At 47.8% G+C, this 115,343-nt stretch carries 96 protein-coding genes (1 of these 96 running past the window's edge); 40 read left to right on the top strand and 56 right to left on the bottom strand.

The genetic code is table 11. The features are described from left to right. The 7 genes from MHN31_RS15005 to MHN31_RS15035 form a co-directional block, all read left to right on the top strand. Positions 1-474, top strand: a 474-nt coding sequence (locus MHN31_RS15005) for a phosphopantetheine-binding protein (protein ID WP_239444619.1), incomplete at its 5' end; no start/stop codon positions are given. A gap of 75 nt (positions 475-549) precedes the next feature. After that, a complete protein-coding gene (locus MHN31_RS15010; RefSeq protein WP_239444620.1) occupies positions 550-7,893 on the top strand; it encodes a non-ribosomal peptide synthetase in 7,344 nt (2,447 codons plus the stop codon). Positions 7,894-8,110: 217 nt separating this feature from the next. Continuing rightward, complete coding sequence (locus MHN31_RS15015; RefSeq protein WP_138538528.1) at positions 8,111-8,947, top strand: cupin-like domain-containing protein; 837 nt, start codon at positions 8,111-8,113, stop codon at positions 8,945-8,947. Between the two features lie 78 nt (positions 8,948-9,025). Continuing rightward, entirely contained in the window at positions 9,026-10,282 is a 1,257-nt protein-coding gene (locus MHN31_RS15020) for an efflux RND transporter periplasmic adaptor subunit (RefSeq protein ID WP_125560647.1), read from the top strand. 10 nt (positions 10,283-10,292) lie between these two features. After that, positions 10,293-11,036 (top strand): ABC transporter ATP-binding protein, encoded by a 744-nt coding sequence (locus tag MHN31_RS15025; RefSeq protein ID WP_239444621.1) that lies wholly within the window; start codon positions 10,293-10,295, stop codon positions 11,034-11,036. A gap of 2 nt (positions 11,037-11,038) precedes the next feature. Next, positions 11,039-13,465, top strand: coding sequence for an ABC transporter permease (locus tag MHN31_RS15030; protein WP_125560642.1), 2,427 nt, complete (start codon positions 11,039-11,041; stop codon positions 13,463-13,465). A 1,486-nt stretch (positions 13,466-14,951) separates the two neighbouring features. Next, complete coding sequence (locus MHN31_RS15035) at positions 14,952-16,247, top strand: amidohydrolase (protein ID WP_125562978.1); 1,296 nt, start codon at positions 14,952-14,954, stop codon at positions 16,245-16,247. Between the two features lie 43 nt (positions 16,248-16,290). Here MHN31_RS15035 and MHN31_RS15040 read toward each other — a convergent pair whose 3' ends face one another. Both MHN31_RS15040 and MHN31_RS15045 read right to left on the bottom strand, forming a co-directional pair. Then, positions 16,291-17,910, bottom strand: a complete 1,620-nt coding sequence (locus tag MHN31_RS15040) for an FAD-binding protein (protein ID WP_239444622.1) — start codon at positions 17,908-17,910, stop codon at positions 16,291-16,293. 167 nt (positions 17,911-18,077) lie between these two features. Next, positions 18,078-20,726, bottom strand: coding sequence for a metallophosphoesterase family protein (locus tag MHN31_RS15045; protein ID WP_239444623.1), 2,649 nt, complete (start codon positions 20,724-20,726; stop codon positions 18,078-18,080). 172 nt (positions 20,727-20,898) lie between these two features. Here MHN31_RS15045 and MHN31_RS15050 point away from each other — a divergent pair, with 172 nt between their 5' ends. Further along, positions 20,899-21,237, top strand: a complete 339-nt coding sequence (locus tag MHN31_RS15050; protein ID WP_239444624.1) for a hypothetical protein — start codon at positions 20,899-20,901, stop codon at positions 21,235-21,237. 25 nt (positions 21,238-21,262) lie between these two features. Next, entirely contained in the window at positions 21,263-21,769 is a 507-nt protein-coding gene (locus MHN31_RS15055; protein WP_010384104.1) for an NYN domain-containing protein, read from the top strand. Here the strand turns inward: MHN31_RS15055 and MHN31_RS15060 are convergent. From MHN31_RS15060 to MHN31_RS15095, 8 genes are all read right to left on the bottom strand, one after another. After that, the gene (locus MHN31_RS15060; RefSeq protein WP_049863805.1) at positions 21,703-22,986 is read right to left on the bottom strand and encodes an O-antigen ligase family protein; all 1,284 of its coding nucleotides are present in this window, start codon (positions 22,984-22,986) and stop codon (positions 21,703-21,705) included. The genes MHN31_RS15055 and MHN31_RS15060 overlap by 67 nt on opposite strands. A 12-nt stretch (positions 22,987-22,998) precedes the next feature. Next, a complete protein-coding gene (locus MHN31_RS15065; RefSeq protein ID WP_125562970.1) occupies positions 22,999-24,390 on the bottom strand; it encodes a hypothetical protein in 1,392 nt (463 codons plus the stop codon). Next, positions 24,387-25,655, bottom strand: a complete 1,269-nt coding sequence (locus MHN31_RS15070) for a polysaccharide biosynthesis/export family protein (RefSeq protein ID WP_138538538.1) — start codon at positions 25,653-25,655, stop codon at positions 24,387-24,389. The genes MHN31_RS15065 and MHN31_RS15070 overlap by 4 nt, the downstream gene beginning before the upstream one ends. Before the next feature lie 256 nt (positions 25,656-25,911). Beyond that, positions 25,912-26,934 (bottom strand): glycosyltransferase family 2 protein, encoded by a 1,023-nt coding sequence (locus MHN31_RS15075; protein WP_125562966.1) that lies wholly within the window; start codon positions 26,932-26,934, stop codon positions 25,912-25,914. 13 nt (positions 26,935-26,947) lie between these two features. Next, the gene (locus MHN31_RS15080) at positions 26,948-28,201 is read right to left on the bottom strand and encodes an oligosaccharide flippase family protein (protein ID WP_239444625.1); all 1,254 of its coding nucleotides are present in this window, start codon (positions 28,199-28,201) and stop codon (positions 26,948-26,950) included. Positions 28,202-28,453: 252 nt separating this feature from the next. After that, on the bottom strand, positions 28,454-29,953 hold the full coding sequence (locus MHN31_RS15085) for a sigma-54 dependent transcriptional regulator (RefSeq protein ID WP_239444626.1): 1,500 nt from the start codon (positions 29,951-29,953) through the stop codon (positions 28,454-28,456). Between the two features lie 145 nt (positions 29,954-30,098). Next, a complete protein-coding gene (locus MHN31_RS15090) occupies positions 30,099-30,719 on the bottom strand; it encodes a hypothetical protein (RefSeq protein ID WP_239444627.1) in 621 nt (206 codons plus the stop codon). Positions 30,720-30,731: 12 nt separating this feature from the next. Next, positions 30,732-32,357, bottom strand: a complete 1,626-nt coding sequence (locus MHN31_RS15095; RefSeq protein ID WP_239444628.1) for an LruC domain-containing protein — start codon at positions 32,355-32,357, stop codon at positions 30,732-30,734. Between the two features lie 268 nt (positions 32,358-32,625). Between MHN31_RS15095 and MHN31_RS15100 the strand changes: the two genes are divergently transcribed. From MHN31_RS15100 to MHN31_RS15120, 5 genes are all read left to right on the top strand, one after another. Continuing rightward, the gene (locus tag MHN31_RS15100; protein ID WP_125562958.1) at positions 32,626-33,375 is read left to right on the top strand and encodes a hypothetical protein; all 750 of its coding nucleotides are present in this window, start codon (positions 32,626-32,628) and stop codon (positions 33,373-33,375) included. 167 nt (positions 33,376-33,542) lie between these two features. Continuing rightward, positions 33,543-34,799, top strand: coding sequence for a WecB/TagA/CpsF family glycosyltransferase (locus MHN31_RS15105; RefSeq protein WP_239444629.1), 1,257 nt, complete (start codon positions 33,543-33,545; stop codon positions 34,797-34,799). A gap of 2 nt (positions 34,800-34,801) precedes the next feature. Beyond that, positions 34,802-35,485: a sugar transferase gene (locus MHN31_RS15110; protein ID WP_021032901.1), complete on the top strand. Its 684-nt coding sequence runs from the start codon at positions 34,802-34,804 to the stop codon at positions 35,483-35,485. A 246-nt stretch (positions 35,486-35,731) separates the two neighbouring features. Then, positions 35,732-36,871: a polysaccharide pyruvyl transferase family protein gene (locus tag MHN31_RS15115; RefSeq protein WP_125562954.1), complete on the top strand. Its 1,140-nt coding sequence runs from the start codon at positions 35,732-35,734 to the stop codon at positions 36,869-36,871. Then, positions 36,828-37,760 carry a glycosyltransferase family 2 protein gene (locus tag MHN31_RS15120; RefSeq protein ID WP_194867982.1) on the top strand — a complete coding sequence of 311 codons (933 nt, stop codon included), beginning with the start codon at positions 36,828-36,830 and terminating at the stop codon, positions 37,758-37,760. The genes MHN31_RS15115 and MHN31_RS15120 overlap by 44 nt, the downstream gene beginning before the upstream one ends. Before the next feature lie 18 nt (positions 37,761-37,778). Here the strand turns inward: MHN31_RS15120 and MHN31_RS15125 are convergent, their stop codons facing one another. From MHN31_RS15125 to MHN31_RS15140, 4 genes are all read right to left on the bottom strand, one after another. Next, entirely contained in the window at positions 37,779-38,666 is an 888-nt protein-coding gene (locus tag MHN31_RS15125; RefSeq protein WP_239444630.1) for a hypothetical protein, read from the bottom strand. Beyond that, positions 38,663-39,508 carry an alpha/beta hydrolase-fold protein gene (locus tag MHN31_RS15130; RefSeq protein ID WP_239444631.1) on the bottom strand — a complete coding sequence of 282 codons (846 nt, stop codon included), beginning with the start codon at positions 39,506-39,508 and terminating at the stop codon, positions 38,663-38,665. Before MHN31_RS15130 ends, MHN31_RS15125 begins: the two co-directional genes overlap by 4 nt. A 358-nt stretch (positions 39,509-39,866) precedes the next feature. After that, positions 39,867-40,430: a hypothetical protein gene (locus tag MHN31_RS15135; protein WP_239444632.1), complete on the bottom strand. Its 564-nt coding sequence runs from the start codon at positions 40,428-40,430 to the stop codon at positions 39,867-39,869. Between the two features lie 232 nt (positions 40,431-40,662). After that, complete coding sequence (locus tag MHN31_RS15140) at positions 40,663-41,766, bottom strand: tRNA nucleotidyltransferase (protein ID WP_239444633.1); 1,104 nt, start codon at positions 41,764-41,766, stop codon at positions 40,663-40,665. 92 nt (positions 41,767-41,858) lie between these two features. On the opposite strand from MHN31_RS15140, the gene MHN31_RS15145 reads away from it, so the two are divergent. Together MHN31_RS15145 and MHN31_RS15150 are read left to right on the top strand one after the other, a co-directional pair. Further along, positions 41,859-42,773, top strand: coding sequence for an AAA family ATPase (locus MHN31_RS15145; RefSeq protein WP_125562942.1), 915 nt, complete (start codon positions 41,859-41,861; stop codon positions 42,771-42,773). A gap of 9 nt (positions 42,774-42,782) precedes the next feature. Next, positions 42,783-43,886, top strand: coding sequence for a general secretion pathway protein GspB (locus tag MHN31_RS15150; RefSeq protein WP_125562940.1), 1,104 nt, complete (start codon positions 42,783-42,785; stop codon positions 43,884-43,886). Positions 43,887-43,893: 7 nt separating this feature from the next. Here MHN31_RS15150 and MHN31_RS15155 read toward each other — a convergent pair whose 3' ends face one another. Then, positions 43,894-45,096 carry an HD-GYP domain-containing protein gene (locus MHN31_RS15155; protein WP_239444634.1) on the bottom strand — a complete coding sequence of 401 codons (1,203 nt, stop codon included), beginning with the start codon at positions 45,094-45,096 and terminating at the stop codon, positions 43,894-43,896. A gap of 173 nt (positions 45,097-45,269) precedes the next feature. Between MHN31_RS15155 and MHN31_RS15160 the strand changes: the two genes are divergently transcribed. Beyond that, on the top strand, positions 45,270-46,592 hold the full coding sequence (locus MHN31_RS15160; RefSeq protein ID WP_125562994.1) for an amidohydrolase: 1,323 nt from the start codon (positions 45,270-45,272) through the stop codon (positions 46,590-46,592). Here the strand turns inward: MHN31_RS15160 and rluA are convergent. Continuing rightward, on the bottom strand, positions 46,570-47,223 hold the full coding sequence (rluA, locus tag MHN31_RS15165; protein WP_194867997.1) for a bifunctional tRNA pseudouridine(32) synthase/23S rRNA pseudouridine(746) synthase RluA: 654 nt from the start codon (positions 47,221-47,223) through the stop codon (positions 46,570-46,572). The two genes, MHN31_RS15160 and rluA, sit on opposite strands and share 23 nt — an antisense overlap. A 151-nt stretch (positions 47,224-47,374) precedes the next feature. Here rluA and MHN31_RS15170 point away from each other — a divergent pair, with 151 nt between their 5' ends. After that, positions 47,375-47,962 carry an alpha-ketoglutarate-dependent dioxygenase AlkB gene (locus tag MHN31_RS15170; RefSeq protein WP_125562934.1) on the top strand — a complete coding sequence of 196 codons (588 nt, stop codon included), beginning with the start codon at positions 47,375-47,377 and terminating at the stop codon, positions 47,960-47,962. Between the two features lie 16 nt (positions 47,963-47,978). Next, the gene (locus MHN31_RS15175; RefSeq protein ID WP_239444635.1) at positions 47,979-48,689 is read left to right on the top strand and encodes a nitrilase-related carbon-nitrogen hydrolase; all 711 of its coding nucleotides are present in this window, start codon (positions 47,979-47,981) and stop codon (positions 48,687-48,689) included. Positions 48,690-48,710: 21 nt separating this feature from the next. Here MHN31_RS15175 and MHN31_RS15180 read toward each other — a convergent pair whose 3' ends face one another. Continuing rightward, positions 48,711-49,610, bottom strand: coding sequence for a LysR family transcriptional regulator (locus MHN31_RS15180; RefSeq protein ID WP_239444636.1), 900 nt, complete (start codon positions 49,608-49,610; stop codon positions 48,711-48,713). Between the two features lie 188 nt (positions 49,611-49,798). On the opposite strand from MHN31_RS15180, the gene MHN31_RS15185 reads away from it, so the two are divergent. The 3 genes from MHN31_RS15185 to MHN31_RS15195 are packed head-to-tail and all read left to right on the top strand — an operon-like array spanning position 49,799 to position 50,996. Continuing rightward, positions 49,799-50,407: a glutathione S-transferase N-terminal domain-containing protein gene (locus tag MHN31_RS15185; protein WP_239444637.1), complete on the top strand. Its 609-nt coding sequence runs from the start codon at positions 49,799-49,801 to the stop codon at positions 50,405-50,407. Next, entirely contained in the window at positions 50,407-50,790 is a 384-nt protein-coding gene (locus MHN31_RS15190; protein ID WP_138538555.1) for a nuclear transport factor 2 family protein, read from the top strand. Before MHN31_RS15185 ends, MHN31_RS15190 begins: the two co-directional genes overlap by 1 nt. A 2-nt stretch (positions 50,791-50,792) precedes the next feature. Then, positions 50,793-50,996, top strand: coding sequence for a 4-oxalocrotonate tautomerase family protein (locus tag MHN31_RS15195; RefSeq protein ID WP_049865476.1), 204 nt, complete (start codon positions 50,793-50,795; stop codon positions 50,994-50,996). A 3-nt stretch (positions 50,997-50,999) separates the two neighbouring features. On the opposite strand, the gene MHN31_RS15200 is transcribed toward MHN31_RS15195, so the two are convergent. From MHN31_RS15200 to MHN31_RS15230, 7 genes are all read right to left on the bottom strand, one after another. Beyond that, positions 51,000-51,386 (bottom strand): helix-turn-helix domain-containing protein, encoded by a 387-nt coding sequence (locus MHN31_RS15200; RefSeq protein ID WP_125562924.1) that lies wholly within the window; start codon positions 51,384-51,386, stop codon positions 51,000-51,002. A gap of 237 nt (positions 51,387-51,623) precedes the next feature. Continuing rightward, positions 51,624-53,321, bottom strand: a complete 1,698-nt coding sequence (locus MHN31_RS15205) for a HEAT repeat domain-containing protein (RefSeq protein ID WP_239444638.1) — start codon at positions 53,319-53,321, stop codon at positions 51,624-51,626. Next, entirely contained in the window at positions 53,318-55,195 is a 1,878-nt protein-coding gene (locus MHN31_RS15210; protein ID WP_125562921.1) for a hypothetical protein, read from the bottom strand. Before MHN31_RS15210 ends, MHN31_RS15205 begins: the two co-directional genes overlap by 4 nt. A 139-nt stretch (positions 55,196-55,334) precedes the next feature. Then, a complete protein-coding gene (locus MHN31_RS15215) occupies positions 55,335-55,658 on the bottom strand; it encodes a hypothetical protein (RefSeq protein ID WP_194867975.1) in 324 nt (107 codons plus the stop codon). A 291-nt stretch (positions 55,659-55,949) separates the two neighbouring features. Beyond that, positions 55,950-57,293: a cell envelope integrity protein CreD gene (creD, locus tag MHN31_RS15220; RefSeq protein ID WP_239444639.1), complete on the bottom strand. Its 1,344-nt coding sequence runs from the start codon at positions 57,291-57,293 to the stop codon at positions 55,950-55,952. A gap of 77 nt (positions 57,294-57,370) precedes the next feature. Next, entirely contained in the window at positions 57,371-58,819 is a 1,449-nt protein-coding gene (gene creC, locus MHN31_RS15225; RefSeq protein ID WP_239444640.1) for a two-component system sensor histidine kinase CreC, read from the bottom strand. Continuing rightward, positions 58,816-59,487 (bottom strand): response regulator, encoded by a 672-nt coding sequence (locus MHN31_RS15230; protein WP_125562913.1) that lies wholly within the window; start codon positions 59,485-59,487, stop codon positions 58,816-58,818. Before MHN31_RS15230 ends, creC begins: the two co-directional genes overlap by 4 nt. A gap of 170 nt (positions 59,488-59,657) precedes the next feature. On the opposite strand from MHN31_RS15230, the gene MHN31_RS15235 reads away from it, so the two are divergent. After that, positions 59,658-60,452: a putative porin gene (locus MHN31_RS15235; protein WP_125562911.1), complete on the top strand. Its 795-nt coding sequence runs from the start codon at positions 59,658-59,660 to the stop codon at positions 60,450-60,452. Positions 60,453-60,501: 49 nt separating this feature from the next. Here MHN31_RS15235 and MHN31_RS15240 read toward each other — a convergent pair whose 3' ends face one another. Together MHN31_RS15240 and MHN31_RS15245 are read right to left on the bottom strand one after the other, a co-directional pair. Further along, the gene (locus MHN31_RS15240; RefSeq protein ID WP_010384149.1) at positions 60,502-60,714 is read right to left on the bottom strand and encodes a helix-turn-helix transcriptional regulator; all 213 of its coding nucleotides are present in this window, start codon (positions 60,712-60,714) and stop codon (positions 60,502-60,504) included. Positions 60,715-60,717: 3 nt separating this feature from the next. Then, positions 60,718-61,233 carry a hypothetical protein gene (locus tag MHN31_RS15245; RefSeq protein WP_125562909.1) on the bottom strand — a complete coding sequence of 172 codons (516 nt, stop codon included), beginning with the start codon at positions 61,231-61,233 and terminating at the stop codon, positions 60,718-60,720. A 138-nt stretch (positions 61,234-61,371) separates the two neighbouring features. Between MHN31_RS15245 and MHN31_RS15250 the strand changes: the two genes are divergently transcribed. Further along, positions 61,372-63,441 (top strand): S9 family peptidase, encoded by a 2,070-nt coding sequence (locus tag MHN31_RS15250; protein WP_239444641.1) that lies wholly within the window; start codon positions 61,372-61,374, stop codon positions 63,439-63,441. 84 nt (positions 63,442-63,525) lie between these two features. Here the strand turns inward: MHN31_RS15250 and MHN31_RS15255 are convergent, their stop codons facing one another. The 3 genes from MHN31_RS15255 to MHN31_RS15265 form a co-directional block, all read right to left on the bottom strand. Next, a complete protein-coding gene (locus tag MHN31_RS15255) occupies positions 63,526-64,416 on the bottom strand; it encodes a DUF2306 domain-containing protein (protein WP_239444642.1) in 891 nt (296 codons plus the stop codon). Positions 64,417-64,727: 311 nt separating this feature from the next. After that, positions 64,728-66,473: a hypothetical protein gene (locus MHN31_RS15260; protein ID WP_239444643.1), complete on the bottom strand. Its 1,746-nt coding sequence runs from the start codon at positions 66,471-66,473 to the stop codon at positions 64,728-64,730. Between the two features lie 266 nt (positions 66,474-66,739). Further along, the gene (locus MHN31_RS15265; RefSeq protein WP_239444644.1) at positions 66,740-67,921 is read right to left on the bottom strand and encodes an acyltransferase family protein; all 1,182 of its coding nucleotides are present in this window, start codon (positions 67,919-67,921) and stop codon (positions 66,740-66,742) included. Positions 67,922-68,248: 327 nt separating this feature from the next. On the opposite strand from MHN31_RS15265, the gene MHN31_RS15270 reads away from it, so the two are divergent. The 3 genes from MHN31_RS15270 to MHN31_RS15280 all read left to right on the top strand — a co-directional run bounded on the left by MHN31_RS15270 (position 68,249) and on the right by MHN31_RS15280 (position 71,694). Further along, positions 68,249-70,129: a monovalent cation:proton antiporter-2 (CPA2) family protein gene (locus MHN31_RS15270; protein ID WP_239444645.1), complete on the top strand. Its 1,881-nt coding sequence runs from the start codon at positions 68,249-68,251 to the stop codon at positions 70,127-70,129. A gap of 82 nt (positions 70,130-70,211) precedes the next feature. After that, positions 70,212-70,460, top strand: a complete 249-nt coding sequence (locus MHN31_RS15275) for a hypothetical protein (protein ID WP_010384156.1) — start codon at positions 70,212-70,214, stop codon at positions 70,458-70,460. A 148-nt stretch (positions 70,461-70,608) separates the two neighbouring features. Next, positions 70,609-71,694: a hypothetical protein gene (locus MHN31_RS15280; RefSeq protein WP_138538565.1), complete on the top strand. Its 1,086-nt coding sequence runs from the start codon at positions 70,609-70,611 to the stop codon at positions 71,692-71,694. On the opposite strand, the gene MHN31_RS15285 is transcribed toward MHN31_RS15280, so the two are convergent. From MHN31_RS15285 to chrA, 3 genes are all read right to left on the bottom strand, one after another. Then, positions 71,691-74,411, bottom strand: a complete 2,721-nt coding sequence (locus tag MHN31_RS15285; protein ID WP_239444646.1) for a methyl-accepting chemotaxis protein — start codon at positions 74,409-74,411, stop codon at positions 71,691-71,693. The genes MHN31_RS15280 and MHN31_RS15285 overlap by 4 nt on opposite strands. A 131-nt stretch (positions 74,412-74,542) precedes the next feature. Then, positions 74,543-75,376 carry a mechanosensitive ion channel family protein gene (locus tag MHN31_RS15290; RefSeq protein ID WP_239444647.1) on the bottom strand — a complete coding sequence of 278 codons (834 nt, stop codon included), beginning with the start codon at positions 75,374-75,376 and terminating at the stop codon, positions 74,543-74,545. A 164-nt stretch (positions 75,377-75,540) separates the two neighbouring features. Further along, on the bottom strand, positions 75,541-76,689 hold the full coding sequence (gene chrA, locus MHN31_RS15295; RefSeq protein ID WP_239444648.1) for a chromate efflux transporter: 1,149 nt from the start codon (positions 76,687-76,689) through the stop codon (positions 75,541-75,543). A 106-nt stretch (positions 76,690-76,795) separates the two neighbouring features. Between chrA and MHN31_RS15300 the strand changes: the two genes are divergently transcribed. After that, a complete protein-coding gene (locus MHN31_RS15300) occupies positions 76,796-77,734 on the top strand; it encodes a LysR family transcriptional regulator (RefSeq protein WP_239444649.1) in 939 nt (312 codons plus the stop codon). Here MHN31_RS15300 and MHN31_RS15305 read toward each other — a convergent pair. Continuing rightward, positions 77,731-80,214, bottom strand: a complete 2,484-nt coding sequence (locus tag MHN31_RS15305) for a family 20 glycosylhydrolase (RefSeq protein ID WP_239444650.1) — start codon at positions 80,212-80,214, stop codon at positions 77,731-77,733. The genes MHN31_RS15300 and MHN31_RS15305 overlap by 4 nt on opposite strands. 217 nt (positions 80,215-80,431) lie before the next feature. On the opposite strand from MHN31_RS15305, the gene MHN31_RS15310 reads away from it, so the two are divergent. Beyond that, a complete protein-coding gene (locus tag MHN31_RS15310) occupies positions 80,432-81,517 on the top strand; it encodes a linear amide C-N hydrolase (RefSeq protein WP_138538571.1) in 1,086 nt (361 codons plus the stop codon). Positions 81,518-81,573: 56 nt separating this feature from the next. Here MHN31_RS15310 and MHN31_RS15315 read toward each other — a convergent pair whose 3' ends face one another. Together MHN31_RS15315 and MHN31_RS15320 are read right to left on the bottom strand one after the other, a co-directional pair. Further along, the gene (locus MHN31_RS15315) at positions 81,574-82,788 is read right to left on the bottom strand and encodes a serine hydrolase domain-containing protein (protein ID WP_194867966.1); all 1,215 of its coding nucleotides are present in this window, start codon (positions 82,786-82,788) and stop codon (positions 81,574-81,576) included. A 226-nt stretch (positions 82,789-83,014) separates the two neighbouring features. Next, entirely contained in the window at positions 83,015-83,863 is an 849-nt protein-coding gene (locus MHN31_RS15320; protein WP_239444651.1) for a spondin domain-containing protein, read from the bottom strand. A 225-nt stretch (positions 83,864-84,088) separates the two neighbouring features. Between MHN31_RS15320 and MHN31_RS15325 the strand changes: the two genes are divergently transcribed. Next, positions 84,089-84,475, top strand: coding sequence for a hypothetical protein (locus tag MHN31_RS15325; RefSeq protein ID WP_239444652.1), 387 nt, complete (start codon positions 84,089-84,091; stop codon positions 84,473-84,475). 102 nt (positions 84,476-84,577) lie between these two features. Continuing rightward, entirely contained in the window at positions 84,578-85,336 is a 759-nt protein-coding gene (locus MHN31_RS15330; protein WP_239444653.1) for a transporter substrate-binding domain-containing protein, read from the top strand. Positions 85,337-85,371: 35 nt separating this feature from the next. On the opposite strand, the gene MHN31_RS15335 is transcribed toward MHN31_RS15330, so the two are convergent. The 6 genes from MHN31_RS15335 to MHN31_RS15360 form a co-directional block, all read right to left on the bottom strand. Next, positions 85,372-85,776: a biopolymer transporter ExbD gene (locus MHN31_RS15335; protein ID WP_125562878.1), complete on the bottom strand. Its 405-nt coding sequence runs from the start codon at positions 85,774-85,776 to the stop codon at positions 85,372-85,374. A 315-nt stretch (positions 85,777-86,091) separates the two neighbouring features. Beyond that, a complete protein-coding gene (gene ykgO, locus MHN31_RS15340) occupies positions 86,092-86,229 on the bottom strand; it encodes a type B 50S ribosomal protein L36 (protein ID WP_046003577.1) in 138 nt (45 codons plus the stop codon). Between the two features lie 5 nt (positions 86,230-86,234). Beyond that, positions 86,235-86,492 (bottom strand): type B 50S ribosomal protein L31, encoded by a 258-nt coding sequence (locus tag MHN31_RS15345; RefSeq protein WP_010384175.1) that lies wholly within the window; start codon positions 86,490-86,492, stop codon positions 86,235-86,237. Between the two features lie 163 nt (positions 86,493-86,655). After that, on the bottom strand, positions 86,656-88,047 hold the full coding sequence (gene dbpA, locus MHN31_RS15350; protein WP_239444654.1) for an ATP-dependent RNA helicase DbpA: 1,392 nt from the start codon (positions 88,045-88,047) through the stop codon (positions 86,656-86,658). 117 nt (positions 88,048-88,164) lie between these two features. Beyond that, positions 88,165-89,565, bottom strand: coding sequence for a DEAD/DEAH box helicase (locus tag MHN31_RS15355; RefSeq protein WP_239444655.1), 1,401 nt, complete (start codon positions 89,563-89,565; stop codon positions 88,165-88,167). 122 nt (positions 89,566-89,687) lie between these two features. After that, positions 89,688-89,918 carry a helix-turn-helix transcriptional regulator gene (locus MHN31_RS15360; RefSeq protein ID WP_125562872.1) on the bottom strand — a complete coding sequence of 77 codons (231 nt, stop codon included), beginning with the start codon at positions 89,916-89,918 and terminating at the stop codon, positions 89,688-89,690. 265 nt (positions 89,919-90,183) lie between these two features. Here MHN31_RS15360 and MHN31_RS15365 point away from each other — a divergent pair, with 265 nt between their 5' ends. Both MHN31_RS15365 and MHN31_RS15370 read left to right on the top strand, forming a co-directional pair. Beyond that, positions 90,184-90,753 (top strand): hypothetical protein, encoded by a 570-nt coding sequence (locus MHN31_RS15365; protein WP_138538577.1) that lies wholly within the window; start codon positions 90,184-90,186, stop codon positions 90,751-90,753. Between the two features lie 226 nt (positions 90,754-90,979). Next, positions 90,980-91,636, top strand: coding sequence for a hypothetical protein (locus MHN31_RS15370; RefSeq protein WP_125562870.1), 657 nt, complete (start codon positions 90,980-90,982; stop codon positions 91,634-91,636). Positions 91,637-91,753: 117 nt separating this feature from the next. Here MHN31_RS15370 and MHN31_RS15375 read toward each other — a convergent pair whose 3' ends face one another. The 5 genes from MHN31_RS15375 to MHN31_RS15395 form a co-directional block, all read right to left on the bottom strand. Continuing rightward, a complete protein-coding gene (locus tag MHN31_RS15375) occupies positions 91,754-93,562 on the bottom strand; it encodes a cytochrome c peroxidase (protein ID WP_239444656.1) in 1,809 nt (602 codons plus the stop codon). 490 nt (positions 93,563-94,052) lie between these two features. Beyond that, positions 94,053-97,370 (bottom strand): hypothetical protein, encoded by a 3,318-nt coding sequence (locus MHN31_RS15380; protein ID WP_239444657.1) that lies wholly within the window; start codon positions 97,368-97,370, stop codon positions 94,053-94,055. A gap of 200 nt (positions 97,371-97,570) precedes the next feature. Further along, positions 97,571-98,059, bottom strand: coding sequence for a DUF523 domain-containing protein (locus MHN31_RS15385; RefSeq protein ID WP_239444658.1), 489 nt, complete (start codon positions 98,057-98,059; stop codon positions 97,571-97,573). A gap of 120 nt (positions 98,060-98,179) precedes the next feature. Next, complete coding sequence (locus tag MHN31_RS15390) at positions 98,180-98,479, bottom strand: DUF3088 family protein (RefSeq protein ID WP_239444659.1); 300 nt, start codon at positions 98,477-98,479, stop codon at positions 98,180-98,182. Between the two features lie 360 nt (positions 98,480-98,839). Beyond that, a complete protein-coding gene (locus MHN31_RS15395; RefSeq protein WP_239444660.1) occupies positions 98,840-99,160 on the bottom strand; it encodes a DUF6482 family protein in 321 nt (106 codons plus the stop codon). 424 nt (positions 99,161-99,584) lie between these two features. Between MHN31_RS15395 and MHN31_RS15400 the strand changes: the two genes are divergently transcribed. Next, positions 99,585-100,661 carry a ChaN family lipoprotein gene (locus MHN31_RS15400; protein WP_239444661.1) on the top strand — a complete coding sequence of 359 codons (1,077 nt, stop codon included), beginning with the start codon at positions 99,585-99,587 and terminating at the stop codon, positions 100,659-100,661. 149 nt (positions 100,662-100,810) lie between these two features. Here the strand turns inward: MHN31_RS15400 and MHN31_RS15405 are convergent, their stop codons facing one another. From MHN31_RS15405 to MHN31_RS15420, 4 genes are all read right to left on the bottom strand, one after another. Beyond that, the gene (locus tag MHN31_RS15405; RefSeq protein WP_125562855.1) at positions 100,811-101,155 is read right to left on the bottom strand and encodes a hypothetical protein; all 345 of its coding nucleotides are present in this window, start codon (positions 101,153-101,155) and stop codon (positions 100,811-100,813) included. Positions 101,156-101,412: 257 nt separating this feature from the next. Further along, the gene (locus MHN31_RS15410) at positions 101,413-102,225 is read right to left on the bottom strand and encodes an ABC transporter permease (RefSeq protein WP_239444662.1); all 813 of its coding nucleotides are present in this window, start codon (positions 102,223-102,225) and stop codon (positions 101,413-101,415) included. Positions 102,226-102,351: 126 nt separating this feature from the next. Next, complete coding sequence (locus tag MHN31_RS15415) at positions 102,352-103,389, bottom strand: nitronate monooxygenase (RefSeq protein ID WP_125562851.1); 1,038 nt, start codon at positions 103,387-103,389, stop codon at positions 102,352-102,354. Positions 103,390-103,471: 82 nt separating this feature from the next. Next, the gene (locus MHN31_RS15420) at positions 103,472-104,458 is read right to left on the bottom strand and encodes an alpha/beta hydrolase (RefSeq protein WP_239444663.1); all 987 of its coding nucleotides are present in this window, start codon (positions 104,456-104,458) and stop codon (positions 103,472-103,474) included. A 197-nt stretch (positions 104,459-104,655) separates the two neighbouring features. Here MHN31_RS15420 and MHN31_RS15425 point away from each other — a divergent pair, with 197 nt between their 5' ends. Together MHN31_RS15425 and MHN31_RS15430 are read left to right on the top strand one after the other, a co-directional pair. Continuing rightward, the gene (locus MHN31_RS15425) at positions 104,656-104,838 is read left to right on the top strand and encodes a ribosome alternative rescue factor ArfA (RefSeq protein ID WP_239444664.1); all 183 of its coding nucleotides are present in this window, start codon (positions 104,656-104,658) and stop codon (positions 104,836-104,838) included. Between the two features lie 80 nt (positions 104,839-104,918). Next, positions 104,919-105,293: a PH domain-containing protein gene (locus MHN31_RS15430; RefSeq protein ID WP_125562847.1), complete on the top strand. Its 375-nt coding sequence runs from the start codon at positions 104,919-104,921 to the stop codon at positions 105,291-105,293. Here the strand turns inward: MHN31_RS15430 and MHN31_RS15435 are convergent. After that, positions 105,271-105,972 carry a winged helix-turn-helix domain-containing protein gene (locus MHN31_RS15435; protein WP_239444665.1) on the bottom strand — a complete coding sequence of 234 codons (702 nt, stop codon included), beginning with the start codon at positions 105,970-105,972 and terminating at the stop codon, positions 105,271-105,273. The genes MHN31_RS15430 and MHN31_RS15435 overlap by 23 nt on opposite strands. Before the next feature lie 80 nt (positions 105,973-106,052). On the opposite strand from MHN31_RS15435, the gene MHN31_RS15440 reads away from it, so the two are divergent. Together MHN31_RS15440 and MHN31_RS15445 are read left to right on the top strand one after the other, a co-directional pair. Then, on the top strand, positions 106,053-106,385 hold the full coding sequence (locus MHN31_RS15440; protein ID WP_239444666.1) for an NIPSNAP family protein: 333 nt from the start codon (positions 106,053-106,055) through the stop codon (positions 106,383-106,385). Then, the gene (locus MHN31_RS15445) at positions 106,382-106,702 is read left to right on the top strand and encodes an antibiotic biosynthesis monooxygenase (protein WP_239444667.1); all 321 of its coding nucleotides are present in this window, start codon (positions 106,382-106,384) and stop codon (positions 106,700-106,702) included. The genes MHN31_RS15440 and MHN31_RS15445 overlap by 4 nt, the downstream gene beginning before the upstream one ends. Here the strand turns inward: MHN31_RS15445 and MHN31_RS15450 are convergent. The 3 genes from MHN31_RS15450 to MHN31_RS15460 form a co-directional block, all read right to left on the bottom strand. Further along, positions 106,699-108,930, bottom strand: coding sequence for a tetratricopeptide repeat protein (locus MHN31_RS15450; RefSeq protein ID WP_239444668.1), 2,232 nt, complete (start codon positions 108,928-108,930; stop codon positions 106,699-106,701). The genes MHN31_RS15445 and MHN31_RS15450 overlap by 4 nt on opposite strands. Positions 108,931-109,062: 132 nt before the next feature. After that, a complete protein-coding gene (locus tag MHN31_RS15455) occupies positions 109,063-109,818 on the bottom strand; it encodes a DsbC family protein (protein ID WP_239444669.1) in 756 nt (251 codons plus the stop codon). A gap of 118 nt (positions 109,819-109,936) precedes the next feature. Beyond that, positions 109,937-110,929 (bottom strand): winged helix-turn-helix domain-containing protein, encoded by a 993-nt coding sequence (locus tag MHN31_RS15460; RefSeq protein ID WP_239444670.1) that lies wholly within the window; start codon positions 110,927-110,929, stop codon positions 109,937-109,939. Positions 110,930-111,071: 142 nt separating this feature from the next. Between MHN31_RS15460 and MHN31_RS15465 the strand changes: the two genes are divergently transcribed. Continuing rightward, entirely contained in the window at positions 111,072-112,028 is a 957-nt protein-coding gene (locus tag MHN31_RS15465) for a bile acid:sodium symporter family protein (RefSeq protein WP_239444671.1), read from the top strand. On the opposite strand, the gene MHN31_RS15470 is transcribed toward MHN31_RS15465, so the two are convergent. Then, positions 112,025-112,777, bottom strand: coding sequence for a J domain-containing protein (locus MHN31_RS15470; RefSeq protein WP_239444672.1), 753 nt, complete (start codon positions 112,775-112,777; stop codon positions 112,025-112,027). The two genes, MHN31_RS15465 and MHN31_RS15470, sit on opposite strands and share 4 nt — an antisense overlap. Next, the gene (locus MHN31_RS15475) at positions 112,770-114,461 is read right to left on the bottom strand and encodes a molecular chaperone HscC (protein WP_239444673.1); all 1,692 of its coding nucleotides are present in this window, start codon (positions 114,459-114,461) and stop codon (positions 112,770-112,772) included. Before MHN31_RS15475 ends, MHN31_RS15470 begins: the two co-directional genes overlap by 8 nt. A gap of 246 nt (positions 114,462-114,707) precedes the next feature. Between MHN31_RS15475 and MHN31_RS15480 the strand changes: the two genes are divergently transcribed. Next, on the top strand, positions 114,708-115,343 hold the 5' portion of the coding sequence (locus MHN31_RS15480; RefSeq protein ID WP_125562826.1) for an arginine deiminase-related protein. It continues 279 nt past the right edge of the window; 636 of the gene's 915 nt are visible here — the first part of the coding sequence; its start codon is at positions 114,708-114,710; its stop codon lies off the right edge, out of view.

Genomic DNA, 115,343 nt, shown 5'->3' on the forward strand with positions numbered 1-115,343 from the left:
TTGGCAGCGGCAGTGCCTCATTACATGATGCCGCAGACACTGACGTTTATAGATGAGATGCCGCTGACACCCAATGGCAAAGTGGATAGTCATGCACTATTGAGATTGACAAAGTCTAATGAAGACGAAGTCGAGAACACCGCGCAAACTTCAGCACAAATTCTAATTTCAAATATCTGGCGACAAGTGCTCCATTTAGATCACCTAAGTATAAATGACAACTTTTTCGCACTAGGTGGGCACTCGGTGCTTGCAGTTCGAATTCTATCGAAAGTACAAAGTGTCTTTAAATGTAATATCACTTTACGTCAATTTTTTATCGAACCCAATGTATTGGGATTAACTAATTTAATCGAAGATTGCCTAGGTGGCAGCGAGATTGTTAATGACATTGCATGGGTATACGACTTGGTTGCGGACTTACCTTTAGAGGAAGTTATGTTGCTGCTTGAGGAGCAGGATGATGATTTTTAGATGCCTATTCTGAACGAGAACAACTTAAAAATGGAAGCTAAATAGTCATTCACTTTTATATTGAGAGAAAAAATAATGACAATAGAAAGACAGAAATTACTGGAACTAACACTTGCAAAAAAAGGTATCGCATTACCTAAAAAAACAACTATCAAGGTGCGAGAGAACAAGCCTTACTATGCTCAATCTGATGCACAGAAAAGGCTTTGGCTTATAGATCGTTTAGATCCAGGTAACGCAACATATAACATGCCTTTTGCAATCCGGATCAAGAGCAAACTTGATTTTAATGTTCTTGAGGAGAGCATTAATAAGGTGGTAATGCGCCATGAAATCTTACGCACTCACTTCGATGAGGTAGATGGAGAGCCTGTACAAATAATTCAGTCAGAGCTTGACGTTAAAGTTGATTTATTTGATCTGTTGGATTCAGATGCGTCAAGTATTGACTCAGAAATTGAGGCAATTGTTGATAGAGAAGCACAAAAACCGTTTGATTTACGTACTGGACCACTGCTTCGTATTTCTATTATCAATATCAGTGAAGATGACTTTGTTCTCTTTATTGCTATTCATCACATTATTGGTGATGCATGGTCATTCAAAGTACTAATCGATGAGTTGATTTCGATTTACGAGCATGCCTTAGAAGGTTCTGAAGCACCGTTAAAAGAACTAACTATACAATACGCTGACTTTTCAGAGTGGATAAAAGACAGTGTTTCATCCGAGCAACTAGAGGGGCAGATTGAGTTTTGGAAGTCTTACTTAGATAGTGCTCCTAATTCACTGACCTTACCAGTAGATTATCATCGTCATGGCGCACTTACTCAGGCAGGAGCAAGTATTGCTATCAATATCCCTTTGGATGTTGCGGACAATGTTAAAAAGATAGCTAGCGAATATAATGCTTCTGCATTTATGGTGTATTTCACAGCATTTAATGCCTTAATGTCTAGATACAGCGGCAGCACAGATATAGTTGTGGGTACCCCAGTATCCAGCCGGACCAGGGAAGAGTTACAACCACTTATTGGCCTGTTTATCAATACTTTGCCACTAAGAACGGATCTGTCTGGTGACCCCAGCTTTTCCGAATTACTATCAAGAGTAAGAGAATCAAATTTAGCTGCTTTTGCTAACCAGGAGTTGCCATTTGACCGTTTAGTTGATGAAGTTGGTATTGAACGGCGATCTGGTAAAACCCCACTGATTAACACTATGTTCTCTTTTAGTGAAGATTCAGCCAGCGTTGATGAAAGGATTCATTACATTCCAACCGAGGTAAGGACATCTAAGTTCGACCTTAGCATAGACGTAGTACAAAAAGCAGATTCGGTCCAAATTGCGGTTGAATATAGTACCGAGCTATTTGATGCTCCAACAATTCAGCGTTTATTAAATCATTATCAAAGAGTACTAATTGAAGGGATAGCGTCTCCAGATTCACTTGTCTCTCAGTTATCTTTAATGAGCGATGAAGAAGTTCAAGATATCATTTCTGATTGGAGTCAGGGGAAGGTGGTAGAAATCCCTGCCGGAAATGAATTTCAAAGGTTTGAACAGCAAGTTCAAGAAAGACCGGATGCTGTTGCGGTAGTCGATAGCTCTGGATCAAGTAGTTATCAGGCGCTAGCTGATAAGGTTGACAATATCTCGAAGCTGTTGCTGCAGCAAAATGTAACAACAGGAGATGTCATTGCTGTTTGTATGGAGAGCTCTTCAGATCTAATCGCCAGCATGCTTGCTATAACAAAATCTGGTGCAGCTTTCCTATTGATGGATATTAATAGTCCAAAAGAGCGACTGTCATACATTCTTAAAGATGCAAATGCCAAGGTTGTTTTAAGTACACAGCAGTATACGTCTTTATGTTCGGATTTTGCTCACGTGATAGATGTGGCAATAACAGCTAGCACGGATTTGAAAGCTCGACCGCCAGTTTCTTTAGACCCTGAAGCTATTGCATACGTTGTATATACTTCGGGCTCTACAGGAAAACCAAAAGGTGTTGAGATATCTCACAAGGCGTTGAGTAATTTAGTGCACTGGCAACAAGAACAGTTCAAGATCACAGAAAATGACCGAAGTACTCAATTAGCTGGAGTATCGTTTGATGCAGTAATTTTAGAAACTTGGGCTTATTTTACCCAAGGAGCAAGTATTTATATTGCTGATGCTGATATCAAAAGGTCGCCTTCTTTGTTAGTCAAGTGGCTACAAGACAATGAAATCACCATTGCATTTGTACCAACGCCGTTAGTGAGTTCGATATTGGACGCAACGTGGCCATCTGATACGCCTCTAAAGTCAGTATTAACCGGCGGTGATACGCTGCACCATCTGCCAACACCGAAAACACCTTTCAAACTGTATAACTTATATGGCCCGTCGGAAAATACGGTCGTAACGAGCTACAAAGAGCTTAGCCATTATATGAGCAAAGCGATGAAACCACCAATCGGAAAGCCTATAAATAATGTAAGAGCTTTGGTGTTAGACAAACATTTACAGGTTGTTCCCCCCGGTGTTATTGGTGACCTGTATGTTGGCGGTGTTGGCTTAACGGCTCAGTTTAGAAATCAACCGGAACTTTCAAAAACTCAGTTTGAGTCGATATCACTACCAGGGGAAGGCGAAAAAGTTAGGTTATATAAAACAGGAGATAAAGTAAGGTTACTTGATAATGGAGATATAGACTTCATTGGAAGGGTTGATCATCAAGTTAGCCTTAGAGGGTACCGCATAGAATTAGCTGAAGTAGAAGCTGCTCTGTATGAATATAACGCCATATCAAAAGCAGTGGTGATAACTGATACATCATCGAATGGTGAAACAAAATTAGTCGCATTTATTGAATTTTTAGCTGGCAATAAAAAAACAGCTCAAGAAGTAAGAGCGTTTTTACAAACTCGTTTACCAGCATTTATGCTCCCGGCTCAATTTGTATTTTTAGATAGTATTCCTCTGACAAATAATGGAAAGATTGATCGTAATGCATTGGTTATTCCAAAAGAAGTCTCGACTGATGCTGAGTTGGTACATGCTTCGACACCAACAGAAGAAATTATCGCTTCAATCTGGGGTGACGTTTTAGGTATTACGGAAGTTGGAATTCACGATAACTTCTTTTCATTGGGCGGGCACTCATTACTGGTTACAAAAGTGGTTTCCCGAATTGAAGGTGTGCTAAAGACTGAGTTACCTGTGAAAAGTCTATTTGACGAGCCAACGATAGCAGCTTTGGCTAAAGGGGTTGATAACAAGCGTTGGGATGAAAATAAAGCAGCTTCATCACCTATCGTCGTGCTACAAGATTCAGAAAGAGAGAATATAACACCGTCTTTCTCACAACAAAGACTGTTATTTTTAGAGCAACTCGATCCTAATACACCGACCTACAATGTGCCCGGTGCCTATCGCCTTAGTGGTAACCTGGACGTAGCTGCGCTGCAGTATGCGTTTGATCAATTGATACAGCGTCATGAAATTCTTCGTACTACATTCAGTATTGACCAACAGCATAACGTTTTTCAGGTTATTTCTGCGGCAAAACCAGCAATAATCGTGCAGACCAACTTGGACACGATTACTGATGAACAAAAAGAATCGCACCTAAAAACATTCTTAAATGAAGAGTCACAACAGCCTTTTAATCTTATTACAGGCCCCTTATTTAGAATAAATCTAGTGCGGTATTCTCAAACAGAACATGTGTTGCTTTTCAATATTCACCATATCATTACAGACGGTTGGTCAATGGGAATTCTGTTTGATGAATTATCTGAATTTTATCGCGCCTACATTGAGCAGCGCCCCAGCCAGCTAAAAAGCATCAGTGTTCAGTATGGTGATTTCTCAGTTTGGCAAATGCAAAGGCTTCGCTTTGGTTTTCTTATACAGCTTCGTCAATACTGGTTACAACAACTCAAAGATGCGCCCAAAGAGATAAACTTGCCGACTGATAGACCAAGAAGGCCGAACCAGAGCTTGGATGGAGACGTAGTTGAGTTTCATATCAATGAAACATGCACTGCGAAACTAAAATCAATTGCGGTTAAAAATAATGCCACTATGTTTATGGTGTTAATGGGTGCTTTCAAAATACTGCTTAGTAAATATAGTGGGCAAAATGATATTGTTGTTGGAACGCCTGTTGCGAATCGAAATCAAGAAGAGCTGGAAAATATCATAGGCTTTTTTGTCAATATGCTACCAATGCGCACAGATTTAGAGGGCGACCCGACGTTTAATGAGTTAGTGGTGCGTGTTAGGGATATGGCGATAGGTGCATATGAGCATCAGGATCTGCCTTTTGCTCAATTAGTCCAGTTAGTTAGTCCAGATCACCGCTGGCATCGTTCACCTATTTTTCAAGTGATGTTTGTTTTACAGAATGCTCCTACCGGAGACATAGAGTTGCCTGGATTACGTTTAAGCACAGTTGCGCTTGAAAACAAAACCTCAAAAGTCGATTTAACTCTTGTTATGCATGAAGATAATGGGGGCCTCAATGCTGCATTTGAATATAACGTAGATCTGTTCGACAGAATTACAATCAAGCGTATGGTGTCACACTTTGAAAATCTGCTGCATAACTTAGTGGAGGATATAGACAAGCCTATCTCTAAAGTGTCACTACTGACGCCAGATGAATATGAGCAGATCATAAATATTTGGGGTAAAGGAGAAGTAGTCCAGCCATCTGCGGAGGATGTTTGTTGTTTATTTGAACAGCAAGCCCTGCAGAGTCCCGACTCAATAGCCTTGGTTGAAGATCATAAGATGATGACTTATCGTCAAGTTGATGAGCGTTCAAACCAATTAGCTAATTACTTCAGTAGCAAAAAAATTGGTACCGGAGATATCGTCGCGATCGCATTGAACCGCTCTATGGATATGATCGTGAGCTTTATTGCAACTTTAAAGGTAGGGGCTGCGTTCTTACCTTTAGATATTAAGAATCCAAAAGCCCGAATAAAACACATAATAGATAACTCAAATTCTAGTGCGGTGGTAACTAAATCGGAATTTAATGATTTGTTACCTGATGACATATCGCAGGTTATTCAGTTAGATATCGCCGAAGAAGAAATAACGACTCATTCTAATATCGCACCGGCCCGTAAAATAGACATGGATAGCTTGGTCTATGTTATTTCGACTTCAGGCTCTACTGGCAATCCTAAAAATGTTTCGGTGCAGCATAAGGCACTGATGAACCTTGTGAATTGGCAAAAAAGAGAGTTTAAAGTTACATCTAAGGACCGAGCTTCTCAAATAGCAGGTGCCTCATTTGATGCGTCTATGCTCGAGATATGGGTTTATCTAATATCTGGAGCAAGCGTATATATTTTGAGTGATGAAGTTACAAAATCTCCGAACGATTTAATTGATGCATTGACACAGAGCGAGATTACGATCGCTCAAATGGCGACACCTCTCACCGAAGCTTGCCTTAATGAAGAATGGCCAGAGACACCTGAACTAAGGGCGGTAATTACAGGTGGCGCAGCACTCACAAAAGCGCCTTCAGCAAGTGCATCATTTAAGCTTTATAATGTATACGGGCCAGCTGAAAATACTGTCGCTACAACTTTCACGGTAGTCCCTTCAATTGAAGAATCTCAAGAAACACCATCCATTGGTTCCCCAATCGATGGCGTCCAAGTCTATGTATTAGATAGTGCTCTGTCTCCGGTGCCGGTAGGTGTTGTTGGAGAGCTTTATATTGGCGGCATGAACCTTTCCCAGGGCTACATAAATGCGCTAGAAGAAACAGAGCAGCGATTTATAGCCAGCCCCTTCAACGATCAAGAAAAGCTCTACCACTCGGGAGACCTCGTCAGATATCGCAAGAATGGCGAGCTCGAGTTTTTGGGCCGCATGGATGATCAAATTAGCATTAGAGGTTTCCGTGTCGAGCTTGGAGAAGTAGCAAAAGCAATTAATAACCTGAATGAGGTTCAGCAAACTTTTATTCAAACACAAGAAGTATCTCAAAATCAGCATATTATTGCTTATGTTGTTTTAAGTGAGTCTGCGGAGTTAACAGAAAGCGAACTATTAGAAGCGCTAAAACAAGTAATTCCTGTTTATATGTTACCAAGTGCGATCGTTTTCATGGACGAGTTACCGAAAAATGTCAATGGCAAGGTGGATAAATCTAAGTTACCACTACCTAGTGCTGAGCGTTTTGATGACGAGGCTTCAATTATTCCAATCAACGATGGATTTGAGCAAGAGCTAGCTGAAATATGGGGAAGACTTCTTAACTACAAAGTAACCTCTATGGGTGATGACTTCTTTAAGCGTGGTGGTCATTCAATCTTAGCTATGACCTTAAAATCTGAAATTCGAATGAAATTTGGCGTTAACGTAAATTTGGTCAATTTATTTGAAGATGCAACACTGAAAAACTTAGCGACTTCAATTAAAACATCTGAAGATAAAGTTGTTGAAGGTGAGCAGTATTTTGGTGACGTGGAATTGGCCGAAGTTAAAGAGGAAAAAGGGGTCCTTGAAAAGATCTTGGGGATGTTTACTAAACGCAGGAAAGATAAGGGAGATGATGACAGGTTATTACCTAAAGTTGATGAGCTTAATGCAGGAAAGTCGCTCGTCACATTCCAGTCGAAGGGCGCTCTATCGCCTCTATTTTGTATTCACCCAGTTTCTGGTGAAGTAACCGCATATGTTGAGCTCGCACGTCGATTGGGACAGGATAGGCCCATTTATGGACTGCAATTGCCAAGCAATTTAAATGGTGGTGAAAGTCGAACAATTGAACTGCTAGCGGCACATTATGCATACGCCATAAAGTCATTAAACCAACATCAGCCAGTAAACCTGATGGGTTGGTCTATGGGTGGAGTGATTGCATTTGAGGTTGCTCAGCAGTTAGAAAAAATGGGGGTGAGTGTACAAAGTCTGAACTTAATTGATAGCTACCCATATGATCATGAGATAAAAGATAATGATTTAAACGAGGCTAGTTTATTTGGCAGCTTTGTCCGTGAGGTATCGATATTAAACGAAGGGACTGATGATTTTGCTTGGGAAAGTGAGAACGATACTGTTGATGATAATGAAATAGAAGGGGCGCTTAAGAAATTACAATCGTCCAACACTTTATCAATGGACCTTGATTTAAATGAGTTTAGAAAACGCTGGCTTAACTATAGGGCAAATACTCAAGCTTTGAGTCAATATCATCCAAAACCTTATCAAGGTAAGTTAAGTTTGATAATGGCATCAGAAGAAGTCAATGAGGATGAGTCTAGTCCGTTGAAGCATTGGGCTAAGTTCTCCACGGGAGGCATGACTATCGATGTGGTACCTGCGGATCATTATACGATTTTAAAAGGGGCAAGTTTAAAATTGATTTCTGATAAATTAATTAATTCAATGCCAATTTAAAAAATAAGCTACCAAGTATGTTCTTAATGTGCATACGAGAACTTAGATAAGTATTGATTATGTTAATTATATAATTGAAATTAATGCAATAGTGTGGATCTTGCCTTTAGATAGTCGTTAATTATCTTTAGGCGAGTGCTGTTTTTTTGATGATTTTGAAGCGTGATAAAGGTATGGTAAATAAATTGCTTCAATAGGTTACAGATGGAGTGCAAAAATGTTACAAGAAGTAGGATCTTTAAGCGACCTGCCAGAGTTGTTCAGACAGGGAGAAATTCGTTCGGTGCCTGGGAGAGAGTTATTCGATGAATCGGTGTTTGACTGGTCCATGGATTATTTAGCCAAGCACCATAGTAAGGTACCTGTTAATACTGATATCAAGTTAAAGAACGGGGTATTTAATAGCCGGCGTATAGATATGTCTGAGTTTATTTCTCGAACTGATGGTGTTGTGGGAAATGAAAGATATTTAGATCTCGCTGAAAAGTCGACTCTATATGCAAATCTCAACGCAAAAAGGGTTTTAAATAAAAATCTCGTTAAGGGCGATGTGGCAAAGTTGCATAGACATCAGCTTAGTTATATGTGGCTTGGTATGTCTCCTGGTACCTTGCATATCGATTTCTTTGATAATTTCTTAGTTCAGTTACATGGTCAAAAAAGAATTATAATATTTAAAACCCAAGTAAATGATGAGATATCGTCTAAGCACTATGTTAATTTGCCACTGAATCATGATATTCCTGCTGAAGAGAATAAAAAAGGGAATCCATGGATTAAACCTGAAAACTATTATGACATCATACTTAACCCCGGTGATGCGGTTATGATACCAAATGCAGCCTATCATTGTGCGACAGGCATAACAGCTGATTCAGTATCTTTGAATACGTTCTTTGTGCCTAAGTTTAGAGGAGGGTGCCATAGTCCGTATGCAAGAAGTGATAGTAAAACTCCACGAATTATTAATAATACAATGATTTCTTTGTCTCAACTTTACTATCGTTTCACAAATCGTTCATTAATGAACTCTAATCATTATGAAATATTTTAATTGATAGATATTTATCTTTAAAGACACCTCCCGCAATGGGGGGTGTTTTGTGTTAAGTTTTTATTTAGAAGAGTTTTTATGGATATAGTTAGACAAAAGAAAGAGCGGGGGGTGATTAAAAAATATTGGTATATACCAGTGTTTTTTATTGCGTTTTTGGTTTTCTACTTTATTAGTAATCTCATTTCTGATGATATTTATGTTGCAGATGCTGATAGGGTTGTTTTTAGTGAAGTAAAAAATGGAAGGTTTACTGTTTCCGTCAGAGGAAGCGGTGTGCTAAAACCGAAAGAAATTAATTGGCTAGCTTCAAATGTAGATGGGCGTGTAGAAACTTTATATGTTAAGCCTGGCAATATAGTTAAAAAAGGTGACTTGATTGCCAAACTAGATAATCCAGAACTTGTGCAGAAGTTGAAAGAGACACAGTGGGAACTAGAGGCCATTGAAGCTGACGCAATAGCGAGTGAAATTGCAGGGGAGTCGGCTTTATTAGACTTAGAGGCAGTGGTTCTCAATGCAAAACTCGATTTTGAAAAAAGCAAGGTTCAATATAATAGTCAGATTCAATTGCGAGAGAAGAATTTAGGAGTTGTAGCTGAGGTTGATTTTTTAAAAAATCGTTTAGAAACATTACAATCGGAGAAGCGGTGGAAAATTCAGCAAAAACGATATGAGAAGATGCTGGAAAATAACCAAGCACAACTTCAAGCTCTCAAGGCTCGGTTGAAAAAAATGAAAAAGATAGCTGAGCGTGCCCAAGATCAAGTTGATAATTTGTCCGTCATAGCGACGATGGACAGTGTTGTTCAAAATGTGGCAATTGAAAGTGGTCAAAGAGTCCGTATTGGTGACAATATAGCGAAACTTGCTCAAAAAGAAGAACTAATAGCTGAACTTCAAATTCCAGAGCTTCAGGTCCGATCCGTCACAATTGGTCAGCTGGTTACTATTGACACAAGAAATTACAAAATGACAGGGGAAGTTGCTAGGGTCGCACCTTCAGTAATAAATGGAAAAGTGCAAATTGACGTGGAGCTAGACTTACCTTTATCACCAGACGCAATACCAGATTTAACAGTTGATGGAATTATTACTGTATCAAATATAGATCAAGCACTATATGTAAAAAAACCAATTTACACTCAAAGCCAAAGTGATGCCTATGTATATAAAGAGTCATCGGATGGTCGGTTTGTCGAGCGTACCCGTGTGAAATTTGGTGTAGGTTCAGTAGGTGAAGTACAAATCATAAGTGGCTTAAATATAGGCGATAGAATAGTAGTTTCAGACCCATCACAATGGGAAATGTATGAGAAGGTACTGATTAATTGAGGAAAGGAATATGACAGACACGTCAATTATAGAATTAAAAAAAATACAAAAAATCTTTTTGACTGATGAAGTTGAAACACATGCTTTGAGTGATATTTCTCTCTCAATAAATAAGGGTGACTTCGTGTCTATAACAGGTCCTTCAGGGGGAGGGAAATCTACCTTGCTCTCTTTAATGGGATTGCTGGACACTTTCAGTGGTGGTGAATATAAAATAGCAGGCTATGATACAAAATCACTCTCAAATTCTGAGCGTTCTGCGATCCGGAATAAAGAAATAGGATTTATTTTTCAGTCGTTTAATTTGATTAGTGATTTGAGTGTAGAAGACAATGTTGAATTACCTCTCGATTATCGCCACGATATAAATAAAACTGAACGTGCAGCGTTAGTGAGTGAAGCTCTTAAAAAAGTGGGTATGGAGCATCGCGCGAAGCATTTCCCTTCCCAATTGTCTGGCGGTCAGCAACAAAGGGTAGCGATAGCGAGGGCAATCGCAGGCTCTCCTACTATTATATTAGCGGACGAACCAACAGGTAACCTGGATTCTAAAAATGCATCTGCGATTATGGATTTGCTACTCGAGCTGAATAAAGCCGGTGCCACTATCTGTATGGTAACGCACGATCCAAAGTCAGCAGCTATGACAAAGAGAGTAATTAATATCTTAGACGGTAAATTAGTCAGTGATGAGGTTATCAAAACACCAGAAAAATCACTTGGCAAGCGGGCTCAATTGATAGAGGAGAGTTGATTATGCCGTCTTGGAAAGAGTTTAAATACGCTATTAGGATGTTGTTTAAAAAGCCGAAATTTACTCTATTAACAATTATGGTAATGGCTTCTGGGTTAGCGATCAGTGTTTATATATTTTCATTTTTACATACCATGGCTTCTAAGCCACTTGCATTTGAAAATGGACATGAGATTGTTGTTTTTGACCGTGCGCTAAACGGAGTATGGAATCAAGGTGGTGACCTTGATATTCAAGATAGCCGTGATATTAGAGAAAATCTTCAGGGTTTCAAAGAGTTTGTTATCTATCAGCAAACTATTGGAAATGTTACTGGAAGAGATGGCGCTAGGCAGTTCAATGTCATTAAAACCGAATCTAATATGTTTAACTTTACAAGGGTAGAGCCCCTTTTAGGTAGGGGGTTTTTGGAGTCGGACGATAAATTAGGATCGGAACCTGTTGCTGTGATTGGCTATGATATGTGGATGTCATATTTTGGTGGCAATGAAAATGTCATTGATCAGATGTTTACAGTTAATAACCAATCAACCCGAATTGTTGGTGTAATGCCTAAAGGGTACTACTTTCCAAGCACAGCTGAAATTTGGTTACCACTAAAGCCTGATTTTTCAAGTCCAAGGGGCAGCAGCACAGGTTATATGCTAGCGCGGATTTTGCCCAATTCAGATAAAGAAAAGTCTCAGGCTGCGCTGTCTCTTATTATGAAGCGAAATGCGGAGCTGTATCCTTATACTAACGCGGGTGTGGGCGCTTATTTTACCTCTTTGCCACTGGCTGCACTTGGCCAAGATGCTAACAGCTTTCTAATCGCACTTTATATCGCTGGAACAGGCTTACTTATATTAGCAGCAATAAATGTGAGTAATTTGCTGTTTGTCCGTGCGCTTGAAAGGACAAAGGAAACTGCGATTCGTGTAGCTCTGGGGGCACCTAAAGCTCGGCTAGTTATGCAAATGATGTGGGACAGTATTATCATTTGTTCTGTTGGGGGAGGGCTCGGTTTACTGGCTGTCGCAATTGGTTTGCGTCAAACTGAGGCCGTTACAGCAACATTTAGTGATGATAAGCCACTTTTCTGGTGGAAGATGGGGATTGATGCGTACACCTTAGTTGTTTTCTTCATGTTCGTACTATTCACAGTTGTCGTTACTGGTTTATTGCCCGCTCTTAAATCCACTGGTGGAGATTTTAATAGTGTTTTGAGAGATGGTACCCGAGGCGCATTAAGTCGTAAATCTAGTCGACTTGCGAAAATAATCACTATTAGCCAGATTTTTCTCTCTAGTACATTACTAATTGCCGCGGGTGTAATGGTCATTGGTACATGGTTTGCTACTAATGCAGATTATGGTGCAGATGTGGATGAGTTTTATACAGCGAGGATTCGATTACCAGATGAATCTTATAACAGTGGTGAGAAAAAAACGGCTTTTGTCCACCAATTACAAGAGCGGTTAGAAAACCAAAACGGCATGGGTAAAGTTGCCGTGATGTCTGAAATTCCGGGGATCTATTCCTGGAGACCCACTATGGCTATAGAAGGCCAAATTTATGATACATCAGACAGTTATCCTCGGATTAATTATACTTCTGTTACTGTTGGCTCATTAGATAAAATTGGCGTAAAGCTTGTGGAGGGGCGCTATTTTGATAGTAGTGACATTGGTTATAATAAAAGTACGGCAATAGTTACGGAATCATTCTCTAAGAGGTACTTCAATGGTGAAAGTGCTATTGGTAAAAGGCTAAGGGTTGTTCAGAATGATGGTGATGGGGTTAACTGGATTACAATTTCTGGAGTCGTAAAAAATACCATTCAAGGTGAGCCATTCTCTGAAGTGGCAAATTCTCCAACTGTTTTTAGACCATTTAGCCAACAATCCAGAGAAGGCTTGTTTGTCGCAATGGAGTTGAATTCTCACCCTCAAACACTGGTCCAAAGCTTGAGAAAGGTACTCAATCAAATTGATCCAAATGTAGCTGCTTTCTCAATGAAATCATATCGAGAACGGATAGATCAGAATACCGCGAGTGTGGGTTTTGTTAGTAAAATATTTCTATTGCTGGCTCTGATTGCTCTCTTACTGGCCTTGAGTGGAATATATGGTGTAATGTCTAATTCAATAATACGAAAAACCCAAGAGATTGGAGTTAGGAGGGCGTTAGGAATACCGGATGAGAAAATTATTATGGGTTTCCTCAAATCAAGTATTTCTCAAATGTCGTTCGGCCTGATCCCTGGCGCTATTTTGGGGGGAACGATCGCGTCTATGCTTGGTGCTTTGCTAGGGACCGGGCAGGTTGTTTTGGTTAGTATGATCATTTTTGTAATGCTCCTAATATCGGTTATTGTGGTTGTCGCAACTTTGATACCTATTAAGAAAATGCTTAAAAGTCAGCCAGTAGTATCTTTGAGGTATGAATAGAGCCCTAACTCGGTAGGTATATCCCTTGTTGGGGGCTACTTTATGAGGGATTCGTAATGTTGAATTGCAGTGGGCTGTCAATTCGGACGTTGTGTTATCACCTCAAGCGGCAGCGAGGATGGTAGTCTGCCCCGAGTTCATAAACTGCGTCAATTTGTATTGTGCTATTAATAACAGATTGTTTATCGGGGGCGTGTGCTAGGCCTAGGGCCGCTTCTGAATTCACCTCTTATTAAGCTAAAAAATCCGGCTAAAATAGGCCGGATTTTTTATATTTGTGGTTCTGTACTGGTCAAATCCAGCCGGATACTTTCTATTTATATACTCGATTGGATTCATATCATCCAGCGAGACAGTGCAGTCTGATCTTGTTGTAATATCTGATGTATTTCTCTACACCAGAGCACATAGAATAACATTTTGAACGCCCAACATTTAGCAATCATTCATTTTTAAACTTCCAAAAAAATGCTCGACAACTGCATTATTAAGACACGCTTCTTTGCCGCTCATTGAAGCAATAAACCCGAGCTTCGTTAGTAACGTCTGATAACATATACTTGTGTACTGTGAACCTCTATTCCTATGAAATATATCTCCTTTTGGTGGTTTCCTCAGATTGATTGGCATATGTAAAGTTTGTTCTACCAACTAAACGGTCATTCGCTTGCTTAAAGCCCAACCAATAATGCGACGAAAATGTAAATCCATAACAAGAGCCAAGTATATTCAACCCTGAGCCGTGCGCAAATAAGTCAAGTTATTCGAGCACGCACCATTCGGTGCTGTTGAATTAAGCTGCCTGCCGAAACATTATCTACAATTTGAATGTTATGTTTGCTATGAGTCGTCACTTTGTAGGCTTGCCTTTGCCTTACGACAAGCCCTAACTTTTTCGTCAAACGGGGTACTTTAAAACGCCCAATTTTGGAGCCTTCCTTAAGAAGCTGTTTCATCATTTGACGGGATCCCAGGCTTTGCCTGCTCTCTTTGAATAGCGCCTTTATACGGCGAAAAGGCGAAGCATTTCTGCATCTATTACTTGTGCTAGCCGCTTACACCAATCGTAGTAAGCACCGGCTCTGACTCCCGTAACCCGGCAAAGTATAAGCGTGGGATACCCGCCAGATTGAATCTGAAGATATTCGTTTAAATCTTGGCTCTTAGACCTTTCAGCTCCATGGCAACGCTGTGTCATAGGCACCTGAATTGGTAACAATGAACTTATTGTCAAAGTTTTTGGCAATTAAAATTCAAACTCAAATTCAAGGTGTGGTCAGAATTGCCTTGGTGGTATCTGTCACGGCCACAAGTTGTGGCTGTACGGTGCGGAATAAGCCTCGATTGAGCCAAGTGCGATTACTATCATCTCGCTTGTTCAGACTAGCTCATCGCACTCACCCAGGCTCTGTCGCAAATCTCTTCTCCTAATGATTTTGTCTGTTATTTTGGATGGCGACTAATAACAAATATAAAAGGAAGGGAAATGAACAAATCTATTCTGAGTTTGAGTCTGGCGTCGATTCTGGGCGCATTGAGCATGCCTGCCCTGGCATCGGATCATGCCAGTTTGCTAAAACAGGTTGAACCTAAAGTGATTGAGTGGCGTCGGGATATTCACCAGAACCCGGAGCTGGGTAACCGGGAGGTGCGAACCGCAGCTAAGGTGGCTAAGCATCTTAAATCACTGGGTATGGAAGTGGAAACCGGGATTGCTTATACCGGTGTGGTAGGCATATTGAAAGGTGCGAAGCCAGGGCCCACAGTCATGTTGCGTGCCGATATGGATGCACTGCCGGTGACTGAGAAGAACGACCTGGCGTTTAAATCGACTAAGACGACCAATTACCGTGGGGTGGATGTTGGCATTATGCATGCCTGCGGACATGACACCCATGTCGCCATGTTAATGGGCGCCGCTGAGGTGCTGGCAGGGATGCGTGGTGAGTTGGCCGGTAACGTGATGTTTGTCTTTCAGCCTGCTGAAGAAGGCGCACCAGAAGGGGAAGAAGGCGGGGCTGAGTTGATGCTCAAAGAGGGGATTTTTAAAAAGTATCAGCCGGAAGTGGCATTTGGTTTACACATTACCTCTAAGCTCAATGTCGGTCAGCTGGGGTATCGCAGTGGCCCGACTATGGCCAGTGCCGATCGTTTTGAGATCAGTGTGAAAGGAGAGCAAACCCATGGTTCCACCCCCTGGGCAGGTGCCGATCCCATTGCCGCCGCTGCGCAAATTGTCTCCGGGGTGAATCATATCGTCAGCCGTCAGATCAATATCACCAAAGAGCCAGCTATTGTGTCATTTGGCAAAATTGCCGGTGGGGTGCGTAATAACATTATTCCCGAAGAGGTGAATATGGTGGGGACCATTCGTAACTTTGACATGGACAACCGGGCACAGATCTTCGATAAAATTACCCACACTGCGGAGCATATTGCACAGGCTTCTGGCAACACCGCAGAAGTGAATATCATCGAGGGTTATCCGGTAACCGTGAACGATCCGGCTCTGACTGAGCAAATGTTACCAACGTTAGAGAAGGTGTTTGGTAAACAGGGTATGATTGAAATGCCTAAAGTGACGGGGGCCGAAGACTTCTCATTTTACGCCATGGAAGTACCCGGGTTGTTCGTTTTTCTGGGTGGAACTGAAAAAGGCATTGACCCCCGAAATGCGGCCAGCAATCATTCCCCTTATTTTATGGCAGATGAATCTGCGTTTAAATTGGGCACGCAGGCACTCACCCAGTTTACTCTGGACTATATGACACAAGCTAAGTAGAGCAGTGGCAGAAAGAGGCCATGGAAGGCCTCAAAATAATCCGCTAAACCTCTATAGACTGAGCATGGTTGAGCTTGTTATGAGGATCTAGCTTGCGTTTAACTTGTTGCAGTCTGGCGTAGTTGTGTTTGTAGTATAAATGCTGCCAGTTCGGGATATCGACATCGGCATAATTCACATAACAGCCATCCATCACTTCGTCGGCCAGCGGCCCCTTAGCGCCGTACATGGCATGATAAAAGCCATTGATCCAGCCTATGTGATAGGGGTCCTGGGCCGCATCAAACCAGTAGGTTTGATACTGTAGTTTCATAATGGAATCGCGGTGGGAAACGGCAGTGTCGGTATCCGATATCGCGTTGATCTGGCCGCCATAAGAAGACAACTGTAGCATGCCGCCTGGGCTCAGGTAGTCGCCATGGCGCAGTGTTTGCCAGAGTGTTTGAATTTGTGTGTCGGGAAAAGGCTGTTTCATATAAGCCGATTTATTCTTACCCCGTGCGCCAACCAGTGTCCCAGCGCCATACTGAGTGCCATACCACCAAGGCATGCTAAAATAACTACCCGGCGGCACCGGACGTTGAGGGGCGTTTTCCTGTTCCTGCAAGCCCATATGATTGGTGGTACGTAGCCCCTTTTTTGCCTCCGTGAGTTGTTCTGGGGTAAACAAGGCATCGATAAATTCATCAATCAGGGCAGGATCGCCACTACAATACAGGGATAGTCGAATGTCGCCGCTGCCAGCCACTGAGTTGGGTAGTGCCATGGAAGTGTGTAATGCATTAAATCGGCTATCGGGGCCGTTATGTGTGTACCAGAATTCGCCATAATTACGCAGTAGCTGGGCGAACTGATTATAATCGAACAAGTGCCAGGGCAGGGCAATTTCCTGTAGGTGGATATATGCCGGCACAGGGGGCAGGTCTTTGAAGAAATACTTAGTCACTATGCCGAAGTTGCCTCCCCCACCACCCTGATGTGCCCAGACAATTTCGTCAGCTTTTGCTGATTGACCTTTAAAATAGCTGCGCGGATAGTTGGCCTGTCCGCCCCATTGATCAAAGGTGATTAATTCCACTCCCACCAGGTAGTCACTGCTGAGTCCGTATTGTCTGGAATGAATGCCGAATCCGCCACCGCAAACGTGACCACCAACACCGACGCCAAAGCAGGAGCCGCCAGGAATGATCACGCCAAATTCCTTAAACAGGGTTTTATAGGTATGTCCTAAAGAAGCGCCTGCTTCAACGACATAGTGATCATCGCTGCGATAGACTCGATCCATATTGCTGAGGTCAATAACCACACCCTGATCATTCACCACAAAGCCTTCATAGCAATGTCCCCCAGAGCGCACAGTGAGCCTGAGGTTATTTGCCACGGCCTCTGTGGCAGCCATGTACACTTCATGGGCGGAGCTGCATGCCGCGATATAGCCAGGCTGATTGGGAAACCTCAGGTTAGAACCGGTGAGCATAGAGAGATATCTGGGGTCGTCGGCATACACTTTGTGATACTGACCATACTGAGGACTGGCGGCAGCGGGGTTGCTGAGCATCAGTGGGGCTGCACCAACGGCACCGCCCATAGCCAGTGATGATTTGAGAAATTGACGTCGTGAGGTGGCGATGTGTTCGCCTGATTGCTTTTTATTGTGTTCCATAAACACTTCCTTTTTATGTTGTATAAAATGAGGGGACGTAAATGGGATGATTTTTACGCAAATTGAATGTATCAGATACCGGACCGGGAAAGTGTAAAAAACAATCAAAAAAGTGTCATGATGCGAAAAGTTCAAGATGCCGCCGATGTAGATCGGCGGCGGATGGCTTAATCAACAAGTATTTGCAAGTTCAAATCATCAAAGTAGCTGTCATTGTCGCTGCCCTGATTACGCGTCCCTTGTAGGACAAACTCAATATAGGCTGTCCCTTTGGGTAGTAGTGTTTGCCCGGATAGGGTTGTCCATTGTGCAGCTGTGGTGCTGAGTTTTTCACTGTCACTCAACCTTTGACTACGATTATCGAGGAAACGCAGCTGAATGGCGGGCACATCCTTACCACTGTAATTGCGAAGTTGACCGCCATAACTGACGCTGACCCGGCCTGCTTCGATTAATCGGCTGTAGTGCTGTACAGACAGTGTCTGACTGATCTGTCCCTGAGCAGACTCCCCTGCACACACGCCACCGACGGCAAAAAACCGCTCGCCAGTCGCAGGAGGGATCGAGTCACATTGTTGAGCGGCCAGAGACTCTATGGGACCTGCGCCGCTCCAGCCCTGAATACCAGCTTCAGCACCCGGGTTTTGCAGCAGATTGGCTGAGTTGCCAGGTTGCTGAGTAATGTATTCTTCCGCCACGCCAGTAGGTCCCTGATCCGACACTGTGGCGCAGTCACTTTGCTCGGCCAGCTTGAGTGCTAAGTTGTCAAAATAGCTGTCATTGTCGGTACCACTGGTACGCTGGCCTGTCAGGACGAAATCGATATAACGGGTATTGGCGGGCAGCGGCGCTTCCTGGACATAGGCCTGCCAGCTGGCAGTCCCGCCTTTAACTTCGGGTGTGCTGCTCAACAGCGCCAGATCTGCATCACGAAATTCAAGGGCAAAAGCGGGAATATCGCTGCCACCCCAGCTACGTAGCATGCCCGAGTACAGGGCTTTTAGGGTGCCATTGTCAATGCTGGTAGCCCAGTTGCTGACATCAACACGTTGATATGCGCGTCCGTTTTGGCTTTCATTCTCACAGACACCACCGACGGCAAAGAAGCGTTCTCCCTGATAAGGAGAAACCGAACCGCAGGCTTTATCTGTCAGGCTTTCCAGCGGCCCGTCACCTTGCCAGCTGTCGGTGCCCAGTTCTGCACCCGGGTTTTGTAACAGGTTGTCGGTCAGCTGTGCGCTATCATTGGTGGTAAATGACTGCGGCTGTGACCAGTCACTCCAGGCCAGCGAACGGTCTCGCATGCGCATGCGGACGCAATACTGCGCGCCAGGCGTGAGCTGACCCAATGCAAAGCGGTTTGGTGCAAGGCCGGCACGGGTATCAACCCCATCCCAGATATTTTCATGCTGATACCAGGTATCGATCAGCGGCTGGCTAAAGTCATCGCAGTGACTGCTCAATTGCCAGTGCGCAGCACCAAACGGATCTTTATCGGGATCTGCAAATAAGGTTGCGACTGCGTTGGCACAACTGGCCGGGACTTGTCCTGTGGGGGCCAATATTTCAGGCGTAAACGGTACAGTGTTGTTTAATCTTACAGTCAGTGTGTCCTTGATTTGACTGTTCAGTGGCACTTGTTCATCACCCATTGAAATGCGTTTAAGTTCAAAGGCCGGGTCGTCACCGGCGGTAACATCTACCACCACAAAGCCATATTCGTCTTCACTGACTGAGAATTCCGTGTAGTCGCGCTGGGCAAACTCGCCAAAGTAATCCAGGTTGCCCCCCGCGGAAGCCACATTCACCATAGTGTGATTGTGATCCCGGCTGGTGCCGCGAGAATAGGCGTGAGTGTGGCCAAAAAAGTGAATACTCGGTTTGTTGCAGCGCGTTGAAAAGGCCTCAAGGCGTTCAACAATTTTGCCGCTGTAATCGGTCTCACCGGCAATCCACATTTCAGATTTATGTGGGTGGTGCATCTGCGCGAAGACAAAATCGGTTTGCGTACGCAGACAGGTTTCAGCCAGTACTTTATCCAGCCAGACGAGCTGTTCATCAATACGGTAATTGGTATTGGTGTCGAGTGACAGCACTCGGATATTGGAATGGTCCTGATACCACCAGTGTTCTTCATAGCCGGGTGTGCCGTTTTCTGGTAGTCGGAAGTATTTAAAGTAGGTTGGAGTATCACGCTCGTGATTGCCGGGGGCAGGATACAGCGGCACTGAGCTGGCCAGCGCTGCAATGGGGGAAAAGAAGCTGGTGCGCCAGCTGTTGTAATCCTGGCCATTGTCGACTAAATCGCCGGGGATCAGGGTCATATTCAGGCCATCGTGCAACTCAAGTCCCAGTGCCTGTTGCACATAAGGCAAGACACCCTGGTTAATGATCTCGCTGAACTTCCCCGGGTTACTGGAGTCGCGTTGCATGTCACTGACCGCCAGAATACGACTGTTTTTTTCTGCAGATGCCAGCGGTGGAGTCCTGAACTTATGAACATGACTGTAAGTATCACCGGTTCTGACCCGGTAGAAATACACGCTATCCGGTGCAAGATTTGTTAATTGGACCTCATGGATACGACTCAGCAGATAACCGGTTTCACTGGTGCCGCTGGCTTGCTGGCCCAGCTCAGCGGTGGTGCCCCATTCTACGATGGACTCATCACCACTGCTGGTTTCCCATTTGATCCAGATGCTGGTCGGGGTTGCAGATTGCAAATAGGGGTGGACTGCAAGCCCTTCGGTGTGGGCGTGTGCCTGACTGAGCGCCAGCACCAGGCCCAGAGACAGTATTCGCAGAGAATAGGTCATAGTAGTTTCCTTGGTAATTAAACGAAACGCGGGATTATCCGGGGAACAAGTGTATTGGGAATGTAAAAGTTGTGAATTTTTAACGTCTTATTTATGACCCCCACTGGCAGGGGGCTGTGATATAGTAGGGCCATATGCAGCCGATACGCAGTCAGATGAGAGGGAGCCTAATGTGCGGGTAAGAGTGATCTTTACGTTGGCCTGGTTAAGTTTTCACAGTGAGGCTTATCAGCCAAGTCGGCTTGTGTACTTTGTCGATGACTGTCGCTCCGAGCAGCACAGTGCACTCAGGCAGGGTTGCCTGGGTTATTTATTTGGCTTTCTTGATGCGCTCAAACTGAATCCACCGCATGGGGTTGATAGCCAGTGTCTGCAAGCCTGGAACCCGGACACGTTGCTGGCTGCACTGGGTAAGGCAATCACACAACAGCCCGAGCTGGGCAAGCAATTTTATTACGAGGGCATAAATGCATTCATTGACACTCAGTGTGGTGCACGGCCGTCATCATGAATGAACCTAAAAGGTCCGTAACAGCATGAAAAAAATCGCCATTCTGGTCGATGTCCAGAACATTTACTACACCACCAGACAGGCCTATGGCAGAAGCTTTGATTATAACGGCTTCTGGGAGACGGTATTAAAAGACCGCACTTTGTATCGTGCTTTGGCCTATTCCAGCGAGCCCAATGCGCCTAAGCAGCAACAGTTTCAGAATATTCTCAGAGCCATCGGCTTTGAGGTTAAACAAAAGCCCTATATTCAGCGCGCCGATGGCTCGGCCAAATGTGACTGGGATGTGGGGATCACCCTGGATGCCATGGAGTGTGCGCCACATTGTGATGTGGTGGTGTTGCTGACCGGGGATGGCGACTTTGACTTACTCGCCGAGCGTATTCGCAGCCGTCATAACTGTGAGGTCGAAGTGTACGGCGTGCCTCAGCTCACTGCTAACTCGCTGAAGCGCGCAGCCACCCGTTACATTGCCATTGATGAGCGTTTGTTGCTAAATGCAAAACCAAACCACAACAGGGCAGGCCAGTAGAGATACGACAGGATCTCCAAATTCTCAAAAAAGCTGTAGCAGACCAACACCGCCATCAGACACAGCGCAGTCTGCGCTGTTTTTGAATCTTGCGATGCCCACAGCAAATAGACACTCGAAACCAGCATAGGGACAGCCAGCGCAACCGCGCCAACCATACCTTTGACAAACAACAGCCCATACCAGCTGTGGTGTGAGCCAATCGGCATAAATTCCACCATTTTGGGCCCGCGCTCAACAATGCCATGGCCCCAGATAGGCGCTTCTGCCTGCCAGCGTTGAATGGCAATGTTGGCCAGCGCTTTGCGCACTCTGGTAGAGCCTGGGCGCTGTTGTTTCACGGCCTCGTAAGAATCCATGATTGAATTGTAGATGGGTTCACCGAGTAGCAATATGATGGGTACGGTAATCCCAAGCAGTAGCAGCATCCAGGGCTCTTTAAACTTATCGCTGAACAGCACCAATGGAAACAGCATAATGAAAATGGCGATGCCAGCACGGGATTGCGATAACAATAGCATGGCCCAGCAGCCAGCAATGGCCCAGCGGCGAATTCGGCTGTTTGTTTCTTGCAGACAAAAGACCAAGTAAATGCAGGCCATAAATCCGGCCGCCGGAGCCCAGGGTGTAAAGAAGCGCCAGCGCCCGGCACCCGTCTCGGGGTTAATGCCGTAAAAGCTGACCATGAAAAAGCTTTCCCCTGGTCCGCCGATGACCTTCAATGGCGACAGGAAAATATCACCGGGTAACTTGACGACATAAAATGCCACTGAAATAAAAGAGAAAATCAGCGTGTGAATGGCGACAATACAGACTCCGCGGATCACCACTTCTTTGCGGATCTTTGCAAGTGCCGCAATGACAGGAAAAATAGCCAGCAGTGCCCAGCCCTTCATCCAGCCAATGGTGGACTTAATGGTTTGTCCGGTGCCCAAAGACCATTCGCTGTGTGCGACCAGCAAAGCCACGAGCATCAGTAACATGGCGATGATCCACATCCAGATCATCGGTGACAGTGGGCGAGGCTTAGCACGCAGGTCCAGATAGCAGCGCATTAAGACCACCATAAAAATCAACCAGCCGATGATGGAGCCCATCACATACAGCATGCCCAGCATAAAAGTGGGGTAGGTAAGCACCAGACCCGCCCAGACCAACTTTTCTTCTGTGCTGATAAAGCGCTTGTCCTTGAAGGGTAAATAGGCGGTGAATAGCATGCTTGCCTCCGGCTAGTCTGGCTGTTTCATCACAGCGGAAATGATCACCCGGCGTTTGTTGATCATTAACACGCCCATTGATAAGAAGATCATTGCGGCCAAAGCTGCTGCTACGGCAATGGACTTTTTCGGTGAGAATGAGTTCACAGGCAATGACGGTGGTGACATCAGCTGGATCACCGGATACGATGCAAAAATATCCGCTTTACCGGCTTCGAGACGCGCCACCGCTGAGGTGAATACTGCTTTTGCCAAATCAAACTCACGCTCCAGACGCTCCAGCTCGGCTGCTTCTCTGGCGTACACTTTGAGCTTTTCATTGAGTAACTGAACCTCATTCTCCAGCTCAATCAATTTTGCTTCAGACCCTTTTTTGGCGGCAAACGCACTGATCAGATCCGCAAACAGTTGTGCGCGATTCGGGTTAGACGCCAGATCTGTGGTGTGAAATGCATGGGCTGCATTGATCCCGACCAGACCTTCCGAGCGGGTTCTGAGCGCCAGTTTTGACTGCTCAAAACGCGCCAGCTCCGCTTTTACCATGGGATGACCATCGTCCCAGCGAGAGCGGTATTCGCTTAACTGAGCGGCACTTTTATCTAGTTCAGACAAATAGGCTCTGAACTCACCATCAGATTGCAGGACAAAGGCCTGACCCGCCATGGAAGGGGATACGCCTAAATCGACACTGAGCTGGCTGACAAAATACTCAGCACGGCCAATTTCGGCTTTAACGATGGCAACCTGTTCTTTCAGGTTTGTCAGCGTACGCATTTGCTGGTCAAGCTGATCCCGGCTGATCAGCAAAGAGCGTTGCTGAAAGTCGGTAATGTTGCTGCGGGTAAGATTAAGTCGCTCTCTGTACTGATCTAATACTGACTTGATGCTGGCATCACGACGCTGGACTTCATCGGCGCGAAGATGATCAAGCTGGTCCTGCAATGCGTTGTATAAAGCCCAGGCTTTTTTCTCGGCGATACGCGGGCTGGCCCCGGTGATCTCAATTTTCAGGATTGAGGTTTGCTCAGTCAGACGCACTTTTGGACGGCCAAACGCTTTGGCTGTCATGCCCATAGAGTTGGCCGCATTCTCTAGCAGGTTTTTACTCATCAGCATTTCTTTGTAATTCACTCTGGGATTGTAACCCTTGCCAAACGGTGCGCTGGTGGATGACACGACCTGGCCAACTTCATCAAGCGATACATTACTGTTTGCGCCTGTGCCAGGTAACACCATGTCCAGGTCGCTGCGGTATTTTGCGGGTTGTTGCAGGTAAGCGAAAACCAGCAGCAAAATCACAGCATAGCTGACCAGGCAGGTCACCAGATAAGGTTTGTGCAGGGTGCGGTAAACCGCCGCCCTGAACCGTGAGTACGGTGTGGTTACTTGTAGTTGCGTGTTCATGAGTCCTCCTTACTCAACAAAGAGAAGGGTGCCACAATATCGAGCAGCGTCTTTGCGATATCACGCAAATTAGTGATATCTGAATCATAGCAGGCAATCGCATCATTCGGCATGACATAAGGGTTAACATGGTCGCGATAAGACATCCGCATCAGTTCTTCTACGGAGCGCTCGACGACCTGGGTTTGGCCTGTCAATGGGTGGTTGCTGACCAGTACGACGCGACGTGGTGCATTGGTGTATTCTTTACCGCCTACACAGTTGGCTGAAATTGCGGCCTGCAATAACCGGGTGCCATATGGCAGGTTACTGGAAAAACGACCGATTGCCGCATTGGCGTTACTCATCGACGAGTCAATTAGGTTAGACATAAAGACCCGAAACCCTTTGGGCGTGATTTGCGACGGTTTTACCAGATTTGGTTGAAAACACCCGGTGCTCGGTACAATGACCTGATCGCCGGCAATCAGTACGTGGTCAGAAACGGGCTGTCCGGTCATGATGCCGGTCAAATCTGCTTCAATGCGCCAGCCCTGGCGTACCAGAATCACCTGGTCCAGTTTGGCATCAGGACGTACGCCGGCAGCAGCACGTATCGCTTCAGACAGCAGACGCTGCTTAGAGTGATCACCTGACGCGGCGACTTGCTGATCTAATAACTGCTCAGGTAATTTTGCATTGATGGTGACCCGGCCCGGTGAAAACACTGCGCCAGACACCGGGACTTCAATGGCCGCCCAGGTTTTTACTTTTACCGTGACATCTAGTGTTTGAGCACGGAAAATTTTGGCCCGGATCAGCGCCAGTTCAACTTTTTGTGCCAGCGCTTTGGTGGTCAGGCCCGCGGCATAAATGGGCTCGATAACGGGCAGTGTCAGAGCGCCAGAGCTGTCCAGCACATAGTCACCATTGAAGCCCTCACCGTATTCCATTCTGACCTGGATCAGGTCACCCGGACTCAGTGGTGCAGCACCGAATACCCCACGGTGACTGGATTCATAAGGATTCAGGCCTGGTGCGGCAAGTGGAATAGGCTGGTCGATGCGATAATTCGCTGCGGCTGCAAAGTTGTCCGCGTCGGTGCAGGTCAGGCGAGAGGCAAACACGGAGTTAGACTGACCGAATTGCGTGCCAACCGCATGCGGCATGCCATAGAAGTCCTCGTCATTATAGTCCGGGCTGAGTGTGCATCCTGTACCAAGCACACACAGTACGAGCGCACAAGTGCGGGTCATCAGGGCTGTGATTGAAGTGGCTGGTCTCATAATGTGCTCCTTGGAGGTCTGTCTCTCTAAGTGGTCTTAATAAGAGAAGAGCATAATTTGAGCCAACTTTTAAAATTTATAATAATCAAATATTTAAGTTTTTTTGGGCGAGTTTTTGCGTGGTTTTTTGTATTTTGCAAAGCAGTTTCAAAATGAAAAGAAGCCAGCAAAAGCTGGCTTAAGGGCCTCAGGTACGAGGTGCGCTATCAGCTTATCATTACGATATACTGATAATCGCAGGCCCGGGAGCGAAGGGTTAGCCCGCAGGGTGTTTATTTGACTGGCCCACTGTGCGCATCGCCAGTTTTTCTGCGCGATTGTACAGCGACTTTGGCAACAGGCTGGTCAGGGCACAACACCAGGTGAGTGCTGTGCGACCAGGCTCTTCGAACAGTATGCGAATATCGGTGAATAACGCCTGATGTATCAGCTTCAGTGCGGCAGATGTGTTACGTGACTGCACGGCACGACGACTCAGGTATCTGAGCTGGTAAGCGCGCGCAAGTGATCCACACTGTTTGAAAAACTGTGCATGACTGCGGCGATGCTTATTGACCGCGGTTTCCCAGCTCTGATATTGCTTTTGCAAATTGGCTGACAGGCCACTGGCGTTGACGCGATAATAAGTCAACGGCTCAGGGATCCCGGCGAAGGTGGCCTGAGTGTATAGTGCCAGGCGCAGCCACATCTCAATGTCCTCAGATTGTCTCAGGTTTTCATCAAAGTACTGTCTCCAGCTGCGGGTCTCATCGTGAAATGCCACTTTTTCCAGCGCAGAGGCACGGATCACCGGTGCAGAGCCATTACCAACGGGGTTACGACAAAAAATGGTCTTGGCATCTATGTTGTTCAACTTGGGAAACTGGCCAATGCCCAGTTGTTTATTGTCATCATCGACAAACAGCGAAGGACAGTAGCTGACATCAACATGAGGATGACGATTTAGGTGGGCAATGTGTTTTTCGAGTTTATCGACTGCCCAATAGTCATCTGCATCCAGCAAGGCAATGTATACGCCTCTTGCATTACGGATCCCGGTATTACGGGCCCCGGATAAGCCGCGATTTTGCTGACGAATGATATTGATGCGATGATCTTTATAGTCCCTAAGATAGCTGAGTGTGTTGTCACTGCAGCCATCATCAACACAGATCACTTCAAAATTCTGATAGGTCTGGTTAAGTACCGAGCAGATACATTTATCGATATACTTTTCAACGTTGTACATAGGGATGATGATACTGACAACGGGTTTTGAGTTAATTACATAGTTAGTCATAATGGGCTCCGGATCATGAAGAAGATTTTGCTGCGCTGACGTGAAAGTGTTTCAGCGCAATGTCTGCCGCCGGAAAGAGCAGCCACAAAGCACTGCAACTGACCAAAACAGCAGCAAGTAAAACGGGTTGACCTGGCTGTATCATTAACAGCCCTGCCAGAGAAATCAGTAAACAATAAGCGTTAAGTTGGCACTCTCGTGCATAACGACCTTTGGCGCGAAGCATCACTGCGTAGCTATCTACCCACACGGTCGTTGTCGCTATCAGGCACAGCAGTGCGCTGGTGGTAAAGCTGCCTTGCCAGTTGTCGCTGAATAACACCGGCACGTACCAGGGCACCAGTAACGCCTGAACAATGAAAATGACAGAGACAGCAGCTGTGATGGCCAGCAACAGGTGACGATGTCTGCGCTCAAAGCTGCCTGCATTTTTTAGTTTGCAGACAAACGGGTAGAGCGCGGTGGTGTAGGCTTGGGCCACGGATATGGCCAGCCCGACGCCCACACTTTTAGCAAAACTATATAAACCGAATAGCTCTGGGGTTAGCAGGCGAGCTGCCACAAACATATCCATATTGACACGCAGTGAGCGCAGGATCTCGCTACCAGCCAGTTGTGTTGATGCCCGCAGCAGCCGGGAAAAAACGGCCCGACTGTAGGCGCCAGCCAGGGGCGAAGACTGCATGAAGGCAAAGCAGCCAAGCCACAGTATCGTAAATGCCCATTTACCAATCACGACGGCCAGCAGGCCTGCATCAAGATAAAGTGCAGCGGCCAGGGCGAGGTTTTCGGTGATGATACAGACGCTGCTGATCAGGCCAAACAAACCCATCTGGTTCCGGCGTTGCATCAGAAAAACCTGATTACACACCAACGGGAAAACCAGGTAAGTCAGGGCCATCAGGGCGACCAGGTGCGTCATGTCCTGGCCAGGAAATATCCAGGTACTCGCCAGTGCAACAAGTATTTGCACCACACACAAAGCGCCACAAAGCAGCCATTGAAGTAATAAACCATTTTTTAAAAATGCGGGCAATTCATCATCGCTGGCACGGATCACCTGTGCCCCCGCGCCTGAGCGAAGCAGTAGTCTCAGCACTTCATGCAGTGTCAGCGCAAGCATGGCTGTACCATATTCGGTCGCAGACAAGCAGGCTGCCATGGCCATGATGCTGATCAGCCGCGAAGCCTTGGCAACCACTTCTGCACCAATCAGGTACGACGTGTTGCTGAGCAGGGTCCGCATTGTGCTGGATGAATGAGTCATGGTATCGCGCTCTTTTTTATCAGATACCTTTACTAACCAAAATTCGTACCAAGACGGGTGAGTACAAAAAATAAACCGAGAATTGATTTTAATCGTTTGTTTTATATGGTTTTAATAGGTTGGTTGAGATGGTGACGCCCAGTTCGAAGGCGATAGACTGAACAAATTTAGTCACGGGGGAGGAGTGCAGATCGCATTTTGCAATGGCGATTTTGCAATTTGCAATCTGCATAGACAGCGTGCCTGAGGGGATCAGGCGCCGGTTTTATTGTCCCCCCATTGCTGTATTTTGCGATACAGCGTTGAGGGGCTAACTTCGAGTAAACTGGCAGCTTTCACCACATTGTCATCGCATGCTGCAATGGCTTTTTCTATGGCGATACGCTCAACCTCGGCGAGAGAACAAATCTGATTGGCAGAAGTGACATCTGGTGGCTGAGGGGCGGCATAGCCATTTTCCTGCACTGCCACCGGTTGCGGCATTGGTGTGCTGTGAGCGGCAGAGGCGTTGCCTGATTGGCCATTGAGCAAAGCCTGGGCATCGCTCGGCTTGAGCTTAAGCTGCATTTGTAACGTGTCTTCGGTAATGAGGGGACCATCGGACATCACCACACAGCTGTGGATCAGATTTTCGAGCTGACGTACATTACCCGGCCAGTCATAATTAACTATGAGCTGTTCGGCGGCAGCTGAAAAACCAACAAAGACTTTGTTCTCGATTTCACTGAACTTGCTCAAAAAGTGCTGCGCAATTTGCAAGGCATCGTGATCTCGTTCATGCAATGCGGGCAAATCAATGGCAATGACGTTCAGACGGTAAAACAGGTCTTCACGTAACCGTTGGTCGGCAATGGCCTGATGCGGCTCGCGGTTGGTCGCACAGATAAAACGTACATCGACCTTTTCTTCTTTGCCGCTGCCGACCTTCTGGAAAGTACCTGACTGGACAAAGCGCAAGATCTTAGCCTGCAGGTTCATGTCCATTTCGCCGATTTCATCTAAAAACAGGGTGCCGCCGTCGGCTTGTGTGGCTGCGCCATCGCGGTTCGTGACTGCCCCTGAGAATGCGCCTTTGATGTGACCAAAGATTTCTGATTCCATCAGTTCACTGGGGATCGCCGCACAGTTAATACACACCAGCGGTTTATCTTTGCGTGTACTGGCGCGGTGAATGGCATCGGCGGCCAGTTCTTTACCCGTTCCACTGGGCCCGGTGATAAAAACATTGGCCTGACTAGGACCGGCTTTTTCGATGGCTTTATACACCATTTGCATGGCAATAGAGCCCCCAACAAAGCGATAAAACTGCGACTTGATTGAGCTATGATAGCGCTGCAAGCTGGCCCGCAACATATTCCGTTCAGCCACCAACATTTTGGTCTGAACGGCCTGCTCGAGTGTGAGTTTGATATTGCCGATGTCGAAAGGCTTTTGCATATAGCCCCATACCTTGCCCTGGTTAATGGCATCAATGAGGTCTTCCACTTCGGTGAAGGCGGTGAGCATCATGCGAATGGTGTCCGGAAAGCGCTCGGCGACCTGAGCCAGAAACTCAATGCCAGACATATTAGGCATCATTTTATCTGAAACAACGACGTCGATAGGGTGTTGTTCTAACAAGGCCAGGCCTTCTTCTCCACTTGACGCGGTGAACACTTTATAGGGCTCATTTTTAAGCGCGCGGGTGAGGGAGCGTAGAATAAGGGGTTCGTCATCGACGAACAGCAAGGTAATGTTAGTAACCGGTTCCATGTAATCCTGCCTGAGTTAACGCGTGTTAATAGAAGTATTACACAGTCTTAGACAATTTGAAGCATTTATATACTGGAGTTTACGGTGAACAATAAAACCGCCTGCGAAGAGAGGCACAGGCGGTTTTGCGAGGAACTATCATTGTTTAATTGAACTGATGTGCCACTGTGGTGGCTTGCATATTCAGCTCGGTGAGCAAATGATTGCTCTGTAACATACCGTCTACGCTGATCAGCAGGGTTTTATAATTGACCGGAATATCCAGTGTCATGGTGATCTGTCCGGCACTGTTAAAGCGCGCCGTTGCCAGCAAGGCTTTGTCGGCCATCGCCTCGTCCTCATAGCTTTCAACCACCTCATGTATGGCATAGACTTTCACCATCTTATTGGCCAGACTGTCTCCCAGCACATCCTGTCCACTCAGATCTAAGGTCACCGTTTTACTGGTACTAAAGTTAAAATCCGCTTTGACATGCAAGTCGTTAGAGGTTTCAGCCTGGCTGTCAAGCAATGTCGGGTCCGGCTCGTAACTTGGTGCAGGCTCTGTCGGCTCGGCGGGTGTTGCTGCCCCGTCGTTCTGCGTCTGACTTTGACTCTGCGTGGTCTGGGTTGACGCAGGTGTACTGGTGTTATTTGCCGGTGCTGTGGCCGTATTACTGCTGCTGGTTGAGGTGCCCGTTGAGCCACCTTCACCACCACCGCCTCCGCAGCCACTCAAAGTGAAACAAACCAAGGTTAAAGCTGAAAATTTAGTTAATTTATTCATGGTCATATCCTCTTAGTGTGCGCTGAAAGTGTGGGTGGTGCGTTCGTTGGTCATAAACCAGTCCTGAGCTTGTTCGCCATTGCTTTCCACCCAGGTTTCGTAGGCAGGATACGCCCAAATTACGTCGAGATACTCTCTGGGGTAGTGCCAGTCATTACTGATTATCAAGGCCCAGGGCAGGTTCTCGGCTGTTCTGAAGTAGCGGCCCGCTTGTGCATCTGAGGTATCATCGGCTGTACCAAAGCGGTTAGCATCAAACTTGTCTGTTGGTGGGAAATCTGCCATATGAATTTCAAGTGAGCGGTCTTGTGTTCTGTACAGGAAAAAATCGAAATCGTTGATGCTCAGTGCATCCAGGCTTTGTTCAAAGCTGACATCGAAGGTGTATGGTACAGGTTCAAAGTAATCGCAGGTCATCACCGTATTAAAGTGCTGGCACTGGCCAGACTGGCCTGTGGTGGTGAAGACATGGGTATTACTCCACAATGACAGCACGGCGTTGGTTTGTCCGTCCTCTGCCGTTTTGTCATAGCTTTCACCGTCAACCGTGAGTGTGGCTTGTTTAATCAGTGCCGGATTACTGTTCATCAGACGCAGACCGAAACCATTCTGGTAGGCTGCACCGCGCGCCGTGATCCAACCATTGATGATGAATCCGCTGATCTGATTATCCGCATTGTAGGTAAAGCGAATGCGTTGTTTAACTACTAGGTCGTTCATGTCATGGTCACCACGGGCAGGCCAGTTATCTTCGAAAGCGAGTGTCGTGACCCCTTCTGCGCTCGGATAATATTGGCTGTAGGCCCGGTCAAAATCGTTGGGGAACTCATCCAGCTCATCTTCAATGCCATCGGCATCGCTGTCGTTCTGCTCCGGCATAACCGTCAGGTTGAGGGCGGAGATGGCTGTCGCGGGTGAGCTTTTTACGCTGAATACTGCATCGTTAAAGTCGTTGTCTCCCCAGGTGCGGGGTAAGTCTTCGAAGCCGATGACTACTTCCTGCTGCTCTTCATCCAATAGCAATACACAGTGCTGACGCAAGGTTTCGTTGCTCTCCGGATTGAGATCAGACAAGGAGTAGTAGTAGGGAGTTTTAAATGGTTTTACACCGGTGTAATACCAAAACCCGTTTGCCGCAATAAAGAAGCCAATGCTGGTGCCTGCCGGAAACTCGCCAATACTGACCCGGTGGCCATTGGTCAGGTGTGGGTAGCTGAGGTTTGGAAAGACAATGGTCTCCTGCACCTCTTCGGGTGATTGCGGCGGATTCTCCGGGTCGAAGGTAAAGTAACCGAAGGAGTTTTTGTACCCTGCGCCTTCATGGATAAACGTCACAAACACTTCGGCGTCTTCGACCAGGTGAATTGTTGAGCCTTCGTCACCTGTGATGAAGGCCTCATTAATTCTCGCTTCGGGCAGTGCGTTTTGAATGCGCTGGAAAAATTCGCGGCTATACTCTTCACGTGCATAAATCATCGAGTCGGGCTTGCCGGTAGACTGGTTGTAGCCTGTGGGCCAGGCCTCACCAGACTGAAATTGCCAGACATATTGGCCGTCGGCCTGTTCAACTGCTGCGGCTGCAAAAGACAGCAGTCCGCAGGTCATCAAAGGGTAGAGTGGGTTAAGCAGTTTCATCATATTCGCTCCAGTTAATTTCAATTTTTTACGTCTGTACTGGATATTTCATGAAACGTGCCAAAAATTTAGTTTTTATTTATCAGTGACTTGTGGTTTTTTGTTCTGTGGTGTCAGGGTTTTTTGCAAATTGCACTGCATTGCGCTTTGCAAACAAAAAAATGCTGACCGACTGAAATTAACCTTCAGTATGAAAAGTCAGCCTATGCGGTGTTTTCTATAAACGGTGCAATACTTGCTTCATGAGAGAGGGAAGATAAAGGAGGTCGGCATGCAATCGTCTCAAACAGACACTTTGATATTTAGCGTGGCATTGAATGGGTATCAGTGGCGCTATCGACGTTATCTGAACAGTCAACGTCTCTATGCCAGGCGCATGGGCTATGACTATGTGGTCGTCACACGGCCCTGGCTGAATCGGCTGGGCGCTGAGTGTTGCTGGCTGAAGTTGTTTTTATTGAAAGCGGCATTACAGGCGGGTTATCAACAGGTGATGTTTGTTGATGCGGATGCCTGTATCCAGCCTGCGTGCCCGGCACTGGATAAACTGGATGACGCCGAGAAGTTCCTGTTTCTGGCTCGGGGTTACAGTGGTGCGTTTAACTCAGGCGTGATGCTGATGCGCAACTGCCCACAGGCAATTGAGTGGCTGGATACACTGATCGCTGCGATGACCGAGCCGGTGGCTGAATCCCGGGGAATTGGCTGGGGAGAAAATGGCCATGTGATCCATTATGCACAGGATTGCGAGGGCGTCGGTGAGCTGGAGCGACGCTGGAATAACACCTGTGAGCCACACCTGGATGACTATATTCGTCACTTTAATTACGGACCGCTGAAATGCTCAGTGGTGGATAAATGCTTCCATACGTTGATTTTCAAATGTTCACGTCTGTTGCTCGGGTATAGTCTGTCCCGCCCGGACGAGCAAGCGGATAAGCTCGCTGTGGTGCAACTGCGCATTCCAGCGGCGCTGAGCCAAATCCAGACGTTGTATCCAGGTTATTTTTCCTCCTTATAAGCGTCACATCGACGCTTTTCAAAATAAGAAAATTCTCAAAATGCAATGCAATTTAGCTGAGAATAGAACTCCAGAAAAACTTAAAATTCAATTTAAATCAACGGTTTAAATTTTGGCATGGTCCTCGCTATCTATTCGATGTAATGAACTGAACAGCGGAGGAAGCGATGTCTACTTACTTATCCACACACTCAACACACGCAAGTGAGTCAGGTGCACGCAAAGCACTTAGAGTCAGCGCTGCATTGCTGTTAGTTATCGTTTTAGTGCCGTTGTTCTGTCTCAATTCTCTGGCTGCGCTAATTTGTTTTAAAGCGCCACTGAGACGCCAGACCTGGATAGACGTGAGTGCTCAGCCTGTGTCGTTGCTCGGCTGGCAGGTCGGCGTATTCAAGCGCAGCGCAGTGCTGTTAAATGTTGTGAGTGGTCGTATTCGGTTTGTCGGTAACCCGCTGCTACGTGACGGCGTGAGCATGCCCCGGGTGGCGCGTTTACACTCTCCCTGCGGTCAGCCTGGACTATTCGATTGTCTCTGGTTGCATAGCCTGACCGGGCTCAGTGCGGATAAGCCACTCGCGTTGCTCCATGCGCAGCATAACCAGTCTTTGTTCGCAGATATTTTATTAGTATTTAAGGTGATCTTGTGTCTGGGTTTGTATCGCAAATCGGCAAGTACCCCATCGAGCAGTGAATTGTTTGGTATTCCGTTTAGCAATACGCGCATGCAGGCTGCAGTGGATTGGGTCGTAAAAGGGTCGGCGGAAACAGGCACACAAGGGTGCCAGTCGGCTTACTACATCAACGTCAACTCGGTCAATTTATCGGCTGGTAACGCGCAGCTCTATCAGGTACTGCAAAACAGTGACCGGAACTTTATTGATGGCTCAGGTATGCGGATAGCGGCTCGAAAAGCGGGCATGAACCTGGCCGATAACAACAATGGCACCGACATGTTGCCCGGGCTTTGCCAGGCTGCCGCTGAAAATCAACGGTCTCTGTTTTTACTCGGTGCACAGCCCGGCGTTGCACACAAAGCCGCTGCCAACTTGCGCCAGCAATACCCGGGCTTGCGTATCGCGGGTGTGCAACATGGTTATTTTGATGATGATGATCAGGTTGTCGACTGTATTAATCAAAGCGGTGCCGACATTGTACTGGTCGCCTTGGGCTCGCCTCGCCAGGAACTCTGGATAGATAACAACAAGCATAAACTCCAGGCGCAGTGTGCGCTGGCGGTCGGCGGCTTATTCGATTTTTTCTCCGGCAATATAGCGCGTGCCCCCATGTGGATGAGAGAGCTGGGCCTTGAATGGGTTTGGCGTCTGATCCAGGAGCCCAAAGCCAAGTTTAACCGCTATGTGCTCGGTAACCCGATTTTTCTATTCCGTGTTTATGTATTACAACAAGCTTTGCGAGGACTTTAATCATGTATAGCATCAAAAAAACCACTGCAACTCAATACAATACAATGTCATCATCTGCTTCTGAGCAAACCAAAACAGATGGTCGTCACCATGGTATTCCAGCCTGTTTACAGCGCCTGGCTGCGATCACCGGATTACTTTTACTCAGCCCGTTTTTACTGGTGCTTATAGCGCTGATCAAGCTGGAAAGTCAGGGGCCATGTGTATACAAACAGGTTCGGGTAGGTAAACTGGGCCGCCGTTTTACCATGTATAAGTTTCGTTCTATGTACATGCCGGAGGATCCGCGCTTTCGCAATCCAGACCCGGCACAAAGCGACCGTGAAGGTGTGTGCGCTAAATATCGTAATGATCCGCGTATTACCCGTATTGGTGCTTTCATTCGCAAGTACTCAATCGACGAGTTACCCCAGCTGATGAATGTGGTACGGGGAGATATGTTGCTAATAGGTCCGCGCCCAGCGCTGGAAAAAGAAGTACACGCATACCAACCGCATGAGTTAGGCCGTCTTAACAGCGAGCAGGGGCTGACTGGCTTATGGCAGGTCACCGGCCGCGCCGACACGACTTTTGCACAGCAGGTGCAGCTGGATAAGCGCTACATCAGTGAGCAAAGTGCGCTGAATGATGTCACCATTTTGCTTAAGACTATTCCTTGCGTCATTGGTGCCAAAGGAGCCTACTAAATTCATTGAGGGAGCACATTGTGGATCACACCTGTCTTTTCATGTAGAGCCACCGCTTAGTCGGTGGCTTTCTTTTTGCAAACCCGCTTTTTTATTTTGGTAATTCACTTCAGACAACGCATCGCCTTTTGCAAATTAAGCATTCGCAATCTGCTTAAGTTCACAATAAATCATTTAAAAACAATTGTTTAAATTATGGCACGAGAGCTGCAATACCTAAGTATATTAACTTAACGAGGCAGCACAATGGCAGCAAAAAACAAAGCATATATTGTCGGCTACTACGGCATGCGCAACAGCGGTGACGATGCGCTCATGCTGGCATCAGCAATGGGAGCCCGGCATTTTCTGGGCAGTGAACAGATCACTGTCAGCGCGCCTGACGATGACGCACTGGTGAATCAGATTGGCTGCGTTGGACAGCAGCCACTGCTGTTTCGTGGTCACCAGCGGTTATGGCACTACCGTCATGCGTATGGGGCACAGCACGTTATTTTTGGTGGTGGCTCTGTGCTACATAGTAGCCGCGACATTGCGCTTAAACGTCATATGATGGCACTGAGTGGTCGTAAGCAGTCCATGGCACTGGGCGTTGGCATTGAGCCATTCAAAACCCTGGATGATGAAAACCAGTGTAAAAAGTTTCTGTACGAATGTGGGCTGGTTACCTTACGTGACAAACAAAGCTATGACATTGCCGAGGCACTGGCGCCTCATGCGAACCTGAAGCACACGTTTGACCTTGCGCCTTCTTTACTGCATCACCTGCAAGGTAAATTGAATCCGGTTAAGCGTCAGGGGATTGCATTTAATTTTTGCCCACAATCTATCGATGCGTTTGGCAATGTGAATGAGCACAACGAGTTGCGTCGTATAGCGAAAGCGGTTGACCTTATTACGACTGTGTGGAGCTTTACTAACGAAGACATTTACCTGGTTGACTTGAATGATCAAACAAAAGGAAGCGACAGAGCCATTCACGACAAAATAGTTGCTCGCCTGCCTGAGTATGTGAATGTGAAGCGGGTCAGCTATGTGCCGAACCCTGCCAGTATTTTACAGTGTATGGCGATGTTCCGGGTGATGATCGGTATGCGACTGCATGCGCAAATATACGCTTATATGACACAAACGCCGTTTATCAGTCTGCAATATCACGCTAAATGCACACAGTGGTGTGAACAAATTGGCTTGCCGGCGCAGTATGCATTTGACGCCAATGAATTTAGTCCGGATACCTTATTTCGGGTGATGTATCGCGGCCTGGAGCGCGGCTTCGATGCCCCAAGTCTGGCCCTTAACCAGGCTATCACTTTATCTCTTTCTAACTGGAGCGAAAACTATGAACACTATTCAATTCACAGTCGTTATTCCACTGTACAATAAGAGCGAGTGCATTGTCCGGGCATTGCAAAGTGTTCATGCACAGCATTATCAGGCTGCGGAAATCATAGTGGTGGACGATGGCTCTACCGATGACAGCCCGCAAAAAGTGATTGATCTGGGTCTGCCAAACCTACGGTTGGTACGTCAGGCTAATCAGGGGGTCTCTGTTGCACGCAATAACGGCGTTAAAGTGGCCTCTTCAGATTATGTGGCGTTTCTTGATGCCGACGATACCTGGAGTCCGTTCTTTCTGGCACGCATGGCAGAATTGATCCAACGTTTTCCTGCGGCCGGACTGTTCGCCTCTCGCTATCAGAAGGTGCTAGATAATGGCGAGTACATCGACGCTAAAATCGCTCTGACCGACTGGACGCCAGAAGGGTATGAGATGGACAATTATTTTGAGGTAGCGGCCAATGGCGACTTGCCTTTTACTATGTCGAGTCTGGTGGTTGAGAAGGGGGCCTTCAATCAATTGGGCGGCTTCCCGGTAGGAGAATGGATGGGTGAAGATCAGAGCTTTTATGTTCAGGCTGCCTTGAAATCGCGCATTGCGTATTCTCCGGCCATTGAGAGTTTTTATTTTCTCGGAGCGCCAGGCAGTGCCTGCGATAAAGCGCCGCCAACGCAGCTGTGTCCTTTTGCAGAGCGCTTGCTGACAGCCGTTAAAAATGGCGAGGTCACGCACATAGCCATGGCGCATAAATACGTTGCCACGCATATCTGTGATTTGGCCAAGCGTAATATCAGGCATCGTTTGTATGGCCATGCACTACGCTTGCTGGCCAACCCGGTAGCACGTGCCAAGCCATTGCACTGGAGTGCTTATCTGTTGCTGAGCCTGACAAAAAGCGCGTTATCACGCGTGTCACTGGGTTTGATACGGTGATAACGGCGCATGTGCTATTTACTGTCGTGCTCTGAGGGTGTCTATGATGCTGGCATCCACCCAATAGATATCAACATTCTTGTTGTCGTCACTAACACTTCGGTTAAATAACAGGTATTTACCATCAGGTGTGACAGTGGCATAGGCATCCCATTTATCTGAGTTGACGGCAGGGCCCATATTGATGGCGCGCCCCCAGCTGCCGTCTTTTTGTTTAAAGCTGATATAGAGGTCGGAATCACCAAAGCCACCTTTGCGTACGCTGTCCCAGATCAGATAGCTCTCATCGGGGGCGATAAAAGGGTGGGCGGTCATTTCACCTGAGTTGACCACTTTGTTCATGACCCGCGGCGCTTGTCGCTGACCGTTCACTTGCTCAGAAATGCGTACTACCTTGCTTTTATAATCATCAAAGACATAAGTGCCTTTGCTGGAAGCGGACAAGCGCATAATGCCCCAGTCTTCGCGGTCAAACATCGGGCCCAAACTCCGGGGCTCTGACCAGCCGTTGCCCTGACGATCCCGGTAGTCTTCTGCCATATGCATGCGCTGACCATCGGGTGAGAAGCTGACTTCGCCGGTGCGTAAAAACTCGGTGAACTTGACCCACTGGTTGTTTTGTTGCCTGAAGCCAATCACGGTTGGACGAAAGCCCGTTTTTTCAGGACCCGCATAGACGCCCCGGTCAAGGGTAAAATAAAACTCCTGCATGCCAGGTGCAAACACACCTTCAAGTTCCCAGTCACCTTTGGAGATCAGGCCCAGCGCAAAGGGTTCGGCAATCATACCGGGTGGTGTCTGGCCCATCAGAGGCCCCTTGGTGGAGGCGAATTCCGCTTCTGCGTGAGATTGTCCGCTTGCAAACGTTATACAGGCCATGGCGATTATTAATGCGTTGGATTTCATAGCGATACCCCTGCTGAAGTGCGTTCTGATAGCCATTTGACGGCACGGACACCGGTCAATGGCGCGGCAGTTTGGTGCGTACCATCTATGACGGCCAGTTCCACATGCATAGAAGGGTTATTCTGCTGATTTAAAAATTGATAAAAGTCATTTATGTGCGGGCTCAGCTTGGCTTCTTCCGTGCCGTGGGACAGATAAACATTGGCTTTCGCTTTGCTCAAGGCTTTATTGCGGGTTTTGATGAGTTGCGCCAGCCGCCATACTGAAGGGCTACCCAGTAGATAATTGTCAAAGGTATCGGGTTGTGTCAGGAGTGTGTAAGCGCCAAACAGCCCACCCATAGAGTATCCAAAGTAACTGTCGCTGTCGGGTTTAACGCGATAGTGTTGTTCAATGTAGGGCTTGACCTGACTGCGGATAAAGTCGATGTGTGCGTTGGCCCCGCCAAACTGGTATTTTGCCTGATTCTCGGGGTTGCTCGACGGTGCAAAGGAGTAATCTCTAAAGCGGCTGACATGGGCTCCTTCTTCTTTCATCAGGGGGGCTGGCATATTGGTTTGCCAGGAAATTCCGACCAGGATGGCGTCTTCCATTAGAAAGTAGGCGGCAGATGCCAGCATTTCGATATGCCAGGCGGCATCGGTGTAATACAGGACGGGATAGTGTTTTTCCGCTGTGTAATTTTCCGGAAGCTGGATGATGAGTTGATATTGGTGGTTAGTATCAGTTTGAGTCAGCGGCACAACCTGAGTTCGCGGTATTTCATAGGGCACCGTTTTCATACTGGCCAGCAGGTTAAAAGACAGCAGTAACAGTGATAGTGTCAGGGCGCGTTTTATCATGCGAATTCCTCTCGATGTTTTCGTGCTTGGTTACAACAGCAGATGTGCTGAAATCACACTGTATCCAGGCTGAGATAAAAGGCATGACGTTACCTTGATGTTAGGCTGAATTTAGGCTCTTTTATTTTAAAAGTATATATATCATTTGCTTATGAGTCTTTATCTGAGCTTGGACGGTGAAGGCTGCTAGATAGCAGGGTCATTATTGATAATGTGATGCGTGTAATTGGATGAGTTGTTGAGATGTATAACTGTGATAATGGTGCCTGCTAGCCATTACATGAATTCTTAAATGGGACGCGCCGCTAAGCTAAAATTGGCTGCTGGCACCTTTTGTGGGTGCCAGCCGGGAAGGTCATTACTGACATTTTTGCGCAGTGATGTCTGCTTCCGTCAGGGTCATTTTGCGAGGAGAAATAACGACTCTCTCACTGGCTGAACCAACTACGAGTGGGCCACTGCCAACAGTGATGTTACCACCATATATAATGTACTGAAGCGTTTTGTATTCATCTACCTCAAACGCCAGGCTGGGGTTTGCGTTTTTAAGCTTAAAGTGGCGCAGGTTCTCATCATATTCGAAGCTCAGGCCGTTGAACGTTTTGTTAGGAGTGGAATCAGACGGTGCCGCATAACAGGCTTTATTGCCGCCGACACTGTCGTTCAGATCATCAAAAACCTGATATTCACCAGCAGCAGTGATCACAACAATCGCCTTATCGCCTTGGTAAGTGGCATCGTAAACGCCAGCGATAGGTGCAAACTCGTCAGACTTTTCAGGAGTCTGTGTATTACCAGTACTGGTAGTGGTGTTTGTTTGCGTTTTTGACGATGTATCGGTTACCTTGTTGCCTGAATCAGAGCCGCCGCCACAAGCTGCAAGCGTGAGTGAAACAAATAGAGGCAGAAGTGCTTTTTTCATCTTAAATCGGACTACTGTAATTTTAAAGGGGCCGAATTTTATTCAGTTGTTGTTCTTTTTGCAACAGAAAGGTATCAATTTTGGAAACGCATATTGTGCGTGCTGGTGTTGCGCGGGCAGGCGCGTTGATAACTGATGTTATGGGTGTTGGAGTACAGTCATCGCCATCGCTGAGGCTTATGACTGTACAAGAGGTAGGTTGGCTTTTCTTAATAGTAAGTGGTTACTTTTATCAGTCAAACAAAACTTGTATGGCCTGTAATTTTAACTTGTCCATTTCGGTTTTGATTTGTGGCCCCTTAAAGCCTAATGCAATGACATCTTGTGCTTTTACATTTGCAGCAAGCGAAAGGGCGTGCGCTAGCATATCGCAACGATTGGCCAGCTCAGTACTAAGTGTTTTGGCAATTTTACAGAGCAAAGTCAGTCGCTGTGGGCGGCGTGATGCGTCCAGTAAGCCGAAAATTTGCATAATGGTCTGCGGCTGCCACTGGGCGCCTTGTAATACAGGTAATACTGCTTGCAGGTCGCGCAGAGCCTCACAATAGGCTTTGGGGATTTTAAAGTCCTGCTCCAGATTGTAACCGTCCAGTTGCGCCTGACATTGCCATAAGGCAAAACTCATCAGCAGGAAGTCATTATCTTGTGGATTAAGCTGAGCAATGTGGGCTTTGAGGCATTGACTGTCGGCACCTGTCCAATCATTCAGCCATGGCATTACCAAAGGAAGTGCATTCAGACTGGCCAATACCTCAGAAAAAACTTCGATGGCACCGTCTTTGAGAGATTTTTCAACTTCCTGCCACACTCGCTCTTTGGTGAGTGTTGCCAATTCGCCATTATCCACCATATGCTGCATCAGCGCCTGTGTTTCAGGGGCAATGGTAAAACCTAGATGATGGTAACGGGCGGCGAAGCGGGCAACCCGCAAGACCCGCAACGGATCTTCCCCAAACGCGTTACTGACATGGCGCAGTACCCGCGCATCGAGATCTTGTTGGCCGTGATACGGGTCAATCAGACTGCCATCTTGATCTCGGGCAATGGCATTGACAGTGAGGTCGCGACGCATTAAATCTTCTTCCAGTGTGATGCTGGGCGCGAAATCACAGATAAACCCGGTATAGCCCTGACCTTGCTTGCGCTCAGTCCGGGCGAGTGCATGTTCATCTTTACTTTCTGGGTGTAAAAATACCGGGAAGTCTTTGCCAACCTGCTGATAACCAAGTGCTTCCATTTGCTCAGGTGTGCTGCCAACGACCACGTAATCGCGTTCCAGAATAGGGCGTCCAAGGAGTTCATCACGTACTGCGCCGCCGACCAGGTAAATTTTCATGGTAAATTCCGTATTGAAAATACAAACAAGGTTTTCACTTGTGCTGTTTTTTTGCCATTATAGGCCCCATTCTAACAAGAAAGAGACGAGCCGTGTATTTACGTTATTTTGGTCTGACCGAAAAACCGTTTTCGATAGCACCAAACCCGGAGTTTTTGTTCTTAAGCGAACGCCATAAGGAAGCGCTTGCTCATCTGACCTATGGCCTGGGTGATGCCGGTGGTTTTGTGTTGCTGACCGGCGAAGTCGGCACAGGTAAAACAACCGTGACTCGCAGCATGCTGGCGCAATTGCCTGATTCCACGCAGGTGGCATTTATCCTGAACCCGGCGTTATCGGAAATGGAGTTGCTGGCAAGCATCTGTGACGAGTTGAATATTGACTATGATGCGGATAATGCCACCCTCAAATCTCTCACCGATGTGATTAAGGCGCGATTACTGGATAATCACCATCAGGGTGGCCACACCATGCTGATCATTGATGAAGCGCAACACCTGGCAGCTGAGGTGCTGGAGCAGTTGCGATTACTTACTAATCTGGAGACCGACCATAAAAAGCTGTTGCAGATTGTGCTGGTGGGCCAGCCGGAATTACAACAGCTGCTCAAGCGTAATGAGTTGCGTCAGCTGGCACAGCGAATTACGGCACGCTATCACTTATTACCGTTGACAGAATCTCAGGTCTTTGCGTATGTGAAGCACCGTCTTAATAAGGCTGGCTGTCAGACCAGCTTGTTTGAGCCTCAGGCTATTGCTTATATGCATCAGGTTACCGCCGGGATCCCAAGGCTGATTAACTTGCTGGCGGATCGCTGTTTGCTGGGCGCGTATTCCGCGCAGCAGCAGGTGGTTACTAAAGCGATCGCCGTGCAGGCTGCCAAAGAAGCCCTGCCGTTGGATCTGGTGCCACAGTCCAACAAGAAACCGGTGAATATGCCAGTGCTGGTGTCTGGTTGGGTAGCTGCCATGTTTATTTGTGGCATCGGTCTTTCTTATATTTTTTAGTGGTGTGATATGTCGTACCTAATTAATGCATTAAAACAATCTCAACAAATCGACTCTGAGCAGGATTATCAACAATCACGTCATGAGCAACAGGTCCGTTTTTATCGCCGTTTGAGCCTTACTCTGGGTGGGGCGCTGATCAGTGTGTGCTCGCTGAGTGCCGGTTATTTTGTTGGAGAGGCGGTTCAGAACGTACCCCAAAGCGAAGAGCTGGTGAGTACAACAGACAAAAATGATGATGGAACCGTTGTGGCAGCTGATACGCAAGCCAACACACAAAGCAGCCCACAGGCTCAAACAACTCAAACTCAGACAGCAGTACCCGCTACAGTACCTGCGCCAGTAACTCAGGTGCCGGTTGGTAATTCGGTTGTTGTGCAGCCGGGACAAATTATTGGCCAACCGGTTAATAGCGCTGTTAACCCTGTGATGCATGGCGCACAGCGTCAGATCCACTATCAGTGGATGTCTGTTCAGGTGGGTTTTGATTCGCAGGGACAGCCGGTTTATTCACAGCAGCTGGTACCCGTTTCAGCCAATGGCCAGATTGTGCAGCAGCCCGTCGGGAATCAGTATGCGGCGACGCAACAGGCTTATCAAGCCAATAGTGCTGCGGTGTTTACGCCCAATCAGGGGCAGCCGATACAGCAACCGCTAGAAGATTTGAGTGGCTACCGGGTACTTGGCGTGCCTCTGGAGCAAGCCCGCGCTAACGCGGCTCGCCAAGAAGCGGAGCGTCAGGAAGCTCAGGCACTGGCTGGTGTGCCTGATGAACTGAAAAAAGCATTCGAGCAGGCAGTTGAAGACACTGCACCGAAATCTGAACAGATTGCTTCTGAGGTGTTATCCAGTACCAAAGGATCGGCACGGGCTACACCAGTTGAGTTGTTGCCTGTGCAGCTACAAAATAGTTTGCCAAAGTTACGCTATCAGGCACATATTTATGCCACTGACGCTGAAAAGCGCTGGATCAAGCTGAATAACCGAGAGTTATATGAAGGCGATAATATGGGCGCGCTACAACTGGTGGAGATCACACCGGAGCAGGCTATGTTTGACTTTGATGGTATAGAGTTTACGCTGCAGGCCATGCAGGATTGGCCGGCAGAGTAGTTACCACTCAGGGCATCATGGTATGGCGAAAGAATCGGATCAAGTCAATGCTGAACTCTTCCGGTTTTATCGCCGCTTCTAGTTCATCAGTTACCCGCTTATCAGCCAAGTCTATGTCCTTTACTTCGGTATAAAGCATGTTTTTGGCATGATAAAACACTTTCACAACTGGCTTGAGCGGCTCTTGCGGGTTGCTTGAAGCTACAATGCCAATGCGTTCACTTTTGAGCTTCACCAGGGTACCGACTGGGTATACGCCGATACAATTGATGAAGTGCGCCAACAGATCGGCGTCATAATGCTCGGGTGTGCCCTCTTTTAAAATACGAAAGGCACGGATTGGTGTCAGGCCTACCTTATACACACGCTCCGCGGTTAAGGCATCGTATACATCAACAATGGCAGCCATGCGAACATACTGAGAAAGCGCATCGGCCTTTTTACCATAGGGGTAGCCACTGCCGTCCAGGCGCTCATGATGAAAGCCAGCAATTTCAGTCGCTATCTGACCTAAGCCACTCTCCCCGACTATCTCATAACTGTATTTGGCATGCTCCATCATTAAGCGGTACTCATCATCACTGAGTTTTCCGGGTTTGTTGAGGATCTGACTGGAAATTTTAATTTTGCCAATATCATGTAATAAGGCACCGGTGGCCAGCTGCTCTATGATGTCACGCTCAAGGCCAAGGTGCTTGGCAAAAATACTCATTAAAATGGATACGTTCAGTGAATGTTCCAGTAAGTAGCTGTCTTTTTCGCGGATCCGGGCAATACAGGCCAGAGCATCCTGATTACGAAATATGGAATCAATAAATCCAGATGCGGTTTGTTTAAACTCGTCAACGGCGATGGCTTTTCCCGCTTTGACATCCGCAAAGGCTTTTTCCTGTAACCCTTTGGCTTCTTCGTACAAAGTGGTGGCCAGATCCAGCTCGGCTTCGACACTGGTGGTTTTGTGCCACGGATCATGTACTGTGACGTCAGCCTCATGAGGGCTTTCACCCGACTGCACTTGCTTTTGCTGCTTGGTTTGCAGGGTTTTGTCTGGGTCGATTTCCACTTCCAGCACGCCGGCTTTTTGCAGTGCACCAATGGCACCTTTGGTGCGTACCCAGCCCTGGCTTTTGACCCGCACATTGCCCGCTTGCTGGGTGACACCAACAACAAACATGCCTGGTTTTAAGTCATTGATAGTAATCGTTTTCACGGCCAAGTTGAGATGATTGTTCAGACTTTAAGCTTAGCAAAGGTTAGGCATAAATAAAGGCCGGATCGGGTAGTTTATTAACATCACACTGAGTCTGACAACGCAAAGTGGTTGCAATTCATGCGATTTATTCGCAAGCTGATAAATCCAAAAAAACAGTAAGAATAACAATGATGAAAACACTACTATCTGCATTGTCGCTGGCGCTGGTAAGTCACAGCACAGTGGCTTATCAACTGAACACTGAAGTCGCCCGGGCGTTGCCTGAGCTTGAAGCGCTGTACTTGCACCTGCATCAGAACCCTGAGTTGTCGTATCAGGAAGAGCAAACCGCTAAGCGTCTTGCCAAAGAGCTCAGGCAGCTGGGGTTTGAGGTGACTGAAAACATTGGCGGACACGGCGTTGTGGCACTACTACGCAATGGCGAAGGGCCGACTGTGATGATCCGTGCGGACACCGATGGCTTGCCCATCGTAGAGCAAACCGGCAAGTCTTATGCTTCTAAAGTCAGAGTGAAAGATGCCAGCAACAATGAAGTGGGTGTGATGCATGGGTGTGGTCATGATATTCACATGACTAGCTTTATCGGTACCGCGCAGCAATTGGCTAATAACCGTGATCAATGGCAGGGGACCTTGATGATGGTGGCGCAACCGGCAGAAGAAGTCGGGGCAGGGGCAAAAGCCATGCTTAAAGAAGGTTTGTTTAGCCGTTTTGCTAAGCCCGATCATGTACTTGGCCTGCATGTCAGTGCCTCATTACCTGCGGGTCAGGTGGCCATTGCGCCAGGCTATGCACTGGCCAATGTCGACTCGGTAGACATTACTGTGCGTGGTAAAGGCGGGCATGGCGCCTATCCACACACCACAATTGACCCTGTGGTATTGGCATCGCGTATCGTGCTGGCAGCGCAAACCATTACCAGCCGGGAGATATCACCTTTAAAGCCTTCGGTGATTACGGTGGGTTCGATCCATGGTGGCTCAAAACATAACATCATCTCTAACGAAGTGAAGCTTCAGCTGACCTTGCGCTCTTATGATCCGGCGGTGCGCGAGCAACAAATTGCAGCGCTGGAACGCATGACGAAGGGCATAGCGCAAAGTGCCGGCCTGCCACCCGAACTTGCCCCTGTCGTGTATGTGCATGAAGAAGAAAGTATTCCGTCAACCTATAATACGCCTGAACTGGCAGTACGGGTGGAACAAAGCATTCGTACGGAACTGGGTGATGCACAAGTCGTCAAAGCAGAGCCTGTGATGGCAGGGGAAGATTTTGGTCTGTACGGCCGTACACCGGAAAACATCCCGGCAACGATATTCTGGCTCGGAGGTGTGGAGCCCGAAGCCTACCGACAAGCTCAATTCTCAGGTGAGTCTTTGCCGTCTTTGCATTCCAGCAAGTTTGCGCCGGACTACCCTTTGACCATTCAAACTGGCGTGCGTGCCATGACAGCCAGTGCGCTGGATTTGTTTAAAACGGCACCGGGGCAATAAAGGTCATCATGTCTTCACTGTCGGGGTGGCGTATCTGTAGCATCTCGGCGTGAAGCTGAAGTCGTGATGCCGCAGCAAGTGCCTCGCCCTGAGCGTAGAGGCGATCGCCTAAAATTGGGTGGCCCAGCGAAAGCATATGAACACGCAACTGATGCGAACGCCCGGTGATAGGCGTTAGCTTAACCCGGGTGGCGTGCGTTTCTTGTGACAACACTTCAAAATGTGTCAAGGAGGGCTTGCCTGTCTCATGACAGACCATTTGTTTAGGGCGGTTCGGCCAATCACAGATCAGCGGCAGATCCACTGAGCCATTGGCTTGTTGCAGGTGACCATGCACCCTCGCAATATAGCGTTTGGCAGTGAGTCGGTCTTGAAACTGAATACTGAGAAAGCGATGCGCGGCTTTGTTCATCGCCAGGCACAGTACTCCGGATGTTGCCATATCCAAACGATGCACAATTTTCGCATTGGGGTAGACGAGGTTAACCCGGCTGATCACGCTGTCCCAGTGTTTCGGATCTTTCCCCGGTACGCTCAACAGGCCACTGGGCTTATTCAATACCAGCATATGCTCGTCCTGATACAGAATGTCAAGATAAGGGTTGGTAGGGGGAGCGTAATTCACTAACACGGCTAACCTGCGACTGGCATTTAGTTCAAGGGCCGACATTCTACCTAGCGCAACTGCAAAAGGCCAATTACAAAAGATGTAACCCTCTGTTATTGACAGCACAGGCAGGATCAGTGAAAGTCAAACGCAGAAATACCAAAAGGAATGTGCCATGACGCTGTCATTACAATGCGACTCGAGTTACGACCCCGATTTTTTAACTGACGCGCAAAGTCAGGCTTTGTTTCAGTGGCTGACAGACCACTTTGACCTGTCACAGCCTGAAACCATTACCATGGGGGATGGATCAGAGGCGGAAATTTTGCCCTGGAAAGTAAACTTGCTGGAGCCGACACTTGCGCATTCGGGTCAGTTTGGACTTTTCCATGGCAGGCAACAACCCTGGTTTCCGTTAATTGAGCAGATCCATCAGCGCCTGACAGAGCTGACCGGGCTGGTTTTTCCTGTCTGTGTATGCCTGTATTATCCAGACGGAGAAGAGTGCATGGATTTTCACTGTGATTTGCCAGCGTTTGGGTCCACGAATGTCATTCCCTCTTTGAGCATAGGTGCAAAACGCACCTTCCTGATACGTAATACACAAGATCATCAGGAGGTGCACTCGGTTGAGCTGGAAAATGGCTCCTTATTTATTATGGGCGAGGGCTTTCAGTCACGCTATCAACATGCGGTACCTCGGGCACCAGAAGGGGCTGGTCCCCGTTTTAATCTAACGTTTCGCCAGTTTGACCAGATCTGATAAGTAAGGAAGTGTGATGAAAGTGGGTTTCTTTCAGTTTGACGTGGCGTTTGCTGAGCCTGAGCAAAACCGCGATGCCATCAAGCAAGCGCTGATGATGTCTCATGAGTTTGATCTCTTGTTGCTCCCTGAATTGTGCACCACGGGGAGTATATTCTTCGATCGTCAGCAAGTGAGTGAGCTGGCAGAAGATTTGTATCAGGGGGTATCTTCGTTGTTGTTGCAAACTCTGGCTCAGGAAAAGTCGGCCTGCATTGTTGCTGGCCTGGCTGAATGCCATGAGGGGCAGCTCTACAATAGTACACTGCTAACAGGTCCAGACGGTTTACTTGGCATTCACCGCAAAGTGCATCTAGCGTCAACGGATCAGTTACGATTTGTGCCAGGTAAGGATTTCTGCGTGTATGAAGTTCAGGGGGTCAAAATCGGCGTCTTATTGTGTTACGACATCTGGTTTGAAGATGGGCTGGAGGCGCTTAAACAACAAGGCGTGCAGATTATTCTTAATCCATCTAACTTTTGCGGGGAGGACAGCCTGGAAGTTATCCAAAAGGCGGCCAAAGACTATGGTGTCTATGTGATAGCCGCCAATCGTCTGGGTATGGACCATGACTGTAGTACGGGTGTCCGTTTCATTGGCAACAGCCTTATTGTTGACCCGCAAGGGGCTGTACTGGCGCAGGGAGACGAGTCTCAGCAATTACGGGTAATCGACATCCCGGTGTGATCCAGGTGAGCGGTGCTGCGCTCAAATGATACGTTGGTTGCTTGGGTACTGGTGTGTAAACCAATGCTGTAAAAACTGGATGCATTGCAACACGCTGGCCGGTACGTGGTGACGGGCTGGGTAGAGGGCGAGCAGGGTGAGCTGCGGTTTCTTACTACCCGGCAGAATACTCACCACTTCTTTGGCTTCAATGGCATGCCGACAGGCAAATTCCGGCAATATACCTATCCCCAGGCCAGCTTTAATGGCTTCTAGCATAAACAGAACATTGTTCGCTTTTAATGTGCCAGTAATTTTGACGCCTTCAGCCAGCGGCCAAATATTTTTTCCTTTAAAATATCGGTATTCAAAGCAGTTATGCTCCGTCAAATCGCGAGGGTGTGTAATGTCTGGATGGGTCGCCAGATATTGCGGACTGGCGCAAATGTGGTAGTCAAACCGGGTGATTTCACGGCCAATATAATGACTGTCAATGGGTCGGCTGGTGGCACGCAGACCCAGGTCAAACCCTTGCTCAACCAGGTCAATATCCTCATCACCAAGATGAATGTCGAGTTCAATACTCGGATAAGCCTGCATAAAGTCCGCAAACATTTTCCCAAGATCGGTGATCCCCAGCACCATAGGCAAGTTCACTTTTAGCTTCCCTCTGGGAGCCTGCTGTGTCGACTGAACAAAGGTGTCTGCCTCCTCCAGTTTACTGAGGATATCCCTGGCACGTTGCAAATAACCCTCACCGACCTGAGTCAACTGGATATTGCGGGTGGTGCGATGCAACAAACGTGCGCCCAGTTGATCCTCAAGACGGCTTATTTCTTTGCTGACCATTGATTTTGATGTGCTGAATTGTTCTGCAACCTGGGTAAAGCTGCCCACCTCCGCCAGTTTCACGAAGAGCTCAATGGCACGTAGCTTGTTCATTTTAATTGTCCTTACCTATCGTGGAACTTAGTGAGTCAACCATACACTGTTTCCTGTGTGTGAACACTTGGTTTCTTTTGTAGTTATATATCAAACAAAGCGCAAGTCATAGACTAGAGGTGTTGAAAATAACCACAGACGAAGTGCGTCAAATTCGTCCGTATTATCTGACCAGAAGGACAATGATTATGTACACTCTTTACTACATTCAGGAAGCCTGTTCACTCGCTGTGAACACCATATTACGTGAGCTGGGGCAGGATGTGATGCTTATCCGCGCTGATACCCTCAGCGATTTTTCAACCGTGAATCCTGCCCAACAGGTCCCGGTACTCATAGATGGAGACGAAAAACTGGTTGAAGGGGCTGCGATTATGCTACATCTCACCCGCAAGCATCCCAGCCAGTTGCTGCCCACTAAGCCGGGGCCTGCTCGCCGCCGAGCGATTGAGCAATTGTTGTTTGCCAATGCCACTATGCATCCGGCCTATTCTAGGTTGTTTTTTATCGCGCGTGTCATGGAGCAGGGCGCTGTGCGCCAACAGCTGTTTGAAGCAGCAGCAAAGGAGATCAATCAGCTATGGCTACAGGTCGAATCTCAGTTGCAATCTCAGCCATTTTTAGGGGGGCAGCATGCGTCAGTCGCCGATATTTTGCTGGCAGTTTACTCGCGCTGGGGGGCCGCATTTGAGGTCGAAATCACACTCCCTCTGCGCACTGCACAGATGATTGAAGCAGTAACCAGCATGCCAAGCTTTGTTGCGGCGTTGCAAGCTGAACAGGCGCAGGGGGCATAATGGAGCACGCTGAAATGAAAGCGGATCTGAGTCAGGTCCTGGCCATAGTACAATGTTATTTCAAGGGGTTACATGAAGGTAATCGTGAGGCATTGTGGCCGTTGTTTCATCCTGACTGCTGGCTCAAAGCGCCGGGTTTGAGGCGCAGTCTGGATGAGTGGCTAGAGCTGGTCAGCCATCGCACCTCACCAGCAGACAAAGGCGATGAATTTGCCTATCAGGTGCTGGCGGTAGACTTGCTTGGACAACAGGCCATGGTCAAGGTGTTATGCCCGTTGTTTGAACATACTTACGTTGACTTTCTGGGCTTGCTGAAAGAACAGGGCCGGTGGCGGATAGTCAACAAAATGTATGCGGATTTACCACACACTCACCAGGAGTAGCTATGCCTTATATTCATATTCGCGTCACCGATGAAGGGGTGACAAACGCACAGAAGCAGTCACTGATCAAAGGCACGACCCAGTTGATGGTCGATGTATTAGGGAAAAGCCCGGAGACCACCTTTGTGGTCATTGATGAAGTCTCGACTGACAACTGGGGCATTGGCTTTGAACAGGTTACCGCGATCAGGCAGCGACAGACTTAACGCTCATGATTGACTGGCTTCATCGTAACGGGCACGGGCTGCGGTGATTTCATCAAAGTGATCGTCGGCCCACGACACCAGTTGCCAGGCCGACTTAGCCAGCCCTCGTCCCAGCTCGGTGAGTTCATACTCAACCTTAACCGGTACTTCTGCATAAACGGTGCGTTTGACATAGCCATCGCGTTCCATATCACGCAAGGTCTGTGTCAGCATGCGCTGTGATATGCCCTTAATTCTTGATTTTAAGGCATTGAACCGGTCAGGCCCATCAACCAAAGCAAACAGGATTAAAATTGACCACTTATCGCCTATTTGTGCTACCACATTGCGGATTGGGCACCGCTCGTTCTGTTCAAATACCCGGCGAGCAGGGGCGCTTGTGTTGGTCATAATGTGGTTTCCTTTCGTTAAAAAATGGCTCATACATCGAAGCGTAAGATAATGCCTATTATATTCATTAATGCACTTTAGTATATATAAGTAACTTGGATTGTGAAAGTGCTTACTATGCTTGTATATGTCGGATTATTAAAAAGGCAGCTTTGGGAAGTGAAAGGTCAGAAAACCTGTACGGCAGGGAAGTGCGGTATGGTATCGTGGCTCGGCTGGAGTAGTGAACAAAAGGCGCTATTGCGCCTTGTGCTCTTCACTGTGTAACAACTTAATGATGGCTTTAAAGTTGCGTCGCGAGGTTTCGTTTTTCAACGCCTGACGCAACACGGGTTTGATGCCGTCTTTTTGCTGTTGAGTCGCTAATGCTTTGATAGCGGCCAGACGAATCGCATCATCCTGATCATTCACCGCCATATTAAGTACGGTGTCACTGGTTTTAGCACTCATCTGGTAATTCCCTAGTGCACTGATCAGCGCTTTCTTGTTGCGCGCTGGGGCATTAAAAAAGTGTTGTTCCAGATTTTGATAAGCCGTGTCGGTTTGCATCATGCCCAGCGCACGGATAGAGGCTTTCTCAATACGGGCACTGCTGTCAGACAGATGCGCATTGAGCAGCGATTCATGCTGGGGATCACGGCTGTTCCCTAAAGCGGTGATGAGGTTGGCAGTTTTACCCTCGTTGTCACCCAGCGTGATTTGTTCAGTGATTGCCTGACTTAGCTGCATAGCGGTATCTGATGCACTGCGGTTGTTGAGTAAGGTGCCTAATGTCATATAGAAACTGGACTCGACTTCGGCATCTAAGGTGCTGAATCCATTTGTTAGCATTTCCAGTAGCATGTCTGTGGCTTGTTGTGACAATGGTGCATGACCTTGGGTCAGTGCGCGCAATGCACGAAACTGAGTAAGAGGTTGTTTCTCAGCCTGTAACAGCTGGCTGAGTAACTGCTGGCTGGAGGCAGAATCTAGCTGTCCTAATGCATTGAACAGGCGCATCTGAGCTTTGTCGCTGAGTGTGCCTGAAAGCATCAACGGGGACAAAGTGCCTATGACAGCGTCGTACTTTTTCAGCAAGATTGACAGCGTATGTGCGTCTATTTGCGTGATATCCTGACCGGTGATCAGCTGTTGTAGTTCAGCTGCGAGACGTGCCTTTTCGGCTTCGCTGAGTTCGGCTGGGGTAGGTTGCCAGGTCGTCAGGTCGGTACCCAACTCGTACAAGGCACTGTTATAAGGCTGGCTAAGCTGTGTCAGGGTATAGCTTTGTTGCGAGCCAAATCGCAGATCGGTGCCTGTTAGAGCCAGCGCCTCCTGACCTTCGCGGTGCACCAAAAAGCAGCTATCTGGGGTGATCAGGTGTGCAGAATCGAGTACGTCGATACGGTTAAAGGTTGTCAGCTGAGTGCTATCGAAGTCGCTGTAATGTCGTTTGACCATTTTTAACTGCTTATCGACTTGCTGGTAAGCGGGTTGATACTGGCCCAGAGTGTCGGGCTCTTTACTTACCTCACTAATATCTCTTTGATATTGAAGATAATAAGCTAATCCCTTCAGCTTGTCCTGAGTCTGCTGGTCGAGCTCACCCGCAAAGTGAAAGTCACTGATCAGACCGTTGTCTGTGAGTTTAAAGGCAAACGGGTGTTCATAACTGGGCAAAGGCATACGTTCTTTGCCCTGAACCGCAGCGACTTGATCGGCTTTAATCGCCCACCAGTTTCGTTCATCACCTTTTTGCGCCGGTTTAAGCGACAGTTTACCGCGTAAATGCACCATAGAAGTTTGTGGAGCACTTTGCAGCTTAACATAGTCAAAAGAGGTTTGGCTTCTGATGTCAAACTGGTATTGCGGCTGGCACAGTGTGCCAGCCATTACCTGAGCGCTTGTCAGCGCCACCCAGGGCGCTGCAAGCAGAGTCAATCGACACGGGGTCATAGTTCGATTTCGTCCTCTTTGGAGTACAAAGTCCAGGATTTGTTATACACACTTGGTGTTTGATATAGCCACAGGTCGTAGCGGTGGGTTTTCTTACCACACGGATAAGGGATCCCCCATTTCTTACACCATTTCACGCCAATGGTTTCGGCGTATAAACCAAATTTACCTGAAATCACATCCAGGTCGTTCTTCAGCTCAAGGCCATAATAAATATGTGGTGCTTTGTTACCGTTAGAGACTAGGGCAAAACCTGCATTGGACTCCATGGCAAAGGTATTGTCGATTAAGATCAAAATCGCCTGGATACCAGCAGAGACTAAGCCCAGATTTACACCACCACGGCCAAAGGCGTTAAAGTCAACATGAAACAAGTCACCTTCGGCATACAGCTCTGCGTTATAACCAACCGTCAGTTCAAAGCCCAGGCTGCCGGTCACACCGGCTTCAACACTCATAGGCACTGGACCTATGGTAAAGCGCGCCTGTGCGAGGACTTTTTCTTCTTCCCAGGATTTTTCCCAGGATTTTTCATATTTCGTGGTGTATTTCTCATCTTCAAACGCAACATTATTGAAGATAATCATTTCAGATGCATAGCCCGTGTTCTGTCCACTGATATAGGCACTACCGTCATATGAAATGCTGAATAAGGTGTTTTGCGCATTAAAGAAATATGCTTCTACGACGCCTTCACCTGTGATCCGGCCGCCCGGGTCGCCGGTTGGCACAATAAACAGCTGGCCGCTTAAATCAACACCGACACTGAACTTAGACTTGTTGCCATAAGACTTATCAAACTCTTTCTCCAGCTTAATATTAGCCAGTCCCACTGCGTATTGCGCATCACGCTTTGCCAGACTCTGCTCGGTGTCCGTGTCGTCACCGGTGAAGAAGTACAGCGGGATCTCAGTTTCGATCACATTGTTGTCTGTGATGGTTTCGGCATCCTGAGCCAAGTCCGTTAAAGTGAAGCGGACCTGTAAAGACTGCTCCTGAGTGGCGTCGTAGCCCTGGTAAATCTGAGTGAGCAGCGCGTCATCCAGTGCAATATCAAAACCAATGTGCTCATCGTGCAAGCCCGCAGTAAAATTATGCGTTAGTTGCGCCTCATAAGCGGCGTTTTCGGTATTCCAGAAGTGGGTCGGTTGCCAGTTACCCTCTACCAAAACTTCTGCTGTGATAGCAGTGCTGCCCAGATTGCCCCCTTCGTAATCTGCAGTCAGGTAACCGACCAGATCAGAATGATGCTCGCTGGTACCATCGGCATTATTTGGTACATCGAGGATCAATGCTTGCTGACCAAATTCCGCGTTTAGCAGCTTGTAGTCATGGCTTTCTGGTACCCGTACCTGTAGATCAGCGAATGGGAACTCGCCATCAGAGAAAGGTTCGTGATCAACTGATGGATGGTTGTCTTCTTCGATGTCTTCCGCATGATCATCATGTGGGTCAATTTGTGCGATTAAGTGATAATGGCCACCCAGCAGGGTATCCGGAATGGTGATTTCCGTTTCAAAACTGTGACTGCCTTCAGTGACCTGAGTTAACTCCAATGCGCCAACTTTATGGACTTCTTCGATTTCAGCTTCTTCGCCATCAGACGTGTCTAATTCTGTTGCATGCACCAGGTAAAAGTGTACGTCAACGTCGATATCCTTAAAGCCGCTGATGTCTACATCATAGAAGACTCGCACAGCAGTATTGGGTTCCAGCGTTTCTAGTGGACCTGTGGATATTTTGGTGATGGCAATATTGCTTTTGCTCTGTTCAACCGGGATTACGATAGGGAGTTTATCGTCACCCCCAAGATCACACCCCGCTAGTGTGGTGAGCATAGCGCTCGCTAAAATGGCACGTGTTAAATGGCGCATTGTATTTCCTAATCTAATCTTACCCAGTGTTTAGTATATCGCAAAAATGTGGAGGAATAATGAGTTTGGACGGGGTTATGCTATTTGGATCATCGAGAAGTATGAGGGTGTTTAGTTAAAACACCCAGATTGACGCTTTTTAAAGCATCACGTAGTTAATGCGGCATCGATCGCCAATTTTGTAGGTGCTGCTGTCAGCAGCCTGGATCATAATGTTTTTGCCAGAAAGACGTGCTGCGAGTAACGTGCTGTAAACCAGTTGTTTATTGTCAGACGTGTGAGGCAGGTAAAAACCACCAGGACAAATACTTGGATTGTTTTTCAAACTAACCCAGACACCATAAGTATTTGAACCGGATACCCAGGTTCTCATGTTGGCGATTTCACCACTGTGATTCGTTACACTGGCTGTGGTGTTAAATGTCATGATGGCTAGAGCTAGTATTGTTGCTTTTTTTAACATGGTTAGTCCTTTTTTGGGTAAAAGGTAATTGTACCTTTTATTGGAGGTTAGCAATAGAAGTATGTTCTATTTTATTTGGTGTGGTGCAATCAAGCTACTGTATTTTAAAGAGGTTTGAGCTTTTATGAGCGTTACTTAAATTTGCGTTCCTTGCCGCTATCATCGCCACATCAACTCATGCATTAATAGCGCTTTGATTGCTTTTACAGATACGCTTGTCATCACAGAACAGTGGTGTTAACTGATGACAAGCTGGTGATGTCGGACTAAATCTGCAACATGCCTTGGTGATTATGGAGCGGGTGAATTGCTGTGTTGAACTGGGAGTTTTTCAGTGGAGGCTTGAGCTGTGCCATACCAGTTCACATGTCGGGTCGCGAGCATGATCGTGGCGAGTACCGTAAAGCACAACAGGCTACCTAGCAGCAGTGCATAATGTTCAGCGCTTAACATGGCATAAAGCATGGCATACAGCGTACTCAGCGCAATGAGGTAACAGGCACTGAGCTTCGCGCTTTGCAGTATACCCCAAATGTAGCTTACCAGCAGCAGGATGGCTGCCAGTGCTGATAGGGCATAGGCCCAGCCAAAGCCCAGATGCTCACTCAGAGAAATCAGTAATAGATAAAATACCGCTAATGATAGCCCGACAAACCCGTATTGTACCGGGTGGATGGCTTTGGTCTTACTGAGCTCCAATAGAAAGAAACTCGATATCACTAAAATAATCACCAACAGAGCATAGTTTGTGGCACGGTGGCTTTTCAGGTAATGATCAACCGGCTCCACGAGGCGCACGCCCATATTGCGTGATTCTAACTGCGCACACTGATGCTTAAAAATACAACGCGAAAATAGCTCTTTCATATTGGTGGCAAAATAGCTGGTTTGCCAGCTGGCGTTAAAGTGCGTTGCAGTGATTTCAGAGTGAACTGGCAGGTACTCTCCTTGAAAACTGGGGTGTGGCCAGTTGGCTTCTAATGAGACCTCAGTACGTGCGCCTAATGGGGCGATCGACAGCGAAGTCATCCCCTGCAAATCGAATTGAATATCAAACGCCAGGTCTTTATCGCGCAATGCTGAGATGGGCAGCGTAATGTGCACGCCTTCTTCGATAGCACTTAACGTGGTGCCGGGGCGCAACGTATATGTCTGTCTATTGAGTGAGATTTGGGTGTTCAGGCCAATCCCCCGGATATCGCTAACCCCTAACACTAAGGCTACTCGGGTGGGTGTAAGATCGGCTAGATCGTCCAGCTGTTTGGGATCAAAGTGGCCTGTGAGTGTTAAATCTGCACGATAAAGCTGTGCCTTGTATATGCTGCGGTACTTCTCGAATGTGTCGAGGGTCCCCTGTACCGTCAATTGCTCGGGAAGTAAGGTACGTTGGTGCTTTATGCGTGTCTGTACGCCATCGAGTTCAGTTGAGGTTTCATATTCAGCGTAAATAAAGGGGGCAATCAGAGCTTGGGTGCCACTGGTGCTGCGGGCAATTTCCTGTTGTACAGTGTACTCAGAGGCAGAACGTTCGTCGATCAAGTCTGTGATCATGGCGATGGGGATCATCAGCAATAAAATAATTGCAGCGATGATGGCTAGTTTGATCCCTGTTTTTTCGGTAATTGGCTGTGTCATAAGTTTCTCGGTTAGGCCTGATGTACTAACAGGCTAACCGAGATGATTGGCGTTAGAGTGGGGGGTATGTGGAGACTCTATGGAGTTTTAATGGTGAGTGTGGCCTCCACACCCTGCGCGCGATTGTTGATGGTCAGCTCACCATGATGCAGTCTGGCAACTCGCTCCACAAAATTGAGACCAAGTCCCGTGCTTTTTGCGCCATTGGCACGAGGCAGGGAGTAAAATCGCTCACATAATCTGGGCAATGCATAATCGGGGATTGTGGGGCCAGTGTTATAAATGCTGAACGAACATGTGTTGCCGGCAGAAGTGACGGACAGGCATATCTCTCCATGTAAGGGGACAAAATCCAGGGCATTTTCCAGCAGATTAAGGATAGCTTGTTGTAACAGGAAGGGGTCGCCGCTGATCACTTGTCTGTGATCTTGTGTCAGGGTGAAGGTGACCGATTTTTGCAATACCCGATGAGTCAGTATTTGTTCGCACTGGTTAAGCAGCGATGCAATTGATACGGATTGTCGGGTGTTCAAAGTGGGCAGTTGCTCCAGTTTGGCCAGCTCCAGAAGCCTGTCGATCAGCTGTTGCATTCGCTGGGTTTCGCGCTCGATATTGTGTGCAAACTGGTGGCGCTTACCATCACTCAACGGCATCTGTAATAGTTCGCTGGCCCCTTTGATACCGGACAATGGGCTTTTTAATTCATGTGTTAAGGTTTCAACATATTGCTCTATATAGACCTTACCATCGAGTTGATTACGCATTTGTTCCACTGCATCACTGAGTTGGCGATATTCGTAAAAGACTCTGAATTGGGGCTTTTCGGCTTGCTTGCCCAGGCCCATTTTTCTGGCATAGTCAGCGAGTTTACTTACTGCTGAGTTGATCCGCCAGGCGATAAGAGCACCGATAAGAAGTGCGAGCAAGCTCAGTAGAGCGAGCCATTTTACGATGCGCTGCTGGCTGTGTTCGATGAATGGCTGTACCGAGCGATTTGCTTTAGCAACGGTGAGACTGCCTATGATCTGATCCTGGTAAATCACCGGGGCAGCAATATGCATAACCGTTGACAGAGGATCATCGGGGTCGGTTGCACTGGAGCGGGCGCCGTATTCTCCGCGCAAAGTCAGGTATACGTCGTTCCATTGCGAAAAGTCTGTGCCGACATCTTGCTGCCAGGAATCAGCCACCACAATACCGCGATGATCCGTGAGGTAAATGCGATGTGACATAGTGGTCTTTTCCACTCCCCAAATCGCCGCATCGACTTCTCGCTGTCCGTATATCTTCATCAGTTCAACTAAGCGACTGTTACTGGTGGTGCCCTGAGCCAGATCTTCTGCGACAACAACCGCGAGTAGATTGGCCATATCGATCAGGGTTTCTTCGGTTGCCTGACGTATGGCTGGCTTAATCTCTCTGAGCATTGTATTGCTAATCACATAAGTCGTTAGCAGGACTAAGATCAGATAGAGCATGAAAAATCTCAGCCCCAGAGGGATACGTGGCCAGTGTCGAGCCTTCACGCTGGATCCTCGAAGTAGTAGCCAAATCCTCGCTTGGTTTTTAATGGCGCAGCACAGTCATAACGCTTCATTTTACGCCTAATCGTTTTGATATGACTGTCGATGTTACGCTCATAACCACAGTCAGCCGGCGCTTGTGTTGCATCCAGCAGCTGAGTTCTACTCAGAACACGAGGTGCCTGGGTGATTAGCGCCTCAAGCAGCTTGAATTCCAATGCTGTCAGGCCAAGTGCCGATCCTTTGTAGTAATAATCAAAGTTTCTGGCTTGCCACTTTGGTACTTGCTCCGTCGCCATATTTGTCACAGGTGGATGCAGTTTTTTAAGTCTGAGCTTGACCCGGGCGAGCATTTCTCTGGGGCTAAAGGGTTTAGTGACATAATCGTCCGCGCCAATTTCTAATCCAACCACCCGATCAATTTCATCACTGCGTGCCGTAAGAAAGATAATCGGAATAGCGGAAAACTGACGCAGCTGTTTACACACGTCAAAGCCGTTTCCATCTGGCAGGCCAACATCCAGGATCAACAGCTCGGCAGGGTGTTGCTGTAAGTACTCATAGCCAGCCCCGGCGGTTGTAAACCAGTGTACTTCAAACCCGTCCATTTCAAGAATGTGGACCAACGTATCAGCAATGGCAGGCTCGTCTTCAATTATTACTATCGTCATATATTAAAATTCAGTTTGCTCAGCGCGTCGGGCTAACATATTACCTGCAAAGCAAAACTCGGTAAAATCGGGGAAAGTCATTGCGCATTCAGTTTCGCTTTTATACTATGCGCCGCGCTTACTACAGTGGTGAGCAATACTGCTTTACTATATGGAAATAAAGGTTTTTTATGAAAAAGCTATTCACACTTGCGGCACTTGCCGTCATCACCGCCACATCAGCCCACGCTACTGAGACTAAACAATGGTTTAACAGTGCTACTTATACCGATCAGGACCGTACGTATGATAATGATGCGTTGATGATAAGCAGCCGTTATTTCTTTGCTCCGCAGCAAAGTTCAGGTGTTTGGGACGATTATGGCTACCTGGATACCGACAGCAATGTTGGCCTGAGTTACTACAATGATGAGTACATGAACCGCTTTTCTTTTGCAGGTGAGGGATATTTTAGCAAAGAAGTATTCGTGGTTGGTCGAGTCAGTGACCTCGGTGAAATTGACGACCATTACACTTACGGGATCGGGTATCTGTATAACGACAAGCTGAAGCTGAGTGTTCGCCGCAATGAGTCTGATCTGGGCGCTGACAGCACCTGGTTAAAAGCCGAGTACAATCATCAGCTCAATGACACCGACTATTTAGGTGTAACTATAGATACAGATGATGAGATGGACAATTACACGGTATCTGGCCGTTATTTTATGCATCTGGATGCCGAGCGTTATATCAGCGTGGATGTATCCCATCATGAGGTCGATTTAGGATACACCGATGAGTCGTATACCAATGCTTTGGTGAACTATTACTTTAACCGTAATATTGCTGTGGGCGTAGGCTCTTATGACTCTGATTTAGCACTGGAAGGTAAGTACTTCTTTAATGACAGCTACTACCTAAGAGCTGAATATATAGATCGTGATGCGGGTGAAGAAACCAGCTTGCAGTTTGTGGCGCAATTTTAAGGCCCACGCATAAAACAGGGTTGCAGCGGCCTGCAACCCTGTTAAATAATCACGCTTCGTCTGGTTTAAAGGCTAACAGGTCGCCGGGCTGACAGTCTAAATATCGACAGATCTGTGCCAGTGTTTCAAAGCGTACCCCCTTCACCTTACCGCGTTTGAGCAAAGACAAATTTGCTTCGGTGATCCCTATGGCTTTGGCCAGTTCTTTGGATGACACTTTGCGCATTGCCATCACCACATCTAAGTTCACAACAATCTCCATAGCTTAAATGAACTCCTTGTTTTCATCTTCGATTTCTTTTGCTGCTTTAAGCAGGTAGGCCACCACAGCGAAGAGTCCGAGCGTCGTGAGCTCACCAAAAGGGATTTTCAGCACCACCTGATTTGAGTGGTAGAGCGTGTGATACCAGTAATCCAGAAAAAAATTCAGGCCACACGAATAGAGGACCAATGCAATTTTTGTCCAGATAAATCCCTGATAGCAGGTGTAGCAGTGGTTATGAAAAAACTGTCCGCCACTAAAGAGTTTTAATAGCCTGATTATCCAGTACACACTGAGTAGCATCCCAGCCAGCAAGGGGAGAGTGAGACTAAACAACATGCCGTGACTGACTTGCCCACTTTCCCACAATAAATTGAATGACTCGCTTTCGATATACCGTACCTGACCATTGATGATCAGGTGATAAATAAGAAACGAAAATACCAAGCCACTGATACCCAACACCACAGCGCGGAAGGTGCCGCACCAGCGCTGAATTTTGTCTGTCGATTTGACCATAAAGATCCCATGTTTCTATGTTGTTCTTGATAAGAATCATATCACACAGAAACTAATTTCTGAAAAAAGAAAATAAATTATCGTTTTACAATAATAAAAAACCGTGTAATGATATTTCCAACAAAGAGAAGGAGTGACATGATGAAAAATAAAAGCACAGTAACCAGATTAGCGTTGAGTGTTGCACTGAGTACCGTACTGGGTACTACGGCTGTGTTGTCAGGCTGTACGCTGAGCGACAAGCAGCCAGTGAGTGAGGCAGAGTCGGTTCAGCATGTTTCGGCATTTGTGGATGTGGAGAGTTTATTCAGCACCAGTGAGAAAAAGTCGATTGCGATGTCAAAGGATGGCCAGTGGATCGCATTTCTGAAAATGCACAACGGTGCACATAATCTATTTGTGGTGGCTGTCGATAAGCCTGATGCGAAACCTGAACCTGTGACTAACCTCATCGATTCGGTTGACAGTTTTATCTGGTCCGCCAATCGCAACGAGATCTTGTTTTCTAAGGATCATCAGGGCAATGAAAATAGCCAGATTTATAAAATGGCGCTGAACAGCACAGATCTGACTGCCAGCACTATGACGAGACTCACGCATAATGATGAGGTCGATTACATGCTGTTGGGACAGTCTGAGCAGGATGCTAATATTTTGGCTGTCGCCGCCAATCACGTAACACCTGAGCGCATTGATTACTTTCACCTGACGGTGGATAAGGGCGAACTGACACAAACTCAGACTAACAGCGTGAGTCTGTTTGAGACACAGCTGAATAAATCGGGTCAGGTGGCACTGGGTTTGGCGCTCAACGCTGATAATTCCAGAAGCATGTACACATTCACAGACGGGCGTTGGCTCAAGGTGATGACCACTGAACCGGGAGAGATCCTGGAGATCATCAGCTTTGATGAGCAAACCAATACCGCTTTTATTGCAGGCAGCATTGAAGGACGCGATAAACAGGAACTGATTAAAGTGGATTTAGCGACTAAGTCGACAGAGACGGTTCACCTTGACCCCCAGCAAAGCTCTGATCTGCACCACGTTGTGTTCGATGAGCAAGGGCAACCACTGATAGTATCTTATTATGGCGGTAAGCTGCGCAATTACCCACTGACCGATAGTGCGGCTAAAGCGTTACAACAAATACAGAGCCGTTTTTCACAAGATATTGAATTAAAAGTAGATAAAATAAACCATAAGGAAGATCAGTGGTTACTGACGGTGTCTTTTGCTGACCGCCCGGATCAAAAATATGCGTATTATCCGACTCAGGATAAGCTGACAGGTCTGTTGAATGAGGCTCCAGGGTTTGATCCTGAGTTGCTGGGAGATCGAAAGTCTATTACTTATACGGCATCAGATGGTGTTGAAATCCAGGCATATCTGACTTTACCTAAGAACTTGAAGAAAAATCTCCCTACCATAGTGTTGCCACATGGCGGTCCCTGGGCGCGAGATCAGTGGGGCTACAGCAGCGGTTATTTTGTCCCTGTGGCGCATTATTTTGCTAACCGCGGCTATGCCGTGTTGCAACCTAACTTCCGTGGTTCATTGGGATTCGGTAAGCACTTTATTCAGCTGGGCGAAAAAAACTGGGGCACAGGTACTATGCAGCATGACTTAACGGATGGCGTAAATTACCTGATAGAGCAGGGCATTGCTGATAAACAGCGCGTGGGTATTATGGGAGCTTCCTACGGCGGGTATGCCGCACTCGCTGGTGCGACATTTACACCAGACGTATACAAAGCCGTGATTTCTTATGTTGGTCCATCCAGCCTGGTGACTTTGATGGAGTCTTTCCCGGCACATTACCGCCCTTATCTCGGGACCTGGTATGTCTCAGTCGGAGATCCTGAGATTGCAAAAGACAGAGCTGATATGGAATCACGCTCACCGATTAACTTTGTTGACCAAATCAAAGCGCCTTTGATGCTGGTACAGGGGGCTAATGACCCGCGTGTGACACAGGTTGAGTCGGATAATATTGCCAGAGCGCTGGCCGCCAAAAATCACCCCCTCGAATATATTCTGGCCAAAGACGAAGGGCATGGGTTTATGAAGCAAAACAATAAACTGGCCTCTATCGTGGCAATGGAGCGCTTTTTTGCTAAACACTTGGGTGGCGGCACCTCTAACACGGTTAATCCAGACATCAGCGCACATTTGGATACTTTGCGTGTCGATGTCAATCAGTTATAACACCGGTTAAACATGCTTTATTAAACTAAAGCAGGGCGATGATACCATCGCCCTGCTTTTTGTGTTTGTGTCAGTACTGAGGCATCAGAAGGAGATAGGGTCTTCAGACATAACGGATAGCAGAAATGGTGTATAGCCCATGATGCCGATGAGCATAAGGAGTGTGAGTACACATAAGGTGACACTGGTTGCTAACTTTACCTGTGCATTGCGATTTTGCTGTGCATAGAAGTAGAGTTTGGCTGTCAGTAGCGGGATTAAAAAGCAGCCAAAGGTCCACATAGGGAAGAAGGGGTCGCCAAATGCGGGATTAAGATCCAGGGTGGTACCGGTGACCAGATAGCTGAACACGCCCACTCTCAGGAACCACTGCGCATTTGACACAAGAAACAAGTAGATAGCCCATTTTCTGTGGCTCGCGATGTCTTTTTTAATTGCGCTGCGTACCGTTAAATAAGAGAACAGTAGGATCAAAGAACCATTGATGCTGGTGCCAATATCGCCAAGTTCTATCGGGCTGGCGTCTCTGAACCACACCAGGTAATACCCTGAGAAAGCCAACAGAATGACGGTAAGCAGATAGACGTAGCCATTGATTTTGTGGAAAGTGGGGAAGCGGTTGCGCATCTTAGGAATAAGTTGAAATACGCCACCGAACGCGACGATGCCTGCGCCGATTGTGTGCGCTGCAAATGCCAGGTTACCGGCAAAATCTCCCACATGATAAGGGGTTGCACCCATAACCTCCCAGCGGTTCCAGATTTCCATGTTGTCATTGATCACAGAAAATCCGTAGAACTTAATGATGTAGTAAAAGAAAAACCATTGCCCGAGTAACACAGAAATAAACCAGAATATGGCAGTGTAACTGAGCGTCTTGCCAGCAGTGCGCGTTGATATACCTTTGTTCGATGTGGTTGCGCTTGCTTCTTGAATTGCTTCCGACCCGGAAGTCGTATTAAGTGTTTTGTCCATTGTGACGGCCTCGTAACTGTGAATATGCTTTCAAGTGTGCCGTGAAGAGGATGTTCAGTCGTTCGAATGGGCCTGCTCATACCAAATTGTTTGCATTAGATAAAAATAAGCCTTCTTATCAATTGGTTGTGGTTTTCATGGGTGGATGTGTCGGGTGGCTTTTCGCTTTTGAGTTACTTTTTATATGCAGATTATGGTGTGCCCTAGTGGCGATAAAAAACCTATTGGTTGACCCTACTATATTAGAGTAACCAATAGGTTAATGGCGCTTATGTCAGCAATTTAGTTTTACAGCATGCGCTGAGGCGATACTAAAAACTGCGATAGGTTTCATGCCATAAATTATTAATGAACCTCAATTTAATGCTTCCGCCCACAGGTGGCGTGACGTTTGAGTGACCTTTTAGTCTGAGGTTTCCATTTGCATGCTCAAGCGTAGTATTTGTATTGACGAAAAATAGCTCAACCTCTTTGTCGGGTGCATTTGCTCCTGTTAGGTTTGAAACTAGTACTCCGCGCTCATTGTTGACGGTATACAGTGTACTGGCTGTAACGTCGGGGGCTGTGCTTTCGGGCAGTATTAATCTGGAGACTCGGTTTCCAAAATCAACATGTGGCATGATATCACCCGTCCAATAGCCACCATTGTTGCCCCATGCATTATCCGCAAACTGTGGATGAATAATATGGATGGATGGCGTATTTATTGTTTGATCAGATGTTGTGCTTAAACGATATTGATGCTTGTTGCCAGATATAAATGGTTTTAAAACATGAAGTGACCTGGGGCGTAAGATGTTGATTGCATATCTTGAAGGCCAACTTATGTTGCATTCAACATTGATCTGGCTACCACAGGAATCAAGTTTGATACCATCCCTGCCGGAGTTTTTTGAAGTAACATGAGCATTAATGTCGTTGCATGACCGCCACTCAAAACCATCTAAGCCTGCCTCGTCGCATATATCGCTATGGTTTTTAATCGTGTCGCATAAATTGTAGGAATAGCCATAGTGCAGGCTTTTCTTCACTCTGTTATTTTGTGTGATCACATTAAACGATTTGAGGCTACTTGCCGCGGTAAATTTAATCCCGGCAACTGCCGGACTTTGTTCCGTATAGCCAACGCCTGCGTGTTCAATGGTGTTGTTCTCGATAACAAAGTAATCGTTATCGAAGTGTGTGTCTGTTTCGATGGCAATTGCATCAAAGCGCGTCTGACCGATTCTATTGCCGGAGATAATACCGTTGTGTACATTTCCCTGCGCAGTTATGCCTTTAAAGACAGAGTGTGGCACTGTCATACCAACGCAAGAAAAATTGACGACGTTAGTAAACCCAATCGCATTCTCTGCTCCGACTCCTGAGCTTGTGTTACTTGCAATGGCACCACCGCCACAAATGTGGCAGTTTTCAATTGGGGCATGGGCTTCGCCAGCGAACCCAATGACATGTCCATCAGCACCCGTGCCATTGTGTAATGAGTGCAGTAATGCGCCATTTTCAACAATCAAAGTGATATTGCTACGTCTTATGGTTACACCACCATGATTTGGCCAGTTAGCATCGATACGGTACTTCGCAGTACCCACGCTGGGTATGAGTATGGTGCCCCCCGATTCTGGTAACGCGCTGGCTGCGGCGAGAATAGCATGACGATTCGCCAAAGCACTTTCTTCCTGATTGTCACCCTTCGCACCAAAGCATAGAATATTGGCAACACCATTGAGCTGTAACTCTGCGAATTTATTGTTTGTACAATTGTGATACTTACCCTTATCTTCGTTTTGCTGACTGCCTTGCCGGATAAGGTAATAGGCATGACCACCGTCACCGGCCTGGTAGTATCCTTTTGTAAAAACAGTGTCTCCGGCTTTGAGCGCAGCGCTTGCTCTCATCTCTGCGGTATTATCAAAGGAGAGTACATGCGCAGAAACGTCCGTTGTTTGCGCTGATGCGCTTTTAGAAAGCGTTGCCAGTCCGGCACTGCCTAAGGCCATGCCTGCTAAGCCGAATAGTTGCCTTCTGCTAATCTGGGGATTTCCTTTTTCACTCATATTACTTCTCAGTTTCGTTGTTATTAGATTTTAATTACCATTAATGCGACTTAATTGTGATAGTGACAATTAAGTCGCACCTGTACAGAGGTCGTGATATTTACTCTGTGCAGGTGGAGCTTGCTTTTTATTACTCTCTAACTACATAGGCCCGACTAAGCAGAGCAAATATGCTGCTCTTAGGACACTCAGGCTGGTCTGGCTGGTACCACCTGAATGACAAGATAAAAAGAAAGTCAGCTCTCATATTACAGGCCTAGGTGTTTCTAAGACATAGATTCAGCACCATGAGAGGAGGCGCTTGATTTGGCTTTTTTTCCGTTGAGTAGAATGCCTATCCAGGTATGCCTGACCAATAGCTGGTAACTAACCAAGCCAATTACTAGGGTGGCGGTCACGGAAATGATGAGCTTAAGCAACAATGGCAGCGTGGTATTGCTTAGTGGAAACTGGATGTACATCAGTACCGGTACATGGATGAGGTAAATCCAGTATGACGCGTCGGACATATACTTGTTCAGCTGACTGTATTGATTGAGCCATTTATATCCGGCGAGAAAGGCAACACCGGTCCAGCTAACGATGGCAACCGATTGTGCCAGCACGGCGTAGAGATTGATGTGCTCAGGTGTCATGTCTCCGGTATTCGCTGCCCGTATGATGGTCTCTATGGAGGGGGGAGGGTCCATCAGGTAAAAGTAAGGCAGTAATGACACACAAGCCAGTATCAGTAAAGGCGTAAAGTATCTGGCGTATTGTTCTACCCGGGTATGATGATGATAGAGCCCGGCACCGATCAAAAACAGGATGCCATAAAATCCGAAGGACCAGAGTTGCGGATACAGCTTATCGGGTGCCGGGAATGGCACCAGCTGTTGGTGCATGGCAAACGTGAGCAATAGCGGCAAAGCCACCCCTAAAAACAGGGGGCGGACGACAAAGGCGAGTATAGATTGATAGACCTGAGTATATTTTTGTAATAACCAGATAATGCAGCAGAACTGGGTCAGGTTCCACAGAAACCACAAGTGCATGGTGGAGATGAGCGGTTCTTCGACGGACTGAAAAATGGTAAACAGGCCCGGCTTTTCATGAACTATCTCTGCGCCCCAGTCAAGTGCATGAATTAGTACCAGCATGGTCAGCGGAAAAAATATCACAAAGGGCAAAAAAACGCGTTTGAGGCGATTGCTGATAAAGGCATTACCACCACGTTTACTGATCAGCAATGCGGCGCAAAACCCTGCGATGGCAAAAAACAGCGGCATTCTGAATAGGTGTGACCAGATGGCAAAGTATTCGAAGGCGACATGGTTACTGGGATCGGCGGTAAACCAGATATTGGAAAAGTAGGGGCCATAGGCCAGCGCTGCATGGAACACCACGCCCAACAAAAGTGCCAGGCTGCGCAAGTTATCTATGTAGTGAAAACGAGGGGAAGTGTGCATAACGTTTATCCTTAAAGCTGCGACTGTGAACAGATTAGCATCAAACAGCCTGGGAGAATACTGATCTAGGGACACCGCGTGGCATAAAAAATATGCGCCAGGATGTTTCAAAATTGTCCGGATAGCTAAACTGGCATTTAGGCACCGTTGTGCTTGCAAGATTGAAGTGTGCAGTGTCAGCACAGTCACCTGTTTCGTACTAAAGTTTAGGGGTCCGTTCGTAAAATTGAGATACCTGAATATGCAACAACCTAAGCTGCAGCCATCCATCAACGGCTGCGATAGCTGTTTGATGTCATTGTGCCTAATTCTGGAGGGCCCCCTCGCATGACCGGTTATTTTATTCAGGCTTTTATTTATCTGGCTGCAGCGGTGGTGATGGTGCCACTGGCAAAACGCCTGGGGCTTGGCTCCGTATTGGGTTACCTGATAGCGGGTGTGCTGATTGGCCCTGTGGCAGGTATCGTCGGTAAAGAAACGGTGACAATACAGCATTTTGCTGAGTTCGGCGTGGTGATGATGTTGTTTTTGGTGGGGCTGGAGTTACACCCTCAGATGCTTTGGAAAATGCGTCACAGACTGCTTGGGCTCGGCGGCTTGCAGGTGATTGCAAGTGCTCTTTTGCTTGCTTTCATAGCCTGGCTACTGGGTCAGCCACTTTCCATTGCGGTGGCAATTGGTCTGGTCTTTTCTTTGTCGTCGACAGCCATTGTGCTGCAAACATTGAATGAGAAAGGTCTGACGAAAACCGAGGGCGGGCAAAATGCGTTTTCTGTGTTACTGATGCAGGACATCGCTGTGATACCGATACTGGCATTTATCCCTGTTTTGGCCTTACCTGAGTTAATGAGTGCAGCGCAAGCGCTGCAAACCACAGCGGAACATCATGAAACATTGAGTCTGGTTGCAGGTTTGCCGACCTGGGCCTACGCGGGGGCTATTTTTGCCAGTATCGCCGGTGTGGTTGTGATAGGTCATTATCTGAGTCGTCCCTTGTTCCATTATGTTGCTAACTCCGGGTTACGGGAAATCTTTGTCGCAACCGCGTTGTTACTTGTGATTGGCATCGCGACTTTGATGAGTCTGGTTGGGCTGTCTCCGGCACTGGGGACTTTTCTGGCCGGCGTGGTGCTGGCGAACAGCGAATTCCGTCATGAGCTTGAATCAAATATAGAGCCTTTTAAAGGTCTGTTGCTGGGGCTGTTTTTCATTACGGTGGGGGCAGGGATCAATTTTGCCATACTCTCTGAGCACTTACTTTTGATCCTGAGCCTGACGCTGACCGTGATGCTGGTAAAAGCCGCAGTACTGTGGGGGCTCGCTATGGTGTTTAAAATCCACAATAGCGATCGCTGGTTGTTTGCGCTGAGTTTGTCTCAGGCCGGAGAATTTGGCTTTGTGCTGTTAAGCTACGCACTGCAAAACCATGTCATCCCACCCGAAACAGTGAGCTTGCTGCAGCTGGTTGTGGCGCTGTCTATGTTTCTGACACCGACCTTATTTATTCTCTACGACAAAGTGATTTTACCCCGATATCAACATACGACCAATCAGCAGGGGTATGATGAGATTGATGAACACGGGCAGGTGATCATCGCGGGCATTGGTCGTTTTGGGCAAATTGTTAATCGTTTACTCATCGCCAATGGCGTTCACACGGTGGTGATGGACCTGGATGCAACTCAGGTGGAGTCAATGCGCCGCATTCAGGTCAAGGCTTACTTTGGCGATGCCACACGGCCTGAATTGCTGCATACCGCGGGCATTGAGCAAGCTGCCTTATTGGTTGTTGCCATTGACGACAGAGAAAATGCGAAGGCACTGGTGCAGGCGGTCAAGCATAGCCACCCTGGAGTGACAGTGCTGGCCAGAGCATTTGACCGAGGCCATCACTACGAATTGAAACATGCCGGCGCGGATGTGATTGTCAGTGAAACGTACCATTCGGCGCTCGACCTGGGGGCACAGGCGCTTACCTGTCTGGGCTTTGCGTCAGAGGCTGCGGTGCAGAAAAAACAGGCCTTCTGGGAAACCGAGCAGGCCGCATCAGAGCGGCTCTACGATACCTGGCAACATGGTAGTGATGGCCAGCAATACGACCATGATTTTCGTAAGCTCTTCATCCAGACTGAGGAGGCAATCAAAACAGCCATGCAAGCTGGGCACACCAGTGGACAGAGCAGCGATGACGTCACTAAACAGGGCTAATGAGGATCACCGTATCAATGCTGGTGCAGACAGTGACAGACCTGATATGCTACACGCTTTTAGCGACAACTGAGTACGAAACATGATTGACGATAAAGAATTGATCAGCACACTGGACGAATTGGAAGCGTTTTTACAGCTGGTGGAAAGTGGTGGGTTAGGTCTGAATAACGCAGCAGGTGTTGCGTTGGCGACGAATAATAGTAATGGCCGGCCATTTGTTGCTGTGCTGGATGATAATCATCAGTTGATCCTGGGTCGCTGGGTGACGCAAGAGGTGTTTGATAATGGTAAGGACCTTGTCCGTCAGGGGCCTAAGAAAGCGCACTAATCGTGTGCTGAACAGATGTATCGGGTCATTTTGATTTGTATACATCTGCCACCCTCTGGGCCCACAGTGGGAAACCCCTACACCGGCCAATGCTTTATGCGGATTGGTATAATAAAAAACAAAACTACAATAAAAACAGGAAAGTCAGATGCAGGTTCCTTGTGAAGAGCTAGCCAAAGTTGAACATCGGCTCAATAAACAAAATGCGCTGGGTGCAGCGATTGCTGGTGGATTGTGGGTGTTTCCCATTTTATTTGCCTGGTTTGGTGCTTTTACATTAAACGCAGACTTAGGTCCCTTGATGCTGACCGTCAGTGGTGTGCTGGTCGGCTTAGTGATCCGGTTTCACGGTCGTGGCTATCAGAAAGTATTTGGTGTTATCGCTTTTGTACTGCATACCTGGTTGGTTTTTCTGGCCCTGGCATTGGAACTAATCGTCAGTAACGATACCTGGCTGATGGTATTGGGTATTTTATATGTCACTGGTGTTTGGTCCAGTGTGTACCTGGCGCGTAAAAAGGTACCATTTTCTGAGCACCGGGCCTTTTTTGAGCTCGCGGAAAAACAGCAGCATGCAAGTCGGAAAAAGCTGAAAAACCGTTGGTTCATTGTGTTACCCGTTTTACTGATCACCTCGCTGGCCACTGGCCTGATGGCAATATATGGTGTCACGACAGCAGAGCAGTTATTGATTGCACAGGAGCTAGACGAACAGCAACAACAGCGAGCACTGCGCGCTCAGAAAAACGAAATTGACGTCACACCTCAGGGTCTTAAAGCCCTCTCAACCAGACAAGCGTTGCATTATGCCTACGCCTATTTTAGCGGCTATCGGATAGATGAATATGGCAGAAATAAGGGCCAGTTTGTGCACTCTGAGTTCAAAGCGAAAACCATCCTGAGCCATTTGATGGAGCAAAGGGCTGAACCCCGTGCTTTGTTCATTCTCGGCATCATCAACGGGGGGAGTCAGGGAAGTCAGCAAATTGAGCAGGCGGCAGAGCTTGGTGATGACTATGCTAAGCTGTTTAAAACCATTGAGTTTGGTTGTCGCTATGATAAAAACCAGGCATTGATGCTAATTAACGGCTTGGCTCAGCTGACCGATGAGTCTCCCATCAGCGCAGAAATTGACAGCATTCGCAGCTACGGTTTTGAGCCCGTTTGCGCTGATCTTAATACGGGCAAATTTGAATACAGTTTTATTCGTGAGTATCAACCGAACAGCCGCTAAGATAAGCGGCTGTCTTCCAGATTGAAAAAGGCAACCTGATCGGTCAGCACCCGGGCCTGACTCTCCATGGTTTTGCCCGATTTTGACGTGGTTTCGACCAGGGAGACATTTTGTTGAGTAATGCCATCCATTTGTGCAATGGTAGAGCATACCGCGGCGATACCAGATGCTTGCTCTTTACTGGCATCGTCAATGTTCGAGACCATGTCACTGACTTGCGCAATTGACTGAGTCAACTCATCGAAAGTCGTGCCAGAATCATAAACCAGCTTGCTGCCTTCGGTGACGGCGTCAACACTGTTCTTGATGAGCGCTTTAATTTCTTTGGCTGCGCTGGCACTGCGTTGTGCCAGATTACGCACTTCACTGGCAACCACGGCAAACCCTCTGCCAGCTTCGCCCGCTCTGGCGGCCTCAACCGAGGCATTGAGTGCCAGCAGGTTAGTTTGAAAGGCAATTTCATCAATCACGCCAACGATGTCGGAGATTTTTCGGCTATAGCTTTCAATATTACCAACCGCATTGATGGCATCTTCAATGGTTTGTTTACCACTGAGTGCTTTTTCACGGACAACGGCAGCCCGTTCCGACGCTGTGGTTGCGCTGATCGCATTATTTTTCACCGTCGCTGTAAGTTGCTCCATTGTGGCGGCGGTTTCTTCCAAACTGGCTGCCTGACTTTCTACCCGGCTATTGAGCTCTTCATTATTGGAGGCGATTTGTCGGGCGATATCAAACACCTGAGCGGCCCCGTTATTGATGGTCTGCACCAGCTCGCTGAGCTTGTCGAACAGACCATTCATTGCCTGCGTCAGCACTGAGAAGTCTTCTCCCAGTTCAGCGGTGATCCGGTGGGTTAAATCGCCTTGCTCAAGTGCAAAAATGGCGTTTTTGATATGCTGCACAGCCTGTTTTTGTGCCGTGATATCAGTGGCATATTTCACCACTTTCACGGGACGACCGTGTTGATCCAGAATGGGGTTATAGGTTGCCTGGATCCAGATTTCCTGGCCATTTTTGGCTATTCGCATATACTGCCCTGAGTCAAACTCACCGCGATTGAGCTGCGCCCAGAATTGTTGATATTCGTTGCTTTGCGCCTGCTCCTGGGTGGCAAACATGCGGTGATGCTGGCCTTTTACTTCGTCTAGTGTGTAGCCCATGGTTGCTAAAAACTGGTCATTGGCCCACAGAATGGTGCCGTCCATTTCAAACTCAATGACCGCCTGAGATTTATGAATGGCCTGTACTTGCCCCTCCAGATCCGCTGTGACTTGCTTCTGATGGGTAATATCCATGGCGTATTTAACCACTTTCAGCGGCTTGCCCTCATCATCACGAATCAGGTTATAAGTTGCACTGATCCAGATAGGCTTGGCATGTTTGCCCAGTCGAAAAAATTCACCAGAATGGAAATGGCCATTCTTCAGATCTTGCCAAAACTGCTGATATTCCTCACTTTGAGCATACTTGGGCTCAACAAACAGCCTGTGGTGCTGGCCGATGATTTCCTCTTTGCTATAACCCATGGCACTCAAAAAGTTGTCGTTGGCGTCTAAAATGGTCCCGTCTAAATTGAATTGTATCACCGCCTGAGAGCGATTGATTGCTTCTATCTGCCCCTGTGCTTCAAAAGCTTTTAGTTTGTCTGCGGTAATGTCAGAGGCGAACTTCATGATTTTCCAGAGTCGGCCATTCTCGTCATACAAGGGGGTATAGTGCGCCTGGATCCAGACCGCTGCTCCGCGTTTGTTGACTCGTTTAAACTCTCCTGACTGAAGCTCGCCTCGACCCAGAGCCCGCCAGAATGCCGCATATGCATCGCTGGCTGCGTCTTTTGCGCTGACAAACAGGCGGTGGTGCTGACCCTGGATCTCTTCAAGCTGATAACCCATTACATCAAGAAAATTTTGATTGGCCGTTACTATCGTGCCATCGAGGGTAAACTCAATGACTGCCTGGGCGTTGCGGATCCCATCAATCTGACTATTGAGATTGATTATTGTATGTTTTTGCTTTGAGATATCGCTGGCTAACAATAGGACTTTCGTCGTGCGTTGGTGTGGATCCGGCACCGGAACCAGCTTGGCATGCAGCCAGGCAAATGTTTGTTCCGAGGTTTGCCATTTAAGGTCACACTCAATTGTCTGGCCTTCACAAAGGGCTTCCCAGCAAGTGGCATTGAGCTGTTCATTGACCACAAATTGCTGATAGTGTTGATTAATCAACTGCTGTCTTGTGGCATCCACAAGGGATAAGAAGTGCTCGTTGGCATGCAATACCGTGCCTCGCAGGTCCAGCTCTGCCCAGGATTGTGCGTTTGTTAACGCCTGTGTGGCTGAAGTGGCGTCCACCAAAGGCTGATACTGCGCTGTTACATCCTGGATCACAGCAAAGCTGTGTGACTCATCCAGCGGGCACAATTGTACTGAGACGTGAAACTCTGTGCCCTCGACATTGTGCATGGTGCAGATCTGCGCGCTGCTATGTTGACGTTTTTGCAGTGCATTATGTAACGTCTGGTAGTCGCTGTGACGATTGCACAGTGCTGACAATGTCTTGGGTGGGGCGCTGCTCGAAAAAGCCAGTGCGGTATTAAAAGCCTCGCTAGTGGCGAGAATATTACCGTGCCGGTCGAGCTTTAGCCAAGGTAATGTTTGCGGTAGGGTGATTTGTGGTTCTGTTGTTTTTGTTCTTGAAAAGCCGAAGAGCGCCATATCACATCCTGGTATGTAGTGGATTATCTATACACACTATAGACAAGGAATAACAGCGCACCCAAGTTTGTGCGTGAGATAAGGTTTTATACGGAGCAGCCCATCAACAGGCTGCGCCATACGTAGCAAGATCAGGCGTCGCTTTCGTTAACCAGAATCACTTTACGATGAGGGAAGGGGATCTCTATATTGGCTTCATCGAGGGCTTTTTTCACTTGCTCAGGTACGGAATAAAGCACATCAAAATAATGTGCGCCGTCGCAAAACGGCCTGACTAAAAAGTCCACTGAGCTGTTATTGAGTGACTCCACTTCTACAAATGGGGCCGGATCTGACAAAATATGGGGGTGCGCCTGCAAAACGGATTGGATCACAGCCTTGGCCTCATCTGTGTTTTCATTGTAAGCAACGCCAAAACGCATATCGACACCGCGAATTGCATGATGTGAGTGGTTAACGATTTTACTGCCCCAGATATGACTGTTGGGGATCACGATTTGTTGGTTGTCGAAGGTTTGCAATATGGTCGTAAACATATCAATTTCAGTCACTTTGCCAAATTGTCCTGCTGTGTCGATAAAGTCGTTGACTTTGTAGGGGCGGAAAATTAACAGCATGACGCCCGCCGCGAGGTTGGATAGGGTGCCTTGCAGTGCCAGGCCTACCGCAAGCCCGGCGGCACCGAGCAAAGCAATGATCGAGGCGGTTTGTACACCAAATCGATTGAGCACAGCGATGCCGACAAAGGCCAACACTGTGTACTTGGCAACACTGCCAAAAAATTTAAACAAAGTATCATCGAGCTTGTCATAGCGATTCGCCACAGAGACAACCGCTTTATAAGCTTTGCCCGCCAGCCAGATGCCAATGATCAGTATTAGTAATGCCAGTACCAGGTTGGTTGCCCAGTCAACGGCGACAGGTAAATATTGATTGATATCGATTTTTTCTAAGAAGCTTTCCATACACCTACCTCGGTAAAATAATTGAGAGAGTCACAGAGCGTTTGCAATCATGCGTTTAAAAGCTAGTTGCAGACACGAGATAGTTCAACCTGAAGAGGGTGATCTTGCCAAGATAGTGCGGTAAGCGAATACGGGTGGTCCACAGACCACCGCGTTGAATGTTATCAGAGGAGCCCCTGAGCGATTCCGGCCAACATAAAGGTGACGACCAGCCAGACAATGTGTAACTTGAGGTGTTTTAACAGGTAAAAGCCGACCAGGACCAGGGCAATATCCTGTGCTGAATGCACTGCACTGGTAAAGACGGGTTGATAAAGCGCAGCCACCAGTAATCCAACCACAGCGGCATTGACACCACTCAGCGCGCCTGCCACTGCGGGTCGATTGGCGAGCAGTTGCCAGTTCTTGAGCACGCCCAGTAACAACAAAAAGCCAGGCAAAAACACGGCTAAAGTCGCCACCAGTGCGCCTGTGACAGGGTTTGTTGGCATCAATGCGTAGCCAAGATAAGTGGCAAACGTAAACATTGGACCGGGCACCGCCTGAGCTGCAGCATATCCAGTCAAAAAGGCATCCTGACTGAGGGTGTCGCCGACAATGTTTTGCAGCAGCGGCAGCACCACATGACCGCCGCCAAACACCAGACTGCCAGCCTGATAAAAGTCATTAAACAGGGCCGCTGAGGGACTCAGATGGGCGACAAATGGTAGACCAATAAATAAGCCCGCAAACACCATCAAAGGCAGCCAGCTTGCTTTGAAAGTGGCACTGGGATGCGCCTTTTGGGTATTGCCGCGCAGGTAAAAGACGCCAATCAGGGCTGCCAGCAGCAGCACCGCCATTTGTGTAAAGATACCCGGGAGTAACAGCAGGGCGATGGCCGTAATAACGCACACACTGACCGTGAGGGTGTTTTTACAAAAGTTCTTATACATTCCCCAGGCAGCGTCGGCAACAACCACAATGGCAAGCAGCTTAAGCCCGTGCACCAGGTTTTGAAACACACTGGTGTCGGTCACCTGGCTGGCCATGAGCGCCAGCAGCACCATGATAATGACTGACGGAAGCGTAAAGCCGATGAAGGCCGCGCAGGCACCACTTAGTCCACCGCGTTTGTAGCCCAGAGCGAATCCGACCTGGCTTGATCCGGGGCCGGGCAAAAACTGACTCAGCGCAACCAGCTGAGCATAATCGGCGTCATCCAGCCACTTGCGTTTTTCCACAAAGGTTTGGCGGAAGTAACCTATGTGTGCTGCCGGACCACCAAAGCTTATCCAGCCGAGTAAAAAGAAGGTCTTAAAAATAGCAAACATAATAATGCGCGCTCTGTTATCACAATTGCCGCTAGAGTAAAAAATGACGTAGAATGATTCAAATTAATAGTTTTGATTGTAACTATGAATAATATGGGATTGGGCTGTGAGCTTTAGTGATGTGCCATGGCGACAGGTAGACTTAAACTTACTGGTTGCCTTCGCTTATTTATACCGCTGCCGCAGTGTCAGTATGGCGGCTGAGCAGGGTTGTGTCAGCCAGTCAGCGATGAGCCATGCTCTGGCACGGCTCAGACGTCTTCTGGATGACGAGTTGTTTGAGCGTAAAGGGCATACCATGGAGCCGACAGAGTACGCGCATCAGATAGCGCCTTTAATTGAGCAGCTGCTGGATACGGTGTCGGATGGCTTGCTGCACAAAAAACACTTTGTTCCGGAGCAGTATGAAGGCGTATGTCGCATCGGTCTGACGGATTATGCAGAGCTGAATTTTGCGCCTGTGATATACGACCGTATTCGCACCGCCGCGCCTCATGCACAAGTAAGTTTTGTAAACGTGAATCGTAGTAACTACATGACACTGACCGAACAGGAAAAATTGGATCTGGTCATTGGCAGTATCACTGAACCAGATCAGGCATTTAGCAGTCAGGTTCTGTACACCGAGCGTCACGTTTGTCTGGTGGATCCGGCTGTATTTACCACAGAGCTACCCATGTGCATGACTACTTTTGCACAGACGGAGCATGCCCTGGTGAGTCCGGATGGCCGTTTAACAACTCAGGTCGATCAGTTGCTTGCCATGGCTGGCCTGACACGCCGGGTGACGGTCGCCAGTCGCAACTTCCTGACCATACAGCGCTTGCTCAGCCAACGACGCTTGGTGGCCATTGTACCGCGAAAAATGGCTCAGTTGGCGTGTGAGGATGCCGGGCTGACATACTTTGAGCCGCCGCTGCGTGTGCCGGATTTTGATATTGCAATGTTGTGGTTGAGTAAGCGAACGGGTGATGACAAAAATGCCTGGCTCAGAGCGCTGGTACAGACAGTATTAACTGCACCAGATGATCTGATAGAGCCTTAATGAAGGCTATCAATCGTTGCTATTTCAGTTCGGACTGGGCCCTGGCAAGTTGCCAATAAATGCTCGCTGAACAACCCAGCCGCCACGACAATCTCCGAGGCTTTACTTTGAATGTCACGCAATTGCGTCGACAATTGCTCAACCCTGGTGGCTGATATTGACGTACCAGCTTTACAACTGCGTAGTACTGAGAGACTAATTTTATTGATGTCGCTGGCCTGCTCCAGCACTTTGGAGAGCGCCTTCAGAGCTGGCGTGCTGCTGAGCAAAGACGCAAGCAGTTGATAGTCTGCTTGCCAGGCTATTAGCGTCTCGGTGATGTGTTGCAATGCGTTGCTGTCGCCCTGTCTGAATTGTGTGAGTTGTTGATAGAGCCGGATCAGAGCCGGGCTTTCTACCGGCAGAAAGTCAACTAAGTGTGTTAATGGTGCGTTTTGGTGATACAAGCCTTGCTGATACTTAATATGATGACGTGTGTAGTAGCTGGCTGGTTCAAGCTGCTCCGCAAAGCGCATCAGCAAAGCCAGGTTGTGAGGACTATCGTGTTTGGCCAGTAGTCTTTTGAGCCCCTGTCTGAACTGCTTTTGATGATGCAGGCCGATGGCATCGGCAAAGTCAGAGATGGACAACAATCTGTGGTACATGTTTTCGGAGTCGGTGTGCAGACGTGGAGACCATAGGCGCTCTGCGATAGCAAACAGACGTGGCCAGCTGCGCACATCCAGGTTGTGTTCGGTAACCAGTTCACTCCAGAGGGTTGCTTCTCCACCCAGAATATTACCTTGTGCCTGGGCGCTCATAGCGCTCTGGAAAGGCATATTGGTAAAGTCTGCTTGGGTAAAGTGTGTATCTAACTTTCCCGTTACCGGATAGACAGCGTTGCCGATCAGGATCCGACCAGATAATCCTGATCTCGGGTTCAGTGTGAGTTCCGCACGGGTTGGACCCATCCAGCTATCGATGGTGGCGTTGAGTCGTGATAAGCCCGCTCCGGGCGGGACTAGCCGGCTATCCAGACGGGCTTGTTTAAAGGGACGATCATTGAGTTGTAGGTATACATGACTCAGTGTTTGCTGAGAGGACACCAGCACCAGTTTGCCACGCACGGCACTGCCTTTGAGTCTGGGCATGATGAAGTCCCAGGCCTGAATGACTTCGTTGTCGTTGAGCGGGTGTGTTGTGTGCAGATCGGTATCAAACGGCTCATTGCGATAGTGGTAAGCAGTCGGCTGAGGCTGATCGATGTAAAATCCGGCGGATAACAACGCCGGATACCCTTGTGCGGCAATCTGGCTTAGGCTCGCTTTGCCACGCCAGGACTGGATCATTACATCTTTGTTCAGGGCGGGATGAAATATTTCGTCCCAGCCCATCATTTTTTTGTTATGCCGGCGTAAGATAGCCTGCACTTTGGTGTTGAAATGCGCTTGCAGGTCGGCGGAAGTGTTGAGTTTATGTGTGCGCATATACGCCTGGACCCGCTTGCTGTCTTGCCACTGTTTTGGGTGTACTTCATCGCCGCCAATATGCAAGTAGGGGTCCGGGAAGAGTTCAGCCAGCTCTGCAACGATTGCATCAATGAAGACATACACCTCAGGCTTGCTGGGGTCTAACAAAGGCTCAAATATACCCCAGCCATCTTCCATCTGATAGGGCTTCACCTGTGTCATCAGTTCAGGATAGGCAACCGCAATGGCAGAGGCGTGACCGGGGACATCAAACTCTGGCACCACACGGATCCCAAGGTTGCTGGCGTACTCAACGATGTGTTTGATTTCGGCCTGCGTATAGTACTGGCCATCGGACGCGAGTTGATGCAACTTTGGATAAGCTGCTGAGGCATATCTCCAGCCCTGATCATCAGTCAGGTGCCAGTGAAATACATTCAACTTGGCGGCAGCCATGCCGCGTAGCTGCCGTTCAATCGCCGGAATAGAAAGAAAATGGCGGACGCTGTCGAGCAGCAGTCCACGCCAGGGAAAACGGGGGCTATCGTCTATTTGTAGCAGGGCCAGCTCGCGGCTGTCACGGGCAAAATAGAGTAACTGACTGAGGGTTGCCAGTGCCTGCAGCGCGCCAAAATCAGAGGCGGCACTGATATCAATACCTGTGTGGTTGATACGCAATTGATAGTCTTCATTCTGGTTGAGCTGGGGATATTGACTGGTACCGGTTTGCGGAGTTTGCACAGTGACATTGATGGGGAGTGCTGATCCAGAGGTGACAGACATAACCTGGTAGCCAAAATCAGAGAACTGTTGTTGATAGTAAGTCTTTACAAAGGTACTGCGCTGCGAAGACAGACCGGTGAGCGACAATACCAGCGGACGATCTATCGTAAGCGATTGTCCTGACTGTACCAGTGAAGTGGGCACAGGCATCAAAATGGTTGCATGGTCTTTCGCTCTGGCGATCTCGGCAGATAGCATGAGCAGGCTTAATATAACCCCACACAGCAAAGTCTTGAGTCGAACTATCATAGCGATCATTTCCCTGAAATACCGAACAAAAAGAGGTCTATAAAATCGTGTTTATGGGAACAGTGCAAATGAGAGATTTTCAATCAGGCGGGTAAATGCTCAGATCCAGACTGTAATCCTGCGTAATGTTTTTACGGGTGAACTCAGATTAATATCTGCGAAACGAACAACAGAGCCTGCTATCAAACGATAGCCATGGCACACAGTGAGGTGTGAGATGTGTACCCGAGTATTTAATAATGGTCAGCGTGACTATCTGGCGACGGCCCGTAATATGGATTGGATGTATCCACTCCCAACCAGCTTTTTTGCGTTTGATAAGGGGCTGAGTAAAACCGGTCTGGCGGAATCAGATGGCTGTATGGATGAGGCGCTCAAATGGTGCTCAGCGTATAGCAGCATCGTAGCCATGGTAGGGGATGAACGCAGTGGCTGGGCCGCGTCTGATGGCCTGAACTCAATGGGGTTAGTGGCGAATGTACTGTATGACTCTGGTGCCAGCTATGGTCAGGCATCCTTCCGTGCGCACAAAAAGCAGTTGAGTGTGTTGCGGTGGGTGCAGTATGTGCTGGATAACTTTGTTTTTGTAAAAGAGGTTGTGAAGGCGTTTAGCAAACAGGATATCCTGCTGGTGGGCGCTGCGGTTCCCAACAGCGATGGTAAACCGGCGCAATTACACCTGTCTGTGTCAGATGTCACCGGCAATTCAGCCATTATTGAAGTGGTAGACGGAGAGTTTATTTGTTATGAAAGCAGTGCTTATCAGATAATGACCAATGAGCCGAGCTTTGATAAGCAGTTAAAAATAAATGATTACTGGGCCTGGCAATGGTCCGCGGAAAACAGCAACCCAAGCCACACCATCCCGGGGGGCGCTTTTTCAACGGATCGATTTGAACGCGCAACGTTTTATCTGCACCATATGGACGAGCCCACTAACATTGATGACGCACTGGCTCAGGCCAGAACTGTGGCTGCAAATGCGTCTGTACCGCTGGGTTACAACTTTACGGTCAGTGACAGCCCCAATATCTCTAATACGCTTTGGTCTACTTATGCCAGTCACAGTGAACCGGCTTACTATTTCAGTAATGCCCGGACGCTGAATGTTGTCTGGTTTGATCTGGCGAATGCCGACTTCGAAGCCCCGGTACAAAAACTGGACCTAATCACAGTGTCAAAAAGTGGGGCGGTTGAAAATCATCATTTTGATGGCAAGATTAACGCGCTCATGACTGCGGCAATTGATCCTTACCTGAATCTGGAGCGCCATAGCGACGTGTCCCTTGAGGTCATCTGTTAACCTGGTTCCGCCAGGCGTGAGGGAGCAGCCGGTTTGAGCGCCGGCTGATAGCATGTTTATAGCTCTGCGAAGACTTTGGCACGCAATGCTTCACGAAAATTCTCGACCATCTTATGTTTGTCCTGCTCGGTGTGGCGGTCAAATACGCGGTTGTAGAACACACTGATGCTCACGTCTTCTTGTGGGTAATAATAGCTTCTGGATATATAACCGTTATTGTAGCCACCATGCATGTAGGCTACTTTGCCTGACAACGACGAAAATGTACTGTGCTCTGTTTTGCGCACAATACCAGCCCCATACTCCCGGGTTGTATCCATTGTGCTCAGGTTATTGAGCATTTGTGCTTTAATCGCAGCCGTAAACGGGGCCTGGGTTTTGCCAAAGGCGCTGAAAAATCGGCTGAGGTCTTTGGGTGTACTGACCATACCGCCATCTGCCGCACGATACCCCAGTTTAATGTGTCGATAACTTTTTAGTGTACCATCCTCCAGTTCATAGCCGTGAACCAGCTCCGCGCCCAGAGGTTCCCGCTGATAGTAATAGGTTTCGGTCATGCCCAGTGGTTCGAGTATTTGTTGACGGATTGCAATCGCCAGATCATAGCCCAGTAAGTCATCCAGTATGATCCCGAGTAACAGGTAGTTTGTGTTGGAGTAGTCAAAGCGGCTATCGACCTCAAATTGTGCGGGCTCATCATAAACATAACTCAGCATTTCAGTCACTTGCCAGTCGTGATTGGGCTCTGCTTTTGTCTTATGCCAGAACTGCGGCACACTCAGATAATCCTTCAGGCCGCTGGTATGTCGTAGCAAATGGCGCACTGTGATGGTACCGGTATTAGGAAGTCGGGTAGTAATGTCGTCTGGCAAATAGGTGTTGATACTGTTGTCCAGATCAATTTGCCCCTGTGCTGCCATCAGGTGAGTGAGTGTGGCAACAAAGCTCTTGGTATTACTAGCTATACGGAACAGGTGTTGTGGACTAAGCGGTACCTGAGTGTCCTGATTGGCCAGACCGCTAGTATAGGTTGCGGACCAACCGGGTGTGGCAACATAGACAGATACGCCTGTTAAACCAGCTGCGGCGACCTGGTCAAGCAAACTTTGATAGTCGGTGTTGATATCAAAGCGGATGTTTTCTTTTGTTTCGCTGAGCGACACGGGCATCGCTGCTGATTTTGGATTTGAGGTGTGCGTCACGGTGTTATCACTGCCACATCCAGTAAGTGCCAGACAGGCGGTAGAAAGTATAAAAGAGGAGAGTTTCATAATATTGCCCCTTAGTGCGTTGCCATTTGTTGTTTTAGCCCGGTTATAACAACGCATTCGCAAAAAGGTGTCCTGATCGATAAGGACAAACAAGGAAGGTGGGAAAATAAGAACTGGGTTTTTAGTTAACCGACTGAAAATTAAACTTATTTTTCTGTGGGAGGCGTGAGGCGGGCAACTGTTGAAGATCACAGCCTGCCCGTCTGAGAAAAAGACAGTGGCGATATTATTGCATGAGTTTTATTTCAATCATGCCAATATAGGCGCCTGAGTCACTGTGCACACCGGCAGAAAAGTCGCTGTCCGTGGGGTCACTGGTCAGTAGCATTATCGGTTCGGCCGGGCTGGTAGCTTGATTGGCTGACCCAAAACGTGTGCCACTGTCGCTGCCGGCATCGTAGACCTTCAGTTGGATCGTCTGGCTTTCAAGCCATTGGTTGTCTGTAAACAAGGGCAAGCTTTCCAGGCCGATAAACCAGTCGGGACTGGGGGCAACCATAGACACCACACTGAGCAACGAAAACGCCTGACTCGCTTCAAACGTAAAGGTCACGCTTTTGGCACTGCCTGACACACCCGATTCGTCAATCAGGTAGTTAGAATTCCCGGCATTCTGGATAGCGCTAATCTCCTCTTTAAGCTGAAATTTGGAACCGGTTTCAGCCATGCTTACCATGCCTGCTGACGCCGAGGCATCGGGTTTAAAGATGAAGCCGTCTGCATTGTGTGTCAGGCCGACGAGGGGGGAGAAGTGTGAATTCCCCGGGAAATTGGTGGGAAAGTTGTCGGCTTCCCAGGTTCTGGTAAAGGTAAGCTGATACGTTACCGTATCTTCGGCTTGCGCTGTGTCAGTGGTGTCTGTACTTGTATCTGTGCTCGTGTTGTCGCCTGAACTCCCTGCGTTATTGTCTGACGTATTAGTAGTAGTATTTGTATCGCTTGATGTATCTGTACTTGTTTCATTGCTCGTATTATTGCTGGCGTTGGTTTGGGTTGTGTCACCACCGCCTCCTCCACCGCATGCAGTCAGGGTGAACAGAATTAGGGCGCAAAGTGATGTGTTTGCTGTGCTCATATCAGCCTCGTGTGTGTGAGTCAGGGTCTGATAACAAGACCTGAACACCGTCTGGTCTATTTCATGAGGTGAGTAAAAAATGTGCATTTTAAGCCTGATGCATCGGCACTATAGATGTCTTAAGCAGGCCATATAGTGCGTGTACCGACTTGAGAGATCCTCAACTGTTTTTCCGGCTCAGGTATGTAAAACTCATACGTACATTATGTTATTCAAGGAACTATTATGAAACCTCTGATCTTAACGGCGCTGCTGAGCGGCTCGGCATTGGCTAATCCATTACTGGGTAGCTGGGAGTTTGTTGAAGGGCACTATGCCACGGAAGAGGGCATTGTGTCTGCCAAAGCCCCGGAATTAACCTCAGTGAAGTTAATCACGCCCACGCATCATAGCTATATCACCCAGAGCCAGGGAAAGTTCAAATACGCTGGCGGTGGTACTTATGTGCTGAAGGGAGACAGGTTTATTGAGACCTATGAGTACGGCAACGTCACCTCTTTGCTGGGCAGGACGATGGCCTTCAGTTATAAAGTGGAAGGCGATTTGTGGCACCATGAGCTGTACGAGAATGGCCAGTTTGTGGAGCGGGAAATCTGGAAGAAAGTGAAGTGACGCTAGCCTCATTAGCGCATCTGGCATTTAATGATGCGTAATTTGCAATAATCAGTTGAGCCCCTAGACTAACAGTAAGTCCATTGTTGTACCGGGGGCGTTATGAAGTGGGTTTTGTTCGTATGTCTGGCGCTGTGGCTCTGCGTCGGGTGGCCAGCCAGCGGCGCAACCGTTCAGGTGGTCACTGAATATCTGTACCCTTATCAAATCAAAAATGAGGACGGCTCGTTAGGCGGTTTTATGACCGAGGTTGTGCATGCTTTGTGCCAGCAGGTGGGCGATGTGCCGGACATTACTGTTATGCCCTGGGCACGGGCCTACCAGATAGCGGTTACGACCGAAAATGTGCTCATTTACTCCATTGTGCATACTCAGGCACGGAGTCCGCTGTTTCACTGGATAGGGGAAGTGCAAACGGACCCAATTTATTTATGGGGTCTGAAGCGTCGCTTTCCCGTGCAATCAGACGCTCTGATGTTGCTTAAACAGCACCGGGTGGCTGTATTGCGGGGGTCTAATGTTGCCCACTACCTGGCAAAACAGCAGTTCTCAAATCTCAAACCGCTCAGTTACGAAGAGCAATTGCTACAAATGCTGGAAAAAGATCGTCTGGATCTGGTGGTGGGCACCGAAGAAACCATCTGGCAGCGAGCGAATAAGGCGGGTATGGACTTTAATACCCTAAACAAGGTTGCGGAGTTGACAGAGCTTAATACCAATCTCAGTATTGCTTTTAATATTGACTCCGACCCCAAACTGGTGGCCCGCTATCGGGATGGCTTTGCTGCGATCAGCAGTAACGGCAAGCTGGCAGGCATACAGCAAAAGTGGTTTAAGTATGTGCAGGTCGCAAAACAATGAGTTGACCCGGCACGTCTGCCGGGCCTCCGTTAAGTTTATTTCAGTGTTTCGCCCAAAGAGACGGGCGCACTGGTCTGGGCTTTGATCGCATCGAGAACACTAACCAGTGTGGCATGTTGGCTGTCAGGGTGTGCTCGCAAACTGATGCTGGTGATATCCCCTTCTGCGCCGAGACGGGCGATGTTAATACTGACACTGTCGAGGTCGATTTGCCGATTGTTCAGGTAGATTTGATTCTTAGCATCGATTGAAAATACCGGCGTCAGGCTGGGCACCACAGAGGTGACCGCTTGATCCGTCCGGTTGAGCGGCAGGGCGCTTTCTCTGACAAAACTGGCGGTGACAATAAAGAAAATCAGCAGGATAAATACGATATCCAGCATGGGGTTCATGTCTACGGTGACGTCAGAAGGAGTACGTTGATGTGCAGTTTTTACCATAATTACAGGTCCTTTTTTGTTGTTTCTCTTTCAGCGTAGACCCCGGTTGTTAGTTTTGATTTAATGTACCGTTAATGTTTACAAACTTTTACTTTGCTCAAGGGCAGTGGTTGCAAGGCTGAATACGGACTGCCGTGTCGTTGTACATAGGAGCCTATGGCGCTGGGCTATGACCACAGTGATATTTGGGGGAACTGGAAACCAGCCAGCTGCATAAGTCGGCTGCAGTTGCTTGTTTCATGTCGCTGGTGAGTGATGCTGGCGGGCGTTGCAGGCAGCCGGCTGCTCACGAGCCGACTGTATTAAACTTTTTAGTTAGCGCTTTTTCTTCTTGCCCTGAACAGCTTTAAAGCGCGGGTTATCCTTGCAGATCACATACACACGACCACGACGCTTAACTACCTGACAGCCTGGACGAGACTTGGCACTTTTTAGCGAGCTGAGTACTTTCATGGTGATTATCCTTTTTTACCAGCCAGATTCTTAAAGCGGCGGTTAAACTGTGCAACACGGCCATCACTGGCAACCAGTTTTTGTTTACCTGTGTAGAAAGGGTGAGACTCGCTCGACACATCGATAGGCACATAAGGATAAGTCACTCCATCTACTTCTACTGTGCGGTCGGTTTTGATAGTAGAACCAACAATGAAATACTTGTCTACAGAGGTATCGTGAAAGGCAACTAAGTGGTAATCAGGGTGGATATCTGGCTTCATTTTCTTCTCCAATAATTCAGTGCGTGTGTTATATCATAACAAAACTGTAATGAAAATAGTAAATGAAAATAATTCGCAATCGTGTCTTTGTGGTTGGGCCAAATGAGAGTGAGTGTGGCGGCTTTAATGGATAAGCTGCCACCACTTAAAAGAACTATGATTGTTAGCGAGTGAGCTTACGGGCACGGAAATTACGGCCTTTCATTTTCCCTTCACTGATCATTTTGACTGCCTGATTGGCGTACTTGCGTTCTACCGCAACATAGGAGGACATGGCGGTGACTTTGATTTTACCGATTTGATCGCCTTGTAAGGTCTGATTGGCAGTCAGTGCCCCAAGAATGTCGCCCGGGCGTAACTTGGCTTTTTTGCCGCCATCAATTTGTATCGTGACCATAGGCGCGCGATTAATCTGAGCTGAGAGTACCTGCTCGCCCGGCAGTGCAGTGGGTTCAATTCGCAAGTCTAGGTAGTCTTCTAGCATATTCACTTTGTGTGATTCTTTGTAGCTCATCAGCGAGCAGGCTACCCCGGTTTTTCCGGCGCGACCTGTACGGCCAATGCGATGTACATGGACCTCAGGGTCGTGGGCAATGTGGTAGTTAATGACCATGTCGACATGGTCCACATCTATGCCTCGAGCTGCAACATCGGTCGCAACGAGCACAGTTAAGCTGCGGTTAGCAAAGCGTACCAGGGTTTTATCCCGATCTTTCTGATCCAGGTCACCATGCAGGGCTGCACAGTCAAAACCATAGTTTTGAAGCATCTCGCTGATGTCCTGACACTGGGCCTTGGTATTACAAAATACCACCGCAGCATTAGGTTGAAACTGTCGTAACAGCTTATGCAGTGCGGTGTCACGCTCGGCGTTGTCGGCCACCTCATAGAAATGCTGCTCTATGGTACTGTGGTCATGTTGCGCGATCACTTCAACCTTAACCGGGTCACGCATAATATGGCCAACCAGCTGTTCTATTTTCGCCGGGTAAGTGGCACTAAATAACAAATTCTGGCGCTGCTGTGGGCAGTGTGACACGATACAATCCAAGGCTTCTTCAAAGCCCATTTCCAGCATGCGATCCGCTTCGTCCAGCACAAAGGTATTGACCTCATCTAAACTCAGGCGACCTTTGCGCAAATGCTCTTCAATACGTCCGGGTGTGCCAACCACAATGTGCGCGCCGTGCTCCAGAGAGCCTATTTGTGGTCCCATTGGGGCGCCGCCGCACAAGGTCAACACTTTAATATTATGAATGGCTCGTGCCAGTTTACGGATCTCCACAGCGACCTGATCCGCCAGCTCCCGGGTAGGACAAACAACCAGCGCCTGCACCCGAAAGCGCTTAACCTTGAGATTATGAAGCAGGCCAAGGGCAAATGCTGCGGTTTTTCCCGAGCCGGTTTTGCCCTGACCGATGACGTCTTTCCCGGCCAGGATCTGTGGCAGTGTATGAGCCTGGATGTCGGTCATGGTGTGATAACCCAGAGAGGTCAGGTTTTCTTGCAAAGCAGGGGACAAATTGATGCTGGAAAATGGCGTGGAGGTGCTCATAGCTGGTTTCTTTTTGGTTGAAAGGGTAAGTATAACATGCCACGGAAGCAGACTACCCGATGGTATGTCTTGCCCGGTGGCATCGTGTTTTGCTGCAAAGTTAGCGTGTTAAACGTTTTACTTCGCTCCGCTAGTCGGGTTGGACTTTTTCTGTGCAGCCGGTTTGTGACTCGCCGGTTTATTCTGGCTGTTAGCTGGGCGCCTTCTGCGACGTTTTGGCGCGCCTTGTTTGTCATTGCCAGCGTCCGATTTTTGGTTGCTTTTTGGTTTGTTGGCCTGGCCGTTCTGCCCACCTTGCTGAGCCGTATTGGTTTTCGGCTTCTTGGGCTTTTTAGGTTTTTTGGGTTTAATGGGGCGTGTGTCTAACTTTGACTCTGGTACCGGGTTTTGTGGCTCAAAGCCCGGTTCAACAACCCGTGGGATCAGTTGTTGGATCAGTCTCTCAATGCCAAACAGGTCACTGGCGACGTCTTCGCTGACAAAGGAAACGGCTTCACCTGTCGCGCCTGCACGGCCTGTACGACCAATACGATGCACGTAATCTTCATACACATTTGGCAAGTCAAAGTTGACAACATGTGGCAGCTCCTGGATATCCAGGCCTCGCGCGACGATGTCGGTGGCCACCAGCACACGCAACTCGCTACTTTTAAAGCCCGCAAGTGCTTTCATACGCGCACTCTGGCTCTTGTTACCATGAATGGCTGCCGCGTTAATTTTGCTTTTCTCCAGATCCCGTACCAGGCGATTGGCCCCATGTTTGGTGCGCGTAAAGACCAGTACCTGTTGCCAGTCATGGGTCGTCAGCAGGTGTTTAAGCAGTGCTGTACGGCGACTTTTATCAACCGGGTACACCCATTGGGTTACGCTTTTGGCGGTGCTGTTTGCTGGTGCCACGGATATCTCAACCGGATCCTGGATCAGGCCTTTTGCCAGATTGCGGATCTCATCAGAAAAGGTGGCTGAAAACAGCAGGTTCTGGCGACGCTGTGGCAGTAGTTTGATCAGGCGTTTGATATCATGAATAAATCCCATATCCAGCATTCTGTCAGCTTCGTCGAGTACAAACATCTCCAGTTGATCAAATTTCACAGCATTTTGCTGGTACAAATCGAGCAGTCTGCCAGGCGTTGCAACCAGCACGTCGGCGCCTTTGCGCAATTTCATCATTTGAGGGTTGATTTTGACCCCGCCATAGACAACCTGACAAGATAAGGTCAGATGTTTGCTGTACAGCTCAACACTTTGCCAGACCTGATCGGCCAGCTCGCGTGTGGGTGTCAGGATTAAAGCTCTGACCTGATTGGCCTGGACCTTTGGTTTTTTACTGAGTAGTTCCAGCATTGGCAGGGTAAAACCTGCGGTTTTACCTGTGCCGGTCTGGGCTGCCGCCATGATGTCTCGCCCTTGCAGGATAGCGGGGATCGCTTGCTCCTGAATGGGGGTTGGCGTTGAGTAGCCCTGATCGGCTACGGCTTGATTGATTTCTGGAGATAAGCCGAGACTGCTGAAGCTCATGATTGTGTACTCTGAAGAATGCGGGCCGGAAGAGTACAAGATTTACCCCAACATAGCAATTTTTGTCACCTTTTGATATTTGCCAGGGCCGTTATTGCGGGCGACGGTGAGCTGGCAGAGAGTCAGCCGGGTTGCTCACTGAGCAGCTCTGCAACCGGGATCTGATAAAAGCGTGCCAGGTCACCAGCGGTGCGATAATAGACGCGACTGCCACATTCGGCACGTTTCAGTGTGGCAATAGACACACACAAAGCCTGATCCTGGCAAGCACAGGCCAATTTTTCCTGACTCAGGCCCAGGCTTTTTCTAAGTTCCTTGAGCCGATGACAATTGAGTTTCACTCTGCCGTCCATTGAGATGCTCCTGACTGAATTTGGGATCAAAGGCTAGCAGCCATTGGAGCCTTTTGCCACATACCATTAACACTTCAGGTGTTCAGATTATGCTACAGGCTGTCAGCTTTTTTTCACCCTAATGGCTTAGGTTTCAAGGTTGGGTAACTGATACCAAACTGATACTGAACTGATACCACAAAGCGGTTCATTCGCATCTACACTGAGGGCCAGTTGAATAAGCCCCGCATGGTGCGGGATTACTGGAAATAATAAGGAAACTATTATGTCTCAAACAGTTCATAACCTGGGCGCCTATGGTGCAGTTGTACTGGCGAAAGATTTCAGCAAAGACTTTATCAATGCGTTTGAGCACATCAATCAGCGTGACGGTGTTAAAATCACCCCATTGGCTGGTCAGTCGCAATTGGTGAATGGCACTAACTATGCGTTTTATTGTTTGGTTGAGCCGGTTGTTGCACCGGGTGTGGCAAAAGTAAACAAGCTTGAAGTTATCGTGATCCATGCGCTGGATGACAAGTACACAGAAACGGCAGAGCGCGTATTAAGCCGCCCTGTACTTGTGCCACCTATTGGTTCATTCGACGGTGTTGCACTGCGTGATGATTTCACTGAGGCTGAGCAAGCGGCTGCAGAGCAGATAGAGTCGCTGGTTGGCGTACATTATGACATCCTGGCTGCACAGCAACAGGTTGTTGCAGGTCTGAACTTTGTCTTTTACTCAGTCGTTAAGCCAGCGACACGCAATGGCCAGGCGTTCTTCGCAGAGATTGAAGCACACCGCAACCTGGAAGGTCGACTAGAGAATTTTAACCTTATCCCGGTTAAGCCATAACCGATACACTTTTTGGCAACGTTGATAATGGGCCGTTCAGACTGAGTCTGAGCGGCTTTTTTATGTGTTGCTTTGCTTGAACGGGTGATTGGAACTGGATTTGTACACAGGTTGTCTTGTGCAATGTGTAAATATTCCAGGCTACAGATGGATTATGGCGGTTCCGTCCCGAGTGTGTTTGTGATTGCTTGCTATACTGAGTGAAAACACCACAAGGACACTGACAATGCACGTGATTCTGTTATTAGCGACGTTATTCTTTACTGCCACGGCCTTAGCCAATGAAAAACAAGCCCCGCCGCTTAATCCCGCATATAAGGGGGAGCATGGGATGGCATTGATGAACAGAGGCTCCCGTATTTACGCCACGAACTTTCCATCATACAGCTTACCTAACGACATACATGTGGTATATCGTTTGGAAAATCCGGATGTGGCTTTTTTAAGCCTGGTTCGTGACTCAAAACTCATCACCATTAAGCCAGAGCCGTTTAATTTACAGCGACTTGAGCGCGGCGAAGAAGTGACGATTATGGCCGATGTATACGAGGGCCATTATGCCCGTGGGGGTCGTTTGGTGTATCCCGAGCGACAACTGGTACTGAGTGATAAACTATTTGCCCGCAAGCTCAGTAAACTGGAACCTGCTTCACAATGGCATGAATATGACGTCATAGAAATCAATAAAACGGAGCGGATATATGTGCATAAGATCCAGCAAAAGCCCAGTTTCAATCATCTGATCTTCGTTGATTTAACTGGCGCCTGTTTGCAAAAATTCCGCGCCTCCAAGCGGGTGCCCAGCGAGGGAGAGTTAACCTACAAGTTCATTAATTGCGGTACGTTGAAGCCGCTTTTCTATGATGCAGAGAGTTATATGTAAGGCTTAACCGGACGAGTTAATGTGATTTTATACCTATTTGCTCCTTCAAATTGAACAGGTATTAAGCGAAATTGGTATTATAAAAGGGCTGCGATGTGCAGCCCTTTTGGTTGGGGGTTAAAGTGAATTACCGTTTTTGTCTATGGCATCAAATTGATGGCCATCAGGCCCACCATCCCGAGGGGGAACGAGGACTTCTATGGCATTACTGCCAGCCACTGCATTCGGATCGGTCAGTGAGCGTAGGAAAGTTGCCAGATAATGAATTTCATCACTGGTGAAGTGTTTGATGATTGCTTCGTCGCCGCGGTCGGAGATGGCCCGGTTCTGAGCATTCAGTGTGAGTACAAAGTCTTCGCCTCCGCCAACAATCTGGCGGCATTGGTCTGTCGTCAGGTGCTGAAATTGAGGTAACTGACAGGTTTCTACATTGTGATAGAAGCTTTCCAGAGAGCCGGTTACATCATTATAGTGTTCAATAACGCGTTCCAGTGTCTGGAAGACTCCTTTGTCACCATAAGGGGCAGTGATCCCGACGTTCAGCAGACTGGGCATCCGGAACTGGTTTTTAGCGTTGCCATCTGCCACGGCGTTCGGGCCAATTTGCGGGTAGAGAGGACCGCGGGTTTTTTCGGGTGTAAACATCACGCCATCGTGGCAGTTTGCACAGCCTGCGGAGGTGTAAAACAGCAAGGCACCGCGTTTCTCGGTATTATTTAGACCGGCCAGATCGCCTTCTATGTAATTGAAGAAAGGGTTGTCGATAAACAGGAACGAGGCCTGATAGGCGGCAAGGGCTCTGGCGATGCGCAAAAAGTTAACCTGTTCATCACCATAGGCTGCTGAAAAATGGCTTTTCCATTCATCGGATAAGCGAGAGGCGATAAATTCACGGTAGACTTGCGGCGATTCAAAACTGCTTGGATCGCCCATTTCAGCGGCGGCTGTCACCGGGAAATGTGCCTGTGCCATGAGCAAACGCAATGGGTCGGTATTCGCAACCTGACTATTCATCAGTCGGGTAACTTCATCTTCGGGTGTCATAATCGGCGCGGTTGATACCAGGCCAACTTCGCTTTCCCGGTTGCTCTGGCGTAATTTAACGCGTTGGTCCCAGAACATGCTGTTGACCCATAAGGCGGTGTTACAGATCTGGGGCGAACTGCGCCCAACTGAAGGGATTATACTCCCATCGGTACGCCCCAGTCCCATCACGTCCGGGTTTTCGGCATTGACGCCAATAGATAAAGACAAGCCGTCACTGCCGCAGCCTTGTGCCGGGTGGTGGCATGAAGCGCAGGAGGTATCGTAATCCTGACTCAGTGCTTTACTGAAAAACAGCCTTTTGCCCAGGGCAATTAATTGCGGATCTTCCTGGCGACGATAGCGTGCAACATACGCCTGCATATCTTCCAGTCCCTGCTGCAACTCATAGTGCGCAATGACTTTATCCATACAAGTGTCCAGTTGGTCATCGGGGACGGCATTGAGATCATTGGTGCCGCACAAATCGACCAGGCGAGCAATGCCAATATTGATCACTGAGCCATTACGCATGCCATCATTGCTGTCGGTCGACAGAGTGGTCACTGTTTCGGTGTTTGAAGGATCGCTGATGAGCTTGTTTTTGTCTCTGCCTTTGGCAAAAGCCTGAACAAAGTAGCTGTATTCAGTGCCTGCCATTGCACTGTTATCCTGATAAAAGGTTAGTGTGGTGCGGGCAATACGTTTGCCATCACGATAAATGCGATAGCCTTTAATGTTGCTGGTGTCTTCGGGGGCTTGCCAGGTCAGTGCAACCTGATTACTGCTGTGCACTTTTGCGGTTAACTGCTGTGGCGTGGGCAGTGTGTTGGTGTCCGCTTGTGCCAGTGCAGAGCATAAGCACAAGGGCAGCAACCATCGCCAAAATTGTCTTGATTTCATGGATAGGTTCCTTAACAGCCAAACCTGGTTGGGTAGCGCTCCGGTATAGCTGTACATATAACGTAATTGAGAGTGTGAATAGCTTTCCTCACGTGCGATCAGAAAAGTCATTATTGTGTGGAATAAAAAATTGTCATTCCAACATTAGTGTAGGAATGAAATAAGGAAAAAATGTGTAGTTATTCTGTTTTTAACCATCCTTTTTTCTGTTTTTTTGTCAGTTTTTACTAGAGTATTTATTCAAAGGTGGGTGATGCGCAGCAAAGATAAACAGTAATGAGACCAGGTAATTAGTCTGGCTCATTGTAAACAATAGCTAGTTAATACGATTACCCGGTTCAGAAGGGAGAAGCATTCTTAAGTGATGGCACTTCGGGCCAGTTATGGTGAATGTGCGGATGAAGTTAAGCGTCGCATTGTGCGGCAATCACAGAGGCTGTTGTGTGGGTAACTGACACACTTTGTGTGCCAGTTACTGTTTAGCAGGTTATCAATAGACGTAATTGGCAAATGAACACATGTCGCCGGTACAAGTTACGCCAGAGTCGAGTGTAAAGTAGTACACTTGTTCAATTGAACTGACATCGATGTGTGACAATGCATTGTAGTGCAAATTGAGGTAGTTTATTTGGCTGTTATTTGTTAAATCGAGTGACGTGATCTGGTTACTTGCCAAGTTTAGCTCAGTCAGCGCACTGTTATCCGATGTATCTAGCTCCGTTAGTTGATTACTTTCTGCCAGTAAGTACTCTAATGCGGCACTATTGGCGAGGTTTAGCTGAGCGATATTGTTGTTTCTTGCATCAACATAAGTGAGCTCGGCTTGACCAGATATATCTAACTTACTGAGTTGGTTACCGTAGACTGACAAGCTCTTCAAAGCTGAGTTGGATGCGAGGTCAAGCTGCGCCAACTGGTTGTAGTTTACATTCACTGACGAGAGTCTTGTGCTTGCCGTGGTATCCAGGTGCGTCAACAGGTTGTTGTCTAATTCCAGCGTAACAAGAGATGGGGCCGCCGTTAGGTTGAGCTCTGTCAGCTGGTTGTATGTTGCCCGTAGCTCAGTAAGAGAATCCTGACTGCCCACAATCAGAGAAGACAGTTGATTGTTTTCCACATTCAGGGAAGTAAGAGCTGGGTTGTTGCTCAGGTTCAATTTAGTGAGTTGATTTGAATTTGTATCTAAAGTCTCTAGTGCTGAGGCAGCAGATAGTTCCAGCTCTGTCAACTGGTTGTAAGCAAGCCTGAGTGTTTTGAGCGCAGCGATACCGGATAGGCTAACTGAATTGAGCAGGTTGTCACTGGCATTGAGATAAGCCAGAGAAGGCGCATTGGTGATTTTCAAAGTATCCAGTGGATTGCTGCTCAGATATACCGATTCTAGCAGGGGCAGATCTGCAATATGCAATGACGTCAGTTGGTTGCCATCAGCATCAAGGTGATTAAGCACAGTGTTGCTGGCAATGTTCAATTGCGTAAGATGATTATAAGGCAAATTCACAAACTCTAGTTGTGTGTTGGCAGATAAGTCGATGTGGGCCAGTGCATTGCTGCTTACTGATAGGCTAGTTAACTCTGTGTTGTTGGAGATATCCAGTTGTTCCAGTGCATTGAAATCGGCTGAGAGGTAAGACAGTTTGGCATTGTGTGAGAGATCAAGGCTGGTAAGCGGTGTCGACCAGATTGACAGACGCTCAAGTGCCGGTGTTTTAGACAGGTCAAGACTGTTAAGGGGCAAACTGTTAATGTCGAGGTCAATGAGCTTAGGATGAGCGGATAAATCCAAGTTGCTTATTGGCATAGAGCTCAGTTTCAGGTCTTCTAGTTGTTTTAACTCAGAGAGTGTCAGGTCGTTCAGATGAGCACTGTTTACTCTGAGTTCTTTTAAATTGGGAGTGGCAGAAACATCCAGCTGAGTTAGCTGCGTGGCAGACACTGACAGGTACTTCAGCTGTGCGTTATTGGATAAATCGAGCATGGTGATCTGCTCACTTGAAACTGACAACTTCTCAAGTAATGGGTTATTACGAATATTTAGGTTTTGTATGCCCCACGCCAGGACAGCCAACTCTGTCAGCGAGGTGTTTTTAGAGAGGTCCAGCGCAGTGAGTCGAGAGTTGTATATTTGCAGTGTTTGCAGCGCTGTGTTTTTGCTTACGTCCAGCTCAATAAGCGCATCGCTTTCGATTTGCAATCTGGTGAGCTTGGTGTTTTTGGAAACATCTAACTGTTGCAAACTATATGCGAATACCGTGAGTTCCTCCAGGTCCGTATTTTGGTCTAGTGTAATGGTTTTCAGCTGAGCGCCTGATGCAGACAGCTTTGTGAGGGCTTTGAAGTTTGAAAAATCCAACTCGGTAAACTCATCACCAGACACCGCCAGCTCAGTCAGTGAATTATTCACTGGAAAGTTCAGTTGCGTTAGCTGGTTGTTCGACAAGTGAAGCGCCCCAAGCATTGGGTTGCGAGAGATATCCAACACACTTAGCTGATTGTTTTGTACGTTGAGCTCTGTGAGGTTAGGCAGTCCTGACAAGTCCAGGGTGGAGAGATTGTTGGATGCCAGATTTAAAATGGTCAGAGCTGGGTTGTTGGACAGGTCAATTGTGGTTAACGCATTACCGGACAGATCGACACTTGTCAGGACGCTATTCTTGCTGAGATCAAGTTGGGTAAGTTGATTGTCGGATATCCACAAATATTCCAGCTGTGTCGCATCAGTGAGATCCAGACTGGTTATCCGGTTGCTAATCATTTCCAGATTTCTCAATTGCGATGCGTTTGCTAAGTTCAGGCTACTCAGCGGGGTGTCGTAGAGATACACACTAGAGAGTGCTGAATTGTGTGATAGATCCAGCGCTGTGATTGCCAGGTTACTAATCCAAAGGTGAACAAGCTTGGTCTTGTCAGAGAGATCCAGAGTGGTTAGTGGCGTATTGTTAAGACTCAGACCTTCTAGGTTTAGGTTAGTGCTGAGATCAAGATCGGATAGCACCTGACTGCTTATTCCCAGAGAGACTAAGTCAGGGTTGTTGGACACATCCAGCGTTTCTAATTGAGCAGCGTTTACGGATAAGGAATAGAGCTGCTTATTTTGTGTGATATCCAGGGTTGTAAGTCGTCCACTGTCTATTCTCAGGTCTAGAAGAGCGATATTTTTGGATACATCCAAAGACTGGACCTGGCTGTCATTCACGTACAGGTGCGCGAGTTTCGTGTTGTTTGATACATCAAGTGCCGTAAGCTGTGCGCTTGAAATCGTCAATGAGCTTAGCTCCAGGTTTTCTGAGACGTCCAGGTTTACCAGGTTTTGACCGTACAGGTCTAGAGATTGGAGCTTTCTAAAGTGCTTGATGGGGTCTGCGTTACTGACAGGTTGATCACAGTACAAATAAGTGACTTCGTCAGCGTACTGATAGTCACCATGGTTGGCCAAGCACTGTGCCAATGCTGGGTCTAGATCCAGTTCACTGATAGCTATACGAGGTTTAAATTCAATATCAACAGTACAGGCTGCCTGCATGTTTTCAATGATATACTGATTACCAGTCAGTGTGCCGCCACACCCTGTCGCAGAGTCCGTGTAATAGCCCTCGCCGGGTTCTAATACTAAATGAACAGTGCCTCCTTTGGGCACTTCTCGCGTTGCAGGCGTAGCGCTACCGGAGCCGGTAATATTGGTGTTCAGGGTAAAGGTTTCGATTGAAGCAGATTGACTTGTATCATTCGTGTTGTCACTGCTACCGCCACAGCCACTCAAAAAAAGAGAGAGCAGAGCTGCCGCAGGGAAAATAGATCTGTGTGTCACTTGGGTACTCCAGAGGCTTTATTGTTAGATTGCCGTATTGCAGCGACCTATAGGGCGCTGTATTGGCATTGTTTTCGCCTATTGTAATCCTGTACCTGAAAAAACTATATAGTAAATGTAGTAAAATATGAAACTATTATTAGATCCCTTGTTAACACTGGGAGTTTCAGTGTTGCCGCATGCTTTTATTATTTCAATTGCTAGTTCAGCCTGTGTAGCAAATTTCGCAGCTGAGATATTGTATGTTGGCTGAAAACCCGAATGCCATTGCGGGTCAATAATGCTGCCGTTACGCCTGAACCATTGATTTTGACGCCACTAAATGTGCCATTATAGATTTTTGCACTGCCACAGGAAGGGCTTCCTTGTGCCAGCACGGCATATTTGATTTGTTGTTGCTGGCACAGTGCCAATGCGTTTTCTGCGCCTTCAATAAATGCTGCAGTGACGTCAGTGCCATCTTTCTCAATTACCCTGGTCGCGCCGTTGAGCACATCCAGACCTTGTCCTGCTGTGATTTCAGCCGGGGCTCTGGGTGTGGGTAACCCCGCTGATACTTCAGGGCAAAGCGCAACCAGTGTCATATTTGATTGAAGCCAGTGTAAATCAGCATCGGGGATCGACAAACAGCTGGCATTGTAGCGAACTTTGTTGCCAAGCAAGCAGGCACTTACAAGCACTTTTTCCAACAGTAACTCCTTTCTAAACAGCCCAAGTCTGGGTAATTGACTGAGGTGGCCAGTCTTATATTCGGTATGACCTTTAGCCATAGCTAATCGGAACTAAGCTTTTAGGCCATTACCTCTGAGTTAGGGGTGTACACTGGCACCGCCAAATTGTTCTGCCAGGTAATTGATTATCTCCACAGGATCAGTAATCGTATGGTGCTTGTTTAAAATAAGAACAGGCAGCCACTGGTTGTCTTCACCTAAAAGTGCAACAACTTCACTGCGAGGTTTTGCAAAGCCGATACGACGAACATCAACAGCCTCTAGCCAATGTGGGTTGGCCGATAACGCCCCTTCTATTAATGCGCAATGTGAACAAATCCACATTTTTCCGGGACCGTCTTCGAACGGCATTTTCAGAACAAATAATTTTGGTTTCATGGGCTGCGCCACACTCGCACAATTGATTGGTTAGTCAATCCTAACATACTGAAAGGACGTCTAAAATAGACTTTTAGTAAACACTGAGAGCGTTTATATATTCAGCACTGTTATGGAGGTGGGGTCGGTGCTTGTTTTCAAATAAAAGCATCTGGAGAGTGGTAATTTAGCAGTCTAATCGGTGATGTAGAGGTTACTTATTAGTTTGCTTAGTTACCGCCACCACCATTCGTGTTCTTATTATTCACTTCAATACGCATGCTGGTTTTATTTCAGGAGCAAGGCGCGTCGAGCAGATAGATGGCGGAGCGCCAGGGGCTTTTTAGAAAAGAGAAATGTTTGCCTGTCGCACGCAAAGCTTCAGTGTAAGTGTTTTGGTAAAGCGTAGGGGCTTTTACCGAGTGGGACTTCTAACCTGTTGCTGTTCTTTTTTGGCTCTGAACCTATCATTTCGTCGTAAGCACTTTCGTGTCTGAGCGCTATTTCATGGATATCAAATTGTTCAAAGTATTCCCGCATCTCTGTTAAATTCCGGGTTAATAACGTTGTTTTTTCATTTTGCCAGACGATGTGCTCTTCGCCGTTTATGATGACTATTGCCTGGTACAGCGCCTGATCAAGCGAGTTAATGACCAGCTTATCAATTTTTTTTGTTGCCAAGTCTCTATAGAATACCTTCATGTCTTCGTCACCGTATATGAATGTCTGATTTTGTGCCTGAGTAATGGCTCAGTTCCGGTTACTCTCAGCGATATAGCCAAGCTTGTCGTGCAGGCTAGGAGTATTGAATCAGGGTCGCTTGTTTACGCAATTTACGAATACCAATTTCACTTACTATCTGTTCAATTTGAAGGAGCAAATATGACGCTAACGATGCTAAAAACTTCTTATTGAGAACAACTAAGTAGCAAGATTTTTGCCTAGTTATTGACGATGTTTTATCGCCTCAAAATGGCGCACTTAAGTAAGCAAATGGGTATAACAAAAGGCTGTACGAGCGTTACAAAGACTAAGATCAGCTCTTGGGACTTTTATTGGCTGTAAGGCGCCAGTTACGCTTCTTTGGCAGATATTTTGATATTATTTTTCAGGAGGAACGGGCCTCATGAACAAACTTTGTACGGCTTGTATTGTCATCACCTTTACTTTTTTAAGTGCTTGTTCACTTAATCATAATTCGTCACCTTCACAGAAATTAATCGCAACGGAAGGAGGATGGCAGCTCACTCGACCGCTGGTTAATTTGTATGACTATGAACTCGTTGATGTAAGAAGTGGTAAGCCCGTGGTGGTCGATCTCAGTCTCAGTAATGGTGGGCTTCTTGAATATGATGTTGTCTTTATTGGAGAAAACCATGGTCATCCCGGTAATCACCTGGCACAAGCTGTGATTTACCAACGCATGCTGGACAGCGGTGAAAAAGTGATTTTATCGATGGAGCAATTTGAACGTGATGTACAACCAATTGTTGATGACTACCTGAGTGGCAAGATAGGTGAGTGGTCTCTTCGTCATTTTGCGCGCGCCTGGGAAAACTATAAAAGCAGTTATCGTCCAGTGGTAGAAATGGCAAAACAACGAGGCTTGCCAGTCATTGCTGCCAATGCGCCAAAAGACATCGTTGTGTGTACCGGTAGAGAGGGTCTCAGTGTGCTGGATAAATTACCTGCCCAACGAAAAAATCAAATAGCTGCTTCGTTCTATATGCCTGAGGAAGGCGCCTATTTTGAAAAGTTCACCGGGTCAATGGGTAACAAGCCTGACGTCCAAAGCACTGACAAGCACTCAAAGCGGACTAAACCTAATCTGAATACTTACCATGCTCAGGTGGTACGTGATGACACCATGGCGGAGTCAATTGATAGGGCATTGGCTGCTCATCCGAAGCATAAACTGGTTCATTTGAACGGCCATTTCCACTCGGCATCAGGCCTGGGCACCGTTGAGAGGTTGAAGTTACGCAGAAATAATCAGACTGCTGTGATTCAACCCGTTATGGTGTCAGATGCCAACTCGCCCTCATTTAGTGACAAAGATATGGTAACGGGTGACTATTTGTTGTTGATTTACGCTTTACCTGAGCAGGTAAAAACAGCGGAAAACCAGAAGGTTTGGATGAAAAACGTATTTAAGCGCTCCAAGCAAGATTGTAGCTTTGGGAGTAACCAAGTCAGGAATTAGGCATACAGCAATGTGAGCACTAAACTGATCGATTGCTGCTTTCTCGCTCTACAGGTTCAGGTAGCCATTTAATATAAAGGCTTCACTATATGAAGGTGGGAAGCGCCAACAGTTACAAGTGAGCCATTGGCGAATAGTCTCAGGTTATATTACTCAGAAATAACCCAGTTGACATTTGGCGCATATCGCCAAGAACTTAAGCCTGAGCAAGAGCCAATATTAGGGTTGAATGTAATGCTTACTGGTTTGTTTTGTGCCTTCGCAGCCAACAGTGAGCTGTACATTGCTTTACAACTTTCAGTCTCGATACCATTGCTCTTACCCTGAAGATTACACAAATAAACGACGGGCAAACCGCCAGGACCAGACACATAAACGACTCCATGACGGCCAACACCTAGCTTTGTAACCTTGCCTGTACAAAAAGAATCAGCAAAGGCTGGAAGGCTGACCAGGAAAACGAGGGAGACAGATATTTTTTTTAAAAGATTCATAATTATTCCTTTGAATGAATTTTGGATGCATTGAGCCTATTTTTGATGGTGCTAAGCGCACAGCATTTAACTGACATATAAATCAGCAAGGCTCAAAATAAATCAAGTGGGTAAATAAGTGCGGAATTGTTCCATAAATCAATCCATAGCTCAAGCCGCTTCGCGAATCAGAGATAACAGGCCCATGCGTGCGATACTAATAAATATGCAAACGGTGACAGGTACGCTGGAAGCGAGTTTATCGTTTATGGGTTTAATTATGTTCTATGTTTGTTTGCTTCCAGCCCCAGGCATTCAGAATTTAATCTGCCCTGCGGACTGATCACATTGCGTACGGCAATAAACAAGCACATCGTGATAGACACACTCATCATGGCCCAGACGGCTATCATGATCATCACCTGATATTTGATGGCGACCATGGGGCTGGCACCGCCAAGGATCTGACCGGTCATCATGCCGGGCAGTGAGACCAGACCTGCGGTGGCCATGGTGGCGAGAATAGGCGCGAGCGCTTTTTGCAGGGCGTTTTGTACGAAGGGCTGGGTGGCTGCGCGCACGGGTGCCCCGAGTGAGAGCGCGGCTTCATACTCAGACCAGCGGGTTTTAAAGGCGTCGAAAAAGTGTTGCAGGCAAACAATATTGGCATTGAGGCTGTTGCCCAGCAACATGCCTGCCAGTGGGATCAGGTACTGAGCATGGTAATACGGGGTTGGCTGAACAACCACTACAGTAATGAAGCCCAGCAAAGGTAACAGTCCTGCACATAAACCCGTAAAGACAGCCAGAAATAACGGTCGCCTGGGGAGGCGGGCTTTACTGATAATTGCGCTGCTGCCGACCAGCAGCATCACCAGCAACCAGACCAGATTTATCCACAAGTTGTTGAGCGTAAACAGGTACTCCAGATACAGGCCGACCAGAAATAACTGCACGACCATGCGGATGAGTCCGATCACAGCTTCTTTGCCAATCTTGAGTTGGTACAGCGCGTTGATGGTAAAGGGCAGCAGCAAGGTCAGGCTGAATAAGCCCAGCTGCCACCATTGGATGTCGATTACCTGTTGCATCTGGGTGTCTGGATAAGGTTAAGTATTTTAATTACAGTTAATTATTACACAGACACCCCTTTAAGAGCACCCCATCGCTTGGCTAACATGCATCGTTGTTTAGCGAGAGCGAATTTGAGCTTAAGGTTATTGCATCATGAGTTTGTTGATCCGGGTATGCTCGGCTTCTGCTTCAACCATAATGCGTTCCATCAGTACCTCAACGGGTTCGATATCGCGGATCATTCCCTGAGACTGGCCAATAAACTGTACGCCGTTTTCCAGGTCGCCCGCTATGGTGGCGGCTTCCAGTTTTTCTGTGGCGGCACCAAACAGAGTCAGCATACGTATTTTGTCGAACTGGGCCAGTAGTCCCAGTAGTAATTTCCACAGCGGCATATCGACCATTTTTGACGCTTTAAAGGATTTAAAGACTGCCACTATGGGATTCATGGGGCGGCGGGTGGCTTGTTCTGCCATCGGGGTTTTCATTACCCGGGCATACAGGCCATCGAAGTTTTTAGAGTAAATGGTGTCCGCCACCTTTTTGTCAACCACCGCTTGTTTGACATTCTGATGGACCGGGCTTTGCGTGCTGGTAGCCAGGCGAGAGCCCATGGCTACGGCATCAGCGCCCAATGCCAGAGCAGCCAGTAAGCCTTTGCCATCGGAAAACCCGCCTGCTGCGATCACTGGGATGTCGACTAGTTCGACAATATTAGGCACTAAGCACAGCGACGTTACTTCACCACCATGGGCTGCGGCTTCATGACCGGTGACCAGCAAGGCATCGGCACCGCTTTTTTGTGCAGCCAGTGCGTGCTTTTCGGTGACCACAGTGGCAATGGTTTTACCGCCGTAGCGTTTTACGCCTTCCACTATCCAGTCACCTTTGCCCAGAGAAAAGTTAATCACCGGCACCTGCTCAGCCAAAGCGACCTTGGCATTTTCTTTTGCGCCGGGCATCAGTAAGGTGACTCCAACGCCAAAGGGTTTATCGGTCAGAGTGCGAATTTTGGCGATGGCCTGGCGTGTTTGCTCTTGTGTCAGTGGCCCGGTGGCTAAAATCCCCAGTCCACCGGCGTTGCATACGGCCGCTACAAGTTCAGGGACCGAGATCCAGCTCATGCCGGGTAAAATGATGGGCTTTTCTATGCCAAGCAAATGGGTAATACGTGTTTTCATGTTGATGATTTGAACTGGTCTGATGTGTTGTAAGCATACCGGGAAAGTAGTACATAAGAAAAGCGAATATTTCAAACCGGGCTTAGCTTGACGAGTCGGGCTTACTCGTTTGTGTTGATAGTCGTTCGACTTGCTTAGTAGCCGTCTTTTTCTTCCGTTTCTTTTTTAGCCGTTTGAGTTCGGCTTTTTTCACGTGCTTTGCAATCCACTTTGCCATTTTTCCCATCAGCATAGGCGGAAAGTCATGGCCCAGACCTTCAACGATTTTGAGTCTTGCTTTGCGAATTTCGGCGGCAGTTTGCTGGCCTGCTGTGAGCGGAAAAATGGGATCGTGGGTGCCGTGGATCACCAAAGTGGGCGCTTTAATCCGGGTGAGCAAATGGCGCCTGTCACCGCTGGCCGTAATGGCAGCAAGCTGGCGTTTAAACCCGGCCGGGTTGTGGGCTCGGCTGATGTGCATGGTTGCTTGCTCACGCAGAGTCTGTTCGTCTCGCGGGTAGGCTGGGCTCCCAATCAGTTGGTTAAGTCTGACATTATAAGAAATCGCGGCCTGAGGGCTGTTATTACGCGGTGTCAGGCGAGCCAGTTTTAATAATACTCCTAGGCTTTTTCCAGAGATTAACTGGTTGTTAGCGTTAGACATAATTGAAGTCAGGCTGAGTACCTTTTTGCGCTGTTTGGCCGCCAGGATCTGTGCAATCATGCCACCCATAGAAGCGCCAACCAGGTGTGCTTTCTTTATTTTTAACGCTTTCATCAGCGCCAGTACATCGTCTGCCATATCCTCCAGTGAATAGGGCGCCTGCTTACCAAAAGGGACCTTACGACGTAACCAGGTTTTGAACAGGTTGGGGGTACCATGTTCGTCAAGATGACTCGATAATCCGGTATCGCGATTATCAAAGCGGATCACTCTAAACCCTCTGTCGACCAGACCAAAATACAGCTCATCGGGCCATACGGTCATTTGCGCGCCCAGTCCCATGATCAGGATAATGGTTGGTGCATGTCGGTTACCACAGTCCTGATAGCTCAGAGTGAGACCATTTGAGGTTTTAATGCTACGCATAGGTTTAACAGAGTCATTCAACTTTGAAAAAAAGTATAGCTCATAGAGAGTTACATTCTTGATTTGCAGCGTAAAGGAAGCAAAAGATTTTTATGTTTTGCCACTAAAATGTACTTGCATAGCGGTCTAAATACATCAATAATCAGCGCAGCCAAAACTGGCTAATATTTCATCTTATATTCAGGAGTATACTACGTATGGCAAGCAAACGCAGCCAGTCCCTCGACCATCAGCGTGGCGACATTAAAGACAATGCCTTGAAAGCATTGGTAACCAGTCCATTGTTCAAAAGCAAAGTTGAGAAAAGTAAAAAAGGCAAAGGCAGCTATCGTCGAAAAGACAAGCATCAAGGCCGAGAGCCTTACCTTATGGCAGCTTAGGCGAGCAATAAGATAAGGCTTTCGACAAACGGATATTATGTTACTAAGCTTGTGGCTGATTAAATAAAAGGAGCAATCAGATGGGACTATTAAGTGGATTATTGGGTAATGCCAGTGAAGTAGACAGCGATGAGCTAGACAAGCTATTAAACGATACCCTGATAGACGGGGAAAGCGTTGAGCAGGCTTATAAAGTCATTCGGGATATGTTTGTGTTTACTAACAAACGACTTATCCTGGTGGACAAGCAAGGTGTCACCGGCTCTAAAGTGGAAATGCTCAGCATTCCCTATAGCAAAATCACTAAGTTCAGTAAGGAGTCAGCTGGTCATTTTGATTTGGACGCTGAGCTGAAAATCTGGATAGGCTCTGAGCCTGAGCCACTAACCAAAGAATTCAAAGCAGGCGACAACATTAATCAGGTCTATAAAATTATTTCTCAGTATTGTCTGTGAGTTTTAAACCATAGGTTTTAGCAAAGCGTTTACTGTGCGCTTCATCACTGAAAATGAGTACTCGTGAATCGGGTACTCTTTTCAGCCAGCCTCGTTCAAGTGCATCATTCAGGATCCAGTTTCCCAGACTACCTGCCAGGTGATTGCGTCTCTCACTCCAATCCAAACATGATTTACAGATCGGCCGTTTTTTCTCTTTAAAGGTGCTAAAACAGACGCCCAGCTGCTCAAAAAATGTAGTGCCTCTGGGTGTCAGCAAAGTCTGTGCTTGTATATCTTCTATGTAGTTCGCCGCGACCAGCGCATCATAGAGCTGAACGCCCAGTTCACCCGCAATATGGTCATAACATACGCGTGCTTGTCGAAGATAAGGGTCGTCTGGCCCGCTATTGGTTTTCAGTACTGTGCTGCTACTGAGTGTGAGTAGCTGTTCAATCAAACCTGCAACAGCCTGACCTTTAAGTTGGAAGTATTTGTGTCTGCCTTGTTTTCTGACCGTAATGAGTGACCCGTCAACCAGTTTTGACAGATGGCTGCTTGCCGTCTGAGCAGTGATGTCTGCTTCAAGTGCCAACTCTGTTGCTGTCAGGGCTTTGCCCGACATTAAGGCAAGGAGCATCCGTGCCCTGCTAGGCTCACCAATCAAGCTGGTAATCACTGTGATGTCGGGATCGTGCATTAGATAGTTCGATATGGGCCGAAGCATGGACATTGAGTAGTCGATATAGTGCCGAAAAACGCAAGAGGAGACAATGCACTATGATCACTTGTTTTATTGAGTATCGGATTGACCCGAGTAAGCTGGACCTGTTTGAGCAATATGCCCGCAATTGGGGTGAGATCATCCCGAGATGTGGTGGTGAACTGGTTGGCTATTTTGCGCCTCATGAGGGCACTAATTTTGTCGCTTATGGCCTGATCAGCTTTACCAGCCTGGCGGAATATGAGGCGTACCGTGTGCGCCTGAAAGCGGATCAACAAGGACGGGCCAATTTTCTCTTTGCTCTAGAAGCGGGCTTTATTTTGCAGGAAAAGCGCAGTTTCTTATCCTGTATTGAACAAACTTATCTGCAAGGAGTGAATGCATTGTGATAGCCGTTATCTTTGAGGTAACGCCTCACCAGACCAAGCGACAGGCCTATCTGGATATCGCGGCAGATCTTAAGCCCAGCCTGCAAAACATCGATGGGTTTATATCAATTGAGCGGTATCAAAGTCTGAATGACCCTGAACGGTTGCTCTCACTATCATTCTGGCGGGATGAAGCGGCTGTGCTGCAGTGGCGAATGCAGGAGGAGCATCGGGCGGCGCAGCAGCAGGGTAGACAGCGCATGTTTCAGCACTACCGTATTCGAGTCGCCCAAGTAGTGCGCGATTATGGCAGTCAAGACCGGGAGCAAGCGCCTTAGTTAACCTCTGTAGGGAGCACTATCACGATTTTCAATCCGCCCAGCTCACTATGCTGGGCCACAATTTTACCATGATGTGCTTCAATCAGGCTTTTACAGATGGCCAGGCCCAGACCGGAGCCGCCGGTACGCCTGCTCCGGGACTTTTCTACCCGGAACAATCGCTCGAATATTTCGCTCAGGTGTTCATCAATCACGCCCGGAGCAGTGTCTTCCAGGGTAATGTGTATTTTCTTATGCTGTTGCCAGACCTTGAGCCGCTGCTTACCAGGCTTGTCGGTGTACAAGGTGCTGTTGGCGATTAAGTTTGTGAGTACCTGCTTAATGCGATCCATGTCCCAACTCACGGTCACTGCGCCGGTTAGCTGAATGCTGGCTTCCCAATCAAAGCCTTTTCCTTGCGAGAATTGAGCAAACTCCTGCTCCCAGAGTGTCATCACTTCGGTGAGGTTACACTGCACCAGATTGAGGTACAGACTCTGTGAATCGGCCATGGCCAGCTGGTGAATGTCTGAGATCAGACGGTTAATATCTGACAATTTACGATTGATCGTATTGTATGAAGCGTCGACGTCCTGGGCGATATTAAATTGTAAGGCTTCAACCTGCAGTTGCAGTGCCGTAAGCGGTGTGCGGATCTCGTGAGAGACATCTGCCAGCATCGCATTTTTCTTGTCGACCACTTCTTGCAGCAGGGCCGCGCGCTCGGCAGCCAGTTTACGTTTTTTGACTTGCCGATAACCAATCGCGAGCACCAGCATAAACACCCCGGCTGTGCCGAACCACCATGCCTTGAGTTGCCACTCCCGCTCTCTGAGTTGGGTGTCCTTCAATGCCCGGTCGAGATTGAGTGTTTCGATTTCTTGTTGTTTGCGAATAAATTCAACCCGGCTTTGCAATGCGGCCAGTGTCAGGTTGTGCTGACTGTTGCCCAGGTCATCTCTGAGTTGGGTGAATTTCAGGTGTGCGTCGAGGGCATTTTGCGGATCCTTGATAGCCTGGTAAGTGTCTGCCAGCAGTTGATAGGATTTGATTTGGCCGTCTTTGTCATTAATCAGCGTTGCTGTGGCAAGGGCTTGATGGGCCCGCTCAAGTGTTGTCTCGTGATTTTGTGAGGCCGCAGCGATGTGTGCCTGAGTCAGCTGAGAAGCAACTAAATAGCCGGTCAGGTTATAACTATTGGCAATCTCCAGCGATTGCTCCACATACTCTGTTGCCAGTGCTGTTTGCTCCGATTTGAGTGCTATCCGGGCTTGCAGGTTGTAACTGCGAGTCAGGCCACTTTTTGAGTCTATCTGTGTATAGAGCTTTTGTGACTTGGTTGCGAAGTATTCTGCTTCTTTCAGGTCGCCGGTCTCGAGTGCCATAAACCCGCTGCGCATAGCACTGTTGCCTATATCCATCAGGTTACCCGATTTTTCATCGAGTTCATGCGCCATCTTAAAATGCTTCAGCGCGGCCGGGTAGTTTTCCATGCGCTGATACACCACGCCAGATTCATAAATGGAGTCGGCGATACCTTTGTCAAAGCTCAGCTCACGGCTGAGCTCAAAAGAGCGGGTGAAGGTTTCCAGCGCACTCTCATGATCCCCCAGTGCGGTCTGAATAATCCCCAGGTTAACCAGCGCTCTGGCGTAGACTTCAGTTTCTCCCAGAATACTGAGGACATTGATGGACTTCTGAGCTACTTTCAGTGCTTCGATGTACTTGTCCTGGCGCCGTAGTACCGCAGAAATGCGCTCATATGATTGGGCAATCATTTCGTTATCATTGGCATCAATCGCGGTGTCGAGCGCATCGTTATAATAGGCCTGGGCCTGATCAAATCGGCTTTGGTTGTCCGCAATAAATCCCAATAACAAAAAGGAATAGGCATGGTGGTAGGGATTGCCTTGCGCGATGGCGAAGTGCTGTAGTTGTTCACTACGCTGTTGCGCTTTATCGTAGTCGCCCTGACTGATCAGGGTGTGAGCCAGCGCCATTAACGTTTCGTAATACTCTTCCGGATACGACTTCAGTGCCGGCTCATCTGCGAGTTGTGCCAGCGACCTGATCGCAGACTGAGGTGAGCCGCTTCTGAGGTTTTGCGCATCGTCCAGTTGGCGTTTTGCCTCTGTGATGGAAAACGCCTGAGCCACAGAGGAGCACAATAGCAACGCCAGCAAGGTGTTGCGAGTTAAGCCTCGGTATCCTAGCCTGAACAGGCTCTGTAAGCGCATCATTAACATCGAACTTCCGATCGTACTACCCGTATTTCTCGCGCCATTTGGATCTGGCAAGGGCCACTATGAATGATTGAATAATAACCCGTTTGTGTCGTAATGCCAATTACACCGCCTTTCAGAGTGGCAGAGCCAGGGCTAGCGCTGCGCCAGCCGCGCCACCAGTTCTCTGGCTGGTAAGTAACCCGGGACCGCTTCACCATTGGGTAGCAGGATAGTCGGTGTCGACTGAAACCCAAACTGTTGCGCCAGTGAAACCTGGGTATCCAGTGAGTGTTCACACTCTGTGTTTTCTAGAGGCGCTGGTGTACTGCGCATTGCGGCATCCATAGCCTGATTAGGTCGCTCAGCGCAGAGCGTTGCTGCCGTTTTTTGGTAGGCAGGGCTGCCTGCTCGGCCTCTGGGTATCATCACATAATGGACCGTAACGCCCTGTTGATTAAGCGCAGGCAGTTCCTTGTGAAATTTACGGCAGTAGGGGCAGTCGATGTCGGTGAACACTGTGATGCGGTATTTTTCATCCTGTGCCGGGTAGGTTAATAATTGCTCATAAGGCACATCAGCCATTTTTTGTTGATTGGCAATTTGTTGTATTTTGGCGATGTGATCAACCCGATTGCGCACATCAATAACACGACCACTGAACAGGTAATTACCATCTTTTGACAACAGCAGGTGTTCATTGCCGAGTGTCAGGCGAAAGAAGTCATCTGAGTAAGGGTGCAGTTCAAAATCGATGTTTGTCCCAACCAGTGCGCGTAATTTATTTTTTGCTTTTTCTTTTGGGGAGCCTGCTTTGGCTGTCGTGGGGGGGGTTGGCTCTGCGGCCAAAGGAGAGGCACTCAGTAATGCTGTGCCAAGCAGAAACGTTGAAAGAGAAGTAGACAAGGTCATAGTAAATATCCAGCTGACAAAAAAGATGCCCCGGTTATAACTAAGCTGGCTGGTAATGGCTTTTAAATTCGCCTTAAAATGACCTATAAACTTCTATCAAAGCAATTAAATCAATTGGTTAAGCAAGCCTCTCTCGACCTATGTGAACTCCGCTGGACGGTGTGCACAGTCGCATCGAAGTTGGTCCAGGCTGGGTGAGCTGTTTGCACAGTTCGGACTGCTGCGAGTTGATGTTTTGCGCTGTGTTTGTTGGTACAGAGCTGTGAGTGAGTCGTGCTGTTGCACTGTGCAGTGTCGCAGACTGTAACGATTCCGGTTGCGCGATGATCAAATCGGCGATGCGCTGTCGCATGACCACTGCGCTGCAAATTGCTTGCTGATCGATGGCCTGCTGTCCCTGAATGGCAAAGTTTAGCGCCTCGGAGAAGCGCGCCTGACTGACTGAGAGCCTGCTGAGCAGATCTGACGCTTGTGAAAAATAATAGCTATTAACCGCCGTGTGCTGAACTACCTGACTGGCATAGTGCTGTGCCTGCGCTGTTTCATTCATTTGTAATAAGGTTTCGGCCAGCAGCAATTGGGCTTCAATTGACTCTGGATTTTCTTGTAAGCTGAAAGTCAGCCATTGCTGCGCCTGCGGGTACTTCTGGTGCTCAAAAGCCACGATGGCTTTGTGGTATGCCGACAAGGCTGGCAGTAGCGTCGGTGTGCTGGTGGACGCAGGCTGATTGTTCAGATAAGCGCCGCTGGCGACGCTAACAGACAGGAGCAATGATGCCGCCAGGGCAAACCGGTTACGCGAGGGCGGCAAAACCACTTTGGTTTTTACCTGCCAGCTGTAACCCTGATTAGGGTAGGTGCGGATCAGGTCTTGTTCGGGGGCCAGCTTTCTGAGTTCACTGATCAGCTGAAACAGGCGATGCTCCTGCACATGAGGATGACCCCATACGGCTTCGATTATCTCCTGTTTGGAGACCACTGTATTGGCATGTTGCAGCAAATAACTCAGTACTTTGGCTGCTTTGGGGCGCAGCTCCAGAGGTTGTTTGCCTTGTTTTAGTGTATGAGTCTGGCAATCAAAACGATAAGATAAAAAGCGGTACTCGGCCATGTCAGTCCTTCGCATAAATCCACGATACAGGACCTAACCTTATCATATAGGTGATAAAAAACGAGCCACAGAGGCAGGATTTGTTTTCCCGGTCAATTACGGTATAACTGAGTCATCTTGATTGCCATACTGAGCGCCCTATATGTTGCGTTTTATCATCCAACTGTTTCCACTCTGGGCGATTTTGCTCAGTGCTTTTGCATTTTATGCACCTGAGCCCTTTGTCGCTTTAAAGGCCTCCATCATTCCTTTACTCGCATTTATTATGTTGACGATGGGGTTAACTCTGACACCGGCGGACTTTCGTCATGTACTGAATCAACCTAAGGCGGTACTGATAGGCCTGGTGTTGCAGTTTAGCGTGATGCCATTGGTCGCTTTACTGATTGCTTTGTTGTTTCAGTTTGATGCAGATCTGACTTTAGGCATGGTATTGGTCGGCTGTGTCGCAGGTGGCACGGCCAGCAACGTGATGTGTTTTTTGGCCAAAGGTGATGTAGCCTTGTCTATTTCCATGACGGCTATGAGTACCCTTGCAGGCGTGGTACTGACGCCACTGCTGGTTGAGATGCTGGCAGGTCAGGTAGTTGATATTCCATTGGCAGGCATGATGCTGAATTTACTAAAGATTGTGTTGTTCCCTGTGCTAACAGGTGTACTTCTGAATTATTTTTTCAGTGCCTATATTCAACGGCTTGTTCCGCTTTTACCATTATTTTCAGTGGCCGCAATCGTGCTGATCATCGCGATTGTCGTGGCATTAAATGCGGCAACCTTACCAACCATTGGGCCAATTGTTGCGTTGGCGGTGGTGCTACATAATACGACTGGCTTGTCGCTAGGGTATCTGGTGGCGAAGCGGCTGGGTCTGCCTGAAACGAGTTGCCGTACGATTGCTCTGGAAGTGGGGTTGCAAAATTCCGGATTGGCGGTTGCACTGGCGATGAAGTTTTTTGCCCCCGCCAGTGCATTGGCCGGTACCTTGTTTTCGATTTGGCACAATGTCAGCGGCTCTGTGCTGGCGACCTGGTGGCGCAAACGTAGTCGCAGCCTGTCTTCTCAGTCCGTGGAGCAGAGCGCTGAGGTGTCAGATGCCTAGATAGAAATCATGATCAGGCCAAGGGCACAGAGTATGGTCAGGCCAATAAATAGGTTGGCAATGTTGCTGGTATCACCCACCGGCTCGATGCGGACCTCTGGTTCTGGCATCTCTTTGTGGGTCATATTGTAAAAGTCGGGATGGCCCACCTGTTGCTCCAGCTCTTGATCTTCCGCCCAGTCAAAGTGCAGGTTCAGAAATACCAACACTTCTATGTCCAGAGGAGTGACTTCTGCGCGTTCTGACTTTTGATAGTTCAGCACGCTGTGGAATATCCGGTGCGAGGCGGCCCGACGACTTTGTAAATCGACACAGACTGGGTGCTCAATAAGCAACTGCCATGCCCCTTGTTGATTACGGCGATATGAATTGTCCAGCAGCTGTGCTAATTCAGTGTCAAACTCCTGCAGCTCCGAATTAAGCTGAGGCGGCGTGCCGGGTTGTGCCTGGGGTTTTTCAAAGTGCATCGCCGGGGTTGTGTCCGGCAAAACCTCTGGCTTGACGGCTTCAGGTTCAGCGAGTTCTGACGGCTGTTCGTCTGCTGAGCTTAACTTTACACGTTGCTGGGGCTGTGCCTCCACATGTGCCAGTGCTGCGTCATAGGCGGCACGCAGTTGCTGAAACCCTTCTGGATCTTCATCGGGTTTACACAACTTGAGCTTACTTGTATAAGCACGTTTTATGGCTTTTTTGTCTGCACTGGGGTCGATGCCCAGTACTTCCCAGGGATTTTCTGTCACTTTATTCACCTAACTCTTTTAAAAACTGAGTAATTTCCTCATAAGCCCGATCAATACGCTGGTTATCCTGAGAGCCTAAAGCGGCTTCCCAGAATGTGATCAACTCAGCAATTTGTTCTCGGTACTGGGCACGGCTTTGCTCATAGATACGTTCCAGTTTAGCCATCAGTAAGCGGTTGCGCTGCTGGTCTCTTGGGTGGACTTTGAGTTTTTGCATTTTGTCCTTCAGCTGGGCTTTTTCTTTGTCCGACAACACAGAGGAAGATTGTTCAAAGGTCTGGCTGATGGTTTGCTGAGTGTGTTCTACGGTAATGTCCACTTCCAGCAGGCCGCTAACATCATAAGTAAAGCGTACCCGGACTAATTTGTCTTCGATGTTATCTGCCTTTGGCAATGGTACGTCAATTTCGCCGAGTTTGATGTTGTTTTTGACATATCGGCTTTCCCCCTGATAAACCGTTATTAACAGTTGTTCCTGGGATTTATGGATAGGGAAGAAAGTATTTTCTTTACTGCATGGCAGTACCGTATTGCGCTCAATAATGGGGGTAAAGTAGTTGCCCACCTTGCCATCATTATCGTGTTCATTGTGGGTACCAGTGCCCAGACTAAAGGCGGATACATCCGTCAATACTACATCATCGAGTGCTTCATTTTTATCAACCAGGCCGGCCTGTATGCCAGCACCGAGTGCCACCACCAGATCCGGGTCAAGCTGAGTCGTGGGGAAGCATTTTAGTGCTTTGATCAGGCATTGTTTGTAAATATTCATACGTGATGCGCCGCCGACCATGACTATATGATCTATGTCTGAGGGAGATAGTCCGGCATCGTTAAACGCCCGTTCAATAGGGGTCAGTAAGCGATTGAGCAGTGGCTGGCAGATTTCGCGCATCTTCTCTTCGGTTAATTCATAGCGCAAGGTCTGGTTGCTGAGTTCTATGTCAAACTGGGCGTGTTTTTCGCTGCTTAAACCGCATTTGCACTCGTCGATAAGCCGGGTTAAGTTTTGTTGTTGGTGCTCATTTAGCTGTTCTGGCTCCAACTGATGCTGACGCAAAAAATCCGAGATCAGTAATCCGGTAAAGTCTTCGCCGCCCAGATGATTGTCACCGGCCGATGCTTTGACTTCCATGACACGATCGAAGTACTCAAGAATGGTGACATCAAAGGTACCGCCACCTAAATCCAGGATCAGATAATGGGTGTCATCTTCTTGCGATTGCAGACCATATGCCAGTGCCGCGGCTGTGGGCTCGTTGATCAGTCTCAGCACTTCCAACCCGGCCAGTTCTGCGGCCAGTTTAGTGGCTTTACGTTGATAGTCATTGAAATAAGCAGGTACACTGATCACCGCCTGTGTAACAGGTTGTGATAATTGGGCTTCGGCATCGGCTTTTAGCGATTTAAGCACCAGTGATGATAGCTCAGCGGCGGTATAATGCTGCTTTCCAAGTGTCACAGTGCGCTGTGTGCCCATATAGCGTTTGAATAATGCCGTGGTTTTTAATGGGTGTGAGATCAGCCGCTCTTTGGCCGCTTTCCCTACCAATATCTCGCCGCTATTGTCCACCCCGACTACTGATGGGGTCAGGTAGTCACCCAGAGAGTTTGGAATTAATACACTTTTTTCACCATCCCAATAACTGACTGCACTATTGGTTGTGCCTAAGTCGATACCTACCGTGATCATAACTACTTCCTGAATTCGTAAAGCCAGCGCCTAGTGTATGTGCTTTGGGTAAGGTAGTAAATCACTGCTATAGTTTTTGCGGCTGTTTTCTTTATGGACGTTAATTGGTGAAAAAGTATTCTGCAGTTCATACGTCTAGCTGATACACCTGGTTTGTTTGCTGGTGTGTACAAAGCCATTTGCCTGCTTTTTTCACGGATAAAAGCGGCGCATGTTTTTAGTGTCAGTATTAGAGGTATTTAAGTTATGTTCCCACAAGCCCCCAGTGCCGTTGTGATGATCCGGCCACACTGTTTTTTGCCCAATGAAGAAACCCGGGCCGATAACAGCTTTCAATCTCAGGCTCAGCAGTTTGATGGTGATATCAGCCAGATGGCTTACGAGCAGGTATCTCGGGTCGCTGAACAGCTCGAACAAGCGGGTGTGCGGGTGCACTTGTTTGAAGATTTGGGCACTGATACGCCTGATTCAGTGTTCCCCAACAACTGGTTTTCAACTCATGCGGGCGGGCAAATTGCCATTTATCCCATGTATGCTAAAAACCGCCGCCGGGAGCGACGAACAGACATTATAGAGCTATTGAAGCGTGAGTACCGGGTGCAGGATGTGATTGATTATTCTGGCCTGGAATATGACGACTTGTTTCTGGAAGGCACCGGTGCGATGGTGCTGGATCATATTGAGCGTGTTGCCTACACCGCGCGCTCAAAACGCACCGATTCGCATGTGCTGGAACGCTTTTGCAGTCACTTCAACTTTGAGCCCATGGTGTTCGATGCACTCAGTGAAGAGGGAGTGCCTGTCTATCATACCAATGTGCTGTTGTGCGTGGGGAGTGACTACGCGTTGGGCGGCTTTGAGATGATAGTCGAACCAGGGCGG

This window comes from Pseudoalteromonas sp. McH1-42 (assembly GCF_022347845.1).
In the GTDB taxonomy this organism is placed as follows: Bacteria; Pseudomonadota; Gammaproteobacteria; order Enterobacterales; family Alteromonadaceae; genus Pseudoalteromonas; species Pseudoalteromonas rubra_D.

Excerpts from the sequence above, each read along its gene's own strand:
- MHN31_RS15130 (WP_239444631.1), bottom strand. The coding sequence starts at position 39,508 with ATGATAAAACGCGCCCTGACACTATCACTGTTACTGCTGTCTTTTAAC.
- MHN31_RS15465 (WP_239444671.1), top strand. The coding sequence starts at position 111,072 with ATGTTGCGTTTTATCATCCAACTGTTTCCACTCTGGGCGATTTTGCTC.
- MHN31_RS15140 (WP_239444633.1), bottom strand. The coding sequence starts at position 41,766 with ATGAAAATTTACCTGGTCGGCGGCGCAGTACGTGATGAACTCCTTGGA.
- MHN31_RS15185 (WP_239444637.1), top strand. The coding sequence starts at position 49,799 with ATGTACACTCTTTACTACATTCAGGAAGCCTGTTCACTCGCTGTGAAC.
- MHN31_RS15415 (WP_125562851.1), bottom strand. The coding sequence starts at position 103,389 with ATGAAAACACGTATTACCCATTTGCTTGGCATAGAAAAGCCCATCATT.
- MHN31_RS15110 (WP_021032901.1), top strand. The coding sequence starts at position 34,802 with ATGTATAGCATCAAAAAAACCACTGCAACTCAATACAATACAATGTCA.
- MHN31_RS15255 (WP_239444642.1), bottom strand. The coding sequence starts at position 64,416 with ATGGACAAAACACTTAATACGACTTCCGGGTCGGAAGCAATTCAAGAA.
- MHN31_RS15035 (WP_125562978.1), top strand. The coding sequence starts at position 14,952 with ATGAACAAATCTATTCTGAGTTTGAGTCTGGCGTCGATTCTGGGCGCA.
- MHN31_RS15450 (WP_239444668.1), bottom strand. The coding sequence starts at position 108,930 with ATGTTAATGATGCGCTTACAGAGCCTGTTCAGGCTAGGATACCGAGGC.
- MHN31_RS15105 (WP_239444629.1), top strand. The coding sequence starts at position 33,543 with ATGTCTACTTACTTATCCACACACTCAACACACGCAAGTGAGTCAGGT.
- MHN31_RS15195 (WP_049865476.1), top strand. The coding sequence starts at position 50,793 with ATGCCTTATATTCATATTCGCGTCACCGATGAAGGGGTGACAAACGCA.
- MHN31_RS15270 (WP_239444645.1), top strand. The coding sequence starts at position 68,249 with ATGACCGGTTATTTTATTCAGGCTTTTATTTATCTGGCTGCAGCGGTG.
- MHN31_RS15190 (WP_138538555.1), top strand. The coding sequence starts at position 50,407 with ATGGAGCACGCTGAAATGAAAGCGGATCTGAGTCAGGTCCTGGCCATA.
- MHN31_RS15330 (WP_239444653.1), top strand. The coding sequence starts at position 84,578 with ATGAAGTGGGTTTTGTTCGTATGTCTGGCGCTGTGGCTCTGCGTCGGG.
- MHN31_RS15325 (WP_239444652.1), top strand. The coding sequence starts at position 84,089 with ATGAAACCTCTGATCTTAACGGCGCTGCTGAGCGGCTCGGCATTGGCT.
- MHN31_RS15150 (WP_125562940.1), top strand. The coding sequence starts at position 42,783 with ATGTCGTACCTAATTAATGCATTAAAACAATCTCAACAAATCGACTCT.
- MHN31_RS15115 (WP_125562954.1), top strand. The coding sequence starts at position 35,732 with ATGGCAGCAAAAAACAAAGCATATATTGTCGGCTACTACGGCATGCGC.
- creD (WP_239444639.1), bottom strand. The coding sequence starts at position 57,293 with ATGACACAGCCAATTACCGAAAAAACAGGGATCAAACTAGCCATCATC.
- MHN31_RS15280 (WP_138538565.1), top strand. The coding sequence starts at position 70,609 with ATGCAGGTTCCTTGTGAAGAGCTAGCCAAAGTTGAACATCGGCTCAAT.
- MHN31_RS15425 (WP_239444664.1), top strand. The coding sequence starts at position 104,656 with ATGGCAAGCAAACGCAGCCAGTCCCTCGACCATCAGCGTGGCGACATT.
- MHN31_RS15040 (WP_239444622.1), bottom strand. The coding sequence starts at position 17,910 with ATGGAACACAATAAAAAGCAATCAGGCGAACACATCGCCACCTCACGA.
- MHN31_RS15010 (WP_239444620.1), top strand. The coding sequence starts at position 550 with ATGACAATAGAAAGACAGAAATTACTGGAACTAACACTTGCAAAAAAA.
- MHN31_RS15060 (WP_049863805.1), bottom strand. The coding sequence starts at position 22,986 with ATGCTATTCACCGCCTATTTACCCTTCAAGGACAAGCGCTTTATCAGC.
- MHN31_RS15175 (WP_239444635.1), top strand. The coding sequence starts at position 47,979 with ATGAAAGTGGGTTTCTTTCAGTTTGACGTGGCGTTTGCTGAGCCTGAG.
- MHN31_RS15290 (WP_239444647.1), bottom strand. The coding sequence starts at position 75,376 with ATGGAAAGCTTCTTAGAAAAAATCGATATCAATCAATATTTACCTGTC.
- MHN31_RS15285 (WP_239444646.1), bottom strand. The coding sequence starts at position 74,411 with ATGGCGCTCTTCGGCTTTTCAAGAACAAAAACAACAGAACCACAAATC.
- MHN31_RS15120 (WP_194867982.1), top strand. The coding sequence starts at position 36,828 with ATGAACACTATTCAATTCACAGTCGTTATTCCACTGTACAATAAGAGC.
- MHN31_RS15065 (WP_125562970.1), bottom strand. The coding sequence starts at position 24,390 with ATGAACACGCAACTACAAGTAACCACACCGTACTCACGGTTCAGGGCG.
- MHN31_RS15390 (WP_239444659.1), bottom strand. The coding sequence starts at position 98,479 with ATGAAACCAAAATTATTTGTTCTGAAAATGCCGTTCGAAGACGGTCCC.
- MHN31_RS15025 (WP_239444621.1), top strand. The coding sequence starts at position 10,293 with ATGACAGACACGTCAATTATAGAATTAAAAAAAATACAAAAAATCTTT.
- MHN31_RS15070 (WP_138538538.1), bottom strand. The coding sequence starts at position 25,655 with ATGAGACCAGCCACTTCAATCACAGCCCTGATGACCCGCACTTGTGCG.
- MHN31_RS15420 (WP_239444663.1), bottom strand. The coding sequence starts at position 104,458 with ATGCGTAGCATTAAAACCTCAAATGGTCTCACTCTGAGCTATCAGGAC.
- MHN31_RS15355 (WP_239444655.1), bottom strand. The coding sequence starts at position 89,565 with ATGAGCTTCAGCAGTCTCGGCTTATCTCCAGAAATCAATCAAGCCGTA.
- MHN31_RS15170 (WP_125562934.1), top strand. The coding sequence starts at position 47,375 with ATGACGCTGTCATTACAATGCGACTCGAGTTACGACCCCGATTTTTTA.
- MHN31_RS15245 (WP_125562909.1), bottom strand. The coding sequence starts at position 61,233 with ATGGTCAAATCGACAGACAAAATTCAGCGCTGGTGCGGCACCTTCCGC.
- MHN31_RS15400 (WP_239444661.1), top strand. The coding sequence starts at position 99,585 with ATGAACAAACTTTGTACGGCTTGTATTGTCATCACCTTTACTTTTTTA.
- MHN31_RS15475 (WP_239444673.1), bottom strand. The coding sequence starts at position 114,461 with ATGATCACGGTAGGTATCGACTTAGGCACAACCAATAGTGCAGTCAGT.
- dbpA (WP_239444654.1), bottom strand. The coding sequence starts at position 88,047 with ATGAGCACCTCCACGCCATTTTCCAGCATCAATTTGTCCCCTGCTTTG.
- MHN31_RS15230 (WP_125562913.1), bottom strand. The coding sequence starts at position 59,487 with ATGACGATAGTAATAATTGAAGACGAGCCTGCCATTGCTGATACGTTG.
- MHN31_RS15370 (WP_125562870.1), top strand. The coding sequence starts at position 90,980 with ATGCACGTGATTCTGTTATTAGCGACGTTATTCTTTACTGCCACGGCC.
- MHN31_RS15375 (WP_239444656.1), bottom strand. The coding sequence starts at position 93,562 with ATGAAATCAAGACAATTTTGGCGATGGTTGCTGCCCTTGTGCTTATGC.
- MHN31_RS15430 (WP_125562847.1), top strand. The coding sequence starts at position 104,919 with ATGGGACTATTAAGTGGATTATTGGGTAATGCCAGTGAAGTAGACAGC.
- MHN31_RS15335 (WP_125562878.1), bottom strand. The coding sequence starts at position 85,776 with ATGGTAAAAACTGCACATCAACGTACTCCTTCTGACGTCACCGTAGAC.
- MHN31_RS15250 (WP_239444641.1), top strand. The coding sequence starts at position 61,372 with ATGATGAAAAATAAAAGCACAGTAACCAGATTAGCGTTGAGTGTTGCA.
- MHN31_RS15275 (WP_010384156.1), top strand. The coding sequence starts at position 70,212 with ATGATTGACGATAAAGAATTGATCAGCACACTGGACGAATTGGAAGCG.
- MHN31_RS15055 (WP_010384104.1), top strand. The coding sequence starts at position 21,263 with ATGAAAAAAATCGCCATTCTGGTCGATGTCCAGAACATTTACTACACC.
- MHN31_RS15240 (WP_010384149.1), bottom strand. The coding sequence starts at position 60,714 with ATGGAGATTGTTGTGAACTTAGATGTGGTGATGGCAATGCGCAAAGTG.
- MHN31_RS15320 (WP_239444651.1), bottom strand. The coding sequence starts at position 83,863 with ATGAGCACAGCAAACACATCACTTTGCGCCCTAATTCTGTTCACCCTG.
- MHN31_RS15045 (WP_239444623.1), bottom strand. The coding sequence starts at position 20,726 with ATGACCTATTCTCTGCGAATACTGTCTCTGGGCCTGGTGCTGGCGCTC.
- MHN31_RS15215 (WP_194867975.1), bottom strand. The coding sequence starts at position 55,658 with ATGTTAAAAAAAGCAACAATACTAGCTCTAGCCATCATGACATTTAAC.
- ykgO (WP_046003577.1), bottom strand. The coding sequence starts at position 86,229 with ATGAAAGTACTCAGCTCGCTAAAAAGTGCCAAGTCTCGTCCAGGCTGT.
- MHN31_RS15135 (WP_239444632.1), bottom strand. The coding sequence starts at position 40,430 with ATGAAAAAAGCACTTCTGCCTCTATTTGTTTCACTCACGCTTGCAGCT.
- MHN31_RS15075 (WP_125562966.1), bottom strand. The coding sequence starts at position 26,934 with ATGACTAACTATGTAATTAACTCAAAACCCGTTGTCAGTATCATCATC.
- MHN31_RS15455 (WP_239444669.1), bottom strand. The coding sequence starts at position 109,818 with ATGACCTTGTCTACTTCTCTTTCAACGTTTCTGCTTGGCACAGCATTA.
- MHN31_RS15080 (WP_239444625.1), bottom strand. The coding sequence starts at position 28,201 with ATGACTCATTCATCCAGCACAATGCGGACCCTGCTCAGCAACACGTCG.
- MHN31_RS15030 (WP_125560642.1), top strand. The coding sequence starts at position 11,039 with ATGCCGTCTTGGAAAGAGTTTAAATACGCTATTAGGATGTTGTTTAAA.
- MHN31_RS15440 (WP_239444666.1), top strand. The coding sequence starts at position 106,053 with ATGATCACTTGTTTTATTGAGTATCGGATTGACCCGAGTAAGCTGGAC.
- MHN31_RS15205 (WP_239444638.1), bottom strand. The coding sequence starts at position 53,321 with ATGACCCCGTGTCGATTGACTCTGCTTGCAGCGCCCTGGGTGGCGCTG.
- MHN31_RS15200 (WP_125562924.1), bottom strand. The coding sequence starts at position 51,386 with ATGACCAACACAAGCGCCCCTGCTCGCCGGGTATTTGAACAGAACGAG.
- MHN31_RS15020 (WP_125560647.1), top strand. The coding sequence starts at position 9,026 with ATGGATATAGTTAGACAAAAGAAAGAGCGGGGGGTGATTAAAAAATAT.
- MHN31_RS15015 (WP_138538528.1), top strand. The coding sequence starts at position 8,111 with ATGTTACAAGAAGTAGGATCTTTAAGCGACCTGCCAGAGTTGTTCAGA.
- MHN31_RS15180 (WP_239444636.1), bottom strand. The coding sequence starts at position 49,610 with ATGAACAAGCTACGTGCCATTGAGCTCTTCGTGAAACTGGCGGAGGTG.
- MHN31_RS15160 (WP_125562994.1), top strand. The coding sequence starts at position 45,270 with ATGAAAACACTACTATCTGCATTGTCGCTGGCGCTGGTAAGTCACAGC.
- MHN31_RS15365 (WP_138538577.1), top strand. The coding sequence starts at position 90,184 with ATGTCTCAAACAGTTCATAACCTGGGCGCCTATGGTGCAGTTGTACTG.
- MHN31_RS15460 (WP_239444670.1), bottom strand. The coding sequence starts at position 110,929 with ATGGCCGAGTACCGCTTTTTATCTTATCGTTTTGATTGCCAGACTCAT.
- MHN31_RS15345 (WP_010384175.1), bottom strand. The coding sequence starts at position 86,492 with ATGAAGCCAGATATCCACCCTGATTACCACTTAGTTGCCTTTCACGAT.
- MHN31_RS15360 (WP_125562872.1), bottom strand. The coding sequence starts at position 89,918 with ATGGACGGCAGAGTGAAACTCAATTGTCATCGGCTCAAGGAACTTAGA.
- MHN31_RS15395 (WP_239444660.1), bottom strand. The coding sequence starts at position 99,160 with ATGAAGGTATTCTATAGAGACTTGGCAACAAAAAAAATTGATAAGCTG.
- MHN31_RS15435 (WP_239444665.1), bottom strand. The coding sequence starts at position 105,972 with ATGCACGATCCCGACATCACAGTGATTACCAGCTTGATTGGTGAGCCT.
- MHN31_RS15100 (WP_125562958.1), top strand. The coding sequence starts at position 32,626 with ATGCAATCGTCTCAAACAGACACTTTGATATTTAGCGTGGCATTGAAT.
- MHN31_RS15095 (WP_239444628.1), bottom strand. The coding sequence starts at position 32,357 with ATGATGAAACTGCTTAACCCACTCTACCCTTTGATGACCTGCGGACTG.
- MHN31_RS15265 (WP_239444644.1), bottom strand. The coding sequence starts at position 67,921 with ATGCACACTTCCCCTCGTTTTCACTACATAGATAACTTGCGCAGCCTG.
- MHN31_RS15305 (WP_239444650.1), bottom strand. The coding sequence starts at position 80,214 with ATGATAGTTCGACTCAAGACTTTGCTGTGTGGGGTTATATTAAGCCTG.
- MHN31_RS15125 (WP_239444630.1), bottom strand. The coding sequence starts at position 38,666 with ATGAAATCCAACGCATTAATAATCGCCATGGCCTGTATAACGTTTGCA.
- MHN31_RS15410 (WP_239444662.1), bottom strand. The coding sequence starts at position 102,225 with ATGCAACAGGTAATCGACATCCAATGGTGGCAGCTGGGCTTATTCAGC.
- MHN31_RS15235 (WP_125562911.1), top strand. The coding sequence starts at position 59,658 with ATGAAAAAGCTATTCACACTTGCGGCACTTGCCGTCATCACCGCCACA.
- MHN31_RS15405 (WP_125562855.1), bottom strand. The coding sequence starts at position 101,155 with ATGAATCTTTTAAAAAAAATATCTGTCTCCCTCGTTTTCCTGGTCAGC.
- MHN31_RS15210 (WP_125562921.1), bottom strand. The coding sequence starts at position 55,195 with ATGCGCCATTTAACACGTGCCATTTTAGCGAGCGCTATGCTCACCACA.
- MHN31_RS15310 (WP_138538571.1), top strand. The coding sequence starts at position 80,432 with ATGTGTACCCGAGTATTTAATAATGGTCAGCGTGACTATCTGGCGACG.
- chrA (WP_239444648.1), bottom strand. The coding sequence starts at position 76,689 with ATGTTTGCTATTTTTAAGACCTTCTTTTTACTCGGCTGGATAAGCTTT.
- MHN31_RS15260 (WP_239444643.1), bottom strand. The coding sequence starts at position 66,473 with ATGAGTGAAAAAGGAAATCCCCAGATTAGCAGAAGGCAACTATTCGGC.
- MHN31_RS15090 (WP_239444627.1), bottom strand. The coding sequence starts at position 30,719 with ATGAATAAATTAACTAAATTTTCAGCTTTAACCTTGGTTTGTTTCACT.
- MHN31_RS15085 (WP_239444626.1), bottom strand. The coding sequence starts at position 29,953 with ATGGAACCGGTTACTAACATTACCTTGCTGTTCGTCGATGACGAACCC.
- MHN31_RS15315 (WP_194867966.1), bottom strand. The coding sequence starts at position 82,788 with ATGAAACTCTCCTCTTTTATACTTTCTACCGCCTGTCTGGCACTTACT.